Genomic DNA, 113,805 nt, shown 5'->3' on the forward strand with positions numbered 1-113,805 from the left:
GGTCTATTACCGTTCGGTCAAGGCGCCTCCGAAGATCCAGGAGGCGATCGCCGCACCCGTGAAAGCCCTTATCGAAGCGGAGCCGTCGTTCGGCTATCGGACCGTCGCAGGCCTGCTTGGCATGAACAAGAACACGGTCCAGCGCATCTTTCAGCTCAAGGGCTGGCAGGTGCGCAAACGGCCGATTGGCCAGCGTCCACGTATCCAGGCACTGCCCTCGGTCGCCACCCGGCCGGACGAGCGCTGGTCGACGGATCTGTGCCGGGTCTGGGGTGGCAAGGACGGCTGGCTCAGCTTGGCGTTGGTCATCGATTGCCATACCCGCGAACTTCTTGGCTGGCATTTGTCGCGCAGTGGGAAGGCCAGCACGGCCGCCGGTGCGCTGGAGCAAGCCCTGATCAGCCGCTTCGGCACCTTGGGCAAGGTCAACGCGCCCTTCCTTCTTCGGTCGGACAACGGCTTGGTTTTTACCAGCCGAAAATACACCAACCTGGTCCGCAGCTATGGCTTGCAGCAAGAGTTCATCACGCCGCATTGCCCGCAGCAGAACGGCATGGTCGAGCGGGTCATCCGCACCTTGAAGGAGCAGTGCGTGCACCGACATCGCTTCGAAAGCCTGACCCATGCGATGCGCACGATTGGCGACTGGATCCACTTCTACAACCATCAGCGACCCCATCAGGCGCTGAAGATGAAAACACCCGCTGAGGCATATGCGTTAGCGGCGTGACCTGTGCAGGAAGTGGTGGGTCATTACAGATGCGGAATCGCCAACGGGCCGGCCGCCGACCACTGGCACCTATGCCAGCATCGCAAGCCTGCCCAATTCAGCCCTTGCGGCGTGCCCGCAGATCCGAGCGAACGCGATGCAGTCCCCGGTAAATCCATCGCACCGGCGCATACATCCGGAAGCCCGCCGTCGCACGGGTCGCGCGCACGGCGTACAACGAGCCGCAAGCCTCCGCGCGCGTCGCCAGCAGTCGCTTGTACTGGTTATCTCCGTAGCCGAAGCTGATCCGCTCGCCGGGGAAACGATCGAGCAGCGCCCGCACGGCCTGAAACACGGCCACCGACCCGATGCCGACCTTCGCCACCTCTTCGTCATAGCCAAGGTCGTCGACGAGGTAGGTTCCCCCGAGGCGATAACCGTGGACGTAGGCCAGCGGTCTGCCGTCGCGCAGCACGACATGACCGATCAATTGCCCGGCGGCAGCGAGCCTTCCGAACAGCGCGACCCGCTCAGGCGCCTCCCAGTCCATCGGCAGGTCGGCATGGTGCCAGGTCTTCGCGTACACCTCGTTCATCAGGCGACAGTATTCGGGCATGTCTTCGGGCCGGTCGAACGTGCGCAAGGCCGCGTCGCCGCCGAGCTTCCGATAGGCGCGGCCCACACGCTGGGTCAGATCCGTCCGCTTCTTCTTGTCCATCGCCGAGAGCCACGCTTCCGACGAGACCTGCGGATCGATCGACCAGTGCACCTGGTCCAGCAGATGCGCAGCCACCGTACGAAAGCCGCCGCGAGCTAGTGACTCCGCAAACGGATTGGGCAGGTCCGCCTCCTGCACGCGCACCACACGGACGCTGCTGTCGCCCGCCAGCTGGCGTGACACGGCGACGCTGACGACACCGCGCTCGGCCTCCCCGGCGACGACGCCAGACCCAAGCAATCGCAACGCGGCCCCGCGATAGAGGCGCACACGCCGCCCCGCGAGATCCAGCCGCGCCGTGTGTTCGATCGCAAGCAAAGGTGCATAGCCGACCACCCTCCCCCCGGCATCGCGCACCACGATCACGTACGGCACGGTGCCATCCTGGCGACTCTCGACCTCATACGCGATCCAGTCCGGATGCTGCACGATACCGCTGGCCGCGCCGGGCCGTTCAGCGACGCGGGCCAGTTCATCGCGGTAGCCGCGCAAGGTCTCGAGGGAACGTACGATGCAACAGACGTAACTCATGGGCTGGCCTTGGACACTGCCGGCGGGATGAATTCGAGGGCACGGATCAACCAGCGACCCGGCCGACCGAGGCCTCGGCCGATGCCGGCCATCAGCTGCACGTCGTCTCCGGTCCAGTAACGGACCAGGACGCTACCCGGCACGTAGAGCACAACGAACACGGCGCAGCCGCCGAGGAAGCCGACACGTGACGGTATAGCGGCGGTGGTCGCCCATGCCGCCAGCGTCGCCACGCTGCCCACGGCGAACAGACGGGCCATGGCCGCCACCGGCAGCGCGCCGCTGGTCGCCTTGCGCAGGTAGTGCACCGCAAGCACCATCTCGACGACACGTGTCCCCGCGTAAGTCACGACTGCGCCGGATAGCCCGATAACGGGGATCAGCGCCACACCGAGAACCGCGTTGGCGACGAGCGCCACGGTGGCGATGCGTACACGGTCATCCTGTCGGTCCACCACGGTCTGAAAGGCCGCGATACCGTTGCCGATCAACAGCAGCCCACCCAGCACCAGCGTGGCCTCGATCGCGGGAATCGCATCGAGGTAGCGCGTGCCGTACATGAGGCGCACGATCTCGGGCGTCGTGACGAGGCCGAGCCCGGCGATGGCGATGCCCACCGCCCAGTAGAACCGCGTCGCCTCGGCAAGAAAACGCGCCGCGCGCGCACTGCCGCTCTCCCCGTACGACTTGGCCATGTAGGGAAGCAGCGTCGACGTGAGCCCGACCGAGAACAACTGCACCGCGCCGCGCGTCAGCGTGCCCGCAATCGCGAAGTAACCCACCGCGACCGATCCCGAGAACGTGTTGAGCAGAAAGATCTCGATCGTTCCCACACGAAACGAGCCCATCAGCACCAGCACGGCCGTGAGTTTCAGGTGGCGGTTCACCCGCGCATTCAGCGTGGGAGGAATCGGTCCGGAAGCGAAATCCCGGCAATAACGGCGGTAGACCAGCCGGTTGACCAGGTTGAGGATCAGGCACGCCACCGCGAACAGCGCGACAAACGATAGCAGGTCGGCATGCATGAGCATGGCCGCAAGCACGAGCGACATCCCCAGGATGCCGCCGATCACCGTCGCCACCGCTTCGGGCTCGAAGCGTTCCTGTCCTTTGCCGATGGCCACCAGCATCGCGTAGTTGGCCTTGGCGACCACGGCCACGACGACCAGCGCCATGATCGGTAGAAGGGACGCATCCCACTCGGCGGGCCGGAACAACCAGCCGATCACGAGGAACAGACCGATGACGCTCGCCGAACTCCACGTCTGGATGCGTGAAAAGCGCGCCGCGAGACTGGACGCGAGCCCGGGGTCGCCCATGCCATCCGCCTCGGCGATGAACTTGGTCGATGACGTGGTCAGCGCGTGGTTGGAGCAGACGATCAGCCAGCCACACAGCCACACGGTAAACGCATAGCGGCCGAAGTCGCCCGGACCCAGGGCGCGTGCGATCCACACACTCATCAGCAGCCCGAGCGCGTACTCGATGTACGTGGACACCGTGACGATGCCCACGCTGCGCAGGACATCGAGGCGGCGGGTCATGGCGACGTCCGTGCAAGCGAGTCGGTCAGCCCCGCACCCGCCGGCTGGCGCATCATCCACTGCGCCACCCCCGCACCGCGGTTGTTCCAGTTGAACCGGCGTAACGTGTCCGAAATGGCGGCGCATGCCGGTGCGTAGGATGACGACAAGGCGGCAAACCGCTTCTTCAGCAGCGCGGCCTGCGCCGGATCCGTCTCGAAGTAGTAGGCGGCCGCGACGGGGAGGCCTAGTTCGACGTTGTGCCCGTCGCTGTACCAGCCTTCCGACTCCTGGATCTTCATCAGGGCTGCCGGTGTCGCCTTCGATGACGACCAGTACCAGGCGATCTGCCCGCCCGGCCCCGAGCATTCGTTGCGCCAGTCATGCGGATGCACGAGCAACGCCGGGTCGATCCACCCGTAGCGTTCGAGGTAACGCCCGAAGGCGGTGATCATCGCGGGGATGCGCGGATCCTGCGTCGCCAGCCATGCATGCCAGAGACCGTCCACGATGTTCTCGCTCATCCAGGGCGAGGCACCGCGTACGTCATCGGCACCGTCGGGATCGTTTTCATGCACGTTCCAGCTGTTGCGCCAGGAGCCGTCGTCGCCGAGCCCGTCGGGGTTATGTCGTTGCTGCTCGTCGAGCCAGCCGACGCGAGCGAGTACGCGATCGCGATAACGTGCATCGCCCGTGAGCTCGTACGCGGCAACGGTCTCGATGAGACCCAGGCCGGCAAGTCGCTCGGTGAAGTAGTCAGTCGGGTGCCGGTATGGACCTGGCGGTCCGTTCCAGCCGCCGCTGTGCCAGAGGTCGGCCATCTTGCCGACTAGGGCGGCGTCGTGCATCGAGTCGTCTCCGCTCAGCGCGACCGCGAGCAGGATGGGTTCGATATAGACGTACTTCACGTCGCACGGTTTGCCGTCGGGCAGCCATCCCCCGGCGCATGACGGGCTGACTGGAACGCCGTCACGCTTGATGCCCGCCATGTACCAGCGATAGCTCGCCTCGGCCGCCTCGAGATAATCGGCGCGGCCGGTGCGCACGTACGCTTTGAACAATGTGGAAGGCCGGTCGAAGAGCCAGGCGGTGCTGTCCTTGACCGGGAGTTCCTTCGCCCAGCGGAACTGCGCATCCACGTAGCGCGCGTAGGCTTCGTCGCGGGCGGCCACCGACTGCGGGCCGGCGATCAGTGAGGCGGTGAGCCATTCGGGCGTGAGCGCGGCGATCGCTTTGGGCCTGTCGTCGATCAGGCCTTGCGCGTAGGGCCAGCCGGGAGCATCCATCGCGCGAGGTGTGCCGAGTTCGAAGCGATAAATCCCGGCGGTGGCGCGGAACTGGACGCGGACGGCGCGGATGCCGCCGGCGCCGGTGTGCCACTGGAGGGTCGGGACGACGGATGCGGGGACTTCATTGCCTTTGACGTCGACGATGCGAAGAAGCCTGGGGTCGCGGAGGGTGCCGGGTGGGAAAGGGATGCCTACGGTGACCTGGACGGGGGTCGTGTCGGAAGTGCGGCGGGTTACCGTGATTTGCTGGGTACCGGGGCCGGGTTGTTTCGCGACCAGGGTCGCTCCTGCCGGAGCGGGTGACGCGCCGCTGACGGGTGACAGGCCCGCCGCGACGGCGGCAAGCAGAAGGCCGATGACGATGAGCACGTGGCGGGACATCGCTTGAGATGCGCCCGGCGTCGCCCGCCGTGTCTCGCGCACGACCCCGTGCCAGCCGCGCCGACGCTGGAAGGAACGTGCGTTCATGCGACCGACGCGACAGGCGCGTGCAACCCCGCCAGGCGGTACTCCCAGTCCAGGGCGGTACGGACGATGAAGTCGAGATCGTCGTGGCGCGGTCGCCAGCCGAGCACGTCGCGCAGCCGGTCGCTGCACGCGATGAGCTTGCCGATGTCTCCGGGCCGGCGCGGCAGTTCCAGCACGTTGAGCGCATGGCCGCCCGCGCGCGCCACGGCATCGACGACCTCGCGCACGCTGTAGCCGTGCCCGTAGCCGCAGTTCAGGGTGAGTGAATCGCCACCGTCGCGCAGATGATCCAGCGCGCTCAGATGAGCGGCGGCCAGATCGTCGACGTGGATGTAGTCACGCACGCCCGTGCCGTCCGGCGTGTCGTAGTCGGTGCCGTAGATGGACACGCACTGACGCTTGCCCACGGCGTGTTCGCACGCCACTTTGATCAGCAACGTGGCCAGCGGAGTGCTGTGGCCGATGCGTCCGAGCGGGTCGCAACCGGCGACATTGAAGTAGCGCAGGATGACGTGCCGCATCGCTCCCGTTGCGCACCAGTCGCGCAACATCGTTTCGGACATCAGCTTCGATGTGCCGTAAGGATTGGCGGGACACGTCGGCGTCGTTTCATCGGCGACGCCGGCTTCCGTGGCACCGTAGACCGCCGCCGTCGACGAAAAGATGAACTTGTCCACGCCGGCCGCCGCACACGCCGCCAGCAGGTTGCGGGTATTGCAGGTGTTGTTGCCGTAGTACTTCAGCGGATCGCTGACCGACTCCGGCACCACCGTATGTGCCGCGAAGTGCAGGACCGCATCGACGCGATGCGCTTCCAGAACCCGCGAGACGAGGTCGCCGTCGCCCACATCGCCTTCGACCAGGGACGCGCCGCGCACGGCCTCGCGGAATCCCGTGGAGAGGTTGTCGATCACGACGACCCGGTCGCCCCGCGCGACCAGCTGCTGCACCGTGTGGCTGCCGATATAACCGGCACCGCCGGTGACCAGGACCGTATTCATGGAGACCTCCCGGCCGTGGCCGGTGGGAAGTTGCGGGCGAGCCAGCCGCCGATGCCGTCGAGCAGACGGGCGCGGTCGCCGGTGAGGATGTACGTGTGGTCGGTCTCGGCCAGGTACCGCGTGGTGACCGACGGATGGCTCATCACCTTGCCAAAGCACTCGCGGAACTGACGCGCGTGATTGAAATAGTTGCTGATGCCACCCGAGTAGACGAGGTAGAGCTTCATGCCCCGCCCCACCATGCCGGTGAAATCGGCGATCACCTGATCGCGGGGCGCGGGTGCCACCGCGAACACGGGCTCGGGTGCCGCCTTGTCGGTACCCCCGCCACCCGGACGCCCGCGCAGCCAGCGCGTCCAGCGGCCGGGATCCGCCACACGCGGCAGGTAGTGACGAAGCTTGTAGCCGAGCGTGCGATACGCGTATCCGTCGAGGAATACCGCTCCCGAGACACGCGGATCGGTCGATGCCACGACATGTGCGTTCTGCGCGCCCGAACACAGGCCAACCAGCACGAAACGCTCGCAACCCGCCCGGTTTTTCATCAGAACCATCGCGTCGTCGAGATCCGCGCAGACCTGCTGGGTACGGGTCATGCCGCCGCCCGTGGCACCGCTGTCGCCAAGCGTCGACATGTCGAATCGAAGTGTCGGGTAGCCAGCCGCGTTGAGCTGGCGGGTCAGTTCCACGTGCAGCCGGAAGGGACCGATGCGATGCACCAGTCCCGCGTTCAGCACGATGACCCCGGTCTCTCCGCGCGCGCCTTCCGGCACACCCGCGATACCGACCAGGTGCCGTGCACGACCGAATCGATGAGCTTCCTCACGCATCACGCGACCTCCTTCAGGCGACCGGTGACCGCCTGGATGAGCGGCTGCGACAGGATCGCGGTCTCGAGTCGCCGCAAGTCGTTCCATGGGGTGGACTGACCCAGCGACTGCGCATCCAGCACGAGCGTAGGCACGGCCGGCGTGGCGACGCGTAACGCGCCGAGCTGACGCCGCAAGCTGTCGCCGATGTCGAAGCCCAGCCATTGCTCAGCCACATCGGCGTGGCTGCGCGGTCGCGTAAAGCGCTCGCCGTCCTCGCGCAGGGCGGCCTGCATGGCGTCCAGCGCCGCCACGTGATCGCCTCCATCGAGCACGGGATCCCATGCGATGACTTCCGTGAAACCGGCCCGACCCGCCGCGGCCATGGCGATGCTGCCACCCAGCCGTGCACCGAAGGCGACGACGCGATCGATACCGGCGCGTCTGCGCAACTCCGCGGCGGCCGTCACGGTGTCCTCGACGCAGCGCGACCAGTCCACCTCGCCACTGCCGCCAGCGGCGTCGCCGGTACCGTGGTAGTCGAAGCGCAACACGGGGACTCCCTGCATCGCCAGCGCTTGCGCGAGCTGACGATACAGGCGATGGCAGCGGATCAGGTCCTGCCCCAGCGAGGGGCACATCAGCAACGCGCGACGCGCCGTCGGCGTACCCGCGTGATACATGCCGAACAGGCCGTCGTCGGCACCGAAAAAGAACGGCAGGTCGAGGTCGCCATGCATGCTCATCTCCGGTAGACCACGCCGATGAAGAATTCCGCCTCGCGATAGCTCTGGCCCACGGCGTCGCTCGTACGCCGCTCGCGTGCGACGGAGGCGTGCCAGCTCCAGTGCCGATTGATCTGTTTGCCCAGATCCAGGCCCAGCCGGACCGTGTTGTCCTTACGGCTGAGCGTGTCGTAGGTGACGCGGTCATAGGTGGCGAAGCCCGAGAGCGTCAGCGTGGGGTTGAGCCGGTAGCCGATACCCACGCTCAGCCCGCGTCCCGTCTGATCGAAGGTGGGGTCGTCCAGATAACTCAGCTTGTTCAGGGCCGGCGACACCGTCATGGTCAGCCGCTCACCGCGCCAGTTCCAGGTCGCTTCGAGACGGCGCTCCTTGTACACCTCCGAGCCGATCACCGCGCTGCCCACGCCGATGCCCGTGCCGGTCGCCCCCCTTCCCAGTCCGCCCGTGTTGGCGAACGGATCGATCGCTTCGGCGCGGTCGGCGGTCAGGCCCGCACCGTAGGCACCCGGCGTCGTGATCAGATCCTGCGCGGCGTCCGCATATTGATAAGCGCCCGCCACGGTCAGCGCGTTGCGCAGGGTCGGCTGCCAGCCGACCTGCAGGCGTACGACGGGAGCCGACGTGCTGCGTCCCTGGTCGAACGACAGTCGCGTCCCGCCTACCAGCACGTCCGCATCGAAATGCGCCAGCGTGCTCGTGTAACGCACGAAGGCCTCTTTGCGATCGTAGTCGGCCGTGCTCGGCTGATGGGTGAAACCGACCCGCTGAAACTCCACGTTGCCGGATAGCTGATCGGTCGGGCTCAGATCGCGATAGACACGAAAAGCCGCCATGCCGCGGGACGAATCGAATTCATCCACTTTCGATGCGTAGCTGTTGATATACCGCAATTCGAACTGACCGCGCGCCGCATCGCCGAAGCGCATGCGCAGCGTAGGGCCGAGCACGATCACGTTGGTCTGCTGCTGGTTGTCGGGCGAGTCGGCCGACAGCTGATCCACCGGCTGCACGCCCGCGTAGTCCTCGACCGAAAAATCCAGCCGCTCCGGAGCGATCGTCCAGTTGGCCTGCGCGCCGAACTGTGTCTGCGTCTGCGAATCGAAGTGGTTTTCGAGATACTTACGGTGTTCGAAGGTTCCCGCCACGTTGGCCTGAAACGTCGAACCCAGCTGCGTGAACTGGAATGTCCCTCCGGGCGTCAGCACGTTCTCGCTCAGGGGCCGGTCCGACGACAAGGCGATGTTGTTGCTGTGCTCGATCCCGCCATACAGGGTGTAATCGAAGGTCCCGGCAAGCACCGCCGTCGGTGCGACCGTGAGTCCGATCACGATGGCCTGCGCGAGCCTGGTCGATGCCGGCATGATCCCTCCCCCTGCCCTTCGGTCCACGTCACGGCGACTGATTGAAGACGACGCCCGCCAGCTTGGCCGGATCGAAATTCGCCACCGCCTGATTGATCGCCGCGGGCGTATCGCGTCCGTAGCCCGCGACCACCACCACGAAGTCGGCGAGGTCGGCCAGGATGCGCGCGTCGGGTGAACCCCTGACCGACGGACCGTCCAGGAACAGGTAGCGGTCGCTGTAGCGACAACGCAGCGAGTCCAGCACGGCGCGCATGCGGAACGACGAGAAGTATTCGCCGCTGTTCTCGCGCGACCTGCCGGCGGGAATCAGGCGCATCCGCGGCACGCCGGTCGGATACATGATCGAAGCGATGCCGCGCGACGGATGTTCGAGGAAATCGATAAGACCGCCCGTGCGTGGCTCGATACCGAACGCCTTGTGCTGATTCGGGTAGCGCAGGTTGCAGTCGACCAGCAGGCTCGTCTTCGACTCGTCGAAAGCGAACGCGGTGGCCAGGTTGCGCGTCACGAAGCTCGCACCCGACCGCGGGCTCACCGCGACGACCAGGGTGATGAAGTTGTTTTCGCCCGCCATTTCCAGCAACCGCGTGCGGATGCCCCGGAAGGCATCCGACTGCTGTCGGACGGACTCCTCGCGATGGATGAGGCGTTTGCGCTCGCAGTCGATCGGCGCCAGCGCCCCGTCCGCCTCGCGCATGCGCGCTATGGAGTGACCCGGCGTGGCACGCGGGTCGACGTGCGGGTGCTCGGCATGCCCGGGTTCGATCGGTTCGGCGGCCAGTTTGTTCATGAGTCAGCCCTTCATCCTCAACCAGAACAGCAGCAGGTAGACGGCACCGACGCCGGTGACGATGAGCGCCAGCAGCATGTTCTGCAGGTGCTCACGGCGGCGGTCGCGCGGCGTGGGATAGAACGGAATGGTGGCCAGCACGGGAAAGCCCGTGGCCCGCTCGAGCTGGCCGACCGAACGCACGCGGGGATCGAAACGCGCCACCGCGAACAGCAGACCGAACGGAACCGCCAGCGACAAGGCGACACCCGCCAGACCGAAGTGCATGAAACGCAGGCCCGACGGCACCAGTGGCAACACGGCCGGGTCCTGCACCTGAAAGGTCAGTCCGCGCTGCTCGGCGTCGAGATTCATGGAGACGCGCGCGTTCTCGCGCCGCTTGAGCAGATCCTGATAGACGTCGCGATTGACCGTGTAGTCGCGCGTCAGCTCGGCGGTCACGTTTTCCGAGTTGGCGATGCGCTTGCTGCGCTCCAGCTCGGACTGAAGCATCGACTCGCTGGCGCTCACCCGGGCCGAGGCGGCGGCGGCATCGCTGCGGATCGTCGCCAGCTGCACGCGCATCTGCTGGTTGACCGGATTCATGGTGACCATCCGGTCGACCGTGCCGCCACCCACCGCACGGCTTGCATCGGCGCTCTGCATCTGCGTCCGCACATCCTCGATCTGGTGACGCAGGCGGACGACGTCCGGGTAGGAGTCCGTATAGGTGAGCAGGAGCTTGTCGAGCTGCGACTGCATCTCGGCCAGCTGGGCCTGGTAGATGCCACCGACGGTCTGCACGGCGTTGACCTCGGACTCGCCGCTGAGTTGCGCATTCAGCGCCGCGGCCTGGGACTGCTTCTGCATCGCGTCCATGCGGTTGTTCTCGATCTGCGTACGCAGGGCGCTGATGCGGGAATTGGTGTCGATATCGCTACCGGGACGCGCATCGGCATTGGTGTCGCGATACGCCTTCAGCTTGTCCTCGGCGTCGGTGAGCTTGCCGCGATAGGCCTCGACCTGGCTGTTGATGAACTCGTAGGCGTCGCGGCTTTCCCGCTGCTTGGAGAGCAGGCTCTCGCTGATGAACAGCTGGCCGAAGGCACGGGTCACCTCGAAGGCACGCCGCGGGTCGGAGTCGAAATAGCTGATGGTGATCAGATTCTCGCGGTTGTTGACGATCTTCGTGCGTGCCTTGATGCTCTCGATGAGCCTGTCGCGCTCGATGGGGGACGGTGAAGAGGCCAGCCACCCGCCGGTCCGCAACACCTCATCGAGCACGCGGCGACTGAAGATCACGTCGCGTGCCATGCCGGCGCGGTTCTTGTTCGCCGTCGCCGACGCCGCGCCTTCCATCAGCGGCGTGATGATGCTCGCGTCCTGCGCGAGGATGGTCGTGGATGCTTCGTACTTTTTCGGCCATACCGCACCGATACCCAGCGCGGCCAGCGCGATCACCGCGAAGGTGACGCCCATCGCGACGCGCCGTCTGCGCGCCTCGCCGATCAGTGCGGGCAGCATGCCCGCGAAAGGAACGAGTTCCCCGCTCATCGATGTACCCCTTAAAACGCGCGTTGCGGCACGGTGATCACGTCGCCGGGCTGTACCGGGTAGTTGTTGGCCAGATCGCCCTGCTGCAGGATCTTTTCCAGCCGCACGGCGTATGCCTGGGTGGCACCGGCCTCGTTGTGCCGATAGAGCTCGGTGCGATCGGGCGCCGCGAATTCGGTGGTGCCGCCGGCGGCGAGTACCGCATCCAGCACTGTCATGCCCTGCCGGTACGGCATGGAGATCGGGCTCCGCACGGCGCCCGTCACCCGCACACGGGACAGGTACTCATGGCTGCGCAGCGCGGTAAGGATCACGGCGACCTGAGGATCGCGGATGTACTGCACCAGCTTCTGCTGAATTTCCGCACCGACCTGATCGGTCGTACGCCCACCGGCGGCGATGTCGCCGACCAGCGGCACGGTGATCTTGCCGTCGGGACGGACCGGCACGCTGACGCTCAGGTCCGGGTTATGCCAGACGGTGATCTGCAACTGGTCGTCCACGCCGATCAGATAGGACGCGACGACCGGGCTGGTCGCGTCCATCTTCGGTGGCGGAAGGTTGCTTCCCCCGGTGGCGCAGGCCGTCAGCCAGAGAGTGGCTGCGACGGCGGCGACGCGATTCCAACGCTTCATACGGACACCTACCCCTGTGACTTCGCTCGGTCCGTATCGTCATTTCAACCGGGGGCCGCGTCCATTCAACAGCCCGCCTATGCCATTCGACCGACGGGTGATCCTCGGCGTTTTACGCCATGATCGCGTCCAACATGGATATCGCCGCACGCCTCCTCCATCCCGCCGTGCAAGCGTTGCTGCTGGCTCTGTGTTCGACGGCGTTCGTGCTGTGTCGGCGTCCGCGTGCGGCGTGCGCACTCGCAGCGATCGCGCTGGTGTGGATCTGGCTGGCCGCGACGCCGGCACTGGCCTTGCGTCTGCGCGATGGACTGGTGGCCGGTGCAGCGGAGACGTCGCGGCACGCCGATGCGATCGTCGTGCTTGGCGGCGGCAAGCTTCCGGTCGGGGACTGGTCACACACGACGACCCGGGCAGGCATGGGGCTGTCGTTATGGCGAGCCGGATGGGCACCGCTGGTGCTGGTGTCGGGCAGCGACCAGGCGATGGACCTCGCGCAGGGTTTCGGACACTCGGGCATGCCGGATGGCGATCTGCGCATCGAAGCGACCAGCCGGAACACGCACGAGAACGCGCGCAACTCGGCCGCCATACTCAAAGCCGAAGGGCTGCGCCATGTGTTACTGGTGACCTCGGCGGTTCATATGCGCCGGGCGGCCGGATGCTTCCGGCATGAGGGTATCGAGGTGACGCCTGTGGCCGCCGACGATCGTCATGCCTTGCTGGCCGCGGCGCCACCATGGATTCCAACGCGCGGTGCGCTCACCCTGACCGCTCGTGCTCTGCACGAGTATGTGGCCTTATGGATCTACGAACGCCGCCAATGGATATAGCCCGTAGCGGTCCGTCGCTCTCAGCGGTCGCCTGTCTCGATCTGCAGTGACGTCTTGCTGTCACGACGAACGAGCCCCGGACCGAACTGGGTGACGTTTCCGTCCTTCAGCACAACGGTGTAGTCCTTATGGGAGAAGGAGAAGCGGCCGGGACGGCGGTCCAGCCAGCTCATCACCTCGTAGCCGATGATCGTGCGATCGGAATCGGCCGGGCCGAGTCGATCCAGCACCTCGTCGCGGGGCATTCCCACGTCGAGCCGGGCGACCTTCGACGCCATGCCCGCACAACCGGCGACCCCCAGGGCGAGGACGGTCACGACGATCGCCTGCTTCATCCTCACTCGCGTACCTCGCATGGGTCGGCATTCACCGGATGGTAACGCACCGGCGCAAGTCCATGCGACCTCGCCGGATCAACGAACGGTGGTCGCGGGAGCTGGCATCGGGACGGCTGCCTGACCGACCGGCTTGCCGTGCGCATCCAGCGTATGTCCCTGCGCATCGACGCCATGGGCGTTGGCACGCTGAACGCGCTGCGTCACGCCGGTCGCCGCGCCATCCGTGCTGGCGGCAGCGCCTGCAGCCCCGGTGGTGTTCAAGCCGCGCTCCGTCGCACCCGCTTCCGAACGTGCAGGCACCGCGGCAGCCGCGGGATTCGCCTGATGCAGCATGCCCGGTGAGCCGACCAGAGGCGCCGATGACGACGCGGGTGCCGTCACCGGTTTGGGAGCGGGCGCGCTGGCCGGATTCCCTGTCTGCGACGAGCGCGGATTCGTCGCCGTCTGTGCCATGGCGGCCGTGGCGGCGAAGACCAGGGATAGCAGGAACATGGGACGCGGACGCATGGCGTTTCCTCGATGCGCCGACAGCGGCGCGTGACAGATCCACGCTAACCCCTCCGGTGTGAAGCCCGCGCGTCCCTGTTAGGCTTCCACGATCCCGCTTCGGAGACCTGGAATGCTGCTTGCCCTTGCCCTCGCCCTGGCCACCGACAACGCCTTCGACACGCGTGTCCATACCGCGAAGATGCTCGAGAACAACGTCGAAGGGAAACTCTGGCAGGGCAGACTGTGGGACAGCATCGGCAATCCCGCGACGGACGCGCTGAAGGGCTGCATCGCCAGCAATATGCCGGCGGCCGACCGCCGCCCCTTCACCCTGGTGGCCCGCGTGGCCGCGGACGGGCGCAGCAGCGATGTCGACGTACGGCCGAAGTCGACGGTGGCGACCTGCTTTGCCGGGCAGTTCGCCACCTGGACCCTGCCAAAACCGCCGAAGACGCCGACCCCCTATCCGCTGGAGATCGACGTCACGATGGACTGAAGCTCAGTTCAGTTCGTCGGGGTCCGGGCCCATGCGCTTGCCCGCATCGAGCGCGGCGATGGACTTCATCTCATCGGCCGACAGCTCGAAGTCGAACACATCGATGTTCGACGTGATGCGCTCCGGCGTCGCCGACTTCGGAATCACCATATGGCCGAGTTGCACGTGCCAGCGCAGCACCACCTGGGCCGGTGACTTGCCATGCGTCTTGCCGATCGAGACGAGGGTCTCGTTCTTCAGCAAGTCGCCGCCCTGACCCAGCGGGCTCCACGCTTCGGTGATGACGTTGTGCTTCGCGTTCGCCGCGACGACATCGCGCTGGGCGAAATCCGGATGCAGTTCGATCTGGTTCACCACCGGCGCCACACCGGTTTCCTTCACGATGCGCTCCAGATGCGCGGGCTGAAAGTTGGACACGCCGATCGAGCGGATGCGGCCTTCTTCGCGCAGACGGATGAACGCCTTCCAGGTATCCACGTAGCGATCGTGCTTCGGCGTCGGCCAGTGGATCAGATACATGTCGACGTAGTCGGTACCGAGCTTAGCGATGCTCGCATCGAAGGCCTTGAGCGTGGCATCGAAGCCCTGCTCCGAGTTCCAGAGCTTGGTGGTCAGGAAGATATCGCCGCGGGCGACGCCGGAGCGTTCGATGCCCTGGCGTACGCCGGCTTCGTTCTTGTAGATGGCTGCGGTATCGATCGAGCGATAGCCGGCCGCCAGCGCGGCGGATACGGCGTCGGCGGTCTCGCCGTCGGGAATCTGGAAGACACCGAAGCCCAGCTGCGGTGCCTTGTTGCCGTCGTTGAGGTCGAGGACCGGAACGGTAGAGGTCATGCGTCATCTCCTGCGGGGAACCGCCCGATATCATGACGGCGGCCCCGCATTCAACGCGTGACGGGTCAGTCGCCGCGGCTGGCGTAGTGCGTTTCGACGTAGTTGTCGAGGATGGCCACGAACTCGTCGGCGATGTGTTCGCCGCGCAGGGTCATGGCCTTTTCACCGTCGATGAAAACCGGCGCGGACGGAGCTTCGCCGTTACCTGGCAGCGAAATACCGATATTGGCGTGCTTGGATTCGCCGGGACCGTTGACGATGCAACCCATCACGGCGAGGGTGAGGTTTTCGACGCCGTCGTACTTCACGCGCCACACGGGCATCTGCTCGCGCACATGTGCCTGCACGGTCTTCGCCAGTTCCTGGAAAAATTCGCTCGTGGTCCGGCCGCAACCCGGACACGCCGTGACCAGCGGCGTGAACGCGCGCAGGCCCATCGTCTGCAGGAGTTCCTGCGCGACGATGACTTCGGCGGTACGCGACTGGCCCGGTTCCGGCGTCAGCGAGATACGGATGGTGTCGCCGATGCCTTCCTGCAGGAGCACGCCCAGCGCGGCGCTGGACGCTGTGATCCCCTTCGAGCCCATGCCGGCCTCGGTCAGGCCCAGGTGCAGGGCGTAATCGCCGCGGCGGGCGAGATCGCGATAGACGGCGATCAGCTCCTGCACGCCGGAGACCTTGCACGACAGGATGATGCGGTCGCGGGCCAGGCCGAGGTCCTCGGCGCGGGCGGCGGAATCCAGCGCCGAGCGGATCAGCGCCTCACGGGCGACATGGCCGGCGTCCCAGGGATCGGCGCGGCCGGCGTTCTCGTCCATCAGGGCCGCGACCATGCTCTGGTCGAGCGAACCCCAGTTGGCGCCGATGCGGACCGGCTTGTCGTAGCGGATCGCCATCTGGATGATCGAGGCGAACTGGGCGTCCTTCTTCTTGCCGAAGCCGACGTTGCCCGGATTGATACGGTACTTGGCCAGGGCCTCGGCGCAGGCCGGCTCGCCTTCGAGCAGCTGGTGACCGTTGTAATGGAAGTCGCCGATCAGCGGGACCGACACGCCCATCATGTCCAGCCGTTCGCGAATCCGCGGCACGGCCGCGGCCGCGGCCGGCGTGTTCACGGTGATCCGGACCATTTCGGAGCCGGCCCGGGCCAGTTCCGCGACCTGCCTGGTCGTGGACACGGCATCCTCGGTGTCCGTGTTGGTCATCGACTGGACGACGATGGGCGCGCCGCCGCCGACCCGGATACGGTCGACGGAAACACCGGTGCTGGGACGGCGGGCGCCGGCTTCCGCGGGACGCGGGCGGCTGAGAAGGTCTTCGGTCATAGCGGAACATTTTAGCGCAATGGTGTGACTGGAATCCGACTGGCTGCGGCAATCCGGCGGTGGGCGTCCTCGCCTGCCGGCGATTCGACCCGCCTCACCCCCTGCTCATCCTCCGGCCCGATAAACTCGCCCCCCATGAACGCACGTCACCGCACCCACGGCTTCTCGAGCCGCCTCTTCGCCGAACAGGCCCTCAGCCGCAGCGCCGGCGCGCCCCTCATCGGGGGGAACGCCGTCGAGCTGCTGATCGATGCCCAGGCTCACTTCGACGCCTGGCTCAAGGCCATCGCCAACGCCAAGCGCCATATCTTCCTCGAGAACTACATCATCCGCGACGACCGGATCGGCCAGGCTTTCCGCGACGCGCTGGTCGAACGCGCGAAGGCCGGCGTCTTCGTCGCGGTGATCGGCGACTGGGGCGGCTGTCTCGGCCAGTCACGCTCGTCGTTCTGGGCGGCCCTGCGTGAAGCCGGTGGGCAGGTACGCATCTATAACCCGCCGCAGCTGGGCAGCTCGTTCGGCTGGATCAGCCGCGACCATCGCAAGGTTCTGGTGGTCGACGGCGAAGTCGGCTTCCTGTCCGGCGTCTGTCTCAGCGAAAAATGGCTGGGCGATCCCGCCAACGACGTGCCGCCGTGGCGCGACACCGGCGTCGCCCTGCGCGGTCCCGCCGTCGCCGAGATCGAACAGGCCTTCGCGGACAGCTGGCGTGAAGCCGGCGAACCGCTACCCGACGACCCCCGGCTGTCGCCTGTCGCCGGCGCCACCCACGCCGGCGAGGTGTCCTTGCGCGTCATCGCGACCCAGCCCAGCACGGCCGGCATGTATCGCCTCGATCAGATGGTCGCGGCGATGGCGACGAAGACGCTGTGGCTCACCGACGCCTATTTCGTCGGCGTGGCGCCCTATGTGCAGGCCCTCTCCGCCGCCGCTCGCGACGGTGTCGACGTCAGGCTGCTCGTGCCGGGCACCAGCGACATTCCCATGGTCGCCGGCATGTCGCGGTCGGGCTACCGCCCCCTGCTGAAGGCGGGCATCCGCGTCTTCGAATGGAACGGCACGATGCTGCACGCCAAGACGGCCGTGGCCGATGGCCGCTGGGCACGCGTGGGCTCGTCCAATCTCAACATCGCCAGCTGGCTGAGCAACCGCGAGATCGACGTGGCTATCGAGGACGTCGGCTTCGCGACGCAACTGGAGGCGCAGTACGAGAAGGACCTGGAGAACGCGACCGAGATCCTGCTGCATCCCAGGCGCCGCCGCTCCGGAAACGAGCGCGTCCGCAGCCGTGCCCCGCACCCGCCCAGGCCGCGTCACGGTGGTGGAAGTTCGAGCCGCGCCGCCGCGGGGGCCCTGCGAATCGCCAACACCGTGGGCGCGGCCATCTCGCAGCATCGCGTGCTGGGCGATACCGAAACCGGGCCGTTGCTGGCAGGCTTTATCGCGGCGGCGGTGCTGACCCTCGTCGCCATCCTCTGGCCCGCGGTGATCGCATGGCCGCTGGCTCTGATCGGCGCATGGTTTACCGTCAATCTTTCAGTGAGCTGGTGGACGCTGCGCCGCAAGCGCGTGGCGAAGGCCGCCACGGAAGCGCCGCACGACGATTGACCAGCCATCGTCGACGCTCATGGCAAGCTGATCAGCCGCGCGGCCTGAACTCCAGCGGCTGCGCCGCACTCTTCGGCGCCACAGGCCCACAGCTCCCACACGCCCCGCACCCGTCCCCGCAACTTCCGGTCGCCGCGGCAGGTTGCACACGCTTTCCCAGCGACCGGACCATCACCGGCCTGCCGTCGCGATTGAGCCATGCCGACACCCGCGCCAGCACCCGCGTCGACGTCTTCGGCAGCAGCTTGCGGAACGCCACATACGCCGCGACCGCGACAGCCACGCCGATAACGAAGCCCTGAAACAGTTCGAACGTGCTCATGAAAGCGCCCTCGCGATCTGGTAAGTGGCGAGCGAAGCGAGATATGCCAGGCCGAACAGATAGCCCGCGGCCACCGCCACGTTGCGCCAGGAATTGGTTTCGCGGCGGATGACCGCCAGCGTCGACATGCACTGCGGCGCGAACACGTACCACGCGAGCAACGACAACGCCGTGGCCAGCGACCACGAGTGCGCGATGACGGGCCCGAGCTGCGAGGCGACCGCATCGTCGCTTCCCGACATGGCATACACCGTGCCGAGTGCCGCCACCGCCACTTCGCGCGCGGCGAGGCCGGGCACCAGCGCGATGCAGATCTGCCAGTTGAAGCCGATCGGTGCGAACACGTATTCGAGCAGCCTGCCGAGGCGGCCGGCCAGGCTGTAATCGATGGCGGGCCCCGTCGCTCCTTCCGGCGGCCCGGGGAAACTGGAGAGGAACCACAGCAACACGGTGAGCGCGAGGATGATGCCGCCGACGCGCTTGAGGAAGATCAGCGCGCGCTCCCACAGACCCAGGCCGATGTCCCGCACGTTGGGCAGGCGGTAAGACGGCAACTCCATGATCAGCGCGTGCTCGCTGCGATCCTTGCGCAGGCGCTTGATCACGAAGGCGACCAGCAAGGCGCTGAAGATACCCGCGAAGTACAGCGTGAAAAGCACCACGCCCTGCAGGTTGAAGATGCCCCACACCGTCCGGTCGGGGATGAACGCGGCGATCAGCAGCGTATACACCGGGAGGCGGGCCGAGCAGGTCATCAGCGGCGCGACGAGGATCGTGGTCAGGCGATCGCGCGGATCCTGAATACTGCGCGTGGCCATGATGCCGGGAATCGCGCAGGCGAAGCTCGACAGTAGCGGGATGAACGCCCTGCCCGTCAGGCCGACGCGGAACATCATGCGGTCGAGAAGGAAGGCCGCGCGCGGCAGATAACCCGATTCTTCCAGCACGAGGATGAAGAGGAACAGGATCAGGATCTGCGGCAGGAACACCAGCACCGCGCCCAGCCCTGCGAACAGACCGTCGTTGAGCAGGCTGTGCAACGCGCTGTCCTCGGGGAGGAAACCCGTCACCGCCGTGCCCAGCGCGGCGATGCCCGCCTGGATGCCATCCATGACCGGCTGCGCCCAGGAGAACACCGCCTGGAAGATCATGAACATCAGGCCGGCGAGAATCAGCAGACCGAACGCCGGGTGCAGCACCCAGCGGTCGATCGCGTCGTCGACGGCGGCGGTATCTCGCGGCAACGTGACCGTATCGGCGAGAATGGACCGCACTTCGGCATGCAGTTGCTCGATCCCGGCGTTGTCGATGTCGGCCGGCTCGATCGCCGGCACCGAGGTGTCGATGCGCTGGATCAGGGCCTGTGCGCCACCACGCCTGATCGCGACCGTTTCGACCACGGGCACGCCGAGCCGGCGCGATAGCGCGTCCACGTCGATGACCATGCCGCGACGGCGCGCCGCGTCCATCATGTTGAGTGCGAGCACCACGGGGCGACCCAGGCGGCGCACTTCGAGCACGAAACGCAGGTGCAGGCGCAGGTTGGTGGCATCGGCCACGCAGACGATCAGATCCGGCGGCGCTTCACCGGGATAACGGCCATAGCAGACGTCGCGCGTGATCGCCTCGTCGGGGCTGGTCGCATCGAAGCTGTACGTGCCGGGCAAATCGAGGATATGCAGCGTGCGACCGGAAGGTGCGACGAAGCGCCCCTCCTTGCGCTCGACGGTCACACCGGCGTAGTTGGCCACCTTCTGCCGACCGCCGGTGAGCTGGTTGAACAGCGCCGTCTTGCCGCAGTTGGGGTTGCCCACGAGGGCGATGCGCATTGTGGAAGCGCTCATGCGGCACCGTCCACGGCGATCATCACGCGCTCGGCCTCGGTACGGCGCAAGGCGAAACGGGTCGAACCGATCTGGATCAACAGCGGGTCTCCGCCGAGAGGGCCCCGCGCCACGAGGCGCACCGGCTCACCGGACACGAAGCCCAGGTCGCGCAGGCGCTGGGCGATGGGGTCGGCGGGATGGGCATCGGTGACGGACTGGACCACGGCTTTGGCACCTTTCGGCGCGTCGGAGAGGCGCACTGGGATTACTCAAATAAGAACTGTTCGCATTGTATGCCTTTAGCGCGAAGGCTGCACAATGCGCAGGATCGGGAGTCAGGCGTTTATGATCTTGCGCCTCAGTCCCCGGAGAACGCCCATGTCATCTGTCGAACTCACCCGCGAAGGCAGCACCGCCCGGCTCGTCATGAACCGGCCCGAGGTGCATAACGCCTTCGACGACGGTCTGATCGCGGACCTGACCGCCGCGATCGACGAGCTCGACCGCGACGGCAGCGTGCGTGCCGTCGTGCTGACCGGCGCCGGAGCGAGCTTCTCCGCCGGTGCCGACCTCCACTGGATGCGCGGCATGGCGGCCGCCAGCGAGGCGGACAATCTCGCCGACTCGCTGCGGCTGGCGACGCTCATGCGCCGGCTGCAATTTCTTTCGAAGCCGACCATCGCGCGGATCAACGGCGCGGCGTTCGGCGGCGGCGTGGGCCTGATCGCCTGCTGCGACATCGCCGTGGCGGTCGACGGCGCACGCTTCGCGCTGTCCGAGGTGAAGCTCGGCCTCGTCCCCGCGGTGATCTCGCCGTATGTCGTCGCGGCGATCGGCCTGCGCCAGTCGCGTCGTCTGTTCCTGACCGGCGAGATCTTCGACAGCGCCGCCGCGCTGGCGCACGGGCTGGTGCATGAAGTCGTCCCGGGCAACGACCTCGACGGCGCGGTGGACCGGCTTGTCGGCTTGCTGAGCAAGGGTGGCCCCGCCGCGCAGCGTGAGGCGAAAAGCCTCGCCCTGCGCATGGGCGGTCAGTCGCCGGAAGCTATGGAAAAGACCGACGCGGTCAACGCGGCACTCATTGCGAAACTGCGCGTTTCCGCCGAGGGGCAGGACGGACTGTCCGCCTTCCTCGACAAGGCATCTCCGTCTTGGTTGCGCTGATCCGTTACGGCATCGCGACCATCCTGCTGGCCGCCGCCCCCTGCATCGCGGCGGAAAGCCTCACCGAGCGGATCGACGCCCATATCGCCCAGCCACGCTTCGCCGCGGCATCGTGGGGCATCGCGGTGGTCTCGCTGGAGGACGGGCATGCCGTATACGCGCACGACGAAGGGCGCCTGCTACTGCCCGCGTCGACGGCCAAGCTCTACACGGCGGCGTTCGCTCTGGATCGCCTTGGCACGGATTACCGCACGCATACCGATGTCCTCGCCGCAGGCTCGATCGCACGCGGGCGCCTGCATGGCTCACTCGTCCTGCGCGGTCGGGGCGACCCGACCCTGTCCGGCGACGAGTGGGCCGAGCGACTGGCGGCCCGGATCGGCGAACGCGGGATCCGCCGCGTGGATGGTGCGGTGATCGGCGACGACACCGCTTTCTCGGGGCCCGCGATCGGATCGGGCTGGGAAGCATCCGACCTTCAGGCGGCGTACGGCGCGGCGGCGGGTGGGCTGGACGTCGACGAAAACACGATGACGGTCGCCCTCTCGCAAAGCGGTGTGGACGTCGCACCCGCCGACGCGGCCGTCACCGTCGCCGCCCAGACACGGGACGGCCTGGAGCTTTACCGGGCGCCGGGCTCGTCGACGGTTCACGTGCTCGGCGGCGTCGCCGAGGGCGGTGCCACGAAGCGCATCCGCCTGTCCCTGCCCGACCCGGCGCTCAGCGCGGCGCGGCGCCTGCAAGCCGCGCTGATCAGGCAAGGCATCCGTGTCGATGGCGAAGCACGAAGCGTCCACTGGCCTGTCGCCGCACCCACGGGCGAAACCATCGCGAGCGTCCCGTCGCCATCCCTGGGGGACATCCTCCGCGCAGGCCTGAAACGTTCGCAGAATCTCTACCTGCAGAGCGTCTTCCTGCTCACCGGGCTGGAAACCGCGGAGGCCTGTAGCGCTCAGACTTCCCCCGCCAACTCGTCCGATGGCCCCGGCTCAGGTAGGAGCCAGCCCTGCTGGCGAAACAACCTTGCCACAGTCCCCAAAGAAGACCTCGCCGCCGAAGCCCTCACCCACTGGCTATCCACCAAAGCCATTGGCCCGTCCTCCACCACGCTCGACGAAGGCACCGGTCTCTCCCGCCACGACCTGACCACGCCCGCGTCCCTGGCACAGCTACTGACGATCATGGACGCCTCGCCCCAGGCCGCCGCATGGCGCGACCTGCTGCCGGTCGCAGGAATCGACGGCACGCTGGTCAACCGGATGCGCGGCACGGCTGCGCAGGGCAATGTACGGGCGAAGACCGGTAGCATGAGCTTCGTCAACACGCTGGCCGGCTACGTGACGACCCGCAGCGGCCAACGGCTGGCGTTCGCCATCATGCTCAACAACTACCGGGCACCGCCGCATAGCGCGGAGACGGTGTCTCCGGTCTCGTCCGAGGTCGACGCGGTCGCGGTGATGCTGGCGGAGGCCGAGGGTCATCTTTGACCGGCTTGGAAACCGACTCGCACCGTGCGCCGCGGACCGGTAAAAGCGAATGCCCTTAGCGATGCCCGTCGGCGGCCGCCTCAGCCCAGCACGTTGGGCAGATCCTTCCCGATCTTCTCCGGTGTGTCCGTCGGCGCGTAGCGCTCGACCACCTGCCCCTCGCGATTCACCAGAAACTTGGTGAAGTTCCACTTGATGCCTTCGGTCCCCAGCAAGCCCTTTTTCTCCGCCTTCAGCCACCGATAGAGCGGATGCGCATGCTCACCGTTGACTTCGACCTTGGCGAACATCGGAAAGCTGACGTCATAGGTCAGCGAGCAGAAGTTGCGGATCTCGGCTTCGTCGCCGGGCTCCTGATGACCGAACTGATCGCACGGAAAACCCAGAACCTCGAAGCCGCGCGCGGCATATTCCTTCTGCAGGGACTCCAGGCCCTTGTACTGCGGCGTGAAGCCGCACTTCGAAGCCACGTTGACGACCAGCAAGGCCTTGCCTTTGAACTCCGCCAGCGACCGCTCGTTGCCGTCGATATCGCGGGCCGAAAAATCATAGATGCTGGTCATGCGGGCTTTCCTTGAAAGGGAATGGACCCGCCAAGTCTACGCCGGCCGCTCCGGCCATGGGCTGGCTTGGGCTACCATGGACGTCTTTCCGGCTGGAGCCTGACGCCCCGTGATCCGTTTTGCCGCCGCTTCCAAGTCCTATCGTGTCGAGGGAGCGCTCGTCCCCGCGCTCGAGCCCGTCGATCTCACCATCGAGCGCGGCGAGGTGTTCGGCATCATCGGTCATTCCGGCGCCGGCAAATCCACCATGCTGCGCCTGATCAACCTGCTCGAACGGCCCACCGCCGGCCAGGTCTTCATCGAGGACCGTGACGTCACGCACGCCGAGGGTGCCGACCTGCGTCGACTTCGCGCGGGCATCGGCATGATCTTCCAGCACTTCAATCTGCTGTCGTCGCGGACGGTGGCGGACAACGTCGCGTTCCCGCTGCGCCTGCACGGTGGCATGAGCGACGCCGAGATCGCCGCACGCGTCGACGAACTGCTTTCGCTGGTGGGTCTCACCGCACATGCGCGGAAATTCCCCGCACAGCTTTCCGGTGGCCAGAAGCAGCGCGTCGGCATCGCGCGCGCGCTGGCCAGCAAGCCATCCATCCTGCTTTGCGACGAAGCGACCAGCGCGCTCGACCCGCAGACCACGGCATCCGTGCTGGAACTGCTGGCCGACATCAACCGTCGCCTCAACCTGACCGTCGTACTGATCACACACGAGATGGACGTGATCCGTCGCGTGTGCGACCGCGTCGCGGTGCTCGATGCGGGACGCGTCGTGGAAGTCGGCGATGTCGCCGATGTCTTCCTGCATCCGCAACATCCCACCACACGACGCTTCGTCGCGGAAGCCGACCATCGTGAAGGCCGCGGTCCGGAATTCCCGGGTGTCGACGGGCGCCTGTTCCGCCTTTCGTTCCGTGGCGACGCGACCTACTCGCCCCTGCTCTCTCGCGTGGTGCGCGATACCGGCATCGAATACAACCTGCTCTCCGGTCGCGTCGACCGGATCAAGGACACACCTTACGGCCAGCTCACCCTGGCCATGAACGGCGAACGTCTGGAGGACGCGCTGGCGCAGATCCGCGCCGCGGGCGTCGACATCGAGGAGGTGGCCCGATGAGCCCCATGCAGACCCTGTTTCCCAACATCGACTGGCCGGAAATCGGCCAGGCCTGCGTCGACACCCTGCTGATGCTGGGCGGCTCCCTGCTGTTCACGCTGGTGCTGGGGCTGCCACTGGGTATCTGGCTGTTCCTGAGCGCCCGCGGCCAGCTCCACGCCCGGCCAAAACTGTACTCGGCGCTGTCGCTGGTGGTGAATGTCCTGCGCTCGATCCCCTTCATCATCCTGATGATCCTGCTGATCCCGCTGACTCAGGCGATCACGGGCGTCAGCATCGGCATCCGCGGCGCCATCGTGCCGCTGGTGATCGGCGCCGCACCGTTCTTCGCCCGTCTCGTGGAAACCGCGCTGCGCGAAGTGGAGCGCGGCGTTATCGAAGCCAGCCAGGCCATGGGCGCCACGACGATCCAGATCGTCACGCGCGTACTTCTGCCCGAGGCACGTCCGGGGCTGATCGCCGCGACGACGGTCACCGCCGTGGCCCTGGTCGGCTATACCGCGATGGGCGGTATCGTGGGCGCGGGTGGTCTGGGCGCCCTGGCCTATCAGTACGGCTATAACGGCTACAAACCCGACTACATGCTGGTCACGGTGGCCCTGCTCGTGGTGCTGGTGCAGATTCTGCAGTCGCTGGGCGACCGCCTGGTGCTTCGCTATACCCGTCGCTGAGTCGTTCTTTGCATACGGCGGTATGGACGTCTATGCTGGCGCACCGCACCATCCGCCACGGACGTCCATCATGAAGAAGTACCTGCTGCCCCTTACCGCCGCCCTCGCCGTTTTCGTCGCGGGCTGTTCAGGCAGCGCGGACGGCGGCAAGGCGGATCCTTCGGCGACGCTCACCATCGCGGCCACACCCGTGCCGCATGCGGAGATCCTCAAGGAGATCAAGCCCCTGCTGGCCCGGGAGGGTGTGAACATCGAGATCAAGGTGTTCACCGATTACGTCCAGCCGAACATGCAGGTCGCGCAGAAGCAGATCGACGCCAACTTCTTCCAGACCGAGCCGTATCTCGACGCTTTCAATAAAGAGCGCGGTACCCACCTGGTCAAGGTGGTGGGCGTGCATATCGAGCCTTTCGGCGCGTATTCGAAGAAGTTCACCTCGATCGACCAGCTGCCGGACGGCGCCGATGTCGTCATCCCCAACGATCCCAGCAATAACAGCCGCGCGCTGCTGCTCCTGGCCAGGCATGGCCTGGTCAAGCTGAAGAATCCGGATGACCGCCTCGCCACGCTGAAAGACGTGGTCGAGAACCCGAAGCACCTGAAGTTCCGCGAGCTCGAAGCCGCCATGCTGCCGCGCGTGCTCGACCAGGTCGACCTCGCCCTGATCAACACCAACTACGCGCTGGCCGCCAAGCTCAACCCGGTCAAGGACGCGCTGCTGATCGAGGACAAGAACTCGCCGTACGTGAACTTCCTGGTCAGCCGTGCCGACAACAAGGACGATCCGCGCGTGCAGAAGCTCGCCGCGGCCCTCACCTCGCCCGAGGTGAAGGCCTTCATCGAGAAGAACTACGGCGGCGCCGTGCTGCCGGCGTTCTGAACCGGCATATCGAACACCTTGCGCAGGTAAGCGACGTACTCCAGGTCGTCGCTCATGTTCTTGCCCGGCGAGTCTGAAATCTTCGCCACGGGCTGACCATTGCATCGGGTCATCTTGATGACGATGTTGATCGGCGCCGGCCCCACGTCGTTCGTGAGGTTGGTGCCGACGCCGAACGAGAGCAGACAGCGACCGTCGAAATGACGGTACAGGTCCATCACACGCGGAATGTCCAGGCTGTCGCTGAAGACGAGCGTCTTGGTCCGCGGGTCCACACGGTTCGCCACGTAATGAGCCAGTACGCGGTCGCCCCATACGAAGGGGTCCCCGGAGTCGTGGCGCGCACCGTCGAACAGTTTGCAGAAATACATGTCGAAGTCACGCAGGAACGCCTCCAGTCCGTAGACGTCGGAAAGCGCGATGCCGAGATCGCCACGGTATTCGCGGGCCCACGCCTCCAGCGCGGCGGTCTGCGAGTCGCGCAGACGCGGCCCCAGCGACTGAAACGCCTGCAGGTATTCGTGCGCCATGCTGCCAATGGGTACAAGACCCTGCCGCATCGCCAGCCACACATTGCTCGTACCCGCCAGTTGCGGACCCAGCCCCCTGGCGAGCGTCGCCAGCATCTCCTCATGCCATGCCTGCGAGAACCGACGACGGGTGCCGTAGTCGGCGATGCGTACGCGCTCGAAGCCCGGGGTGTCGCGCAGCAGCGCGATTTTCGCCTCCAGGCGCGCCCTGCCCTCCGTCAGATCGATGTCCGGCTGTGTCGCGCGGTAGTACAGCTCGTTCACGATCGCCAGCAGCGGCACCTCGAACATGATCGTGTGCAGCCACGGGCCCTCGATCACGATATCGATCTCGCCATGGGCCTCCGCCGCGGGCGCGACCGACACATACTTGGCGTTGAGGTGGAAGAGACCGAGGAAGTCGACGAAGTCGCTCTCGATGAAGCGCAGACCACGCAGATAATCCAGTTCCGCGTCGGTGAAGCGCAGCGCGCACAGGCCGTCGAGCTCCTCGCGGATACGACCGATCAGCGGGACCAGATCGACGCCCGGCGTGCGGCAGCGAAAGCGATATTCCACCTGAGCCGCCGGGTACTGATGCAGCACCACCTGCATCATCGTGAACTTGTAGAGGTCGGTGTCCAGCAGCGAGGTGACGATCATGCGCTCGCCCCGGTCAGCCCGATCTGTTTGTCGACCGCGTCCACGAAGGCTTCCGTACCGGGCCACGACGTAATCCGTCCCAGCTTCCGGCCGCGATGGAAGAGGAAGAACGCCGGAATGCCATGCAGCCCGAAACGCGTGGCCATCGTCGGATCGTCATAGACGTTGTCGTGCAGCCAGCGCACCTGCGGCCAGCTGAAGCTTTCGGGCGTAAGCAGCATCTGTCGCTTGGCGATGTCGCAGTTCGGACAATCGCGCCCCCACAGGAACAGGATCGCGATGCGGTTGTCGTCGGTCGCCAGCTCGGCGTCGAGGGCGGTATCGACCACCTTCTGCATCGGGAACTGTTCGAAGAAGCGGGGAACGGTGGTGTCGGCCATGGTGAATCCGTGATCGGGTCGATCCCCCGAGGTGGGGACGATGAGGGGATAATCCGAGGGTACAACCGCCAAGGATTCCCCGTGCGCGCTTTCATCGGTCTTGCCCTGCTCCTCACCGCCTCGCTCACTCAGGCGGCCACGCTGACCCTGGATACGGGCAAGGGGCCTCAGCGGATCACCACGGAGCAGCTTCTGGGCCGGCCCGACGTGCGCGCCATCGACGTGCCTGGCGACGTGTCGTACCACGCGACCATGCATTATCGGGCCATACCGCTGAAGGCCCTGCTGGGCGGGGTGGATCCCGCGGCGCATCTTCAGTTCGTCGCCCTGGACGGCTTCGCGGCCGAGATTCCCGCGGCGCTGGCGCTGCAGGCCCGCGCCGAGGCCTGGCTGGCGATCGAGCCTGCCGACGCGCCCTGGCCGAAGCTGGGCCCCGACAAGCCAGGCGCTGGCCCGTTCTACCTGGTCTGGCTGCATCCGGAGGCGGGCCACGTCGGCTCCGAGCAGTGGCCCTATCAGGTGGCGACGATCCGCGTGCTGGCGGACCCGGCGTCCCGGTTCCCGAAGATGCGCCCGGCGCCCGGCCTTGCCACCAGCGATCCGGTGATGCGAGGGTTCGCGGTGTTCCAGCGCGACTGCATCACCTGCCACACGCTCAATGGCCAGGGCGACGCGAAACTCGGGCCGGATCTGAATGTCCCGCACAGCCCGACCGAATACCTGCGCGACGACCTGTTCCGCGTACTCGTCCGCAACCCGCAGGACCTGCGTCACTGGCCGCAGGCGAAAATGCCGGGGTTCGACCGCGATACGCTCTCCGATGCCGACCTGGACGATCTGGTGGCGTATCTGAAGCATATGGCGGGGAGAAAGGCCGCGCCCTGAACGACGGCGTCACGCCGCCGGCTTACCCTCCACGATCAACTCGCTCGACGCCCGGTGATAAACCCCACACCGAGTCCCGGCTGCAGGACATGCGCAACGAGTAATCCCACGAACACCGCCAGACTCGCCGTCCCGGCGAACCACGCGAACGTGCGTCCACCCAAGGCAGCGACATCCTTCACGCCGTGCAGGCTCGACACGCTGTGTAGTACGGCGAAGAACACCAGAGGCGCGGCGATCATCTTGATCAGCGTGACATAGAGCGTGCCGAGCGGGCCGAACCACGTCGCGGCGTCGGGCCCGATGAGCCAGCCAGCCAGCGCTCCGAAGACGAAACCCGCCGCTACCCGCTTCCAGAAGCGGACGCGGAACCACGATGTGAACAAGGACATGAGACGTGCCAGGCAAGGGCAATGAATCACGATACAACGCGGTGTAGCCGTCTGGACGGCCAATCCCGAACGCTGTGTTTCCTCTCGCGAACGCTGAGGGGTCATGTATTGCGATCGATCACCGCACGCCTTCAGCGGCGGATGCCAAACGCATCTTGCCCGGCGCGCGCCCACCACCGCTCACGAGCCATTCCACCGCAGCATGCAGGACTTCCTCATCCGTACCATGTTCCGTCGGAAAATCTGGTATGACTTTGTCCCCGAACACAAAGCCGTTCCGATCGGCGTCAGCAGCGGTAGTCAGATGCAGCACACTCCCATCGGGAAGAGGAAACTCCGTGTTTGCGGTGGAATGCCCGGATGTGGCAGAGCCAAAGAAGCGGGTGTTGGGGCGGCCGTGAAAAGCAATTGCCACCGCTTCTCCTGAACTACTCGTCTGAGGCCCGATCAGAACAGCCACAGGCACACTTACAAAGAGGGCAGGCGACTCCGCAGCATGCACACCCGCGCTACGCGCGAACCACGGAACCGTCTTACCGGGGGAGACAAAACTTCCCACTTCCGCACTTCCGAGTAGCGGCTCAAGAGCCGCAAGCATCGGCCACATGTTGCCACCAGAATCCGAGCGCAGGTCGACAACCCATCCACGAAGACCACCCAGCGAGAGAATTTCGCCTCGAAGCTTTGAGGAAAATGCTTCCCCCTTGTCCTTATCCATGCCCCTAAATGCCGGCATTTTAACGTAGCCCAAAGAGTCGCTGATCGCATTTACTTCGGCGGGCTCGGACGGAAGACCGCCAGTTTGCAACCCCTTTGCCTGGTACGGGCCGCTAAGCGAGCTGTGACTATCCCCCAAGCGCGCCAAAAGGCTCCGAATTGCTGGATAAACGTCTACCGGTATCACAGCACCCATCGCCTGCGTCCGAACGTCAGCCTCCGCTACCGGCCAGTCGATCTTATCGGCATTAAGCGCGTGCTGCTTCACGATAGTGACCGCGGCCTCGAGCACACTCTGCGGCTTGACGGTGCTCATTGGCTTGCCCGACACAACGATTCTGAGGGCACGGAAGTGAGCTTTACCCTGTTTGTTCAACAGCACCCCGATCAAGAGCTTGGTCGCCTTGGTCGGCACATCCATCGTTAGGTCACGACGAGAATTTCCATCTGACCTTTGTACAGGGGCCGTCCCAGTATTAACGAACTCAACGCGTGATGAGCCAGAATCCGCGCGTATCCACAAACTGGCGGATGCGCCCGCGGATTCGACCTCAACGTCTGCACTCAGTGTAATCGTCCGTCCAGCATAGGGCGTGGCATCGATCAACGTCGATCCCCCCGAAGGCTCGCCCGGACCATTTACCGCATCGATGAATACGTCCGCACCTTCGTTAGCCTCGATCACCCCGGATGCGACCACCGCATAACCAGCTGACTTATTGATCGGAAACCACTCTTGCGAATGCACAATACCCGCCTCGACCACCGACGACGACATAAAAAAAACCAGCACCAGGGGCGCGAACAAACGCGAAAGCAAGTAATTCGATAAACCAGCGCGAACGGACATAGAGCTTCCTTATGATCTTTTTACGCTTAAATCGATCAATTTACCGAAATCCTGGGTTTCACTCGCCATAAGAGCTCTACTGTGACTATGAAGATTTCGGAACTATCGAATACCGCGGTGGCTTGCTTGCATGTAGAGCCGCTCGCCGTGCAAAAACGGACCACCAATCCGGGCAAGCATCTCCTCAGCAAGATTATGAAAGCTTGCGGCGTCACCCGCTAGAGCAAGACGAAAAGCATGATGAAGCGACTGACACTGACCCGCGTCCTCCCTATACATCAAATCAACCATGTGCTTTGCAGAACCAAGCAAAAATCCTCGCTTTAGGATCCATACGCGAACCAATTCAATATACAGGTCACTGCATGCAGCCGACGCGTGAAAATCAGTAAGTCCGCTCTTCGCATCCTTTAACAAGGACGTTATCGTCAATCTATGCGGCATCCAGTCTTGAAACGGTCGTCGCGCCAAGCCATTTTTTTCAACCCTATCAACAAATCTCGCCGCCACACCATCGTCGTCCCACAGCACTACTGCATCTCTGATGGCACGTTCGAAATAATCCACATGCCCTAATTCCTGTCCCCTCAGCATCCCTACCAGAGTACTCTCCGTAAGAGCAAAGACATCGAACGTAAATCCGGCCAGGTGATAGTGCTCATGATAGCTTGCGATGCTCTCCGGCTGAATCACTATCACATCCAGATCCGATTCAGCACCGACGTCACCTCGCACCGCTGAGCCAAAAAATAGACATGCCTTCGCGCCGCTGAATCGAGCTCGCATCGAACGCCGAACAAAGTTACGTAGACGCAAGGCTACGTCAGGAACTACCACTGTCATAGGGCCAATAACTCCAGCCAATCCGGTCGATCAACTCCGTCGACAGCCATCAGAGCAAGGCATATACCAGGCCATCCCTCAAGAAAGGACATCCCGCCTCTCGGAGTGCGCCGATCGTCAGCATCGGCATTTTGAGATCCTTCGGCGCTGTATCGCTCAAAAAGCGTCGCAGTCGACCGTTTCGCAAGCATCGAAGCCATCCCCCTGCATTGCTCGTTAAAACGGTCGTCTCGCGATACAAGATCGAATTGCAGTGACGCCCCCGCAAGCCCGTGGCAGAGCGTAAGGTCGTTAAGTCGGGAAAGTGGCGTTCCATACTGTCGCGAAGCATAAGAAAGCAGCTGTTCCGGTCGCGCTGCCAGCGCCGGAACCATCGAGGTTCCTCGCAAGAATGAGAAGATATTCCCAAGATTTCCGTAGCACCATGCGAGCCGTGCCGGCTCAACCGACGCCTGATTGTTGGCCACATATGCATGACGATCCCTCGTCTCAATAACAAAACGGTCGACGTATTCGAACCCCGACGCCGTGACTTCACGGGCTTCTTCTGAGAGCACTCCCTCGGCCGCGGCTCTTGAGAATACCGACAGAATCCCTGGAAGACCATGGGCGAGTCCAAGATTTGAGTCAACAGAGCTTGCTGAAAACTCCCGCTCCGCGTCCGTAATCCAATACGAAAAGCGTCTCACGTACCAGTGCGATAGAGCCGAAACTAGCGATACGTTTCCGGTATGAGTAACGCTTCGAAGAGCAAAGACCATCATCCCTGCAACGCCATTGATCAGGTCAATTGACATTGATTCTGGTGCCGTCTTAAGAGCGTCAAGTAACAAATTTTCTACGTCACGCAGGAAGCCGTCAACGTCTTCAGACCGTCCTACCACAGAACTTAAAGTCCACCCTAGGCCCGATATGCTCCTGTACAACGAGGTCGATGACGCACTTTCATTCGATAGTTCGACACCGAAGGCTAGATGCTCAACAGCGAGTGCATGTAGCCTAGGCTGTCCCAAATAACTAGCCGCCTCATGGAGGAACATTGCATACGTAGCCGCTCCGTGACTGAGAGATGGCGACGCATAGCTTCCAGGGCACGGGATGTTGCTCACACATTCCGTGACCAGCTCGGAAATTCGTAGTCGCGAGTCTCCCTCAAGAAGAGATAGAACCGGTGTCTCTGAGCTTTCCACCGGTTGCTGCCGTGTAGGCGATTGAACTGTCATCCACCGATCTCCGACATAGAGCAATTACTTACTTCCACGAGCCGTCCGTCCCGTAGCTCAAGCACCCGGTCCGCTGACCGAATTGTCTCGGGTCGATGAGCTATCACGATCCGTGTCACCTTGATCTCACGAAGATGTTCCGCGATGGCCCGCTCGCGAAGAATGTCCAATTGGCTCGTGGCCTCGTCGAGAATAAGTATTCTCGGTCGACGATAAATCGCCCTCGCAAGAAGAAGACGCTGCTGCTGTCCACCCGAGAGAGACGATCCCATGTCCCCGATCAGCGAAAAATAACTCATCGGCATGCGTCGTACGTCATCATGGATCTGTGCAGAGCGAGCGGCGGCCTCGATCGCCTCTGACGTTGCGTTAGGATCAAAAAGGCTGATGTTCTCCGCGATCGTTCCAGAAAACAATTGATCATCCTGCATAACGCTGGAAATGATCTCGCGCGCTGATTGCTTCCCAAGATGGCGCATGTCAACACCTCCAAATGAGATAGTTCCGCTATCAGCATCCAGAAGGCCGAGGATCAGCCGGGCAAGCGTACTCTTTCCACAGCCCGAGGGCCCAACAATCGCGACGAACTCGCCGTCATTGACGTGCATATCGCAGTCTTTAAGCACCCAAGGGTCCGATGGTGAGTACCGGTAGCTTACCTGCCGCATCGAGACCGACGCATGCTCCAGCGACCCAACATAGTTCCCGCTCACGTCTTCTTCGATCGGCGTCAAAACGATGTCAGCGAGCCTCTCTCCCTGTATACGAAGAAGTCTTATCTGAATACTGTAGTCGATGAAACCAATGGCTCTTGTCGTGAATTGCTCCGCGTACGCAAGGTAGGCCATCAACATTCCGGCAGATATCTTCCCGTCACTCGCCAACCACGCACCCACCCAGATTACAGCGATGCGCTGCCCTCCCGACAGCAGTGCATTAATGGCGTCGAAAATCATCGTGAGCCTCTGCACGAAGATCGATGCATTCAGTACATCGGCGGTCTGGTTCAGAAAACGAGCCGTGCGGCTTGGCACGAGATTATAGATACGGAGCGTCTGGACTCCCCGCATCGATTCCATGAGGGTTCCCTGCTGCCTTGCCATGTTTACCACCTGCGACAGATTCGACTCCCGGAAAACCCGGTAATACAAAAGTCGAAGTACGCCGTAGGCGAACACTGACGAGGACGTGACTGTCGCCAATATTGGACTGTAGACATAGAGCATGATGATCGTGACAACCGCCATTATTCCATCGAGAATGGCTTCGACGAACTTGGTCGTAATTGTCTGCTGTATCGTTGTGATCGAACCGAATCGGGAGACGATGTCGCCAAGATGGCGTTTCAAGAAATAATCGTGAGGAAGCCTTAGAAGATGCTGGAAAACGTTTCCACTCCAAGCCAGATTGAACTGCGTACCGATCCAGGTCACTGTCCAAGTTCGCATCGCGGTAATGCACACTTGAGCAGCAAGGATTAACGAGAAGGCCATTCCAAGTATGGTGAGTAACCCGATGTCTCGATCCGACATCACTTGATCTACGGCAATCTCGATAAATTGCGGAGCCAGGAGCGCGAGCAACTCGAGAACGGCTGCCATCGCAAATATCTGTCCAAGCGCCCTACCGATACCCTGAATCGATCCCGAGAGCGCGCGCAGCGAAAGCGGCTCCCTTGCAGGCTTCCTCTTGAACTCGGGACCCGGCGCTAACTCAAGAGCCACACCAGTAAAGCTGCTTCCCAATTCATCGAGCGTGATTGATCGATCGCCGACCGCTGGATCGTGGATTCGCGCCTTACCTTTCCGTATTCCTTTAAGAACAACAAAGTGATTGAGGTTCCAGTGAAGAACGCAGGGCGTGTGAAGCTGATTCATTTGCGAGAGCTCGACGCGAACAGGGCGCGAAGAGAGGCCGAGCCCCGATGCAATGTTCATCAGCCGATCTAAAGTAGACCCTTTGATAGACACCGGGTATCGAAGACGAAGCTCGGCCAGGCTGATGTGATTACGATGGTAGTTGGCGATCATCGCGAGGCAGGCCAACCCGCATTCCGCCCCCTCCGTCTGCAGGATCGTCGGGAGCCGCTTGAGCTGGCCAAAGTTCAGCAGACCACCGCCCATCGCATCCTCCCGCGCGTGAGCGCGGCCTCCGCCGATGCCAGATGTCGACACCTCATCAATCCGCATGGTCATCTTTCCTCATTCCATAGATCGGCTCGAACACCCACTCCAGTAAGCGCCTTTGATCGAGAAGGATGTCGGCATCGAGCGCCATGCCGGATACGAGCTTTTGAGTTTGACCATAAACATGGATAGATTGCTCGGCGAGCGTGACCACAACCTCATATTGCGCCTCGGCAGGAAGCGGTTGTCCGGTCAGGTCCGATATCTGCTTTGGGCTTAACGCATTAGCTGAGACATACTTCACGATTCCATCTTGAATGCCAAATTTCTGGTATGGGTAGGCGTCGTAGTGGAGGGCTACCGTTGTCCCTTGTTTGACAAATCCAATCGCTTTGCTAGGTACTAGAAGCACCGCCTCTAGCGGCGACAGTGCGGGCACCTCCGTCATCAGCGTTTGGCCACTCGTGATCGCCTGACCTTGCTTGACCAAGATCGACGACACTACGCCTGCGTGGCTGGCACGCTGAACGGAGAGACGGTTTGCCTCGTTCTGGTCCAGCGATTGGTTCAGCTGCTCCAATTGCCTACTAAGATCGCCGATCTTTGATTGCGTAGCCATGGGAACCTGCGCAAGCTGATCCGTCAGAGATGCCATCTGCTGTGAAGATTCAGCTCTGGACTTCATTATCGTGCGCACTTGGGCTTGCGCAGCGAAGACCGCCGACTGCTGTTGATTGAATTGCACCTGAGACACGTAGCCGCGCTTGTACAAATCAGTCATACGACCGAGTAACGCGGATTCTGCCGCTTCGTCTGCGTTATAGATCTTGAGTAGCGCATCATCTTGGCGCATTTGATCGGTAAGTGATCTTTTCTGCGCGGAAAGCCCTTTTGACTGCTCATCCGCCAGGCTCTGCGCGCCAACTATGTCGGTTCGCAACCTTTCACGCTGCCTCTCCAGCGAAATCGAGACATTTGCTCCCGTGTCGCCTAGCTTCTGGCTTACGTGCTCTCCCGACACGGCGAAAAGAGATTGCCCGGCATGAACAACGTCCCCCTCGCTCACCGAAATGCTGTCGATGGTGCCAGAGGACCAGCTGGCGACCTGGATCAGACCGGCTTGCGGAAGCAACAGGCCCGTTACACGCTCCCGCCGCGTATAGCTCCCAAAGATCAGTAGCAACACAAGCGCGGCACCGAACACTACTGAACCTACGGACCACACGAGGTGGGATGTCGGCGTAGCGATACGAACATGGCCTAGCCATGGTGTACGCTGCGCCTCGAGTGCCTCTCGGCGAAAGAGTTCAATTGACCCGGACGAATTATCTTCAGATTCCATCAGCAATCCGCCGCATCTGTCTCGTCAATAACGGCTAGAGAATCGGATGTTTCAGCGTTGTCGACCAAGTCGGTCTTTGTGGCCCGTCCGCGAGCCAGATCGAATTCATAAATCCGGCGTAGCAGATCCCAAATGATCGCCTCTTGCTTTCTATGATCAACTAGGAGGAATCGGTTAAACATCATATGAATAACACTCCAGCGGACGCTATATAAAGCTGCCTCTAACAGTTCCCGACTTCCGTCGACGAAGCGATTCCAGCTAGGAGCAGATAGTTCGTCTCGCTCCTTGAGAAGCCTATCGACCTGCTCCATTCCCTCCCATTCACTACCCTTCCGGAGAGTACGGAACACCTTGAAGACGGAACCGATCCGCTTTCTTTCATCGCTGGTCATCGCCGTCTCCATCGCAAAGTCTGCCGCCGCTCGCGCAGCGAATGCCTGCTTCGCTACTGTCGACTCAACGCCGAGCAGTGAAAGCATTCGATCTGCGGAGACAGCCGCAATTTCCCAGCGTTTGTCAAAGGTCTGACCCGGCACATTCAAGATGCCGATGTATGCGCGAGAATCGATGGTAAAAATGTCCTCACAGGCAAGGCTCGGGTACTCCCCACCGTAACGCATGACCTCAGGGACATAGGAAGCCATCGAAAAATCTGAAGCTAGTCCTCGATCTACCATTTCCTTGAGAAGGATCGTTAGCGCAGGAAGAAGATTTGCGACAAGTTTCTGTGGCGATCCACCAAACCTGACTCGAAGATGGGTTCCCAAAGAGTCCCTGTAGCGCACGAAAAAAAATTTTTCGAAGTTTTTTTCTGGCGAGCTACACAGTAGTCGGCCATAAATCTCTCGAAGAATTGCGTCTTGATTCGCTGGATAAGCGTATACCTTGAAGTAAAGCCAGTCGGACCCTGGCACCTTCCGGGAATACGGAGCAAATACTGCGTTCCGCGCGACCTCGCGATCACGGACGTACCGTAAATTGTCGAGAACCATCAAAATTTCGTGCCTGTGCCGCCCACGAGATGACATGACTGAAGGCACCATTCCGGAAGGGAAATGCTCGACAATCGTAGCCCCATTTCTCCTCACGATTTCGTCCGCCAAGCCACGAAGCCCAGATGAGACTGTTGTGTCGAAAGGAATATCCGACTCACCGCCAGCGACAGAGCACCAGTCAGGCAGACCAAAGGCACGCTTCCACTGCGCGATAATCGCGGCTCTCTCCGCGCCCTTTAAAGCAATTAGTAGGGCAGCATCGGCTTGCGAGAATAGCCAGCTTCCTCTGGATACGATAACTCCATCTATCTTCAACCCAGGGACATAACGTCGACCGGGAAACCAATTTCTTGCAGAGAAGCCAATCTTTCCCGAACGCTGCGTAGACACTGCGCTCAGGAACCTATAGAAGATCAGATTCTCATCTCTGTTAGTGTTGTGCGCATTGCTCATACGAACAAGTAGTTGCTTTCCTAAACTCCTTGAACGAAGAACGATGCGGCGACCGACCACACTTACAAGGATGTCGTTTAACGGAATCGTCGTAGCTTCGCTAGGAGCGGCCGTTCTGATGGGAATGGCGTACTTGGCACTGATGCGTCGCGTGGTCAGGTTAACGAAACGAAGCTGAGGGATATGCACGAGTTCTACCGCGATCCCGTCCTCGTCATCTTCTTCAGACCTTATGGCGTTGACCAGATCGCGCACCTCATCGCTCCCTGACGTAAAGCGCCCAAGGACCCTGCACGGATCTTGAAGAGTAACCGTTCGCACCTCGGGGACAACGGTAATCGACCCAGCGGAACCTATTTCGTCCCAGAGGGCACACCAAGCCAACATGTAGCGACTTCCATCATGCTTAGTTTTTGGAGTCTCTGTAGCCAACATGCATTCGGAAGAATTCACGTTTACATAGTCAAGCATTGTGTCCGCTGCAAAGTCAGCCGCCATAGCTTGTGCGAAGCGAGTGCGGATCACGGGAGTTGGCCTAACCGAAGCCACGCGCTTTGAGAACACGGACTTCACAAGCGGTGCTGTGGGAAGATTCTTGCCTCCAAAAGGAACGCCATTCGCTTCATCGAGGGCAACGAGCAATGGTACTTCGCCGTCGCCGTATCGCTCTACGAATGCGCTTGCGAATTCCGAAAGATTCCAAGGTAGAGGATCGGACAACGCAAACATGGCTCCGACAGCTCGCTCCATACGCGATCGAAGCTCAATCGAAACGGACCCTGTTCTCACGTCATCGGCAGGTCCTGCATACAAATCCGCTTGAATGATCGGGTCGTCCCCCGAACCAGGGAGACGATATTTAGCAATGAGACTCCGGTAAGCACCAGCATCATTTCCGGGCGAGGAGGAAGCCAGCACTGCGAGGTCAGCCGATAGCGAATGCAGATGCTTCAGGGATTCGTGGTCTTTAGGCACTTTTGATAGAAAGCTATCGAAGAAATCCCCATCAGTGATTGACCGCGAATCATCGGCGCATAGGAACTGACATTCGATCAGCGATTCGACAAATTTCTCTACCTCCTCACGATCCTCGCCGTTCGGGATAGCGCTAGTAAGCTTCTCCGATATATGAGCCAACGTTGCGCCATCGCTGGCCGCCCGGATGACCACGTGAAGCTCGGGAGACGCTTCAAGCTCTATCCTGAAGTACGTCCGTCCAGACTCACCTCTATCCCTATAAGCGATAAAGCTGAACGTTTCGGAATTCGCAGCGAATGTATCGTTGAGGCGGAAGATCAGGCCTTTTTTAACGGGCTTTTCATCAACAACCTCGTCGATAAGTTTGGCAGCAACAAAACCCTTCAGTCGAGCTTCAATTCGCATCTCTGGCCATTCAGGGAGCGAAATACCAGTGCGATCAGCACCGGTCGATATCGTGCCCACCGATACAAATGTACCGAAAGGCGTCGATCTGTCTGCCATTCTTCGTATATACCGCACGAACGCTCCAGCAATTCCCTTATAAACCTGACCTCCATCTACCCAGCGAGAAAGTCGTGCGTGTAGACCTGGCGAAGCAAAGAAAATGGCCTCCGCAATATATTGATCGTGAAAGAGATCCTTGAGATACGCGTCTAGTTCGGGACCGTCTCGGCGACTAATTTGTCGCAGCACATCGCTAGGTAGAGTAGCTATGCGGACGAGGGCCGTGTCTCTTATTGCGAGCTGGCGTGAGTTTTCCATTGCGCGACCTTTGTGCATTTCTCAAAGCCAATTATCTGCGCTTCCTCGCTTGCAGGAAGGGGTTTTTATCGCGGTTGCAAAGAGTTCGCAGCATCCCCGCTGCGAACCCCCATCATGCATCAGCCCGTCGTCACGGACCGATTATCCGCTCAAGACTGAGCTATGTTAGCTACACTGCCCATTGTTACTAGGACACTGCGATGAGTCGGCGTCACACTCAGCCGAGTAGCAGCCGTCATCAGAAGCGCAGCCAAAGCTGTCGCAAACATCGCTATCGCAGTTAGTGCTAGTGCAAACGTAACTATCACAGTTGTCGCTAGTACAACCGATACTCACGCAGAAATCGCCTGTCGCGCTATCGTCTGCAACTGCGGCCTTTCCGGGGATAGCGATGGCATTTTTTGCAGCCACCACTTTTACGGTGGCTCCTCCCGCAACGAGTGAAGCCTGCTCGTCCGTAAGCACAGTGATACTACGCGTTTTCAGCTTGAACATGATTAACTCCTTATAATCTTGCATTTAGGGCCAGCTATCGGGAAGAGAACTGCCGCCCGCTGGCCAGAGGCGAACAATGCGGCTAGATATCTAACGCCTACCGCGACGCAACTAATTGAAGGTCGTCAGACCTTTAAGGCCCACTTGCCTCAGTCGTTATCGTCAAGGCCCGCGTTCTGATCCGGAGCGCGTGGCGCCGGAGATCGCCCTCGCTTTGCATGCGGACTTTGACGTCAGTCGGCCGAATAACGCCCTCAACCATGGCGAACCAATTGACAGCTTTATCGTCAAGTTGTGAGCCAAGCGCTTCACACGAAGCGAATGACTCGTAGGCAGCGTCCAACGCTTTCGCGGCCCGAGCCTGGAAGCCGATTTCTGAAAGCGCCACAGCCTTCATCATCAACAACGGGTAGCGCGCCTGGTACTCCCCAATTTCCAGAAGTCGGTCAAACGCCTGCAAACGCATCGCCGGATCGCCTGCGCGGACCCCAATAGAACGCAGGCTGGCGTCTTGAAGTGGCTTTTTGAGGATGAACGATGCTGTCTCTCCTACACGGGGGGCCAGCAGATCAAAGTGGTCGAGAGCCATTCCCATCGTCGCCGCAACCCACGGCTGAGCAGGCGTATAAAAGTCCTGCTGAATGACAACCGATCCCACCTCTAGGAGAGGAAACCAAGATTTTAAGATGTAGGCGTTTAGTCCAGGAGACTTGGCGACATCGATAAACAAGACTTCTATCGGCACCGACAGGCGCCCTATTTGATGAACATCCCCGGACCTCACGTCGATGTAAGGGAGATAGACGTTCAGTCGGTCGAGAAAGACGTCAAGAAATGATTCACCGAATCGAATATCTCTTCCTCGCATGGTCAGTGCATCTACTACGTAGGGGTCCGTCGCCAGGAAGCGGTCCATTGCTATTACCGTCTTCATTCCACGATTTAGACGGTCCTCGAGAATCGACGGATCGACTCCCTCGCAAAGACTAAGCGTGCTTCCGCCGAGAAAGCATCCTGCGTCGACGATAAACCCGCCGCCCTTGTAATAGTCGCGCACGACTTGGCGGAAAAATGCCTGTTCCGAGGCGCTAGTGAAGTCGATATGGGTCACAGGCCTACCTGTCGTGAGCAACAGGCTGCCTGTCTATTGATCCCGAAGGAAGTGCAGTTACATCGATATTTATCGTCCATAGATCGAAGATTTATCACCTCTCCGAAACGCCATCAAGACAACTGAGTCGTACTTTTATGCGACTTTGTAGGCCTAAACCTACACATATAATTGCGATATGAACCGAAATTATCTGCTACCGCTCAAGTCCCGTGCAATTATCGACAACGGGTGATTCGCTATCGAAAAAGTTGAACGAATGATTTTACGAAGATGTAGGCGAACCCCTACAAAGAATGGGTAGAAGACTCACTTTTCGAGTCGATGGCATTGTGCAGTCGATCACATTTCCGCTTCTACGTTAGAGTCCTGACGAACGCACGCGGGCGCCATGCAGCACATCGACGTAAACAGGGACATTGATAGCTTAGAATCGCAGCCTGAGGCGGATCGTGGCCTATTGAAAGGTGCGCCGACCGTCGGCCATGATCTGTTTCGCTATCCAATTTAGGTCGCCCTGAGCTGATCAGGATTTAAGGGCGTTGAGCTCACGAAATCGCTCCAGCGCTGCCTTGTTTCCTAGAACAGCCACCCGAGAAAAAACACTTCCCAGTTACGCTCTGCTCGAATAGCGCCGCAAAAGAAGGCTTCCACACATCATAGATCCCGAACGGAAGCACGGCCGCGTTGTTAAGCGGTCTCGCCATCCACCGGTCATACCGTCGATCACCGCGAGCCACTGTGTGGCGCCACTGAAGGTAATCGCCACGAAATGCTTCGAAGGCCTCGGCCTTAGCCACGCGCTTGGCATCGTCCGAACCCTCGCCACCGTAGATGCCGCCCAACCGATCGCGTAACGCCAGGACGCGGCCGGTGAATGAGCGTTCAAGTTGGTCGCCCACCGAATCCGCTGGTGGCAGCCCACGCGCAACACGCCACTCACGCACGCCCTCCTCTTCCACGAAGCTCGCATACGATTCGTTGAACGACGAATCGTCCTTCACGTAGAACTTCTGATGAGCCAGCTCATGGAAGATCGTACCCGCGAGGGTATCGTCATCCCAGTAAAGCATGCTGCTGATGATCGGATCGGCGAACCAGCCCAGTGTGGAATACGCGGGGACCTCACCCAGCGCCACGTCGTCCCCCGCCGTCTTCAGCCGGGCCGCCTCCCGGTCCGCGAGATCCCTGCGGAAGTACCCCCGGTACGCGACGCAGCCTGCAACCGGGAAACAATGCGTGACAGGCGCAATGGACAGTTCCGGTGTGGCAAAGACGTTCCAGGCCACCCACGGACGATCGAGCTGGACGAAATAGGTGTAGCTGCGATTGTCGGGCAAGCCGAGGTTCGCCGAGGCGAACCGCCGGACTGGCCGCAGGCGAAGATGCCGGGGTTCGACCGCGATACGCTCTCGGATGCCGACCTGGACGATCTGGTGGCGTATCTGAAGCATATGGCGGGGAGAAAGGCCGCGCCCTGAGCGACGGCGTCACGCCGCCGGCTTACCCTCCACGATCAACTCGCTCGACGCCCGGTGATAAACCTCGAGATCGAGAATCCCGCGCTCCCGGGCCACGAGCACCGGCACCACCATCTGCCCGGTCACGTTGGTCATCGTACGCATCATGTCCAGAATGCGATCGATGGCGACCAGGTAGCCGATACCCTCCAGTGGCAAGCCGGCCGAACTCAGCACCAGCGTCACCATGACCGTCGCCGTACCTGGCACCCCCGCCGTGCCGAATGAGCCCAGCACCGAGGCCAGCAGGATCACCACGTACTGCGCGGGCTGCAGGTCGAGATGGAAATACTGCGCGATGAAGACCGCCGAGATCGCCGGGTAGATCGCTCCGCACCCATCCATCTTGATGCTCGCGCCCAGCGGCACCGCGAATGCAGCGTATTCCTCCTTTACGCCCATGTTGCGCACGACGCTACGCAGCGCGATGGGCATGGCGGCGAAGCTCGACGACGAGGTGAAGGCCACCTGCATCGCCGGGAAGGCGGCACGGAAAAATCTCACCGGATTGAGTCCGTGCGTCAGCAACAGGCCACCGTAGACGAAGACGATCTGCAGCGCGCAGGCGAGATACAGCGCGCCGACGAAGGTCGCCAGGGGCAGCAGCTTCTCGAAGCCGTAACTGCCCACCAACGCGGCGATGAGACCGAAGGTGCCGATCGGCGTCACCTCGAGCACGAAGCGCGTGACCTGGATCATGCCGTCATTCGCTTCGCCCGCCAGTGCACGCAGCCCGGCCGACTTCTCGCCGACCTTCACGAGCGCAAGGCCAAGCAGGCCGGCGAAGAAGATGACCTGCAGAATTTTCCCTTCGCTCAGGGCCCTGAACGGGTTCGCGGGCACGATGTCGAGCAGCACCTTCACCGGCTCGGGCACGTCCTTCGGATGCCAGCCGGTCGGCGTCGTCAGACCTTCGACACCGAGTCCCGGCTGCAGGACATGCGCAACGAGTAATCCAACGAACACCGCCAGACTCGCCGTCGCGGCGAACCACGCGAACGTGCGTCCACCCAGGGCAGCGACATCCTTCACGCCGTGCAGGCTCGACACGCTGTGTAGTACGGCGAAGAACACCAGAGGCACGGCGATCATCTTGATCAGCGTGACATAGAGCGTGCCAAGCGGGCCGAACCATGTCGCGGCGTCGGGCCCGATGGCCCAGCCGGCCAGCGCGCCGAGGACGAAACCCGCCGCTACCCGCTTCCAGAAGCGGACGCGGAACCACGATGTGAACAAGGACATGAGACGTGCCAGGCAAGGGCAATGAATCACGATACAACGCGGAGTAGCCGTCTGGACGGCCAATCCCGAACGCTGTGTTTCCTCTCGCGAACGCTGAGGGGTTGATATACCTCGAAGGAGCATACATGACCGACCAGAACGTGCTTTTCCAGCCCTTTCGTGCTGGCGACATCGAACTCGCCAACCGCATCGTCATGGCGCCGTTGACCCGCGACCGATCGGGTCCGGATCGCGTGCCGCGTGCACTCGCGGTCGAATATTACGCCCAGCGCAGCACCGCCGGGCTCATCGTATCCGAGGCGACGCAGATTTCACCGCAGGGTCAGGGCTATCTCGATACGCCGGGTATCTACAACAGCGCCCAGGTCCGCGGCTGGAAACGCGTTACCGACGCCGTGCACGCCCGCGGAGGGAAAATCGTTCTCCAGCTGTGGCACGTCGGCCGCATTTCACACACCAGCCTTCAACCCGGCGGTAAAGCACCTGTCGCACCGTCAGCGATTCGCGCCGATGGCAAGACCTTCACGGCCCACGGGATGGAACCGGTCTCCGCGCCACGAGCGCTCACGGCCGGTGAGATTCCCCTGATCGTCAATGACTACCGCCGCGCCACCGAACTCGCTCTCGACGCCGGGTTCGACGGCGTCGAAGTGCACGCCGCCAATGGTTACCTGATCGACCAGTTTCTGCGCGACAAGACCAATCGTCGCGACGATGCCTGGGGCGGCAGTATCCCCAACCGGCTACGTTTCCTTCGCGCCGTACTGGACGCCGTCATCGGTGTGGCAGGCAGCGGCCGTACGGGCATCCGCATCTCGCCGACGACGCCGGCGAACGACATCGCCGATTCCGAGCCGACGAAGCTGTTCAATGCGGTGATCGACGACCTGAAAGCACGGAATCTGGCTTACACCCATGTGATCGAAGGCGCCACGGGCGGCCCTCGCGACGTCCTTCCGTTCGACTACGACGCCTTCCGGGTGCGGCACGGCGGGACCTGGATGGTCAACAACGGTTACGACCGTGCCATGGCCGTCGATGCGGTGCGCAGCGGGCACGCCGACCTGGTGGCGTTCGGACGTCCGTTTATCGCCAACCCGGACCTGGTCGACCGGCTGCGTGAAGGGTACCCGCTGGCTAAGCCGAACCCGAAGACGCTCTATGGGGGCGGTGCGGAGGGTTATACGGATTATCCGGCGTTTGCCAGGTAAGTCGCCGCCGGTCCATCGCGAGCAGGGTTGGCTCCGTCGTCGGAAGCGAACCCTGCTGGCGTCAGCGTGCTGACGACTTCAACGTCTCGAGTTCACGCGTCCGGTCAGCCGGCGCCTTCTTCCCAAGCTCCTTCACCCTCGCAAAGAAGACCGGCCACCTTCGCCCGCATCGTTCAAACAGCGCGGCGAACGATGGTTTCCACGTGTCATAAAGCCCAAACGGCAACAGCGCGGCATTATTGAGCGGCCTCGCCATCCATCGGTCATACCGGCGATCGCCACCGGCGACCGTCGCCCGCCACTCGACATAGTCACCACGAAACATCTCGAAAGCTTCCGCCTTGGCGACACGCTTCGTCTCGTCGCTGTCCTGCGTCGCATAGATCGAGCCGAGCCGGTCGCGCAGCGCAAGAACACGGGCCGTAAAAGAGCCGTCGAGCTCGCCATCCTTCTCGCCCGGCGGCGGTAGCCCCCGGGCGGTGCGCCACTCACGCACACCTTCCTCCTCGACGAAGCTCGCATACGATTCGTTGAACGACGAATCGTCTTTCACGTAGAACTGCTGATGAGCCAGCTCATGGAAGATCGTACCCGCGAGGGTATCGTCATCCCAGTAAAGCATGCTGCTGATGATCGGATCGGCGAACCAGCCCAGTGTGGAATACGCGGGGACCTCACCCAGCGCCACGTCGTCCCCCGCCGCCTTCAGCCGGGCCGCCTCCCGGTCCGCGAGGTCCTTGCGGAAGTACCCCCGGTACGCGACGCAGCCTGCAATCGGAAAACAATGCGTGACAGGCGCAACGGACAGTTCCGGTGCGGCGAAGACGTTCCAGGCCACCCACGGACGATCGAGCTGGACGAAATAGGTGTAGCTGCGATTGTCGGGCAAGCCGAGGTTCGCCGAGGCGAACCGCCGGGCCTCGCTGGCGAGTTCCAGGCGGTGGCGTGTTTTCTCCGGTGTTTTGGGATCGCGCAGCACGTTCGCGATCGGCCGTCGCCCGGCGAGCAGCGACGCCTGACCGTGCGCGACATGCGCGTAGTAACCAAGCGAGCGGCAGCCGGTGAGTGTGGTGAGCAGGACAACGACGATGTGGGATAGGCGCATACCCCATTCTGCCGTAAACGATGTAGGAGCGAGCCCCGCTCGCGACCAACGTCGCGGCGAGCCCCCATCGCGAGCAGAGCTCGCTCCTACCCAGGCCGGGCGCGGCCGCGTCAGCGGGGGGCCTTGCCCCCGGTCATGCTCTGCAGCACGCCATCGCGACGAATCAGGCCATGCATCAACGCCGCACCCATGTGCGCAACGAAGGTCAGGAAGAACAACCAGGCCAGATACCGGTGCGACTCGCGCAACCACGCGAACAACGCGGGATCGGTCGGCAGGATCTTCGGCAGATGCACGCCAGCGAACATCGTCACCGGATAGTTACCCGCCGAAAGCATGCCCCAGCCGATCAACGGCATCGCGATCATGAGGGCGTAGAGCAGCACGTGCGAGCCATGTGCGGCCAGCTTCTGCCACAGAGGCAGATCCGCCGGCAGCGGCGGGGCGGGATGCGTCAGGCGGAAGGCAAGCCGGATCAGTGCCAGCACGAAGATCACGATGCCCAGCGGACGGTGGATCGTCAGCAGCCAGTCGTGCTTTTCGGCCACGGTACTGACCATGCCCGCGCCGATGAAAAGCATCGACAGCACCATGATCGACATCAGCCAGTGCAAGGCGCGTGCGAAGGGGTGGAACGTCTGATCGCGGCTCATCACTTGGCCTCCTTGGGACGGGCGGCACCGGGGAGATGGCCCTCTTCGCTGGTTCGACGCAGGTACGAATCGGCGTACGCCGCGGAACGTGCCGCCAGCAGCGGATCGTTCGATGTTTCGATGCCCTTCGGCAGGATCGTGGGATCGTAATTCACGTCGCGGCACGGACCGGTCGCCTGATCCTGCCAGCTGTCGATCACCAGCGTGCCCGCGTCCACCGATTTGCGGTCATCCGGCCAGGCTTTCGCGGCGTCGTCGATGGGATCGCCGTCGCCGGCGAACGTCATGATCAGATGCCAGCGAAGGGGACCTGCCGCAAGCCGCTTCGAAAGATCGGCGGCAAGGTAGTCGGTGTCGCCGGCCGCTGGCGAGCCGTCGCCGGTCTCCGGCGTCTCGGGCACCATCTTCCAGCGCACCGCACGGCGCTCACCCGCAGGGTCGCGCAGGTAGAACGCGTTGATGCTCTGGTAGGTCTCCGTGGCGTAGCTGGCCGGCGGCTTCGCCGTCTTCGCCCAGCCGAGAAAGGCACCCGTCTCCGGATGCGCGCCGAAGAACGCACCGGCCTTCGCCGGATCCGGTTTGCCGGTCTTCGGATCGGGATGGGTGGCGACCTGAAGGTCGTAGAACGCCTGCGGGGTCGACACCGGGAAGACCGGCATCGCGTTCATGCCGGTGCGCCACTGCTCGCCATCGGCCAGATCGAAGCGCAGCGCGAAGCTGCGGATGGGAATCGAGCTGTCCGCCGCATAGGGATTTCCGCCGGGAATGGCCAGCCGGCCGACGACCGGTGTCCTTTCCTTCGCGAAGACGGCCGAACGGGAAAAACTCTGCAGCGCGCCGCTGCCTTCGAAATAGCCGCCGACGCATATGCCCTTGGCATGGTTGCGACGGTATCCGGGGTGCGCGCCGCCATTGGCCTCCAGGGAATCGACGATCTTCTTCGGCGACAGGCGCTCCGGTGCCAGCCAGCCACCGACGTAACCAAAAGCGACGGCGGAGCCGGCGACCGCCAGTCCGATCAGGGCCCAGCGCCAACCGACGTGCGCCGGAGGGCGCCGATTCTCGGTGTCTTGCATGCGTATCTCTCCAATTCCAGGGTGGTCGTGCTCAAGGTGGGACGTACGTCCACGACTTTTATTCCCGGTCAGGGGAATATTTCTTCGAACCGGGCGTCTAACGCCTGACACCCCGCCCGAGGTCCGGCATGTCCGACCCCAAGATCGACGAAGCACTACGCTCGATGCTGCCGCGCCTGCGGCGCTTCGCGCTGTGGCTTGCCCGCGACGAACACGCGGCCGACGATCTGGTCCAGTCCACGATCGAGCGCGCGCTGTCGAAATGGCATGCGCGACGCGACGACGAGAGTCTGCGGGCATGGCTGTTCTCGATCTTGTACCGGCTGTTCCTCGACGGGAAGCGACGGTCCGGCCGTTACGCCCGCCTGCTGAGCATGCTGGGCCGGGAAGAACCGACCTGGCCGTCGGCCGAGCGGGTCGCCGTGGCGCACTCGACCCTGGGCGCGTTCGCCTCGCTGCCGGTCGAGCAACGGAGCCTGCTGATCTGGATCACCGTCGAAGGCATGAGCTACCAGGAGGTAGCCGACATCCTCGAAGTGCCGATCGGCACCGTCATGTCCCGACTGTCCCGGGCCCGCCGCGCGCTGCGCCGGCTGGGCGAGGGCGTCCCCGAAACACCTGCCCTGCGACTGCTGAAATGACCCACACGCCCCCCAGCGAACACGACATCCACGCCTACGTCGACGGTCACCTGGACTCGCCGCACCGTAGCGAGGTGGAACGGTATCTCGCCCGTCATCCCGAGCGCGCTGACGAAGTACAGGGCTGGCGGCAGGACGCCCAGCAGCTGCGGACCCTGCTGGCGGGCGATCTCGCCCCTGCCCCGGCCTTCGATCCCGCCCTGGTCAGAGCGCGCGCCGGGCGCCGTCGCATCGTTCGTCTGGCCATGGCGGCCAGCCTTCTGTTCTGTCTCGCCGTGGGCGGCATGGCCGGCTGGGCCGCGCGCGGCATGGGTCCGGGCGCCATGAAGCCCATGGCCGATGCGATGCAGGCCTATCGCCTGCTGGCGCTGGATCACGGTGTGGGCATGGACATCACGACGGCCAACGAGGGCGACCTGCGCTCCTGGCTGGCCGGCCGCGTCGGCTCCAGCGTCCGCCTGCCCGACCTCGCCGATGCCGGCTTCCGTCCGATCGGCGGCCGCCTGTTCGCGACCGACCAGGGTCCGGCGGCCATGGTCCTCTATGACGACGGCAGCGGCCACACGGTGAGTTTCTACGTCAGGCCCCCGGGGGTCGCCCGGCACCTGTTGCCGCGAGGCACCCGTGAAGACAGCGGCCTGCTGGCCGACTACTGGTCACAAGGCGACCATAACTACGCCGTGGTTGCCATGGCCGATGAAGCCGGCCGAGCCGCCGCTCAGCGCATGACGGCCAGAACGATCTGACGAGCGATCCGGCACCCGCGCCCGGTCGGCGCCAACCCTCCCGGCGATCCGCCCGACAGGACGACGACGGACCTCAGCGCTCCTGCAATTCCCCGTTGTGCAGCTCAAGGGTCCGATCCATCCGCCCCGCCAGCCGCGTGTCATGCGTCACCAGCACGAAGCTGGTCCCGATCTCCCGGTTGAGCTCGAGCATCAACTCGTAGACGTGAGCCGCATTGGCTTCGTCCAGGTTGCCGGTCGGCTCATCGCCCAGCACGCACGCCGGACGCGTCACCAGCGCACGCGCCACCGCGCAGCGCTGACGCTCACCGCCGGACATCTCCGCCGGACGATGCCGCAGCCGCGACGACAGCCCCACGCGCTCGAGCAACGCGGTCGCTTCCTTCTGCGCCTGCGCAATCGACACGCCGCGAATCAGCAGCGGCATGCACACGTTTTCCAGCGCCGTGAACTCCGGCAGCAGATGATGGAACTGGTAGATGAAGCCCAGTGAGCGATTGCGCTCACGACCGCGCTCGGCGTCCGACAGTTCGGACAGCACGCGACCGTTCACCTCGACCTTGCCGGCCGTGAGCGTATCGAGCCCACCGATGATGTGAAGCAGGGTCGACTTGCCCGAGCCCGATGCGCCGACGATGGACATCGTCTCGCCGCGACGCAGGGCGAAATTGACGTTGGACAGGACGCCCGTACGCAGGTCGCCCTCTTCATAGACCTTGGCGACGCCCGTGGCGCGCAGGACGATATCGTCGTTGGGCTTATTCATAACGGAGCGCCTGGGCGGGCTGCGTGCGCGACGCACGCCACGCCGGATAAAGCGTGGCCAGCAGCGAGAAAGCGAAGGTCACCAGCACCACCCAGCCCACGTCGGACCAGAGCAGCTGACTGGGCAGCTCGCTGATGTAGTACACGTCGGGCGAGAGAAAATTCTGCCCCGTGACGTGCTCGATCCACTTCACGATGGCCGGCAGGTTGTACGACAGCAGCGCGCCGAGCGCGACGCCCGCGCCGATGCCGACGATGCCGACCAGCAGGCCCTGCACCATGAACATGCCCATGATGCTGCGCGGCGTCGAGCCGAGCGTGCGCAGGATGGCGATGTCCGCCTGCTTGTCCGTTACCAGCATCATCAGCATGGAAATGAGGTTGATCACCGCGACCAGGATGATCAGCGAGAGGATCACGAACATCACCGTCTTCTCCATGTCGATCGCGCGGAAGAAGTTGGCGTGGGTATCCATCCAGGTTTCGACGCGGTACGTCTGGCCGAGTTTGTTGACCAGGTCCTGCGCCACCGGCCAGGCGGCACGCAGGTCGTCCAGCTTGAGGCGGATACCGGTCGGACCATTGAGGCCGTTGAGACGCTGGGCGTCTTCCATGGAAATCAGGGCGAGGTTGGCATCGTATTCCTGCATGCCCAGCTCGAAGATGCCGCTGACCGTGAAACTGCGCAACTTGGGCACGGCACCCATGGGCGTCGCCGTGAACTGAGGCACCACGACCGTCACCTTGTCGCCCACCTGCACACCGAGCGTCATGGCCAGTTCGCGCCCCAGGGCGATCTTCCAGCTGCGATCGGTCAGGTCGGTCATCTTGCCTTCGACCATATGCGTATCGATGTCGGAGACCTTCGGCTCCAGCGACGGCACGATGCCGCGGATCAGGGCGCCGCTGGGCCGGCGGGCCTGCAGAAACGCCTGGATTTCGACATAGGGCGCGGCGCCCTTCACGTGCTTCGTGGCTTCGGCGGTCTTCACCGCCGTCTGCCAGTTCTGCACCGTGTCGTCGATACCGGACACGGTGATATGCGAAACGGCACCCAGGATGCGGTTACGCAATTCGTTATCGAAGCCGTTCATCACCGACATGACCGTGATGAGCGCGGTCACACTGATGGCGATGCAGACGATCGACACCGTGGAAATGAACGAAATGAACTGGTTGCGACGCTTGGCGCGCGTGTAGCGCAGTCCGATGAAAAGTTCGAGGGGTCTGAACATACCTGTCGATCGCAGCCTTGAATGAGGGGGCCAACGCGAAAGGCAGCCACCGCGCGGCAGAGTGCCCGATGCGGCCCGTCGGGGCAAGCTGGAACAGTAGACCGGGCAGATATCCTTCAGCTTTCGCCGGGATACGCTTACGGGCCCTCACGCCGGTTTCAAACGGCCGCGCAAAAGACGGAGGTGTTCCGTCGACGTGCTGTCTGGCATCAGTAACACATGCCCTGCCCCGCCGCGCCAGCGAAACCGGAGAAACATCGCCAATCCGACCCGGCGGACGTGCAACAGTTCCGCCGGCATGGCGAACCCGCGGCGATCCGTCACGCTCCAGACGCCATCGACCGCCCAATGCAACCGACGTAGCCGCGGGTGCCGATACCGGTGGACCCGACGCATGCCGAATACGCCGATAACCGTCATCGACGACCAGCGGGCGAACAACGGCAGCGAGGTGAATAACGGTGCGAGAGTGGCCAGACCGACCACCAGGACAAGCCATGCGGTCAGCGTGGTCGAGGGCTTTATGTCAAAGCTCATGCCTTGCGCGGATGTCATCGATGATCGCCTGCCAGTCGTCGCGAGGGGCGCGGGCATGGCCCATCACCCAATCCCAGAGATCGGGATCCTGCACGTCCAGAAGCGCATCGAATGCCGTCTTCCCCGCTTCATCGGCGTCAGCGAAACGCACTTCCAGCCACCACCCGAACAGGCGATCGAGTTCGCGGGTACCACGTCGGGTACGCCAGCGGAGGCGTTTGAGGCGGGCGTCTTCCATAGCGGGCAACGGCTTCGTGTAGGAGCGCGCCCCGCGCGCGATGGATCTGGCGATTTCCTCGGGGGATATCGCAAACCCATCGCGCGCGGGGCGCGCTCCTACAGGTGCCTTTTAGGCCGACCGCCTTTGCACGATCAGCTTCTTGATCTCCGCGATCGCCTTGGCCGGGTTGAGACCCTTCGGGCAGGTGCGCGCGCAGTTCATGATCGTGTGGCAACGGTAGAGCTTGAACGGATCTTCGAGGTCGTCGAGACGGTTACCGGTGTCTTCGTCACGGCTGTCGACGATCCAGCGGTAAGCCTGGAGCAGAATGGCGGGACCGAGGTAACGGTCGCCGTTCCACCAGTAGCTCGGGCACGAGGTCGAGCAGCAGGCGCAGAGAATGCACTCGTACAGACCGTCGAGCTTCTTGCGGTCTTCCGGCGACTGCAGGCGCTCCTTGTCGGCCGGCGCCGGGCTCTGCGTACGCATCCACGGCTTGATCGACGCGAACTGGGCGTAGAAGTGCGTGAGATCGGGCACCAGATCCTTCACCACCGGCATGTGCGGCAGCGGATAGATGTTGACCGTACCGCCGCCGCACTCCTCGATGGCGCGCGTACACGCCAGCGTGTTGGTGCCGTCGATATTCATGGCGCACGAACCGCAGATGCCTTCACGGCACGAACGACGCAGCGACAAGGTCGAGTCGATCTCGTTCTTGATCTTGAGCAGGGCGTCGAGAACCATCGGACCGCACGTGTCGATATCGACCTCGTACGTGTCGGTGCGCGGGTTCTGGCCGTCGTCCGGCGTCCAGCGATAAATCTTGAAGGTACGCGTGTTCTTCGCGCCCTTCGCCGGGAAATGCTTGCCGGCCGTAATCTTGGAATTCTTGGGTAGCGTGAACTCTGCCACGATTGCCTCTCCGGTCCGGTATCAGTAAACGCGCTTTTTCGGCGGCACGACTTCGACGTCGTCCGTCAGGGTGTACATGTGCACCGGACGGAAGTCGAAGCTGGACTTGCCGGCCTCGTCGATCCACACCAGGGTGTGCTTCTGCCAGTCATGGTCGTCACGATCCGGGAAATCCTCGCGGGCGTGCGCGCCGCGGCTTTCCGGACGCTGTTCGGCCGAATGCATGGTAGCCACCGCCTGCGCGAGCAGGTTGGAGAGCTCCAGCGTTTCGATCAGGTCGGAGTTCCAGACCAGCGAGCGGTCGCTGACCTTGACCTGCTCGAACGAGGTGAAGACCTCGGAGATCTTGGCCTTGCCTTCCTTCAGCGTCTCGCCCGTGCGGAACACGGCGGCGTCGGACTGCATGGTCTTCTGCATCTCGGCGCGGATCGCGGCGGTCGGCAGCGTGCCGTCCGCGTTACGCAGCGCGTCGAAGCGACCGAGGATCTTGTCCAGCGCGTTGGCCGGGAGATCCTTGTGCGGCGTGCCCGTCTTGATGAGCTCGGCGCAGCGATGCGCCACGGCGCGACCGAACACCACCAGATCGAGCAGCGAGTTGGAACCCAGACGGTTGGCGCCATGCACCGACACACAGGCCGCTTCGCCGATCGCGAACAGACCCGGGACGATCGAATCCGGATCGTCGTCGCGCTTGGTCACGACTTCGCCGTGATAGTTGGTCGGAATGCCGCCCATGTTGTAGTGGACAGTCGGGAGCACCGGAATCGGCTCCTTGGTGACGTCGACGCCGGCGAAAATACGCGCGGACTCGGCGATACCCGGCAGGCGCTCGTTGATGACCTCGGGACCGAGGTGCATCAGGTTGAGATGGATGTGGTCCTTGTTCGGGCCCACGCCGCGGCCTTCGCGGATCTCGATGGTCATGGCGCGGCTGACGACGTCGCGCGAAGCGAGGTCCTTCGCGTTGGGCGCGTAGCGCTCCATGAAGCGCTCGCCCTCGGAGTTGGTGAGGTAACCACCTTCGCCGCGGACACCCTCGGTGATCAGGCAGCCGGCACCGTAAATGCCCGTCGGGTGGAACTGCACGAACTCCATATCCTGCAGCGGCAGACCGGCGCGCAGCACCATGCCGCCGCCATCGCCCGTGCAGGTATGCGCGGAGGTGGCGCTGAAGTACGCGCGACCGTAGCCGCCCGTGGCCATGACCACGGCATGGCCACGGAACAGGTGCAGGGTGCCTTCGTTCATGTCGAGGGCAAGTACGCCCACGCACTTGCCATCCTCGAACACCAGGTCGATAGCGAAGTATTCGATGAAGAACGTGGCGTCGTGCGCCAGGGCCTGCTGGTAAAGCGTGTGCAGGATGGCGTGACCGGTACGGTCGGCCGCGGCGCAGGTGCGCTGCGCGGTGCCCTGACCGTAGTGCGTGGTCATGCCGCCGAACGGACGCTGGTAGATCTTGCCTTCCTCGGTACGCGAGAACGGCACGCCATAGTGTTCGAGCTCGATGATGGCCGGGATGGCCTCACGACACATGTACTCGATGGCATCCTGATCGCCGAGCCAGTCGGAGCCCTTGATCGTGTCGTAGAAGTGGAAACGCCAGTCGTCTTCACCCATGTTGCCGAGCGCGGCGGAAATGCCGCCCTGCGCCGCCACGGTGTGCGAACGGGTCGGGAAGACCTTGGTGATGCACGCGGCCTTGAGGCCCTTCTCGGCCAGACCGAAGGTGGCGCGAAGGCCTGCGCCACCGGCGCCGACCACGATCACGTCGTATTTGTGTTGCTGAACCTTATAGGCTTCCATCGATCAGTTTCCGAGCGCGATGCGCAGCACGGCCAGCACGCCCGAGAGCGCGGCGAGTACGGCGATGAACTTGATGGCCACCAGCGACGCGACTTCGAGCCAGCGCGTGTGGACGTAATCTTCAATCACGACCTGCAGGCCGAGGACGGCATGCCTGAACATCGTGACGATGAGAGCGATGAGCAGGACCGCGTTCCAGGGCCTGGCGATAGTGGCGCGGGCCGTGGCGTAGTCGGTGTGGACCAGGCTCAGCACCACGAGGACGAACCAGATCGTCAGGAACACCAGCGCCAGCGCGGTGGTGCGCTGCTGCATCCAGTGTCCGACACCGTCCTTCGCGGAGCCCAGGCCACGGGCACGGGCGAGCGGGTTACGCAGATCCTTGCTCATGCGTGACCTCCGAGCAGCAGATACGCCCAGACGAGCACGGTCAGCACGATGGCGGCGATGATAGACAGCCAGCTGGAGCGGACGAAGGACGCAATCGCGTAGCCCTTCCCCGTGTCCTGCACCAGGTGACGGATGCCGTTGGCGAGGTGATAGAAGAAGGCCAGGGTCCAGCCGATCATGACCAGCGTGCCGACGAGGCTGCCGGCGCAGGCCGAGAACGTCGAGAAGGCGTCGGGGCCAGCGGCGAGGGCGCACAGCCCCCAGACAATGATCAGGCTACCTACGGCGAGGATGATCCCCGCGGCGCGATGCAGGATGGAGGTAGCCATCTGCACTTGCCATTTGTAGACCTGGAGATGCGGTGAGAGCGGTCGTCCCGTTTGTGCCATGGCGGCTATCCTGGATTGGAATCGCTGATGCCCGACGCACCTACCCTTGCCTTCCTGAACTCAGAAGTCGATACAGCGTCCGTTCTTTTCCCAGTCGCCATAACGCGTGGGGTCCAGCGGCGCCTTATCGACCTTTGGCTCGCCGTTCGTGGGGACGACTGGCGGTACGAGCGGCTTCGCCGGGGCGGAATCGTTCGGGCCTTTGGACTCGGAGGGATTGTCGGACATGGTTATAAAGCCCCAAAAGGGTAATACCTGTGGCAAATCAGCACAACCTTGACGATCGGGCGGAACCTTGGTTTGGCCTTGGGCCGACCGTATATCCTACGCCTCCGCCCCGACTTGCGCCTCCCCATGCCGAGCCGTACCACTCGCACGATCACCCTGACCGGCCCCGACGCGGCCGCTTTCGCCAACGCCCAGTTCGGCAGCGCCGTGCTCTCTCTCGAGGTGGGTCGCTGGCAGTGGAGCGGCTGGCTCGACCCCAAGGGGCGGGTTCGTGCCCTGCTCCAGATCGCGCGCCCCGACAACGAGCGATTCGTCGTCGTTCCGCGCGGTGGCGACGCGGAGATGCTGGCGTCCGATCTCAGGCGTTTCGTGTTTCGTTCGAAGGTGAAGATCGCGGTATCCGATGTAATGCATGTATCCGACAGTGACGCGATCGGCGATGGCGACATACGCGAAGAAGATGACGCCTTGTATTTCGGTGAAGGCGATACATCGACACGTATAAATACGATGCAAGGTGGAGACACCTGGTACGCGCGTCACATACGGAAAGGATATGCGTGGCTTCCCGACGAGGCGATCGACGCACTGCTTCCGCCCGCCTTGTCGATGGAGCGACTGGGTGCCGTCGCATTCGACAAGGGATGCTTTCCTGGACAGGAAATCGCTGCGCGACTGCATTTTCTGGGCGGTCACAAAAAGCATCTGCACGTCGTGCGAAGCGATGACACGTTGCGCGAGGGCGAGACGCTACGCGTTAACGGCCGCGATATAGGTATTGTGCTGATGCATGCGGCATCGCAACCTTCACCTATATCGCTTGTCGTACTCGACGACAGCGTTGCATCGGCAGAGACTCTTGAAATAGATGACAAGCACCTACACATCTTATCGACATTCGAAGCGTGATCTTTCGCAGGTTCGCAAGAATGTGTCTCACGCAATGTGTGAGCTAAAGCTGAACCGCACAGCTCACGCACTTGCAGAATTCGTGCAGCGCCACTAGGCTCCGCCGATCCAATTTAAGTGGTCGTGGTGTTTCTCCACGGTTACACCCGCGACGATCCGTCGATGATGACGGTTCTGGCGCGACCCGGCGAAAGCCGGAGATTGAAGCAACGCGCAGCCCATGAGTAGCGCGTAGTCAGCCGACGGAGCCGCCGCCTTTGCGAGCCGCTCCCTTTCGGTGCACCCCCATACCGGGCGACTCCGGACAGTCGCCCAGTACAGTCACAGTGTGTGACGCCCGCCTCATCCGTGTTTCTCCAAACACAACATCGGATGTCGTCGGTTGGTCCAGGTAGTAACGGCCTGCCCGCCCGTCTACCGCTCATACGTCCCCCATGGCTCTTTCCGAAAGAAAGCCGCAAGTGACGGAAAAGCTCGTTGGAGGCAGATACACATGAAACTTTCCGCGCTGCTCTGGATGGCGTCCGTCCTCCCGAGCCACCTCGCCGACCAGACGTGCCTGGCGACGACGGTATACCTCGAAGCACGTAGCGAACCCACCATCGGCCAGTACGCCGTGGCGGAAGTCGCCCTTCGACGCCGCGACCGCGGCATGGGCGGCGACAAGGTGTGCGACGTCGTTTCGGCGCCACATCAGTTCGCGATCACCACCACGCCGAAGGATTTCGAGATCACGGATCTCGTCTCCTGGTCCAAGGCATGGAAGGTGGCAGGCGACTCCCTCAATAACTGGAGCCTGCCAAAGAGTGAACGACTCGTTTATGTTCCGCAGGCCGACCACTTCGCCACGGCTGCCGTTTCGCCGAACTGGTCCGCAAGCCGTATCGTTCGCAAGATCGGCGACCACGCGTTCTACGCCGTGAACTGACAACGGCCTCACAACGTGCGGGGAAAAGGAAGGCAGAGCGGGCAGCTTGTGCTTTCCCGGGAAAAGGGGCCCTCGGATGAGGGTCTTTTTTTGCGCCCGATTTTCTCGTCGATCATAAAAAAACCCGCCGAAGCGGGTTTTTTATTTAGCCGTCCATACGTCTAAACGATCAACGCCGATAGACGCGATCCCCGCGCACCTCGACGTAATCGCCGCGACGCAGCTGCGGATCTTCCACCTGGGTCACCGTAGCCCGGCGACCGTCGTCCAGACGGATGCTCACGCGGAAGGCGACCTGATCGGCACCATTGCGCTTGCCGACCTGATTACCGACCACGCCGCCGACCACCGCGCCGCCGACGGTGGCGGCCGAACGACCGTCACCCTTGCCGATGGTGTTGCCCAGCAAACCACCGGCGACCGCGCCGATGACGGCACCCAGCGGCGACGAGTCGCGCTGTGTATAGACCTGCTCGACGTCGTCCACGACGCCGCACTGCTCGCACCCACGCGGTGCGCCCTGATATACGACGCGATCCTCGCGATACACACGACGTGGCTGCTCATAGCACGCGGTCAACGACAGCGTGGCGACGGCGGCGGCGACGAGGCCGGACTTGCGGACAATGCTGTACATGGATGAAGCCTCTGGGAACGCGTTGGAGAATCAGCGTGCGTCGGAGACGACCGACACGCCTTCCTGTACCTCGACGCGATCGCCCGGATCGTGATCCATACGCACCGAACGCGTCACGCCGTTGTATTCGTAGCGAACGTCATAGGCGACGATCTTGTCACCCGACGTGCCAGCCACGGTGCTGCACTTGCGCACCGTGCTCGTGGTGGTATTCGTTTCCTGGCGACGCTCCTGGATCTCGTGGCCCGCATAGCCGCCACCCACCGCGCCGGCCACCGTCGCCAGCGTGCGCCCCTTGCCACCGCCGATCTGGTTGCCGAGCAGACCGCCAGCGACCGCGCCGATGGCCGTACCGGCAATCTGATGCTGGTCCCTGACCGGCACATGACGCGTCACCACCTCATCGTGGCACTCGCGCTGCGGCGACGAGGCCGCCTCGCGGACCGGATCGACGCTGACCACGCGGCCGTACTTCGGGCCGGCCGGTGCGGGCGCGGGAGCAGAAGCCGCGGCGCCGTCGCCACGGTAGGACACATCGGCATTCGCGTCGCGGTTGCACGCGGACAGGCCGCATACCAGCGCCGCACCCAACGCGATGTTCAGGACGGAAATCTTCAGACTGCTCATAACCCTACTCTCCTAACGAAGGTCCGCGACCTCGATGGCGCATGAGCCCCATCTCCCGGAAGTCGCCTCGGAGCACATTTGACATTCGTTAAACTGAATGAGGCCTTAGACTGTCGCTACCTTCATTCAGGCATCACGCTTACATGGTCGATCTGGTCGACACCCACGCACATCTGGACGACGCGTCGTTCGACAGCGACCGGCATGAGATGTACGAACGCGCAGCCGCGGCGGGCGTTCGCCGCTGGGTCGTGCCGGCGATCGATCGCGGCAACTGGGAAACGATCGAACGACTCGTCGGTGAGAGGGAGGGCGTTTTTCCCGCCTACGGACTGCATCCCTTGTTCATCGACCGGCACCGCGACGAGCACCTCGCCGAACTGCCCGACTGGCTCGACGGCCACGGCGCCGTGGCCGTGGGCGAGATCGGGCTGGACTGGTACGTCGAAGGACTGGATCCGGCGCGGCAGCGCGACGTGTTCATCCGCCAGCTGGGCATCGCGAAGGAGCACGACCTTCCGGTGATCGTGCATGCACGCCGGGCGTTCGAGGAAGTCATTCATACGCTTCGCCGGGTCGGCGGATTGCGTGGCGTGGTGCACAGCTTCTCGGGAAGCGAGGAGCAAGCCCGGCAACTCTTCGACCTTGGCTTCCACATCGGCATCGGCGGCCCGGTCACCTACGACCGGGCTCGCCGGATCCAACGCGTCGTCGCGACCATGCCGGCGGAGTGGCTTCTGCTCGAAACAGATGCGCCCGATCAGCCCTGTATGCATCGTCGCGGGCTACGCAACGAGCCGGCGTTCATGACCGATGTCGTGGACACCGTGGCGGTCCTGCGCGGCATCAGCCGCGAGGAGGTCGCGGAGGTCACGACACGCAACGCCGGTCGTCTCTTCTCGCTCGGGCGCGCACGAGTCGACGACGCTCGCTAGCGCGGAACGGACCAGAACTGAAAATCCTTTGGAAGCAGCCCATAGCGACTCACCCGGATGATGAAGGGCGATTCGACGGTGGCCGGCCACACGTGCACCTGAGGCCTTCCCTCGAGCTTCAGCTTTGTCCCGGTCAGCGCGACACCGGCGAGCGAGCCAGGCGCGAACCCGAAAAACGCCGGCGCATTGTATGGGTCGAGAATTTCGAAGACGAGCGATCCGAAATCGTAATATTTCCCGTCCTGATCCTTGAGCTCGAAGATTCCCGCGAGATCGTGCGTCATACCCGCAGCCAGCTTACGCGTGCCATAAAACTCTCCTTCGAGCGTGGTCGGCACGTTCGACGCGACACGGACGAAGAATTCGTGTTCGACCTTGCGATCGATGGGCGCGTTCACCGTGAATGCCCGGACCGTGAAGTTATCACCTGGCAACCCCGATGCGATAAGCGGCACCGGCGGTACCGCCCGACCACCGGAATCGGTGTAGGTGCTGGCGTATTTTGACGGGCGACCGTCGATGAGGAAATGTGGCTGCGCTTCCGCATGAGGGTCGCCGGGCTCGATTTGCCACGCGATGAGTTCTCCGCCTACCAGGCTACCATCGGGGTCGGTGGCGACCACGCCGCGATCAGCAATCCACGCACCGGGATCGACATGGATGGGATCGCGCCCGCCCGGCCTGAGCTTCGATACCCTTGAGGAACCGTCACCGCCGGCAGGGAAGGACGCCGCCGCCGATACGGGCTCCGGGGCCCGGTCGCGCCCTCGCCTCGGGCTGGCGTTCTCTCCCGGCCCGAAAGGCATAGCGATGGTCCAGCGATCTTGCGGGGCTTTGGCAGTGTCGGTCGTGTTCGATGGCTTGTCCGTCGTCATATGGCTCTCCTTTTCCCATGGCTGCATGGTCCTCATGCACGGTGACTATGCGCTTCGCAGGAGTCGACGAACAGCCGCCCGACGATGATGTCGATTTATTTCGTCATCCGCATTCGGCAGCTGCGCCCGATGTGGCTGATAGGGCGCGCTTAGTCGCCAAGGCGGTCCGGGGCACGAAGGCACTTGTTGCCTGAAGCCACTGCTTGCTAGGCTAATAGTTCACCAGCGAACTATTAGCCAGCGTAATGTCCACCCTGAAACCATGCGTCGATGCCCTCTACGAGGGCGTCGACCGGGTCGCCGAGAACATCGACGGCTTGCCGAAATGCGAGGTGCTGCTCATCCGCCTGCTTTTGCTGACGGGCGAAGCCCTGCAGCGCAACGTGGAGACCAGGCTCAGGCCGTTCGACCTCAACGACAGCGATTTCCGCACGCTGATGATGCTGTATTCATCCCGGAACGGCAGTTCGACGCCCAGCGAGCTCTGCGCGCTGGCCGAGCAGAAGCCGACCAACATGACCCGCATCACCAATCTGCTCGCCAAACGCGGCCTGATCACCCGCTCGCACGCCACGCAGGACCGCCGTCAGGTCGTGCTGACGATCACGAGGGAAGGCAGGCAGTTCGTGCGCACGCTGCTCCCGCCGATGTTCCCCGACGTGGTGTCGAAGTTCGCCTGCTTCAGCGCTACGGAACGAAAGACCTTCGAAGGGCTGCTGAAAAAACTGGCCCTGCATCTGGATACCGCGGAAACCCCATGAAATCCTTACCGTTCCGCCCCACGCTGCTGGCGGGCATGCTGGCCGTGTCGCTCGCGGCCTGCCACGTGCCCGCGAAGATCGACCGCCCCGCCCTGCGCGACGACGTACCGCTGGCCGGCCTCGTCACCGACCAGCGCCCGGGCTGGCCCGCCGCCGAATGGTGGCGTGCGTACGGCGACCCACAGCTCGACATGCTGATGGACATGGCCCTGCGCGGCGCGCCCGATCTCGCCCAGGCGAAGACACGCGTCGACAGCGCGCAGCAGAACATTCGTGTGGCGGCGGCGCAGGCGGGCCTGCGCGTGGACGGCAGCGCGCAGGTCGCACGCCAGCGCATGAGCGAGCACGGCCTGATTCCGGCGCAGTTCCTCGGCTTCACCTGGTACAACCAGGCCGACATCGGCGTGCAGGTCAGCTACGACTTCGACTGGTGGGGCAAGAAGCGCTTTACCCTCGAGTCCGCGATCGACAGCGCGCGGGCGGCGGAAGCGGAGCGCTCGGCCTCGTCCCTCGCGATCCAGGCGGTCGTCGCGGACACCTACTTCGGCTGGCTCGCCGACATGTCGCGCGTGGCCATCGCGGACCGGCTCATCGCCGTCCGCGAACGTGCGCTGCGTATCGCCGACCTCCGCGTGAAACAGGGCGTGGACGTACCCGATACCGTGCAGCAGGCACGCGCCGAGCTGTCCGGTGCCCGCCAGCAGCGTGTGGCGTTGCAGGGATCGGCGGACATCCGTCGCGCCTCGCTGGCCACGCTGGTCGGCGTCTCGCCCGGACAGCTGCCCGCGCTAACGCCGCGTGCGCTTCCCGCCGTCGCCCCCGGCCTGCCGGCGAACGTCGGCACCGACCTGATGGCACGCCGGCCGGACATCGCGGCCAGCCGCTGGCAGGTCGAAGCCGCGTTACGGCAGACCGACGCCGCACGCGCCCAGTTTTTCCCCGATGTGAGCCTGTCGGGCATGGCGGGCTTGTCCAGCATCGACATGGACAAGCTCTTCTCCGCGAGCAGCCGCGTGTTCTCGCTGACGCCCGCGCTGCACCTGCCGATCTTCGAAGGCGGGACGCTCGAGGCGAACCACGGCGTCAGCCAGGCGCAGCTCGGCGCCGCCGTCGCTCAGTACAACGCCACCGTGGCCTCGGCCGCACGCGACGTCGCCACACAGGCGCTCGGTGCGCAGCAGATCGCCGCCCGACGCACCGAGCAAGCCGCGCAGATCGATGCCGCCAATACCCTGCTCGCCAGCGCGAAGGCGCGGGCGGCACGCGGCGTGCGTGACGACCGCGAGTCGCTTGCCACCGAAGCCTCGCTGGCGCAGCAGCTGGATATGGACGCCGACCTTCAGGGCCAGGCCTTGTCCACCGATGTCGCCCTGATCAAATCCCTCGGGGGCGGCTATCGCGCCGAACCCGTCGACACCTCTTCCACGCCCAGCACGAACGGAACCCAGAGCCCATGAGCGCCAACCCGACCGATACCCAGCGAGCCCCGGTGGAAAGCGGCAACGCGCCCAGGGACAAGCGCAAGCGAGGCCGTGCGCTGCTGATCGCCCTGATCGTCTTCCTCCTGGCCGCGGCGACGTGGTTCCTGCTGTGGCTGTTCGTGTTCTCGACCCGCGAGACCACCGATGACGCCTATGTGGGCGGTAACCAGGTGGGTATCTCGGCGCAGGTGCCCGGCATCGTCACCGGCGTGTTCGCCGACGACACGCAGCGGGTCAACGCGGGTCAGGTGCTCGTCCGCCTGGACGCTACCGACGCCGATGTGGCCTTGCGCAAAGCCAGCAGCGCCCTGGCGCAGGCGGTTCGTCAGGTCCGCCAGCAGACGCAGTCGGCCGCCAGCGCGGACGCCGCGCTCGGTGCCCGCCGCAACGATCTGAAGCGTGCGCAGGACGACCTGAAGCGTCGTCTGCCGTTGCTCGCCGAAAAAGCCGTCGCACCGGAAGAAGTGCAGCACGCCCGCGACGCGGTGGACACCGCGCAGTCCGCACTGGAATCCGCACAGCGTCAGGCCGATGCGTCGCGCGCGCTGATCGACGGCAGCGATGTCGAATCCAATCCGGCGGTCGAACAGGCACGCGCCAACTTCCGTCAGGCCTGGGTCGCCTCGCAACGCAACGCGATCGTCGCGCCCATCGACGGCTACGTCGCGCAGCGCAGCGTCCAGGTGGGCAACAGCGTGCAGCCCGGCCAGCAGCTGATGACGGTGATTCCTCTGCACGACCTGTGGGTCGAGGCGAATTTCAAGGAGAGCCAGCTGCGCCATGTGCGCATCGGCCAGCCGGCGAAGATCGAAGCCGACATCTACGGTGGCGGTGTGGAATACCATGGGCACGTGATCGGTCTCGGCGCCGGTACCGGCAGCGCGTTCTCGCTGCTGCCCGCGCAGAACGCCACCGGCAACTGGATCAAGGTGGTGCAGCGCATCCCGGTTCGCATCGCGCTGGACGCGAAAGACCTCGACAAGCACCCGCTGCGTATCGGCCTGTCCACCGCCGTGACGCTCGACATCTCCAACGACGATGGCGACGTCCTGGCCAGGGCTCCGTCGACGACACCGGTCGCGCAGACCACCGTCTACGACGAGGTGGCCGCGAAGGCCGATGCCGCCGCTGACGAGATCGTGCGCAAGAACCTCGGAGCCAGCGCGCCTTGAGCGACGCCGTCGCCATTCCGGACGCCGCGCCCGCACCGGCGGGCCCGAAACCCCTGCAGGGCATGCAGCTGGTCCTGTTGACCATCGCGGTCGCGTTCTCCACGTTCATGGAGATTCTCGACATGACGATCGTCAACGTGGCCGTGCCGCATATCGCGGGCAGCCTGGGCGTGAGTTCGAACGAGGGCACGTGGGCGATCAGTTCGTACGCGCTGGCCAGCGCGGTGATGCAGCCGCTGACCGGCTGGATCGCCAAACGCTTCGGCGAAGTGAAGACCTTCTGCTTCTCCGTCGCGCTGTTCGTCGCGTTTTCGATGCTGTGCGGCCTGGCCACCAGCATGCCGATGCTGGTGCTGTTCCGCCTGCTGCAGGGGGCGGGCTCCGGCCCGATGGTGGCATTGTCGCTGTCGCTGCTGCTGGCGAGCTATCCAAAGGACAAACAAGGCATCGCGCTGGCGATGTGGGCGATGACCGTGGTCGTCGCGCCGATCTTCGGACCGATCCTCGGCGGCTACCTCACGGACAATTTCTCCTGGCCGTGGATTTTCTACATCAACGTACCGGTGGGCGCCGCGGCGGGCGTGATCACCTGGGCGATCCTGCGCACCCGTGAAACGAAGATCGTGCGCGCACCGATCGATTCGGTAGGCCTGTTCCTGCTGGTGCTCGGTGTGGGCTGCCTGCAGTTCATGCTGGACAACGGCAACGACCACGACTGGTTCGCTTCGCCGCTGATCCTGACGCTCAGCCTCGTCGCGGTGGTCGCGCTGACGTTCCTGGTCATCTGGGAGCTGACCGCGAAGTATCCGGTGGTGGATCTGTCGCTGTTCACGCGGCGCAATTTCGCCGTGGGCGTCAGCGCGTTGTCCCTGGGCATGCTGGGCTTCTTCGGCATCACCGTGGTGTTCCCGCTGTGGCTGCAGACGACGCTGGGCTATACCGCGACATGGGCAGGCCTGGCGACCGCACCCGTCGGCATCCTCGCGTTCCTCATGTCGCCCATCATCGGCAAGAACATCCAGCGGCTGGAACTGCGCGCGGTGGTGACCTTCGCCTTCCTCGTGTTCGCGTTCACCGCGTTCTGGTTTTCGACCTTCAACAGCGGCGCGTCGTTCGCCACGCTGGTCCTGCCTCGCTTCGTCATGGGCATCGGCATCGCGTGCTTCTTCATTCCGCTGAACCAGATCTTCCTTTCCGGCCTGCGGCCCGACCAGATCGCCGGTGCGTCGGGGCTGGCCAACTTCTGCCGCACGCTCGCGTCGAGCGTGTCGACCGCACTCACGGTGACGATCTGGCAGCATCGCGGCGAAGCGCACCATGCCTCGCTGACCGAATACGTCAATCCGGCGTCCCCGGCGGCGATGGCCTATGTCGACCGGCTGCAGATGATGAACCTGCATGGACAGGCACAGCGAACCGTGCTGGACCAGGTGGTCAACCGGGAGGCGCTGACGCTCGCCGTCAACGACGTGTTCTGGCTGTGCGGGATCCTTTTTCTGGCACTGATACCGATTCTCTGGCTGGCGAAGCCGCCGTTCGGGAATGCCGGAGGAGCGGCGGCGCACTGACGCCGCACCTCCGAATATTAAATCGGCGTTATTTAAATCGTTCCAATCCCATATGTGAAACCGCAAACGTTTACAAGACGGTGCGACAACTGGTGCGACGCAATACCACGTGGTAGCTTTCGCCGCATGGCACAATCCCTACGCATCATTAAGAAGTATCCGAACCGTCGTCTGTATGACACGGAGATCTCGAGCTACATCACGCTGGAAGAAGTCCGCCAGCTGGTCCTCGACGGGGAAACTTTCGAAGTCCGCGACGCCAAGTCCGGTGACGACCTGACCCGATCCGTCCTGCTGCAGATCATCTCCGAACACGAAGAGCACGGTCAGCCGATGCTCTCCCCGCAGCTGCTGTCGCACATCATCCGGTTCTACGGCGACTCCCTGCAGGGCTTCATGGGCCCGTATCTGGAGCGCAGCCTGCAGGTCTTCCTCGACCAGCAGCAGCAGTTCCGTACCCAGCTCAACAGCCTGATGGGCCAGACCCCGTGGTCCATGCTCAACGAAATGACCGAGCGCAACCTCGACGTCTGGAAGTCGATGCAGCGCGGTTTCCTCGATGCCGCCACGGCCAAGCCGCCCGAGCCCGCCTCGCGCCAGAGCCAGACGTCGCGGCCGGGTAAGAAGGCAAGCTGACGCATCCCGCCGCCGGGGACTTGCTCCCGGCGGCGCTGCGGCGCACGATGCGCTGCCCCGCAATATTGCGCAGCAAAAACAGGCCGCCATGCCCCGTAACGACATCGCCGTGGTCGGCGCCGGACTGGTCGGCGCCATGGTCGCCACCCTGCTGACCCAGCGCGGTTTCCGCGTCTCCGTCTTCGAGAAGCGCTCCGATCCCCGCAAGGCGGGCTTTCAGGGCGGCCGTTCGATCAATCTCGCCCTGGCCGAACGCGGCCTGCATGCATTGCGCGCCACCGGTCTCGCCGGGCAGGTGCTCGAACAGGCGGTCATGATGCGCGGCCGCATGGTTCACGATCCGGCCGGCCACAGCGGCCTGCAGCGCTATGGAGTGGACGATTCCGAAGTCATCTGGTCGGTGTCGCGAGGTGGTCTCAATAACCTCATGCTCGATGCGGCGGAAGCCGCCGGCGCGACCATCCATTTCGATCAGGGCCTGGCCGGGGCCGACCTGGACGCGGGCAGACTCATGCTGCGCAGCATGGACGGAACCGAGCGCAGCATCGACGCGCCCGTGATCATCGGTGCCGATGGCGCCGGGTCCGCGTTGCGGGCCCAGATGCACCGACATTCGCCGCTCGGCGAACGGATCGAAGAGCTGGGTCACGGCTACAAGGAACTCGAAATTCCTCCTGGCAAGGATCCCGCCGCGCCGTTCGCCATCGAACGGAACGCGCTGCATATCTGGCCGCGCGGCCATTACATGTGCATCGCGCTGCCGAACCGCGAGGGCAGCTTCACGGTGACGCTGTTCCTGCCCAACGATGGCGAGCATCCCAGCTTCCGTACGATCGCAGGCGCCGCCGCCGCCGAGAGCTTTTTCCGCACGGAATTTCCCGATGCGCTGGCGCTGATGCCCGAGTTCGCGAACGACTGGGCGGCCCATCCGGTCGGCACGCTGGCGACGCTCTACCTGGATCGCTGGCATATCGGCGGCCGCGCCCTGCTGATCGGCGACGCCGCGCACGCGATCGTGCCGTTTCACGGTCAGGGTATGAACTGCGGATTCGAAGACGCGGCCGAGCTGGCGGACCTGTTCGCGGCGAATCCGTCCGATCCGGCGGCCGTGTTCGCCGCCTTCGAAGCGACGCGCAAGCCCAATGCCGACGCGATCGCACGAATGGCGCTGGAGAATTACGTGGAGATGCGCGACAAGGTCGCGGATCCCGTGTTCCTGCGCAAGCGCGAACTGGGTGCGCTGCTGACGGAGCATTGCCCGACGCACTACCTGCCGCGCTACCGGATGGTGACGTTTACGCATCTGCCTTACCGCTACGCGCTGGAGCGCGGGCAGGCGCAGGACGTGTTGGTCGAGCAGCTCCTGCTGGGGCATGAAAGCGTGGCGTCGGTGGATATCGAGGCGGCTGTGCGGGCACTGCAGGCGACCTTGCCTCCGTTGCCGGCCGAGGCGTTCGATCGGGGCTGAGGAAGCCGCGACACAGTCACGCATGGACAAGCTGCCGCATGGCCCGGACAATCGTCGGAATGACCGTCGCCGCCGCCAACGCAGTCCTGCTTGAAGCGCGCTCCCTGTGCTTCCTGCGCCAGGATGAGCCGGTCTTCGGTCCGGTGGATTTCGCACTGCGCGAGGGCGAAATCGCACTGATCGAAGGCGACAACGGCAGTGGTAAAACCACGCTGATGCGGGTGCTTACCGGCATGCTTCGCCCCGGTTCGGGGGAGGTCCTGCTCGACGGCGCCCCATTTTCGCTCGATACCGTCGCCGGGGCCGTGGTCTTTCTCGGCCACCACCCCGGCCTCAAACTCGACCTCTCGCCTCGCGAGAATCTGCGTGTCGCCGCCGGACTGTACGGCCTGCGCGGCGGCGCCGATATCGATGTGTCCCTCGGCGAGGTAGGCCTCGCCGGATACGAAGATGAGTCCGTGCGTCGCCTCTCCGCCGGCCAGAAGAAGCGTGTGGCGCTCGCCCGCTTGCTGATTCTGCCGGCACGCGTATGGCTGCTCGACGAGCCCTACGCCAATCTCGACCGCGAAGGCATCGCGCTGGTCAACCGCCTGCTGGAACGCCATGCCGCGCGCGGCGGTGCCGCTCTGGTGACGAGCCATGGGGCGGTCTCTTTCGCCGGCGACGCGCCACGCCGCATCCGGCTGCACGCATGACGCCCGGAAGCACACCCGCCGCCTGCGCCGCCCTGCTGCGCCGCGATCTGACCCTGGCCTGGCGCCGGCGCGGTGACATCGCCATGCCCGTGCTCTATGCGGTGATCGTCGCGACACTCTTCCCGTTCGCCCTCGGACCCGAGCCTGCCCTGCTCGCCCGCGTCGCCGGTGGCGTCGTGCTGGTCACGGTCGTGCTGGCCATCCTGCTTTCGCTCGACAACCTGTTCCGCGGCGATATCGAGGACGGCTCGATGGAGCTGCTGATGCTCGCACCGCAGCCGCTGGCCTTGCTCGTGGGCGTCAAGATCCTCGCTCACTGGATCGTCTCGTCGCTGCCGCTGATCGTCGTCGCACCGCTGCTGGCCAGCATGCTGAAGCTCCCGGCGCCGGCCATGCCCGTGCTCGTGGCCACCCTCGCGCTGGCCACGCCGTTGCTGTGCCTCCTGGGAGCGATCCTCGTCGCGCTGACGGCCGGCTCGCGACGCTCTGGTATGCTGCTCGCGCTCATGCTTCTGCCGCTTTGCGTGCCGGTCGTCATCTTCGCCGCGGGGGCTGTATCGGCCGCGCAGGAAGGCCTGCCCTGGGTCGCACCGGTGGCGTGGCTCGGCGCCGGACTGGTTCTGGCGCTGGTGCTGGCACCGCTTGCGTGCGCCGCGGCGCTGCGCATCGCGATGGACTCATGATGCGCGCCACCGTACGGACCGGAATCCGGTTTCACCCCTTCCCGCACCAAACGGCAACGAGGACCGATGGCTAACTGGGTTCCCCTCTGGCTGCACCGTCTCAGCTCCCCGCCGGTGTTCTACCGTTTCGCGGGCGCCGTCCGACCGTGGGCGCTGGGCATCGCGCTGCTGCTCGGCGGTGTGGCGCTCTATGGCGGCCTGTTCGTCGCGCCGGCCGATTACCAGCAGGGCGACGCGTACCGGATCATCTTCATCCACGTACCCAGCGCCTGGATGAGCCTTTTCATCTACGGCGTGATGGCCGTCGCCGCGTTCATCGGCCTGGTCTGGCGGATCAAGCTCGCCGAAACCGTGGCGATGGAGTCCGCCCCCGTCGGCGCCGCGTTCACCCTGATCACGCTGGTCACCGGCTCGCTTTGGGGCAAGCCGATGTGGGGCACCTGGTGGACCTGGGACGCGCGCCTCACGTCCGAGCTGGTGCTGCTTTTCATCTACCTTGGCATCGTCGGTCTGTATCACTCCTTCGAGGACCGGCGTCAGGGCGCGCGTGCCGCGTCGTTTCTGGTGCTGGTCGGCGCGGTCAACGTGCCGATCGTGCATTTCTCGGTGAACTGGTGGAACACGCTGCACCAGGGTTCGACGGTGCGTCTGCTCGGGCCCTCGCATATCGATGCCAGCATGCTGTGGCCCCTGCTGACGATGATGGCGGCCACCAAGCTGTATTACGTCGCCAGCCTGTTCGCGCGCGTGCGCGCCGACTTCATCGTTGCGGAAAGCGGCAAGGGCTGGGTGCGCGATCTAGCCCTGAACACGCCGGGGAACGACGCCGCATGACCGCCGCCCTCGCCATGGGCCAGTACGGCTTCTACGTCTGGACCTCGCTCGCCGTTTTCTTCCTCGTCCTTCTGATCGACACCCTCGCGCCACTGGCGAGGCGTCGACGCAACGTGCGCGATCTCCGTGCGCGCCTCGCGCGCCAGGAGAACCGCCGCCGTCCCGGAACCGCTCCCCGTAATGAATCCCACCCGTAAGCGTCGCCTCGCCATCGTGATCTCGGTGATCGCCGCCGCCATCGTGGCGGTCGGTCTGACCGTGTTCGCATTGCAGCGAAACATGAATTATCTCTTTACCCCGAGCCAGGTGCAGCAAGGCCAGGCCACGCAGTACGGCAGCTTCCGGCTGGGCGGCATGGTCAAGGCGGGTTCGATCCAGCGCGCGAAGGACAGCCTGAAGGTCAGCTTCATCGTCGTCGACGATCAGGGCGCCATGCCGGTGGAATACACCGGGATCCTGCCGGACCTGTTCCGCGACAACCAGTCGGTCATCGCGACGGGTCGCATGGACGATGCCCGTTTCATCGCCAGCGAAGTGCTCGCCAAGCACGACGAGAACTACATGCCGAAGGAACTCAAGGACGCCATGGCCAAGGCGCATGAGAACCGCAAGATCGACGACAAGGGCATGGGCGATCAGGCCATGACTGACAAGGCCACGGCACCGGGTACGCCGAAATGATTCCGGAGCTTGGCCAGTTCGCGCTCGTCCTCGCGCTGTTGCTGGCGCTGGTCCAGGGCATCCTGCCCATCGTCGGCGCGTGGCGTGGCAACGCCGCGCTGATGGCCGTGGCGCGACCCGCCGCCGCCGGCCAGGCCGTGTTCGTGTTTCTGGCGATGGGCGTGCTGATCCACGCGTTTCTCGTCTACGACTTCTCGGTGGCCTATGTCGCCGACAACTCGAACCTCGCGCTGCCCTGGTACTACCGGATCACCGCGGTGTGGGGCGCGCACGAAGGCTCGATGCTGCTGTGGGTCTTCATCCTCAACGTCTGGTCGCTCGCGCTGGCGGTGCTGAGCCGTCACCTGCCGACACCTTTCGTCTCCCGCGTACTCGGCGTGCTCGGCCTCATCGGCGTCGGCTTCCTGGCCTTCATCCTGTTTACCTCGAATCCGTTTCTGCGCGAGCTGCCGATGCCCTCCGACGGCGGCGACCTCAATCCGGTGCTGCAGGATCCCGGCATGACCTTCCACCCGCCCGTGCTCTACATGGGCTACGTGGGTTTCTCGGTGGCGTTCGCGTTTTCCATCGCGGCGCTGCTGGGTGGCGAGCTCGAGCAGGCCTGGGTGCGCTGGGCTCGCCCATGGACCAACGTCTCGTGGGCTTTCCTCACCATGGGCATCGTCGCCGGCAGCTGGTGGGCATACGCCGAGCTGGGCTGGGGCGGCTGGTGGTTCTGGGACCCGGTCGAGAACGCGTCCTTCATGCCCTGGCTGGTCGGCGTCGCGCTGATCCACGCCCAGGCGGTGACCGAGAAGCGGGGCTCACTCCCCGCATGGACGGTGCTGCTGTCGTTGTTCGCGTTTTCGCTGTCGCTGCTCGGCACCTTCCTCGTGCGCTCGGGTGTGCTGACCTCGGTACATGCGTTCGCTTCGGACCCGCGTCGCGGCCTGTACATCCTCGGCTTCCTGATCGTGGTGATCGGCGGCTCGCTGCTGCTCTATGCCATCCGCGCGCCCAGGGTGGCGACGGGCAAGCCGTTCGCGGCGCTGTCGCGCGAGACCGGCATCATGATCGCCAACCTGCTGTTCACCACGGCGGCGGCCATGGTGCTGCTGGGCACACTGTTCCCGCTGATCGGCGACGCGCTCAATCTCGGCCGCATCTCGGTCGGACCACCCTATTTCAGTTTTCTGTTCATCGCGCTGATGGCGCCCGCGGTCCTCCTGCTTCCGTTCGGCCCCTACCTGCGCTGGGGCAGCGCCGAGGGCCGTCAGCTGACGACGCTTGCCCTGCGTGCCGGTATCGCCGCCGTGATCTGCGCCATCGTCGCCGCCTTTGTCGCCCAGGGTCACCTGCGTGCGATCGCCGGCATCGCGGGCGCCGTCTGGGTGGCCGCGGGCACCCTGTCGTACATCCTCAAGCGCTGGCGCGAGATGCCGCGCGGCCGCCGCTATCCGGCCGAGATGGCCGGCATGCTGGTCGCTCACACCGGTGTCGCCATCTTCATCATCGGCGTGATGCTGTCGGAGTCGCTGAGCGTCGAGCGCGACGTACGTATGGCGCCCGGCGACACGCAGGCCATCGGTGGCTATGTGTTCCGCTTCGATGGTGTGCACGAAACCCAGGGACCGAACTGGCGCGCCGATGAAGGCACGGTCACCATCCAGCGCGATGGCACGACGATGGCGACCGTGAAGCCGCAGAAACGCACGTATTCGCGCGGCCAGGTACAGACCGAATCCGCCATCGACGCGGGCTTGTTCCGCGATATCTACGTCGCGCTCGGCGAGCCGATGCAGGCGACGGATGTCGAGGGCGCCTGGGCGTTGCGGCTGTACTACAAGCCGTTCGTCCGCTGGATCTGGCTCGGCGGCCTGTTCATGATGCTTGGCGGATTCCTCGCCGCGGGCGAGCGCCGCTTCCGCTCGAAGAAAGCCGCCGCGACCGCCCCCGTGCCCGCGAAGGAATCGCTCGCATGAGTCGCCTGATGCCCTTGTTCGTGTTCCTCGCGCTGTGCGGCCTGTTCGGCTTCGGCATCTGGTGGAACACGCAGCACGATCAGCACGAGATCGTCTCGCCGCTGATCGACAAACCAGCGCCGGACTTCCTGCTGCCCGAACTGGGTCGGCCCATGAGCATGGTCGGCAAGGCCTCGCTGCTGGGCAAGCCGTATTTCCTCAATGTGTTCGGCAGCTGGTGCATCGAATGCGTGCATGAGCATACGGTGTTGTCGGGCGAGGTGAAGTCGCTGGGCCTGCGCCTGGTTGGCCTGAACTACAAGGACGAACCGTCCGACGCGATGAACTGGCTCCGCGAACACGGCAACCCGTTCGACCTCGTCATCACCGACCGTGACGGGCGCGCAGGTATCGATTTCGGCGTGTATGGCGCGCCGGAAACCTTCCTCATCGATGGCAAGGGTGTGATTCGCTACAAGCATGTCGGGCCGATTACGCCTGAAGTGGTCCACAGGGAATTCCGCCCTGCGCTGGCCGCGCTGGCCAAGGAAGGTGGCGAGTGAGCAGGTACGGTCGCGCGCGGGGCGCGCTCCTACAGCGTGCCGGTAACGGTCAGGGTCCTGCCGCAGAAGGTAGGAGCGCGCCCCGCGCGCGACAGCTCCTCGCGATTGCCTTCATGCTTCTCCTGCCGCTGCTCTCGATCGCCCAGGCCATCCAGCCGCTGCCCTTCCGCGACCACGCCGAAGAACTTCGCTTCCAGCATCTCAGCGCCGAACTGCGCTGCCCGATGTGCCAGAACGAAACCCTGGCGGATTCCAACGCGCCGATCGCCCACGACCTGCGCCGTCAGATTTTCGAAATGATGCAGGCAGGCCGGAGCGACGCCGAGATCAAGGCGTATCTGGTCGACCGCTACTCGGATTTCGTGCTGTACAAGCCACCGGTGGAACCGAAGACCTGGCTGCTCTGGTTCGGTCCGCTGATCGTGCTTGCCCTGGGTGGCCTCGTCGTGGCCATCCAGGTACGCCGCCGTGCGCGCCAGAACCCCGTCGGCAACGTGCCGGCGAACGACACCGAGGACGACTGGTGACCCTTCCGTTCTATCTTGCCGCCGGGGCGATGCTCGCCGTCGCTCTCGCCCTCATCCTCGTGCCGCTCATTCGTCAGGGCCGGGTACACGGGCGCTCGAAGGGCGTGTTCGTGCTCGTCGTCGCAGTGGCCGTGCTGGTGCCTCTGGGCAGCGCCGGCATCTACCTGCTGGTCGGCACGCCGGCCACGCTCGGCGGCGTCGAGCCACCGAAGGAAATGGACGTCGGCCAGGCCATCGCCGCGCTGCAGGCGCGACTGAAAGAGCATCCGGACGATACGCAGGGCTGGCTGCTGCTCGGCCAGACCTACGCCATGCTGAAGCAGCCGGCGGATGCCCGCGAAGCCTACGACGGTGCGCTCAAAGCCGACCCTAAGAACGGCCCGGCAATGGTCGGCTGGGCCGAGGCGGACTCGCTCGTGCGTGGCGATCACCTGATCGTCGGACGCGCGTTCGACCTGCTGCAGGCCGCCGTCGCCGACAATCCGCAGAACCAGAAGGCACTGTGGTTGCTGGGCATCGCGCAATTTCAGCAGGAGCACTTCGCGGATGCGTCGGCCACCTGGAAAAAACTGCAGCCGCTGCTGGATCCGGATTCGAACGTGGCGCATGCGGTGGCACAACAGATCGCCGAAGCCGACAAGCGCGTCGGTGGCAAACCTAAGGAATGACCCATGGGTGACGCCCGTCGCTACCACCAGCTGTCCTCACCGTTCCGCATGAAGAGGGGCGGTGAACTGCATGGCGCGCGCGTCGCCTTCGAGACGTGGGGTACCCTCGATGCGTCGCGCGGCAATGCCGTCCTCATTCTGACGGGCTTGTCGCCCAGTGCGCACGCGGCATCCAACGACGAGGATCCCTCGCCCGGCTGGTGGCAGGACATGATCGGGCCCGGCAAGGCCTTCGATACCGATCGCTGGTTCGTCGTCTGCGTCAACTCGCTGGGCAGCGATAAAGGCTCGACCTGCCCCGCGTCGGTCGATCCCGCCACCGGCGCACCCTACCGCCTGACGTTTCCCGAGCTGTCGCTGGAAGACGTGGCGAATGCGGCGCACGAAGCCATCACCGGCCTCGGTATCTCACAGCTCGCCTGTCTCGTCGGCTGCTCGATGGGCGGCATGAGCGCACTCGCGTACATGCTGCTGCACCCGGCCTCGGTGCGCACGCACATCAGCGTCGACACCGCACCGCAGGCGCAACCGTTCGCCATCGCCATCCGCTCGCTCCAGCGCGAGGCCATCCGCCTCGATCCGCACTGGAAGGGCGGACAATACGAAGGCGACGAATGGCCCGAACACGGCATGAGCATCGCGCGTAAGCTGGGTGTGATTACCTATCGCTCCGCGATGGAGTGGAACGGCCGCTTCGCGCGCATCCGTCTCGACGCGGAGCAGCGTGAAGAAAACGAACCGTTCGGCTTCGAGTTCCAGGTCGAGTCGTATCTCGAAGGTCATGCGCGCAGGTTCAACCGCCAGTTCGACCCGAACAGCTACCTTTACCTCTCGCGCGCCAGCGACTGGTTCGACATCGCCGAGCACGGCGAGGGTGACGTCATGCGCGGGCTTGGGCGAATCAAGGTCGAACGTGCCATGGTGATCGGCGTGAGCACGGACATCCTGTTTCCCCTGGAGCAGCAGGAAACCATCGCCAAAGGGCTGGAAGCCGCGGGCGCGGCGGTCGAGTTCGTCGCGCTGGACTCGCCCCAGGGCCACGATGCCTTCCTCGTCGACATCGCCAACTACAGCAAGGCCATCGGCGGCTTCCTCGGCTCGCTCTGACGCCACGCGCCCACGTCAGCCGGGTGCGGCGGCAGGTCGCTGACGCCCCCGATCCCCCTGCCCTGCTATGATCGGAAGCGACCCGGCGTCCCCACGCCACCATCGCCTCCAGAGGTACCACGCATGATCACGGTCGATTTCCAGGGCAGCCGCAAGCTCATCGATGCGATCGACGCTTCCGTCGCGCAGCCGAGCACACCGGCGATCACCGACAACCTGCGCAACGCGCTGTGCCGGCTGATCCGTTCGCAGGAAGTCATCCTGCCCGCCTGCGTCTTCGAGACCGCCGGCGACCACTACGCCCGCCGCGAGCTCTATCGCAGCGAAGAACACGGTTACAGCGTCGTAGCCATGACCTGGGGTCCCGGTCAGGGCACCCTGATCCACGACCACAGCGGCATGTGGTGCGTCGAAGGCGTATGGAACGGCGCGCTCGAAATCGTCCAGTACGAGCTGCTGGGCCACGAGGCGGAGCGCTACCACTTCCGCCCGGTCGGCTCGATCCAGGCCGGCCCCGGCTCCGCCGGCAGCCTGATCCCGCCGCACGAATACCACACCATCCGCAATCCCAGCGAGGACGCGGTTGCGGTCAGCCTGCACATCTATTCGGGCCGCATGACGCAGTGCGCCGTTTTCAACCCAGAAGGCGACGACTGGTACCAGCGCGCCGAACGCAAACTGGGTCTCGACCAGATCCATTGATTCCCGCATAATCCCGGGCCCGTGCCGAAATGGCGGAACCGGTAGACGCGGCGGACTCAAAATCCGTTTGTAGTGATACAGTGAGGGTTCGAGTCCCTCTTTCGGCACCACGCTTCGCAAAAACCCGCCCTCGTGGCGGGTTTTTTTATGCATGCCCGCGCGCTCGTCTTCACCCATGTGACGGACCTACCTTGCGGAGGAGGCCCATTGTCGAACACGCGCAAGAGCCATCGAAGGATGTCCATCGTGTGGCCGAAATTGTCGTCATGCCGCTGCCAGCCTTCTGCAAACCTGCGACCGGGGTAGCCCTGGGGGACGCGCGCACTGCACGGAGAACGACGCCTGCCCAGCCAGCGGGGGGAGCGTACGTAAGTATTCGCTCACAGGGCCTTAACCGAGGGAAGCTTCAGAATCGCCAACGGGGTATCAACGGGGGGAATGACGTGCACACAGACGAAAGAACGCGACACGAACCGACACTCGATCCGGAAGCGCGTTTCGCGCTCCAGCAACTGTGTTCCACGGCGTTCCTTGCCGTGAGCAGCCTCAATGAAACCGCGTGCGTCCGACTCCTGCGCCGTGGGCTCGCCTCGCAGGACGAATTCGGTTACTGGAGCGCCACGGCACCGGGTAAGCGTATGTTCGACCTGCTGACACGTGACGCTCGCGTCGCCGCGGACGTAGCGCGCCGGGCCTGACGGTGGTGAAAGTCCGGGTACGATCCGGTAAAGTCCCCGCCCATGGCACCTCTCCCTATTCCCGGTGGCCTGCTCGTTGCCATCGAAGGCATCGATGGTGCAGGCAAGACGACACTCGCCCATACGTTGCGCGACACGCTTGCTCCGGCCGGCACCCCCGTGGCCCTGAGCAAGGAGCCGACGACCGGCCAGTGGGGCATGCGGATGCGCGCGTCCGCGTCCACCGGGCGACTGACGGCGGATGAAGAACTTCGCCTCCTGATTCTCGACCGGAAAGAGCACGTGGCCGAACTGATCGGCCCCGCGCTGGCCCGTGGCGAGATCGTCATCCTCGACCGCTATTTCCCGTCCAATGTGGCCTATCAGGGCGCGGCCGGGCTCGACACCGGCGCCTTGCTGGAAGCCAACGCCTTCGCTCCTCGCCCCGACCTGCTGCTGCTGCTGGACCTGGAACCCCGGGTAGGTCTGGAGCGCATCCGTAAGCGCGGCGACAAACCGAATCATTTCGAGACGTCGGACAACCTCGACCGTTGCCGTTCGATCTTCCGCGACCTGGCCCTTCCGCATACGGTCGTCATCGACGCGACGCAGGCTCCCGACACCGTGGCGGAACAGGCGTTGAGCCATGTCTACGAGGCGCTCGCCGCCAAACGGGAGCACCGGGCCTGACGTGGTCGGTTTCATGGATGCCAGCTGAACCGATTTCGTCACTTTTGCTCAAGTAACCGATTTGCCCGCCGATGTGATGGAGATCACATTTTCCGGGCCATCGCATGCTTCGTCACTGGATCGACAGAAACCGCGCGTCGCGGGGTAAGCTCGCCGCGCTGGACAAGGTTCAGGCGATCGTCGAGTTCACCGCCGACGGCCATGTGCGTCACGCCAACACCCTGTTCCTGCAGACGATGGGCTATCGCCTGGACGAGATCCGCGGCGTCCACCACCGGCTGTTCGTCACACCGGCCGATGCCGACAGCCCGGCCTACGAAGCGTTCTGGCGCGGCCTTCGTGAGGGCCATGGCGACACTGGACTGTATCGCCGCCGACGCAAGGACGGAGGCGACGTGTGGCTGCAGTCGTCCTACAACCCCTTGACCGACCGCCACGGGAATGTCATCGGGGTCATCAAATACGCGACCGACGTCACCGCTCAGCGTCTCACCGCCGCGGACATGGACGGGCGTCTCCAGGCGATCGATCGCGCGCAGGCGACGATCGAATTCGATCTGGACGGCACCATCCTCGAGGCCAACGACAACTTCCTTGGCGCCATGGGCTATACGCGTGACGAAGTGATCGGTCGTCATCACCGGATGTTCGTCGATCCGACCGAAGCCTCCTCGCCCGGATATCAGACCTTCTGGGCACGACTGCGCGAAGGCCGTCACGACGCCGCGCTCTATCGTCGGCTCGGTCGCGACGGGCGCGTGGTGTGGATCCAGGCCACCTACAACCCCATCTTCGACTTCAACGGCGTACCGATGAAAATCATCAAGTACGCCACCGACATCACGGCGCAGACGCTCGCCGCGCAGACGCTGCAGCGCGAAGTCGTGTCGCTGTCGGACGCGGTCGTCGACAACGCGGACAAGGCCGGCAAGGCCGAGGCCCTCGCGGGCGGCGCGCGGCATGCGGCCGAGCGCGGCGGAGCGGTGATGCGCGATGTCGTCCGCACCATGGGCGGCATCCAGGAAGGCACGCGCTCCATCGAAGAAATCCTCGAGCTGATCGACTCGCTGTCGTTCCAGACCAACCTGCTCTCGCTCAATGCGGCCATCGAGGCGGCGCGCGCGGGCGAGAGCGGCAAGGCGTTCGCCGTGGTGGCCGAGGAGGTGCGCCGGCTCGCGGTACGCAGCGCCGAGGCGTCCAAGCAGATTCATCAGCTGATCGGCGACGCCCGCGGCCGCGTGGACGAAGGAGCGAGCCTGGTCGGTACCGCGGGACACACGATGGAAGAAATCCTTGCCGCCATCGGCAACGTCACCCAGGTCACCGGGGCCATCAGTGAAAGCGCCGAGCGCCAGTCCTCCGGAATCCAGCGGGTCAACGCCGCCGTCTCGCAGCTCGAGGCGGTCTACGGAAACCGCTGACGGTCAGCCATTCGCGTTCGACGCGGGGTAGTCGTTAGTCGTCTCGAACTCGGCGTACGGTTCGCTGCTCTCGCGCAGGCCGGACAGCGGCACACGTTCCGCGACCCCCATGAGGCGGGCGCGGAGCATGCTCACTTCGCGGATTTTCTCGGAGGCCGCGTAGGAATACTCGTTGGTCATGTCGAACACGGCGACCACGTCGCCGTCGCCGCTGCGCATGATCCAGGGGCGTCTGGCGGTAATGAGGCCGGCGCGCTGCATCACCTCGTAGACCTCGTGAAGGATCGATACGACCAGGTCGGTGCGGCCCGGAAACGGTCGGTAGCCGACGATGATGGAAGTGGCCAAGTGATGCCTCGCTTGCGAAGGTCGCCTCGGAGCATTGTTTCCTTTACGACGGCCGCGTCAAGCGATCCGCTAAGCGGATCCGGCAGTGTGCATCAGAGCTCGCGCACGATGCGGAAGCCGACGCGCGCGCTGCGCAGATCCGCCGAGGCGCCCTGCCGGTATGCCGAGCGAACCATCTCCGGCGCGCTGCCCCAGGAGCCGCCGCGGATCACCCGGCGTCCGCACCCGGGATTGACCCAGGCATCGGCCGAACGTGGCGCACGGATGTAGTTGTCGTGCCAGCAGTCGCCGACCCACTCGGAAACGTTTCCGCCCATGTCGTACAGGCCGAACGCGTTCGGCGTGAAGCTCATCACCGGCGCGGGCCCCCAGAAGCCATCCTTGTAACCGTTGAAGGCGTTGCTCCAGCGGCGGCCCGAACCCGAACGATCGTTCCCGCCCGTGAGGTTTTCGACGCGTGACGTCGGCGTGTCGTCACCCCACCAGTAGCGGGAGGTGCTGCCGGCACGCAGGCTGTATTCGAACTCCGCCTCGCTGGCCAGGCGGTATTTCTTGCCGGTGCGCTGAGACAGCCAGTCCGCGTAGGCCTTCGCATCGTTCCAGGAGACGTTGATCACGGGCAGACGCTCCTGCCCGGGTTTGCCTGCGTAATCGTCCTGCCAGGTGGCCGCATCGTCATCGCGCAGGCCCCCGCTCTGCTCGTCGTATACGCTGCCGCCCTGCAGCGACTGCGACTGCGGCACGTAGCCGGTGGCACGCACGAAGTCGCGGAACTGACCGATGGTGACCGCGCTGCGCGCCATGGCGAAGCCCTTGTCGATCTGCACCTCGTGCACCGGCGCTTCGTTGGCGTCGTGTCCACGCTCGCCATCGGGCGAACCCATGAGGAACTTGCCGGTCGGCACGACTACCATGGCGGGCGCCTGGCCCGTCGAGTCGACGAAGCGGTCTGCGAAGACCTGACCCGGCTTGTAGCTCGCATAGAGCCGGGCGTTGGTCAGCCGTTCGTTGAAATCATCCAGACCGGCGAGATCGGCACTGATCTGCTGAGCCTTGTCCGCCAGTTGCCGCGCCAGTTCGAGATTGCCCGAGTCCAGCGCGGAGCGCGCCTGCGCGAGCATCGCCGTGGCGCTCTGCCGACGCATGCCTTCGATGCGGCCACGGGTGTCCTGCAGGCCTTGCGATTCCGGCTGGATCGCCGCCGCCTCCGCCAGCGCGGTGTCCGCCGCCGCAAAGTCGTTCTGCGCCACCGCGGCCAGCGCCTTGTCCAGCACGGTGCGTTGCACCTGCGTAATGCCCTGTTCCGCCACGGCGTTGTCCGCATCCAGCTGCAGCACTTCGCGGTAGGTGTCGAGGGCGCTGTCGCCGTGCGGGAGGTCGGCCTTGCCCTCCTGCAACTGCGCGGCGGCCTTGCCCAGCAGCGGCCGCACCTTGTCCAGCACGGCGAGTTTCTGTTGCAGCGGGGCGACGTCGGCGGTGCTGTCCGGCAGACCCTTCAGCGCCGTCAATGACTCACGCGCCGCGTCGGCATCGCCCAGTGCGATGTCCTGCTCGATCTCGGCCGCAAGGCGTGCGCGCACCTCGTCCATGCCCGCGAGCGCGCGCTGACTGTCCGCTTTTTCCTTGAGCACGGCGGCGAATAGCGAGGCCGCGCTGTCCTTGCCTCCGACCAGACGATCGGCGGCCAACGCCTTGTCACCCCGGTCGAGCGCGGCGGTGATCTCGGGCGTGTCCGGGCTCTTCTGCGCCGGCAACGGTACCTCGGGCGATTTGTCGCGGCGGCGGGCGGCGATGACCGCCGCGGGCGCCAGCATGATCGGCGGCCCGGCGTCGATCTCGGACACGACGGCCGGCGTCGCGGCCTGCGGACGCTGGTCGAAACCCATCGTCGTCGGCTGGCCGCGCATGGGCGAACGCGGGGTGTTCTGCGTCGGCGAGACGTGAAGAAGCTGCGGAAAGAAGTGATAGAACAAGGCGAAACCGAGCACGGCCACACCCAACGCGCCGCCGATGGCGCGCTGTCGCTGGACGGTTTCGGTGTTGGGCATGGTGGGCGGTTCCGTGCGAGCCTGCTATCGTGCGTTGCAACCATAGGGAATCGCGCTCGACAGGGCAACACGATGCGTCGACGTGACCCCTGACCGAACAAGGACGCATGCATGACAACGAGCGACATCGCTCACACCGCTCCCTGGATCGACAACCGCGAGGTTCTCGACACATGGCTCGCCCCGATCGCCCCCGCCGCCGTCGTCGGACTCGATACCGAGTTCATGCGACGCAACACCTTCTATCCTCAGCTCGCCCTGCTCCAGCTTGCGCATGAAGGCCGCTACGCGCTAATCGATCCGCTTGCCGTGCCGCTGGAGGACGCGCTCGCACCGACGTTCGCCGACCAGCCCGTCGTCACGGTCATGCACAGCGCGGGCGAAGACCTGGAAGCCATGGCGCCGTGCCTGCCCGATGGCCCGCACACCCTGTTCGACACGCAGATCGCCGCCGCTTTCGTCGGTATGGGGCTGGGCATCAGCTATCGCGCGTTGGTCGCCGAGCTGGTCGGCGCCGAGCTGGACAAGGGCGAGACACGCAGCGACTGGTTGCAACGGCCTCTGACCGACTCACAGAAGTTGTACGCCACGCTCGACGTGGTGCACCTGCATCCGGTCCACGCGATCCTCAGCGAACGACTGGCCGCGCGCGGCCGCGACGGATGGCACGCGGAAGACTGCGCACGCATGAAGCGCCGCGCCAGCCAGCGCGAGGGCGATCCGCAACCCCAGCGGGGGTTCAAGGCGGCCAGCGAGTGGGTGCCGGAGAACCAGGCGCTGCTGCGCCGCGTGCTGCGCTGGCGTGAAGCCGCCGCACGTGCCCTCGACAAGCCCCGCTCCTGGCTGCTCGAAGACAACCATGCACTGGACCTGGTGTCGAAAATCCCCCAGATGCCCGCCGAACTCGACGAGCGTGTCCGTGGGACGCGCGCCCTGCGTTCGGCGCAGCGCCAAGAATTGTTCGACCTGTTGCGTGTTCCGGTCGACGCCACGGAAGTCGAGACGACGGTGAGAATCACCGGCCATCCGATGGGCGACGCCAAGCGCGCCATCAACGAGATGCGCAGCGCCATCGATACGCTGGCCACGCAACTCGACCTTCCGCCCGGCCTGCTCTGCGCACGCCGCTCGATGGAAGAATTCGTGATGAGCGGCGGCCTGTGGCCCGAGGCGCTGGAAGGCTGGCGTCGTGAGGTGCTTTACGACCGGTTGTCGGCGTTGTTGCCCGACCGGACCTGACGCCGTCGCCAAGGGCTTGGCGACCCGCTGTTCCCCTGCTAACATTTGTGGCTCGTGTGGGGCCTTAGCTCAGCTGGGAGAGCGCGTCGTTCGCAATGACGAGGTCGGGGGTTCGATCCCCCCAGGCTCCACCAATCCGATACCGACAAAACAGCGCGTGGTGCTTCGGCACCTCGCGCTGTTTTGCTTTACGAGGCTTCTTGGTCCAGCCGGCGTTCGTCGTAGTCCGACTGCGCCTGCGCCATCGCCTGCCCGTGTCGGCCGGCCCAGATGCACAGCGCATCGAACGGATCCTTCAGCGTACGCCCCAGCGGGGTGATCGAGTACTCCACCGCGACGGGCGACAGCGGCAGCACGCGCCGCGCGACCAGACCGTTTCGCTCCAACCGTCGCAGCGCCTCGGTCAGAGCCTTATGCGTGATCCCTTCCAGCCGGCGCAGCAGCTGATTGAATCGCACCGGGTTTTCGCAGACCACGCTGAGGATCATCACCGACCACTTGTTGGCGATCTGGTCGAGGATCGGTTTGGTTTCGCGCACGTCGATCAGCGCGACTTCGTCGTCGGGGAGCGGAAGCCTGGGCGGCATGAAGATAACCTCGCGTATACCTACGCACTTCAAAGTGCATAATTGACCGTAGATATACGCCGTATACCATGATGCTTCAAGTCCTTCCGGAGCATCGTCATGTCGCAACTCAGTGGAAAAATCGCCGTCGTTACCGGTGGTGGCAGCGGGATCGGGCTCGCCATCGCCCAGCGCTTCGTCAACGATGGTGCCTATGTCTTCATCGTCGGCCGCCGCCAGGCGACACTCGATGACGCCATCGCCGGCCTCGGCGCCAACGCCGAAGCCGTGCAGGCCGACGTTACCGACGCCGTCCAGCTGGACCGCGTCTTCGCCACGGTCGTCGCACGCAAGGGTCGCGTCGACACCCTCGTGGTCAACTCGGGCATCAGCGAATACAGCCTGGTCGACGACATCACCGAAGCGCACTTCGACGGCATCTTCGACCTCAACGTCCGCGCCGCGGCATTCACCGTGCAGAAAGCGGTGCCGCACATGCCCCCGGGCGGCACCATCGTGCTGATCGGGTCCATCGCGGATGCGATCGGCGTGTATGGCTACGGCACCTACGCCGCAAGCAAGGCGGCGCTGCGCTCGTATGCCCGCACCTGGACCGCCGAGCTGGTCAGCCGCGGCATCCGCGTCAACACGCTCAGCCCGGGCCCGGTCGACACCGACATGATGGCTGCCGCTTCCGATGAGGTGCGCGAGACGCTGACCGCCCGCATACCCCTCGGCCGTATGGGCAGACCCGATGAGGTCGCCGCGGCGGCGTTGTTCCTGGCCTCGTCCGAGAGCAGCTTCATCGCGGGCGCGGAACTGTGCATCGACGGCGGCATGACACAGGTCTGACCGGTTTTGCTTTATGGTCATGGGATGACTTCCGACCTCAAAACCACGCCTTCCGTCCTTTTCATCTGCACCGGCAATATCTGCCGGTCGCCCACCGCCCATGCCCTGCTCATGCACAAGGCGGCCGAACTGGGCTGGGACGTCCGCGTCGACAGCGCGGCCGTCAGCGGTGAAGAGATCGGCAATCCGCCCGACTCGCGCGCGCTGACCGAGTTGCGTCGACGTGGCGTCGCCATGCCGACACATCGCGCGCGCCGCGTCACCGCCAGGGACTTCGAGGACTACGACCTCGTACTGGGCATGACCGGTTCACACATCGACGCCCTCCGCCGTGTCGCACCCGACGCGGCGGACAAGGTCGGGCTGCTGATGGACTATGCGGACGGTCCGAAAGGCCTCGACGTGCCCGATCCGTGGTACGGCTCGGCGAAGGATTTCGTGCACGCGTTCGACATGATCGAGCGCGGCGTCGATGGCGTGATTCGTAAGCTCCGAGAGCCCGCCGCACGGTGACCGTTTCGGAACTCGACCATCTCGGGCAGCTCCTGGGCGAGCGCCCTGCCCGCCTGCATACGCTCTCCGGCGGCGACATCGCGCGCAGCGTTCGTGTCGAGCGGCAGGATGGCAGCCACGTCATGGCCAAGTTCCGTCGACCGGGACAAGCCGCGCTGACGCTCGAGGCGAGCATGCTCGATGACTTGCGTGCCGCCGGGCTCCCCGTGCCCGAGACGCTGGCGGTCGATGACGATGCACTCGTACTGGCGTGGGTCGACGATGGCGGCCGTGGCTTCGAAGACGAGGTGCAGCGTGCCGCCGGTCGTGCTATCGCAACCATGCATGCGCAGCCCGTGGGCGATGAGTTCGGATATAGGCACGACACGGTGATCGGCAGCATCCCGCAACCGAATACGTTCGATCGCGACTGGATCGCGTTCTTTCGCGACCGGCGCCTGCTTTATATGGCGGGACTCGCGGATGAAGCCGGCGAATTGCCTTCGTCGTTTCGTCACCGTATCGACAAGGTGGCCCAGCGTCTTGGCGAGTGGATCGATCCGGCGGTGCAGCCGTCGCTAGTACATGGCGATCTGTGGGGAGGCAATATGCTGGCGACCGCGCATGGCGGCGCCTGCTTTATCGATCCGGCCATCTATCGCGGTGATGGTGAGGTCGACCTTGCGCTGGCGACGCTGTTCGGCAGTGTCGGGCCGGCCTTCTTCGAGGGGTATAACGAGATCCGGCCGCTCGAACGCGGATTCATGACGACGAGGCGGCACCTCTACCAGCTGTATCCGCTGTTGATGCATGTGCGCTTGTTCGGCGGCTCGTACCTCGCCCCGCTCGACAGCACACTCGGAAAACTGGGCGTCTGATGCTTCGCCGGGCGGTCAGCGACTCGACGCATCCAGGCGTTCGCGCAAATACGTCACCACCCGCATCGCCCGCATCGACAACGCCCACTCCGCCCGACACACCAGCCAAAGCGTATCGACGACAGGATCCGTGCCCCGCACTACCTGGATAGCCTCCTGCCGCGCAAACGCACGACGCGCATGCTCCGGAATCACCGTGAAGCCAAGTCCGCGCGCTACCGGCTCAAGAATCAGCCCGATCTGATTACTGAACCCTGCGACGGGAACACCCTTAAGACCACCGGCACCGGGAAACTGACGCGCCAGGAGCCGCGTCGCCATCGCCTGACCGTCGGGATGGTCAATAAAGCCAATCTGGACGAGATCCTTCCAACCCTTCACATCGCGGTCGGCAGGAGCGACCAGTTCCAGCGCCTCAGTCGTAAACGGCTCGGCGGCCAGCGATTCGTCATCGGGCCGCAGGCTCATCAGACCGATTTCATAGCGGCTTTCCATCACCGCCGCGCGAACTTCGCTGTCCGGGGCAAAGCGATGGCGAATGACAAGCCCCGGATTCGCCTGCTGCAGATTCAGCAATAGCGGATACAGCGACAAGCCAATGCTTCCAGGCGTAATCATACTGACCTCGCCCTCCAGCGCGTCGACATCCGACAGGCGCAGCTTCAGCGCCTTGTCGGCGCGGTCCACGTCACGGCAGTAGTCCAGTAGGGCGAGGCCGGCTGGCATCAGCTCGATGCTTCGGGGCCGGCGAATCACCAGGGGCCCCAGCCGGTCCTCGAGCTGACGGATGTGCTGGCTGATGGCGGCCTGGGTGACACCCAGTCGCTCAGCGACACGGGTAAAGTTACCGAGGTCGGCAAGCTGCCGGAAGCTCTCCAGCCATTGCGGTTGAATCATAGGATTCTCTTATCCGTGAGAGATTATTCGCGCGAGCGAACTTATGGTCATTATCGACCCTCATGCAAAGGGCTGCTAGTCGTCCTCGCCCGCGAAACGTAACCAGCCTGGAACAACGATAGTCCCCGCCTCCGCAAGGCGATCGAGGCCCCCATCCACCTGCACGGTCGCCCCGTACTGCCCACGCAATTCGGCAACCACCGGCGAAGCCGTGCGCATCCAAAACAGTCGCCGGGCCGTACGTCACGTCGACGGTGACGGTCATCCCGGCGTCGCGTCCGCTGACGTGTTCTCGAACATCGTGGACCTGAACGCGCGACGCCGAACGACCGGCCGATCCGGTACTTGATGCATCACTTGGCATGCAGCTTGCCTTTACCATGGCAGGCTGCGCCGGCGCGAACGGGATTCGGTGCCTCAAACGCTTACCGCCACTTGCCGGGAATGGACATTCGCAGGGGCTGATACAGGTCATGTTGGCAGGATGGGAATCAATTCGATGACACCGCCGCGCACCGCGCGCGTGCCCAGGGCACGCTTGTGCCTCGCACTGGCGCTGGCTCTGCACGGGCCTCTGGCGCTGGCCGCGGCGCCTTCCGAACGCGACGCTCTGATGGCGAAGGCACGCGACGAACGTAGCGCGGGGCACCGCATCGACGCGCTGGCGCACTGCCAGGAGGTACTGGCCCGCTGGCCGGACGATCGCGAGGCACAGACGCTCAACGTCGCTTTATTGACGGAAATGGGCGCGACGACGCGCGCCAGGGAACTGGCGGCTCGCTTGCAACCGCCCCAGAGCGTGGGCGATCGCGTCCATCTGGACGCCGATCACATCGCCCACGAAATCCGCTGGGCTAACGGCGAGCCCGCCGATCCGCGCGCACCCTATGCCGAGGCCGACCGCGCCGTGGCCGATGCCCGTCGCCTCGCGGACGATCCCCAGCTGGACCAGGGCCTGCGCCAGCGCGCGGAGCTGGATCTGCTGGTGGCGCTGGACCAGGCCGGTCGCGCGGACGAGGTGGTCACGCGTTACGACGCGCTTCGCCAGCGTAACGTCGCCCTGCCCGCTTACGTCGAGCGCGCCGTCGCCGATGCGCTGCTGGTCAGGCGTCGGCCGGCGGAAGCCGCAACCCTTTACGAAGACAGCATTGCCAAGGACCCGGGCCCCTATGGCGCCGCCGATTTCGAACCACGCATCGGCCTGATGTACGCCTACCTGGAATCCGGGCAGACGGACAAGGCCATCCGGACCATCGATGCGCTCGCCGCGAAAGAGCCGACATGGACGCGCGTGCCCGGTATCCGTGCTCCGATCCAGAACCAGCGCAAGGTCGATGCCGATCTCAACGCGGCCACACTCCGCGAATACGTCGACATGCCGGCCGACGCGTACGACCGCCTTCTTCCGATGTCGCGCGAGGCGCCCGCCAACTCGCAGATCCGTCGCGAGCTCGGCATGGTCGAGCTGGCGCGCGGCTGGCCACGCCGCGCGCAGGAAGACTTCAACATCGCCGGCACGCTCGACCGCCGCGATGTCGGCGCCTACATCGGTGAAGCCGACGCCGCGCGCGTGCTCAACGATTATGAAAGCGTGGACGAGGACCTGGGCGTCGCGCAGACCCTGGCCGACCGCAATGGGCGCGTCGCCCGCGCCGTGCAGTCGTGGAACCGCGGCCGCGGCTGGCAGTTCGATCTGAGCACCGAACAGGGCAAGGGCTCCAGCCCCGACTTCGGCGACCGAGACGCCACGACCCAGGCGTCGGCCGCGAGCCCGCTGATCGACGATCACTGGCGTGTGCTGGCACTGGCCCGCTACTCGACCGCCGACCTGCCCGAAGGCGACGTGCGTCGCTCACGCGTCGGCGTGGGCGTGATCGGCTATGCCCGTGGTCTCGAGGCTTATGTGCGCGCCCTTCCCGCCGCCGACCGTTATGTCGGCAAGACCGCCCTCGAGGCCGGCTTCGACTGGTCGATCACCGATCACTGGGCCTGGGCGACCGATTACAGCACCGCGGGCGACGACGCGCCGCTGCGTGGACAGTACTACGGCATTTCAGCGAAGACGCTGGATACCGCCGTCACCTGGAAAGCGAGCGAGCTGACCCAGGCGCGCGTGGGCCTGTCGCGCGACAACTTCAGCGACGACAACAAGCGCACGTCATGGACCGCCTCGCTGACCCAGCGACTGCACACCGCTCCCAATCTGGCGCTGGACGGCGGCATCGAACTGGGTGGCTCGATGAACACCCTGACCGATCGCCCTTACTTCAACCCGCGCCGCGACAAGAGCTACGCGGTCACGGGCCGCCTGCAGAACCTGCTCGGCCAGTTCTACGAGCGCGCGGTCACACAGCGGATCGACGTCGCCGTGGGACAGTACGCCGAACAGGGCTACGCCACCGACTGGATGGCCACCATCCGTTACGGTCAGACGTTCCAGCCGCGCGCCGGTATCCGGCTGGGCTGGGGAATCGGCTGGCACAACCAACCTTACGATGGTCAACGCGAACACCGCTTCGTCCTCGACCTGACGATGCACTGGGGAGAATGAGAGTCATGCGTCCGCTGTTGTTTCTGCTGATCCTGCTCGGAGCGGCCCTGTCCGCCGCCGCGCAGCCGGTCGCCGCCCCGCACCCCACCCTCATCGTCCTGGCCTACCACGACGTGCGCGACGACGTCGGCCTTCAGGCCGATCACGATCCGGATGCGACCAGCACCGATCACCTCATCGCTCATTTCGACTGGCTGCGCGCCAACGGCTACAACATGGTCAGCCTGTCGCAGGTCGTGGACGCCAGCAACGGCGGCAAGCCCTTGCCGAAGGACGCCGTACTCCTGACCTTCGACGATGGCCTGGAGAGTTTCTACACCCGCGTGTATCCGCTCCTGCGTGCCTATCACTATCCCGCGCTGCAGGCGCTGGTCGGCTCGTGGATGGACATGCCCGACGGCAAGCACATGCCGTACAACGGCGGCGACTGCACGCGTTCGTGTTTCCTCACCTGGGATCAGGTCGCCGAGATGCAGAAATCGGGCCTCGTCGAGTTCGGCTCGCATACGTGGGAAATGCATCAGGGGCAGAACGGCAACCCGCAGGGTAACCAGATGCCCATGGCCGCCTCGATCGCTTACGACAGCGCCACGAAGCACTACGAGACCGAGGCCGAATACGCCGCGCGCGTCCGCAAGGACCTTTCGCACAGCGCGGAAGAAATCGCCGCGCGTACCGGCGTGCGCCCGCGCGCGGCGGTGTGGCCTTACGGTGCCTACACCCGCGTGGGTCGCGAAGTCGCCGCCGACCTCGGGATGAGCGTGTCGCTCAGCCTGGGCGACAGCGTCCCCACGCTGATCCCCGGCAAGACGATCCCGCGCCTGCTGGTCAGCGGCAACGTCACCGCCAACCGCCTCGGCTGGCTGATGCGTCATCAGGCCCGTGTCGACGCCACGCGCGCCGTACAGGTCGACCTCGACTACATCTACGACCCCGATCCGGCGCAGCAGGACCGCAACCTGTCGAAGCTGCTCGACCGGATCAAACGGATGCACCCCAGCCAGGTCTGGTTGCAGGCCTACGCGGACCCGGATGGTGACGGCGTGGCCGATGCCGTTTACTTCCCCAACCGTCACCTGCCGGTACGCGCCGATCTGTTCTCGCGTGTCTCGTGGCAGTTGCGTACCCGCGCCGGCGTGCGTGTCTACGCGTGGATGCCCGTGCTGGCTTTCCGGTTCCCGGACGGCAAGGATCTGCCTTCCCTCGCGGGCGAGCCAAAGCCCGGTGGCGATCATTTCCGCCTCGCGCCGTATGACCCACGCGTACGCAAGATGATCGGCGATGTGTACGAGGACCTCGCGATGCATGCCGACGAGGCGGGCATCCTGTTCTCCGACGACGCGTACATCCGCGATACCGACAACCTCGGCCCGTGGGCAAAGAACACGCCTGCCCAGAACACGCAGGCGCTCATCGACTTCACGAAGGAACTGACCGATCGCATGCGCCGCTGGCGCCCGCAGGTACTGACGGCGCGCAACCTCTACGCGCGTCCGGTGCTGCAGCCGCAGGCGGAGGCCTGGATGGCGCAGAGCCTGCCCGCTTTCGTCGCCGCCTACGACATGACCGCGATCATGGCGATGCCGCAGCTGGATCAGCAGTCCGACCGCCTCGGCTGGTATCGCAAGCTGACCGCACAGGTCGCCGCCGTCCCGGGAGCCATGGAGCGCACGCTGTTCGAATTCGCCACGATGAACTGGCGCACGAAGCAGCCGATCCCCGATCTGGACCTTGCCGCGCGCATGCGCGAGGTACAGGCGCAGGGCGCGCGTCACATCGGTTATTACCCCGACGACTTCCTGCACAACCATCCCGACCTGGAGACGATCCGTCCGTTCATCTCGGCGTCCGATTATCCTTATCGGGAGCCGGCACGATGAATGGCGGCCTTCTCCATGCCCTGCTCGAATTCGCGTTCTTCTATCCACTGGTGATGTCGCTCATCTGGATGAGCGGCGGCGTCATCTATTTCCTGCGCTGGGAACGCAACGAGCCGATCCGGGTCAGGCCGCCGGACCTGGCCGACTACCCGATGGTCACCCTCATCGTCCCATGCCACAACGAGGGCGAGCAGGTGCGCGAAACGATCGCGCACCTGGCGTCGCAGCAGTACCCCAACTTCGAGATCATCGCGGTCAACGACGGTTCGACCGACGACACCGGGGCGCAGCTCGACCAGCTGCTGGACCAGTACCCGAAGCTGCGCGTCATCCACATGGCCAGCAACCAGGGCAAGGCGATGGGTCTGCGCGCCGCCGCGCTCGCCTCCAACGCCGACTTCTTCGTCTGCGTGGACGGCGACGCGCTGCTCGACGACTACGCCACGCACTGGCTGGTCTCGCACATGCTGGACAGCCCTCGGGTCGCCGCGGTCACCGGCAATCCGCGCATCCGCAATCGTTCCACGCTGCTGGGCAAACTCCAGGTCGGCGAGTTCTCCTCGATCATCGGGCTGATCAAGCGGGCGCAACGGGTGTACGGCCGTATCTTCACGGTGTCCGGCGTGATCGCCGCGTTCCGCAAGAGCGCGCTGCACGACGTCGGTTACTGGAATACCGACATGGTGACCGAAGACATCGACATCAGCTGGCGCCTGCAGATGCGCCACTGGGAAATCCGCTACGAACCCAATGCGCTGTGCTGGATTCTCATGCCCGAAACCGTGCGCGGCCTGTGGAAGCAGCGCCTGCGCTGGGCACAGGGTGGCTCCGAAGTCCTGCTTCGCTACACCGGCAAGCTGATGCGCTGGCGGCAACGTCGCATGTGGCCGGTGGCGCTCGAGTATGTGATGAGCCTGGTCTGGTCGTACACCATGGCCGTCATCGTCACGCTGTGGGTGCTCGGCAAGTTCGTCGAGCTGCCCCGCGAGTATTACGTCGACACCCTGCTGCCGCACTGGCACGGCGTCGTGCTCGGCATCATCTGCCTGCTGCAGTTCCTGATCAGTCTGCTGGTCGACCGCCGCTACGAAACCCGCATCGGCCGCAACTATTACTGGATGATCTGGTACCCGCTGGTGTACTGGCTGCTCAACACGGCGACCTCGATCGTCGCGATGCCCAAGGCGCTTATGAAGCCCAAAGGCAAGCGTGCGGTATGGGTCAGCCCGGACCGGGGTCTGCGATGAAAGCCGAAGCGATCGTTATCCAGCGACCGGAGCGCCAGTCGCGCGTGCAGAAAGCCGTCTTCGGCACGGTCACCGTCTTCGCCTGGGTGGCCTGGGCGTTTTTGTGGATGCCGCTGATCACCTTAGCCGCCTGGGTCTTCGGGGCCCGCTCCGCGTGGGTGCAGTTCTATGTCCAGAACCGTATCGGCGATGGCGGCGACATCGACGTGATCTTCCTCGTCGCACTGCTCTGCGCGCTCGTTTTCACGTCGTGGTCGGGCTATAACCACGCGCGCTTCGCCGGCAGGCAGAAACGCCGTGGCAACAAGCCGTTCACCGTGGAAGAAACCGCGCGGGAGATCGGCGCCAGCACCGACGACGCCCTGCGCATTCAGGCCCATCGCCGGGCCGTGGTGAGCGTCTCCGACGAGGGCTACATGACCGTGCAGGACGTGCGCTAGCGAGCCCTCAGGACGAACACGCCGAAGGCGGGATCGGGCGATATCCACTGACGCTCGACTGTCCAACCGCCCTCCTCGGCCAGCCGTGCGAACGACGCCGGTGTGAACTTGTGCGAGTTCTCGGTGTGGATCGACTCGCCCGCGGCGAAGGCGAAGGTCTGCCCCGCCACCTGCACCTGTTGCGCCTCGCGGCTTACCAGATGCATCTCGATCCGCTCCAGCGCTGCATTCCAGACGGCACGGTGCTCGAACGACAAAGGGTCGATATCGCCACCGAGTTCGCGATTGATCCGCACCAGAACGTTGCGGTTGAACGCCGCCGTGACGCCTTCGGCATCGTCATAAGCGGCCAGCAGCACATCGGCGTCTTTTACCTGATCGGCGCCGACGATCAGATGCGCGTCGTTACCCAGCCGTTCGCGTATGGAACGCAGCAGTGCGATCGCTTCAGTCGGGGTGAAGTTACCGATGGTCGAACCCGGAAAGAACGCCACGAGTGGGCGACCCGCCACGGCCACCGGCACGTCGATTCCCGACGTGAAATCGCCGGCGACCGGATGGACCGCCAGCGCGGGATAGTTCGCTGCGAGGCTCTGCACCGCCCCCTGCAGGGCATCCGTGCTGATATCCACGGGAACATACGCCGAAATCCAGGGCGCTGCATCGAGCAGCACCCGCGTTTTCTCGCTGGCCCCGCTCCCCAGTTCCAGCAGGACCGCGCCTTGCGGAATCGTGCCTGCGAGATCGTCGGCGATGGCGTGCAGCAGCGCGGTTTCGGTGCGTGTCGGGTAATACTCGGGCGTGCGGCAGATCGCCTCGAACAGCGCCGACCCCGCACCGTCGTAGAAATACTTCGGCGAGAAGTGCTTGCGCTCCGCCGAAAGCCCGGCGAGCGTATCGCGAAGGAAGGTCAAGCGTTCGCCGTCGGGCGAACCGTGGACATCGCGCGCGAGACGAACGCCGCTGAACATCCAGCGCTGACCGGGCCGGTAAAAGTTGCGGTACGACGGACGCGAATGTCCGGGCGGGGTAACGCTCGCACCACCGCGCAAGACCATCTGCCCGACCATGAACTTGCCGTTGTACTCGCCCACGGCATCGTCGGCCGCCCGGAAGCCGGGATACGGAAGATAGGCGCTGGCCGTCCACTGCCAGGCGACGTCGTCGATCTGCTCGAGCCTGCCTTGCGTGCGAACGGCATGTTCCCACTCGGCCTCCGTCGGCAATCGCGCACCCGCCCAGCGCGCGAAGGCGTCCGCTTCGTAGTAACTGACGTGCGTTACGGGTGCGTCGGGATCCACCGGCCGCCAGCCACCCGGCGTCATGTGCGACCACACGTCGCCCTCGCGCCGCCAGTACAACGGTGCCGTCCAGTCGTCTTCCTGCCGCTGCGCCCAGCCGTCGGACAACCACAGATCCGGGCGGCGGTAGCCACCCAGCGCGATGAAGGCGAGCCACTGGCCATTGGTGACGAGGCGGTCGGAGATCTCGAATGGCTCCAGCCATACGGTATGACGTGGCCCTTCGTTGTCGAAGGCGAACGGTTCATCCGCGGCGCCGATGCGCACCGGGCCTCCGGTGACCCGATGAAAGCGTCCGCCAGGTCCGGCCGCGGGCGCAGGCCACGCCGGATCGAAAGCCGGTCGCAGCGGCGACTGGGCGAACAGGTGCTGCGCGTCCATCACCAGGAGTTCCTGGTGCTGTTCCTCATGGGCGAAACCGAGCCGGACCAGCGCCTCGACGTCGGCACCCGGGTCGGTGCGCAGGAACGACCGCATATGCATGTCGACGTGGTGCCGGTACGCCAGCACACGCTCGCTCGTCGGCCGCGTCAGCAGGCCGCGCATCGGCCGGGGATGCCGCGGACCGACCGCTTCATAATAGGAATTGAACAGATAGCCGAAGTCCGCATCGAACACGTCGTAGCCCGGAACGTTGGGGCCGAGGACGAAGGTTTCGAAGAACCACGTGGTGTGCGCGAGATGCCACTTGGCCGGGCTGGCGTCCGGCATGGACTGAACCACCATGTCTTCCGGACCGAGCGCGGATACCAGGGACTCCGTGTGAGCGCGCACGCGTTCGTAAGTCGCGCCGAGACTCTCCCCCGGCGTACATCGCGCGCACGCCGGGGTGACGTCTTCGAGAAAAGCTTGCATGGGTCGTCTTCCTTGCGGGCGGTTCAGTCAGGCGTGTGCTCGATGGTGACGCGGTCCGCGTAGAACGCGAGGTGGCCGTCGATCGACGCGACCGCGTCATGGGGTTGCTCGTAGGTCCATATGGCGTTGACCGCCCGCTCGCTGTCGCCGGGCAGGCTGTAATACGACGCCTCGCCCTTATACGGGCACCAGGAGTGATGGGCCGTACGGCTCAGAGCCTGCATATCGGCATCCTTGCGTGGCAGATAAAAGACCGGCGCGTAGCTGGCCTCCTGAAGGATCAGCGCGTCGCGGGTGTCGACGATGACGCGGTCGCCGTCGCGGACGACGACGCGACCGCCGGCCGGGGTCACGGTGATGGGATGATCGGGGCCGGGGATCCTGACGGGACGTGAGGACATTTCACTCTCCTTCGCGGCGGAATCGCCGCAGACCAGTCATCCTGCGACCGGACGGCGACGAATCCAAGGCGACAAACCGGAAAAGGTGAAATTACCCGCAGGCACAGATGACTGGATTGGAGCTTACGACCGCGCGAACCGGTAGTGCGCGACGAGCCACTCCTGTCCGTTCGCGTACCCGAAAAGCTCGGCGCAGGACATCCAGAATATGCGCCAGCGCTGGAACCAGAGCCCCGCGGCGTCCCCGTAGGCTTCACGCAGCACCGCCATCACCTCGTCGCGGGCGGCGTCCTGATTGGCCAGCCAGTGATTGGCGGTGCGCTCGTAATGGCTTCCGTCCACGTGCCAGCGATCCTCGATCTTCAGGTCCTGCTGGAACCAGAGCAGGGTGTCGGAAGCCGGCATGAGGCCGCCGGTGAAGAAGTGGCGCCCCATCCAGTCGTCCTCCCCGTCCGTCTCGAAGGGGTACATGAACTGGCGATGGGCGAAGATATGCACGAAGAGCTTGCCACCGGGCCGGAGCCAGGTGCCGATGCGCGACAGCAGGGTCTCGTAGTTGCGCATGTGTTCGAACATTTCGACCGACACGCAGCGGTCGAACCCACCCGCGGGGAGCTCCAGCGCGTTGACGTCCGCCGTGATCACCCGGACGTTGTCCAGCCCCAGCTCGACGCATCGCGCCTCGATGTGCCGACGCTGCCCCTGCGAATTGGATACGGCGGTGATCCGCGCATTGGGGAAGCGGCGCGCCATCCACAGCGTCAGCGAACCCCAGCCACAGCCGAGCTCGAGAATGGTCTGCCCGTCCGCCAGCTCCGCACGTCGGCCGTAGACGTCGAGCATCGCATCCTCGGCCTGCGCGAGCGTCTCCGCACCGGTGGGATACAGACAGCCGGAATACTTCAGGCGCGGCCCCAGGCACAGCTCGAAGAAGCGTGGCGGGAGCTCGTAATGCTGGCCGTTGGCGGCGTCCGTATGGACGGCAACCGCACTCCGCCTGAGTGCATCGATGCGCGACTGATAGCGGGCGGCCACCGTGGTCAGGCCGCCCTCGCCTTCCTCCGCCAGGCGTTTCGCGCAGAGTCGCCGGATGCCCGCGCGAATCAGCGCGTCGGGCAGCGTACCGCGCTCGGCGAGCCCGAGCAGTCCGGACGCCGCCTGATCCTCACGGGTGTAACGGGTGGAATCGGCCGTCGTGTTCATGTGTCCTCGCTATGCCGTGAGGGAAACCAAGGGAAAAACATCGGGGTGTCGCGCTGGTATCGCCGGTATTCATCGCCACGCGAACGCAGCGCCTGGGTTTCCGTGTACGGCACCCCGCTGACGAAGCGCAGAAACAGGAACATCACCAGCGGACCGCTCCATGCCAGCCAGCCCACCGGCGAGCCCACCGCGAGTGCGACATAGGCGAACCAGTGCAGCCATTCGAAGAAATAGTTCGGGTGGCGTGAGTAACGCCAGAATCCGTCGCGACAGGTTTTGCCGCGGTTCGCCGGCTGCGCACGGAAATGTGCGAGCTGCCGGTCCGCCAGCGACTCACCCACCACGCCGACGAGCCAGACCGCGATCGCTACGCCGATCCAGCCGACATGGGTCGCCGGGTTGGCCGCCACGGCGACGAACGGCACCGCGAAGAGCGCGACGAGGAAGGCCTGAAACTGAAAAAACGCGAAGAACTTGCCCTGGTGTCCGTGCCAGTGGGCACGAAGCGCACGGTATCGCCCGTCTTCGGCCTCACCACGCACCCGCCGCCAGAGGTGCAGCGCAAGACGCCCGCCCCACAATCCACCCAGGATCGCCAGCACCGCGCGCGTCGCTCCCGCGCCCGATCCTGCCAGCGCCGCCCATACGGCCGCGCCACCCACGCCGATCGACCAGAGAACGTCGACGATGCCGGCATTGTTCTTGCGCCACTGCCAGGCCCAGCCAGCGGCCATCATCCATGCCGCGGCCAGCCATATGGCGAGGAAAGTGTGTGACGTACTCATGACAGGCGCGGCTTTTCGAAAAGAAGGTGCGCCACACCGATCGACCGCTCGATGAAACCGCCTTCGCAGTACGCGAGATAAAACTCCCACATACGGATGAACCGCTGATCGAACCCCTGACCGCGCACTTCGACCAGACGGGCCATGAAGCGCTCGCGCCACGCATGCAAGGTCCGCGCATAGGACTGGCCAAAGTCCTCGAAGCGAACCAGCGCCAGATCGGTCGCCCGGGTCTTGGCCGCCAGCATGCCCTGTACCGACGGAATGAAACTGCCGGGGAAAATGTGGCGTTTGATAAAATCCACCGAGCGAAGCGCCTGTGCGTAGCGATCGTCTTCGATGGTGATCGCCTGGATCAGCGCGCGACCACCGGGCCGCAACACGCTACGGATCTTGGCGAAATAGGTCTCCTGGTATTTTGCGCCGATCGCCTCGATCATCTCGATGGAAACGACCTTGTCGTAGGTGCCGCGAAGATCCCGGTAATCCTCCAGCAGCAGCGTCACCCGCTCCTCCAGCCCGGCTTCGGCGACGCGCTGGCTCGCCAGCGCGAACTGCTCACGCGAGATCGTGGTGGTGGTCACGTGGCAACCGAAATAGCGCGCCGCGTGCACCGCGAAGCCGCCCCAGCCCGTACCGATTTCGAGAACGCTGTCGCCGGGCCTGAGGTCGAGCCACTGGCAGATGCGATTGAGTTTGCGTGTGGAGGCGACCTCCAGCGTATCGTCCTCACTCTCCCAGAGCGCCGAGGAATACATCAGGTCCGGCGAGAGGAACAACCGGAAGAAATCGTTGCCGAGATCGTAGTGCGCGGCGATGTTTCGACGGCTGCCCACGCGGGTGTTTTCGCGCAACGCATGCCATGCCTTCATGGCGATACCGCCCACGCGTGCCAGGCCGGTCTCCATGCCGTCGAGGCGGTCGCGATTACGGACCAGCAGCCGGATCAGACCGACCAGGTCGTCGCAGGTCCAGAGACCATCCATGAACGCCTCGCCCGCACCGACGCTGCCGTTGGCGGCCACGGCCCGGTAGAACGCCAGATCGTTCACGTCGATCCTGACATCGGGCGCACCCTCGACGAACTCACCCAGCGTGGTCCCTCCGAGCGCATCGCAGATCGTCAGGCGGCCATGCCGCAGGCCCTCCATGCGTGCCAGCAACATCCGCCGCAGGAAACGGTGGCTACGCGAATCGGGGACGAATTCTTCCGTGCGAGCGATGCGATTCATGGTCTCAGCCCTGTTTCATCGGGTGGTCGTAAACGGGATTGCGCTTCAGCCACAGGCGCATGGCTTCGAAATGGATGGCGCCGATGACCTTCGCGGTCATCAGCGGGTACCGCCAGAGGACACGCGCCAGCGATGCGCCCGTGAGCGGCAGGCGCCGCAGTGCGAGATGCGCGTCGAATTCGCGCTCACCGTCGCGCAGCACGTCCATATGAACGGCCAGCGTGTCGCCAGGTACGGTGAACCGCCACCGGTAGGCGCGCTCCATCGGCATGAAGGGAGACACATGGAAGACCTTGTCGAACCCGGCATCGATCGCGTGCCCCCCGGCGGCATCCGCCGCCAGCACGTAGGTGTGCCGCTCGCGCCAGGGGGTGTTGGTGATCTCCGCCAGCACGCACACGAGTGTCACCCCGTCCGCCGCGTAACAGTAGTAAAAGCTCACCGGATTGAACGCGATACCCGCGTACCGCAGATGGGTCAGCAGACGCACCGGCCCCGCCGGGCGGCGACCCAGTACCTCGGCGGCGCGATCGCGTACGGCATCGGCCAGCGGTGTGGCGGGATCGCCGAAATAGTCGGAACGACGGAACTCCGCGAGGTTGCGCCGACCGTTCGACCACAACCAGCGCCGGGCGAAGACGCGATCGACCTCGTCGAGGTCCAAGTACACCTGCGCCATGCGGTAGGTGAATGCATGGTCGTGAGGCGCGTGGCGATGGTGTGTCACCACGCCTTCGTAGATCGCGCTGGCGAAGCGGCCGGTCATGCCATCGCCTCGCGACGTAACGCCGCCACGCGCTCGAAGTCGTGCGAGAGTTCGACCGCGCTGCGCATGCCGTCCTCGTGGAAGCCCCAGCCCCAGTAAGCCCCGGCAAACCAGGTGCGACGCTGGCCCTGGATCTCGTCCTTGCGGGACTGAGCGGCGACCGAGGCGTGTGTGTAGACCGGATGGTGGTAACTCATGCGCCGCAGGATGCGCGCCGGGTCGATCGCACCGGTCCGGTTGAGCGTGACGACGAACGGATCGGGCGAGTCGATGCCCTGCAGCAGGTTCATGCAATAGCTGACGGTGCACGCGGCACCCGGTTCCGCGGGGACGAAGGCGTTCCAGGCGGCCCACGCCTTGCGCGACCTCGGCAACAGTGAGGCATCCGTGTGCAGCACGGTGTCGTTGGCCTGATACGTCATGGCGCCGAGCACGGATCGTTCGACCGCATCGGCGTCGCCGAGCAGCGCCAGCGCCTGGTCGCTGTGGCAGGCCAGCACGAGTTCGTCGAACGCTTCCGTACCCGCGTGCGTCACGACCTCGACCGCGTCGTCGTGGCGACGGACACCGACCACCGGCGTATTGAGGCGCTCCCGCACGTCCCAGCGCGAACGCAACGCATCGACGTAGGTACGCGAACCACCTTCGACCACTCGCCACTCCGGCCGGTCGGTCAGCCGGAGCATGTGATGATTGGCCATGAACTTGACGAGGTACTTCGCCGGGAAGCCGAGGATCGACGACGACGGCGACGACCACAGCGCACAGGCCATGGGCACCAGGTGTTCGTCACGGAAGGCTTCGCCATAACCATGGGCGTCGAGGTACGCCCCCAGCGCGGGACCCTCGCCAGGCACATCGAGCAGGCGCGGCGCCTCGCGATAGAACCGCGCCAGATCCCTGAGCATGCCGAGGAAACGCGGCGACACCAGATTGCGCCGCTGGCAGAACAACGTATCCAGCGTGGTCGCGTTGTACTCGAGGCCGGTGGCATCGTTACGGACCGAGAAGCTCATCGTCGTCGGCCGGGTCGCCACACCGAGTTCGTCGAAGAAAGCCGACAGCAGCGGATAGTGCGCCCGGTTGTGCACGATGAAGCCGGTATCGACCGAGTATTCGCGACCCGCCTGGCTCACCCGGTGCGTATGGGTGTGGCCGCCGGGATAATCGTTGGCCTCGAACAGCGTGACCTCATGACGTCGCGACAGCAGCCAGGCGGAAGCCAGTCCGGCGATACCCGATCCCACAACGGCCACGCGCATGGTCAGCCCCTCGCCTTCGCCGCGACCCACGCGGGAATCGGCTTCAGGTCACGGACCAGGCCCAGCCACGACATGGCGACGAGGCCGTAGTACGTCATGTCGATCTCCCACCAGCGGAAGCCCTGACGAACGGTGCCGGGGAAGAAGTGATGATTGTTGTGCCAGCCCTCGCCAAAGGTGATCAGCGCCAGCCAGAGGTTGTTGCGGCTGTCGTCACGGGTCTCGAAACGCCGATGCCCGTAGCGATGCGCCAGCGAGTTGATCGTGACCGTTGCGTGAAACAGCACGGTGGTGGAGATGAAGAATCCCCACACCAGCATCTGCCAGCCGTCCGTGCCCAGGCCGGGAGCGACGTAGTGCAGGAGCTTTCCCAGCCCGAACAGGGCGACGGCCAGCAGCACCGGCACGGCCGTGTCGAAACGGTCCAGCCAGCGCAGCTCCGGGTACACGGCGAGGTCGGGCACGCGGTCGATCTGCGTCCGGAAGCCGCGCGGCGTCAGAAACCAGCCCGCATGACTCCACAGGAAGCCATGCACGCGCGGCGAATGAGGGTCCAGCGGGGTATCGGTATGCTTATGGTGATGGCGGTGGTGCGCCGCCCACCACAGCGGACCGCGCTGCACGCAACTCGCGCCGATGACCGCGAAGACGAACTGCACCGCACGCGACGTCCGGAACGTACGATGCGAGAAGTACCGGTGGTAGAACGCGGTAAGCGCGAACATACGCAACGCATACAGCGCGACGGCGACACCGATCGCTATGGGCGACACCCCGGTCCAGATCGCGCCAAGGCAGGCGAGATGCATGACCACGAACGGCGACGCGCGCAGCCAGTCGATCCGGTCGGCACGGGCCTCATCGGACGCATCGGCGACGGACGTATCGAACCAGCGACGCCACGCCGCCTTGCGAGGCGGCAGGGGGACGTTCTGGACGGCATCGATGGACATGGTCGTGGCTGCTCTCGTGGGTTCTCCACTCTATACGGAAGGTGGCGTCAAGCGGATGCACGATCCTGGCCACGATGCCCCGGGCATGCGGTTCATGCTATAGAACGTGATGCAACGCTGACCGGCCCCGTCCGACCAAGGAACCCGACGTATGCCCGCCACCAGCCCCGCCGAGCGCGACGAGCTGAACCGACTTCTGCAACGCACCGCGGCCGGGGACGAACGCGCCTTCGCCGAGCTCTACCGTCGTACGTCGCCGCGCCTGTTCGGCGTGTGCGTGCGCGTGATGAACGATCGCGACGAGGCCGAGGAGGTCCTTCAGGAGGCCTTCGTCACCGTCTGGAAGCGCGCCGGCAGCTTCGATCCGGCATTGGCCAGCGCCGTCACCTGGCTGATGACCGTGGCGCGCAACAAGGCCATCGATCGCCTGCGACAGCGCCCGGACATGCGCCAGCAGCACGACGTCGACTTCGACGCCATGATCGACGACACACCCGGTCCCGCCCACGACGCGGAGAACGATGAGGAGTACCGCCGCCTGCGTGCCTGCCTGTCCGAGCTCGAGCAACAACAGCGTCGCTCGATCCGTGAAGCCTTTTTCGGCGGCGCTACGTATAACGAGCTGGCGGAACGTGCAAAGGTGCCCCTGGGCACCATGAAAAGCTGGATCCGTCGCGGTCTCCTGCAGCTCAGGGCATGCCTCAATCCATGAACAGTACTTTCGAAGCGGACAAGGACAACTTACGGTATGCCGAGTACGTTCTCGGCCTGCTCGATGCGGATGCGCGCGCCGCCGTGGCACGGGAGGTCGAGACCAGCCCCGAGGCCGCCGCCGCGGTGGCGCTGTGGCAGCGGCATCTGACGCCGCTCGCCCTGGAGATCGCCGACGAGGCGCCGCCCCCGCACGTATGGGCCGCGATCCGTCGCCGCCTTCGTTTCGACGCTCCCGCGGTACGGCTGCCGCAGGCCAGCATGTGGGACAACGTCGCGCTGTGGCGCTGGCTGGGTCTGGGCGCCACCGCCGTGGCCGCCTGCCTGCTCGTGCTGACCGTCACCCGGCCGACCACGCCGGTCGCTCCACCGGTCGTGACGGCGCCCAGCGGCCCGACGACGCTCATGGTCTCCACGATCGCGGGCGACAGCGGTGTCGCCGGCTGGACCGCCACGATGGACATCGACCGCTCCGAGCTGCTCGTCGTACCGGCAAGCCCCAGCGTGGTCGCCGCCGATCGCAATACCGAACTCTGGCTCATTCCGGAAGGCGGCAAGCCGATCTCCGTCGGTGTGTTCCCGCCCACCGATCCCAAGCGGTTCCATCTGGACAAGACTCTCCTCGATCGCCTCGGCCCGACAGCCGCGCTGGCCGTCTCGGTGGAACCGGTCGGTGGTTCGCCCACCGGCCAGCCGACGGGCCCGGTCATCGCCAAGGGAGCGATCCGCGCCGCGTGACGCGCGGGCATGGGCGCGGACCGGCATCTTCACATGCTCTGGCTAACCGGCCGTAACAATGGCGTCATGGCCCTCAACCTATCGCCCTTCCCGCCGATATGACTACTGCGTTGCAGTCGGGGGGAAGGACGCCAATGAAAGCGCTCATCGCCGCGATGCTGATCGTCGCGGCTCACGTAGCCGGTCTCGCGCTTTTCCCCGCGCGCGGGATGGCCGTGTCCTACGTTTTCTTCTTCTCCGTGGCCGCACTGGCCATGGGCAGCGTCGTGCATGCCTGGCATCGTTCGGGGCCGCCACGCGACCGGCGCTGGTGGCTGCTTCTGGCCAGCCTTGCGCTGTGGGTCATCGGCATGTCGCTGTCCGCCCGGCAGAACTACGCACTCGACAACTCGAATCCCGCCCCTGGCGACAGCATGTTCTTCTACATCCTGTACGTCCTGCCGGTACTGGTCGCCGTGTCTTCCGCGCCGGTGGCCGCGCGAAAACACTGGGCCATGGGGATCGACCTGATACTGGCCGCGCTGCTGGGCGTGCTGTTCTACGTACGTACGTTCTCGATCGTTTCGCTCGAAGGGGCCATGGGCCCGCAGCAGGCCGTCGACGTCGCGTACATGCTCGACTTCGAGAACGCGTGCCTGGCCGTCGCGGCTTCATTGCGTTTTCTGGCCACCGACCGTACCGACGACCATGCCTTCTTCCGGTCGGTCATGTTCTTCTTCGTCAGCTACGCGTTCGCCGGCTACTTCTACAACCACTACGTCGCACTCGGCGGACATCCGGATTTCGGTACATCGCCATGGGACGCCTTGCTGGATGTCCCCTTTCTCGCGCTGTTCGTCGCCATCGGCGTGCGGCTTCCGCAGCGCCACTGGCATCCGCCCGTCTATCTCGTCCGCTTCGTGCAGAGCGCCAGCCCGACCTTTCTGGCGATGAGTGTGCTGGGTTTCGGCCTGATGGTCATTCCCGGCTATCCCTCGCTGGGCATCGCCGGCGCGATTGCCGCCGTGATCGGTATCGGTCTGCGCGGCACGCTCGCCCAGGTGGATCTGGTGGAAGAGGAATACCGCCTGTCGCGCAGTCGCGAGGAACTGCAGGGACTGGTCTTCATCGACGCCCTCACCGGACTGGCCAACCGCCGGGCGCTCGACGAGCGCCTCCTGCGCGAATGGCATCGGCCGGGACAGCGCGAGCCCATCGGTCTCCTGATGATCGACGTGGACTACTTCAAGGAATACAACGACCGCTACGGTCATCTCGCCGGCGACGATTGCCTGCGCGCGCTCGCCGAGACACTGACCGCACGTGGCCTGCGCCCCAGCGACTTCATCGCACGCTTCGGCGGTGAGGAGTTCGCCGTGGTCGCTCCGGGAACACGGCTCGAGGAGGCGCTGGCCCTCGCCGATGACCTGCGCGCGCACGTCGAGGCGCAGGCGATCATCCACCCGATGAGCCCGTTCGGCGTGCTGACGATCACGATCGGCGTCGCGGCATCGCAGCCATCGGCCAACAGCGGCCCGCTGGACCTGCTCAACGCCGCCGACCGTGCGCTGTACCGCGCCAAGCATGCCGGTCGCAATCGTGCCGGCGGGCCGGTCGAGTCACGTAACGAAAGCTCGCGAGCCTGATCGCGTCATTGCTTTAACCCCGTTTGCCTTGCTTCCGCGTTTCACCGTCATGTCCCCCACGAGGTCGTGCACGATGAATACGCTACGCATCACTCTGCCCCTGCTGTTGGCCGGCCTGGTCGCCACCGCCGGCAGCGCCGCGTCGTCCGCACAAACGGCGGCGCCACGCTCACGCGCATCCCTGCCGGAGCCAGTCGACACGGGCAATGACTGCTCCACTCAGGCGTTTCCGCCACGCTTCCGACACAGCGTGCCCATGCACGCGACATACGCCGCGGCACCTGTCGCGGTGCCCGCGCCGCCACCGGCACCGCCTGCTCCGCCAGCACCTTTACCGGAGGCCGGGGCGCTGGTATCGGCGGCACCGATCGCCTCGCTGGAGGCCGCCAGGGCTGCGCCCTCGCAAGGTGTGATGGTCGCGGGGACGATCGACCGCGACCATTACGCACACCGCGACGCCAACCCCGTGCATCTCGCCGCCACCGATCCCGTGTCGACCTTCAGCATCGATGTCGATACCGGCTCATACACGAACGTGCGGCACATGCTGAAGGAAGGGCGCCTGCCGCCTGCCGACGCCGTGCGTACCGAGGAATTCATCAACTACTTCGATTACGGCTACACGCCACCCACCACGCGTGCGCGTCCGTTCAGCGTCACCACCGAGTTCGCACCGTCACCCTGGAACGCCGATCGTCAGTTGCTGCTGGTCGGTATTCAGGGCTACGCCGTACCGGCCAGCGAGATTCCGGCCGCCAACCTCGTGTTCCTGGTCGACGTGTCGGGTTCGATGAGCGAGGAAGACAAGCTGCCGCTGTTGAAGGCCTCGCTGAAACAGGTGGTGCCGAAGCTGCGTGCCCAGGACCGCATCTCGCTGGTGACCTACGCAGGCGCGACGTGCGTCGCCTTGCGGTCCACACCGGGCGACCAGCACGCGACCATCAACGCCGCGATCGATGCGCTCGGCGCGGGTGGGTCGACGAACGGTGCCGCGGGTATCGATCTTGCCTACGCGCAGGCGGCGAAGGGTTTCATCAAGGGCGGCGTCAACCGTGTGATCCTCGCCACCGACGGTGATTTCAACGTCGGTACGGTGGGCGTGAAGGAGCTGGAGGATCGTATCGCCGACAAGCGTAAAAGCGGTGTCGCGCTGACGACGCTGGGATTCGGTGAAGGGAACTACAACGACGAAATGGCGGTGGAACTGGCCGATGCCGGCAACGGCAGCCATCACTACATCGACAGCCTCGAGGAGGGACGCCGCGTGCTGGTCGACGAGATGTCGGCGACGCTGCTTACCATCGCGAAGGACGTGAAGATCCAGGTCGAGTTCAACCCCGGTGTCGTCGCCGAGTACCGCCTCATCGGTTACGAGAAGCGTGTGCTGGCTCGCGAGGATTTCAACAACGACGCGGTCGATGCCGGCGAGATCGGTGCCGGTGCGAATGTCACGGCCCTTTACGAGATCACGTTGAAGGGTGCGAAGGGTGCCCGGATGGATCCGCTGCGTTACGGCGACACGCCGACGGCCTCGGCGGGGAGCGAGCTCGCCTTGCTGCGGATGCGCTACAAGTCGCCCGAAGGCGGTGCGAGTCGGTTGATCGAGCAGCCGCTTTTTCCGACGGTGTCGGCGGCGCCGAGCGAGCGGATTCGGTTCGCCGCCGCGGTGGCCGCGTTTGCCGAGAACCTGCGTGGCGGGAAGTATGCGGAAGGCTTCGATTATTCGAAGGTGGCGGCGCTGGCGCGTGCGTCGCTGGGCGCGGACAAGGGCGGGTATCGCGCGGAAATGGCGCGGCTTGCCGAACTGGCGGGTGGGATGCAGACGGAGCCGGTGGCAATGCCGTAACCTTCCCGGCCATGGACGCTCCCCTGACCGACGATGGCGGACTGATGCTCGCCTGGACAGGTGGGAACGCGGCCGCGTTCAGGGAGCTGTACAGCCGGCACAAGGGCCCGCTGTATCGCTTCCTGCTGAAGACGGTCAAAGACCGCGCGCTGGCGGACGAGCTTTTTCAGGAAACCTGGAGCCGCGTCATCGTGGCGCGCGACCGCTACCGCCCCGACGCGAAATTCAGCACCTGGCTTTTGCAGATCGCGCACAACCTGGCGATCGACAGTTTCCGCCGCCAGCGACCGCAGGCGGGCGAACGGGAAACCGAGGCGGTGTTCGCCGCGCAGGCCGCGCCCGAACGCGAGCAACCCGAGCATGCCCTGTCCGATTTCGAACTGCGCCGGCGTATGCAGCGCGCGGTCGAAAGCCTGCCCGACGAGCAGCGCACGGCGTTCGTGCTGCGCATGGAGAACGAACTTTCCCTGGAGGAGATCGCCACCATCACCGGTGTGGGACGCGAAACCGCCAAGTCGCGACTTCGCTACGCCATGGCCCGCATCCGCGAACTCGTAGCCGAATGACATGAATCCGAACACGCCTCCACCCAGCGACGACGATCTGCCCGACGAGCAGGAGCTCAGGGCACTCTACGCGCGCCTGCCGAAAGTCGAACCCGACACGTCGCTCGATGCGGCCGTCTTCGCCCAGGCGACGCGTGCGACGCCGGTGCGGCGCCGGCCGCGGTGGCCCGTGGCGTTTGGCTCCGCCGCGGTGCTGTTGCTGGCCGTCGGTGTGGCCTGGCAGGTGCGCGACACGGCGCCCCTGACCGTGCGTCCCGAGGCCGCTCCTGCCGCGCCATCGGCCGCGGCGCAAACGGCCGAAGAAGCGAAGGCTTCCGCCGTCCGGACGGATACGGGCGTCGACGGGACAACCGCCGAAGCGGCCAGGCCGTCGATGAAGGCGAGCACGGTCGCGCCGACGCCTCACCACGCCGTTCGCAGTGCCCGCGTCGCCACCGAGGCGCCTGTCGTATCGTCCGCTCCCGTGGCGACACCGGCACCGGCACCGGCACCGGCACCGGCACTTGCCGAGGCTGACATGGCTCCGGTGCCCGCGCCGCCGCCCGCGCCCCCTGCACCGCCTGCACCGCCCGCGCCGTCGGCTCTCGCGGAACCAGCGCCCGCCAGCGCATCCGGCGACAGCGATAGCCATCGCGGTGCTGTCCCGTCGGAGGGCCTGATCACTCCGGGCCCGAAGACCGATCTCCCGCCCGACGACCGCATCGGCGACATTCGCCGGCTGCTCAACCAGGGACAGCGCGACGAGGCAATCCGCCAGCTGCGCGACTTCCGACGCCGTTATCCTCACTACGACCTGCCCCAAGACCTCCGCGATCTGAATCCTTGAGCACACCGCTGGACACCCTCGCAGCCCCCTGGCGGCACGAAGAGGACATCAGGAAGAGCCGTTTCCTGGCCCAAGCGTCCCCGATCTCCTCGCCCGCGGAAGCCCTCGCGTGGTTCGACGAGGCGGGCGACCCCGCCGCCACGCACAACTGCTGGGCCTACCGCATCGGCGACGCCTACCGCTTCAATGACGATGGCGAGCCCGGTGGCACCGCCGGCCGGCCGATCCTCGCGGCCATCGATGGCCAGGGTTGCGATCGTGTCGCCGTCCTGGTCACCCGTTGGTACGGCGGCATCAAACTGGGTGCGGGTGGCCTCGCCCGCGCGTATGGCGGCAGCGCCGCCGAATGCCTGCGCCTGGCACCCCGCACGCCCATCGTGCTGCGGGGGCAGCTGCTCCTGCACTGCGACTTCTCCGAACTCGCCCTGGTCTCCGCGCGTATCCGCGACATGGACGGCCTGATCGAGAGCGAGCGGTTCGTGGCCGACGGCGCCGATCTGGTGGTGAGCGCGCCACGCGACCGTCTCGACGCGATCGCGTCCCGCATCGTCGACGTATCCCGTGGCAAGATCCAGCCGCGACGCGCCGACGCAGGCGACGAGCGTTGAATACTGCACCGCCAGGCCCCATCCGTTGGCGAATGACTAAAGGAAGCCACCGCGCATGACCGTCGAACGCAGGGAGAAGTCACGCAAAATCGGTGCCTTGCGCAATCTGTGGCCCTTCATCAAGCCGCACAGGGGCCTGGCCATCGGGTGGCTGATCTTCCTCGCCATTTCCTCCGGTGCATCGCTGACCCTTCCCGTGGCCGTGCGGCACATCATCGACCGCGGTTTCCTCGCGGCCAATCTGGCCACCATCAACGGCACCTTCCTGGCGCTTTTCGGCGTGGCCATCGTGCTGGCCATCGCCACGGCCGCGCGTTACTACTGCATCGCCCTGCTGGGCGAACGCTCGCTGGCCGAGCTGCGGACCTCCCTGTACAAGCATGTCATCCAGCTGGATGTGGGCTTCTTCGAAAGCACACGCGTGGGCGAGCTCACATCCCGGCTCGGCACCGACACCGAGGTCGTCCAGACCCTGATCGGCTCGGGCATTTCCGTCGCGCTGCGCAGCGCCGTGATGCTCATCGGTGCCGCGGCGGCAATGGCCTGGACCAGCCCGCGGCTGGCGGGGCTCACCGCGCTGGTGATTCCGGCTGTGATGCTGCCGATCCTGATTTTCGGCCGCCGGGTGCAGAAGCTGTCGCGCACCAGCCAGGACCGCATCGCCGACGCCGCCGCCGTCGCCAACGAGACGCTCAATGCGGCTCAGGCCGTGAAAGCCTATGCGCGGGAACCGACGGAAAGCCGTCGATACGCGCACGCCATCTCGCTCGCACTGGCTACCGCGCGTCGTCGTATCGGCATGCGTTCGCTGCTGACAGCCGCGGTGATCGTATTGATCTTCGGCGCCATCACGCTGGTGCTCTGGGCCGGTGCCCGTGACGTCATCGCGGGCACCCTGGAACCGGGCATCCTCAGCCAGTTCGTCCTCTATGCGATCTTCGCGGCGGGCTCGGTGGCGGGTCTCTCGGAAGTGTGGGGTGACGTGCTGCGCGCCGCTGGCGCCATGGAGCGTATCGGTGAACTGTTCGCCGAGAAAGCGACCATCGCGACGCCGGGCGCTCCGGAATCTTTGCCGCGCCCGGTCAGGGGCGCCCTGCGCTTCGACCGCGTGCAGTTCCGCTACCCGTCACGCCCCGATGTGGCTGCCCTGTCCGACTTCGACCTGGAGATCTCGCCCGGTGAAACGGTCGCGCTCGTCGGCCCTTCGGGAGCGGGCAAAAGCACGGTCTTCAGCCTGCTGCTGCGCTTCCACGACCCGGTCTCCGGCGCGGTTCGCGTCGACGGCGTCGACCTGCGTGCCCTCGCTCTTCCCGAGCTGCGCGGCGCGATTGCGCTGGTGCCGCAGGAAACCGTGATCTTCGGCGGCAGCGCCGCCGACAACATTCGCTTCGGCCGCGAGAACGCGACGGACGACGAAGTACGTGAAGCCGCACGTCTCGCGGAAGCCGACGGCTTCATCAGCGCCTTGCCGGAAGGCTATGAAGCGGCGCTGGGCGAGCGTGGCGTCCGCCTGTCGGGCGGGCAGAAACAGCGTATCGCCATCGCGCGCGCGATCCTGCGCGATGCGCCGCTGCTGCTGCTCGACGAGGCGACCTCCGCGCTCGATGCGCAATCGGAGGCGGCGATCCAGCACGCCCTGGAGCGACTGGAGAAGGGCCGGACCACCCTGGTAATCGCGCATCGGCTGGCGACCGTGCAGCGTGCGGACCGCATCGTGGTCATGGATGGTGGGCGGATCGTGGCGCAGGGAACGCATGAGTCGCTGCTGCGTGAGGGCGGGCTTTACGCCGAGCTGGCCAGGCTGCAGTTCGTGGCCTGAGGTCATCAGCTCAGATTGGAGCTCTTGCCGTCATCCGCACACCGCGTTGACGCCGGTCTGCCTAACGTCGCCTCATGGATAGCGACCTTCTGCTACCCCGACCTGAAGGCCTTTACTGCCCGGCGGGGGACTTCTACATCGATCCGATGCAACCGGTACCGCGGGCCGTGGTGACGCACGCCCATGGCGATCATGCGAGATCGGGCAGCGGTCTCTATCATGTCGCCCGGGCCGGCGGCGGCCTCATGCGCGAGCGTCTGGGCGCCGCATCGGACATCCGCGAGTTCGCCTATGGCGAGCGATTCACACTGGGTGAAACCGTGCTGTCGCTGCATCCCTCCGGGCACGTGCTTGGCGCCGCGCAAATTCGCATCGAAGGCCGCGGCCTCGTCGCGGTGGTTTCAGGCGATTACAAGCGAGATCCGGACCCGACCTGCGCGCCCTTCGAGCCCGTGCCGTGCGACATCTTCGTCACCGAATCCACGTTCGGTCTGCCGATCTATCGCTGGCCACCCATGTCGGGCGTCGTCGAGGAGATCCTTGCATGGCTCGACGAATGCGCCGCGCGCGGCGTACCTGCCGTGCTGTTCTCTTACGCGTTGGGAAAAGCTCAGCGCATCCTTGCCGAACTGGCCACGCGCACCGACCGTACCGTGCATCTGCACGGCGCCATGGTCCGCCTCGTCGAGGCGTACCGCGAAGCCGGTGTCCACATGCTGCCCACGGTGCCGGTAAGCGATTCGGCAAAGGGGCGCGACTTCGCGGGCGAACTCGTGATGGCGCCCCCGTCGGCCGCCGGCTCGCCATGGATGAAGCGGTTTTCCAAGGCGTCCACCGGCTTCGCGTCGGGCTGGATGCAGGTACGTGGCGCGCGGCGCCGACGCGGATACGACCGCGGCTTCATCGTCTCCGACCATGCCGACTGGTCGGGCCTGATCCGCAGTGTCGACGACTGCGGCGCGAAGCGCATCTACGTCACCCACGGCGACGGGGAAGCACTGATCCGCCATCTCCGCGAAACGGGTCACGATGCGCGACCGCTGCGGTCACTGGGTGGCGCCATGCCGGACGAACGCAGCAGCGAGGAAGGCGACTGATGCGCCGCTTCGCCCAGCTTTTCGAAGCGCTGGACCGCACCGCGTCGACGTCGGCGAAGCGCGACGCGATGGCGGCGTACTTCGCGGTGGCGCCCGCTGAAGATGCGGCGTGGGCCGTCTATGTCCTCGGCGGCGGCAAGCTCAGACGCACCGCCAGCTCGACCGAGCTGCGCACCGCGCTCGCCGAGGAAACGGGCTACGCCGACTGGCTCATCGACGATAGTTACCAGCACGTCGGCGACCTCGCCGAAACGATCGCGCTGATGTTGCCGGCGATCGACGACGACGGCGAAGACACGCCATTGCACGTATGGATGGAAGCGCGTCTTCCCTCCATCGGCAAACTCGAACCGGGCGAGCGAATCGCCCTGCTCCGCGAATGGTGGCGATCCACGCCGAGGGAACAGATCTTCCTCGTCAACAAGCTCCTGACGGGCTCGCTTCGCGTCGGCGTGTCGCAGCGGCTCGTAGTACAGGCTCTGGCACAGTGGTCCAACCTTGCCACCGATCTCATCGCCCACCGCCTGAGCGGCACCTGGAAGCCGGGGGCGGAGGCCTTTCGCGCACTGGCCGGTCCGGAACGCGATGACGAACATGCGGGCGAACGTCCGTACCCGTTTTTCCTTGCCTCACCGCTGGAACAGGGTGTGGAGAACCTCGGCGACATCCACCAGTGGCTGGCGGAATGGAAATGGGACGGCATCCGCGCTCAGCTGATGCGTCGTGCCGATGGCGCACTTATCTGGTCCCGTGGCGAAGAACGCATGGATGGCCGCTTCCCGGAACTCGAACAGGCCGCCGCCGACTTGCCTGACGGCTGCGTGATCGACGGCGAAATCCTGGCGTGGCTACCGGACGAGGCGCATCCCCTGCTCTTCGCCGCCTTGCAGAAGCGCATCGGCAAACTGAAGCCCGGCCCGAAGCTGCTGGCCGATACACCCGTGCGCCTGATGGCGTACGACCTGCTCGAACTCGGTGGGAAGGATCTGCGCGAACACCCGCTGGCCGAGCGCCGTGCACTTCTCACGAGCCTCCTGGAGGGACGGGGTCCGACGCTGACCGTGTCGCCCGCGGTGTCCGCGCCGGACTGGGCATCGCTGGCCGAGGTGCGCGCGGAGTCACGCGAACGCCGCACCGAAGGCCTCATGCTGAAACGCACCGACTCTCCTTACCGCGTCGGACGCAAGCGCGGCGACTGGTGGAAGTGGAAGGTGGACCCGTACACCGTCGATGCCGTCCTGCTGTACGCGCAGCCGGGCCACGGTCGGCGCTCGGGCCTGTTCACCGATTACACGTTCGGCGTCTGGGACGGAGAGACGCTGGTACCTGTGGCCAAGGCCTATTCCGGCCTCGACGACAGCGAAATCGGCAAGCTGGACCGCTGGATACGCGCTCACACCATCGACCGCTTCGGCCCCGTGCGTTCGGTCGAGCCCACCCACGTCTTCGAACTCGCTTTCGAGGCGATCCAGGCCTCCGGCCGCCACAAAGCCGGCGTCGCGGTGCGTTTCCCGCGCATCCTCCGCTGGCGCACCGACCTCGCGATACGCGATGCCGACAAACTCGACGACCTCCGCCGCCTGGCGTCGGGCTGAGGCTCGCCTCGTCGCCTGGTTCGCCGCGCAGGAGCGGCGACCGGCCCCGTTCCAGCGCGCCGCGTGGCGCGCCTGGGCGGAGGGCCGCAGTGGGCTCGTGCATGCACCCACCGGCACCGGCAAGACGCTGGCCGCGGCGGGTGGCCCTCTGATCGACGGCTTGCTCCGGCCACGAACCGGTCTGCAGTTGCTGTGGATCACGCCACTGCGATCGCTGGCCACCGACACCACCCAGCACCTCACGGCGGCCGTCGAGGCGATGGAGTTGCCCTGGCGCGTACTTCGCCGCACCGGCGACAGTGGCAGCGCCGAGCGCGCCCGTCTGCGGCGTGGCGCCTGCGAGTTGCTGGTGACGACACCCGAGAGCCTGGCACTGTTACTGAGCTATCCCGACGCGCGCGAACGCTTCGCCACGCTGCGCGGCATCGTCGTCGACGAATGGCATGAGTTGCTCGGCAACAAACGCGGCACCCTGCTCCAGCTCGGCCTGACCCGCCTGCGCCACTGGCTTCCCGATCTGCGCACCTGGGGCCTCTCGGCCACGCTCGGCAATCTCGATGAAGCCCTGGGCGCGCTGGTCGGCAACGGCGAGGGCAACGGCGTCATGATCGGTGGCGGTGGCCGGAAGAAGACGTCGATCGAGACCGCGCTGCCCGAAGGCGGCGAACGGTTTCCCTGGGCAGGCCATCTCGGTTTGTCGCAGCTTCCGCGTGTACTCAAGGCGGTGCTCGACGCGCGCACGAGCCTCGTTTTCGCCAATACCCGCTCTCAGGCCGAGCTCTGGCACGAGGCGCTCGCCTCCGTCTGGCCGGAAGCCCCCGAGACGCTGGCCCTGCATCACGGCTCGATCGATCCGAAGCTGCGTCTGGCCACCGAAGAGAAACTGCGCATCGGCGCGCTGCGCTGTGTCGTCGCCACCTCGAGCCTCGACCTCGGCGTGGATTTCTCCAGCGTGGAGCGCGTCATCCAGATCGGCAGCCCGAAGAGCGTCGCGCGGTTGTTGCAACGTGCCGGTCGCAGCGGCCACCGTCCCGGCGTGCCGTCGAAGATCCTCTGCGTCCCCACCCATCTGCTTGAACTGGCTGAAATCGCCGCGGCACGACGCGCGCTCGACGAGGGCCACCTCGAACCGCGTCACCCGATGCGCGGCTGCCTCGACGTGCTCGCGCAGCATCTGCTGACGATGGCACTCGGTGGCGGATTCACGGCGGACGACGCGTATGCGGAAATCACCTCATCGCTGGCGTATGCCTCCCTGCCACGCGAACGCTTCGACGCCGTGCTCGCTTACCTGCGCACCGGCGGCTCGGCACTCGCAAGCTATCCCGAGTACCAGAAGCTCGCGACAACCGACGGTCGCTTTCACGTGGAGAGCGGCCGCATCGCACGCATGCACCGCCTGTCGATCGGCACGATCACCTCCGACGGCAGCCTCGCCGTGCGCTACATGAAAGGCGCGCGGCTTGGCACGGTGGAGGAAAGTTTTCTGTCGCGACTGCGTCCCGGCGACCGCTTCCT

Annotated in this window: 110 protein-coding genes, 2 tRNA genes and 1 pseudogene (1 of these 113 only partly in view); 57 read left to right on the forward strand and 56 right to left on the reverse strand. The window is 64.7% G+C overall.

Translation table 11 applies throughout. The annotated features are described in order from the left end of the window. Positions 1–730, forward strand: a 730-nt coding sequence (locus B5X73_RS08440) for an IS3 family transposase (RefSeq protein WP_079519748.1), incomplete at its 5' end; no start/stop codon positions are given. A 97-nt stretch (positions 731–827) separates the two neighbouring features. Here the strand turns inward: B5X73_RS08440 and B5X73_RS08445 are convergent. The 10 genes from B5X73_RS08445 to B5X73_RS08490 are packed head-to-tail and all read right to left on the reverse strand — an operon-like array spanning position 828 to position 12,116. Further along, a complete protein-coding gene (locus tag B5X73_RS08445; RefSeq protein ID WP_079521332.1) occupies positions 828–1,958 on the reverse strand; it encodes a GNAT family N-acetyltransferase in 1,131 nt (376 codons plus the stop codon). After that, positions 1,955–3,502, reverse strand: coding sequence for an oligosaccharide flippase family protein (locus tag B5X73_RS08450; protein WP_079521333.1), 1,548 nt, complete (start codon positions 3,500–3,502; stop codon positions 1,955–1,957). Before B5X73_RS08450 ends, B5X73_RS08445 begins: the two co-directional genes overlap by 4 nt. Further along, positions 3,499–5,238: a hypothetical protein gene (locus B5X73_RS21000; protein ID WP_176167787.1), complete on the reverse strand. Its 1,740-nt coding sequence runs from the start codon at positions 5,236–5,238 to the stop codon at positions 3,499–3,501. Before B5X73_RS21000 ends, B5X73_RS08450 begins: the two co-directional genes overlap by 4 nt. Continuing rightward, positions 5,235–6,239, reverse strand: coding sequence for a UDP-glucose 4-epimerase GalE (gene galE / locus B5X73_RS08460; protein ID WP_079521334.1), 1,005 nt, complete (start codon positions 6,237–6,239; stop codon positions 5,235–5,237). The genes B5X73_RS21000 and galE overlap by 4 nt, the downstream gene beginning before the upstream one ends. Beyond that, positions 6,236–7,069, reverse strand: a complete 834-nt coding sequence (locus B5X73_RS08465) for an alpha/beta hydrolase family protein (protein ID WP_079521335.1) — start codon at positions 7,067–7,069, stop codon at positions 6,236–6,238. The genes galE and B5X73_RS08465 overlap by 4 nt, the downstream gene beginning before the upstream one ends. Next, a complete protein-coding gene (locus tag B5X73_RS08470; protein ID WP_176167788.1) occupies positions 7,069–7,788 on the reverse strand; it encodes an alpha/beta hydrolase in 720 nt (239 codons plus the stop codon). The genes B5X73_RS08465 and B5X73_RS08470 overlap by 1 nt, the downstream gene beginning before the upstream one ends. A 2-nt stretch (positions 7,789–7,790) precedes the next feature. Beyond that, positions 7,791–9,155 (reverse strand): outer membrane beta-barrel protein, encoded by a 1,365-nt coding sequence (locus B5X73_RS08475; protein ID WP_079521337.1) that lies wholly within the window; start codon positions 9,153–9,155, stop codon positions 7,791–7,793. A gap of 28 nt (positions 9,156–9,183) precedes the next feature. Continuing rightward, positions 9,184–9,948, reverse strand: coding sequence for a P-loop NTPase family protein (locus B5X73_RS08480; protein ID WP_254857260.1), 765 nt, complete (start codon positions 9,946–9,948; stop codon positions 9,184–9,186). Between the two features lie 3 nt (positions 9,949–9,951). Next, the gene (locus B5X73_RS08485) at positions 9,952–11,481 is read right to left on the reverse strand and encodes an XrtA system polysaccharide chain length determinant (protein ID WP_079521338.1); all 1,530 of its coding nucleotides are present in this window, start codon (positions 11,479–11,481) and stop codon (positions 9,952–9,954) included. A gap of 11 nt (positions 11,482–11,492) precedes the next feature. Continuing rightward, positions 11,493–12,116: an XrtA/PEP-CTERM system exopolysaccharide export protein gene (locus tag B5X73_RS08490; RefSeq protein ID WP_079521339.1), complete on the reverse strand. Its 624-nt coding sequence runs from the start codon at positions 12,114–12,116 to the stop codon at positions 11,493–11,495. Positions 12,117–12,235: 119 nt separating this feature from the next. Between B5X73_RS08490 and B5X73_RS08495 the strand changes: the two genes are divergently transcribed. Beyond that, positions 12,236–12,949 (forward strand): YdcF family protein, encoded by a 714-nt coding sequence (locus B5X73_RS08495; RefSeq protein WP_079521340.1) that lies wholly within the window; start codon positions 12,236–12,238, stop codon positions 12,947–12,949. 20 nt (positions 12,950–12,969) lie between these two features. Here the strand turns inward: B5X73_RS08495 and B5X73_RS08500 are convergent, their stop codons facing one another. Then, complete coding sequence (locus tag B5X73_RS08500; RefSeq protein WP_079521341.1) at positions 12,970–13,284, reverse strand: hypothetical protein; 315 nt, start codon at positions 13,282–13,284, stop codon at positions 12,970–12,972. A gap of 78 nt (positions 13,285–13,362) precedes the next feature. Further along, the gene (locus tag B5X73_RS08505) at positions 13,363–13,794 is read right to left on the reverse strand and encodes a hypothetical protein (RefSeq protein WP_079521342.1); all 432 of its coding nucleotides are present in this window, start codon (positions 13,792–13,794) and stop codon (positions 13,363–13,365) included. A gap of 112 nt (positions 13,795–13,906) precedes the next feature. Between B5X73_RS08505 and B5X73_RS08510 the strand changes: the two genes are divergently transcribed. Beyond that, complete coding sequence (locus B5X73_RS08510) at positions 13,907–14,272, forward strand: hypothetical protein (RefSeq protein ID WP_079521343.1); 366 nt, start codon at positions 13,907–13,909, stop codon at positions 14,270–14,272. 3 nt (positions 14,273–14,275) lie between these two features. Here the strand turns inward: B5X73_RS08510 and B5X73_RS08515 are convergent, their stop codons facing one another. Together B5X73_RS08515 and ispG are read right to left on the reverse strand one after the other, a co-directional pair. Further along, positions 14,276–15,106: an aldo/keto reductase gene (locus B5X73_RS08515; protein WP_079521344.1), complete on the reverse strand. Its 831-nt coding sequence runs from the start codon at positions 15,104–15,106 to the stop codon at positions 14,276–14,278. A 65-nt stretch (positions 15,107–15,171) separates the two neighbouring features. Beyond that, positions 15,172–16,431 (reverse strand): flavodoxin-dependent (E)-4-hydroxy-3-methylbut-2-enyl-diphosphate synthase, encoded by a 1,260-nt coding sequence (gene ispG, locus B5X73_RS08520; protein WP_079521345.1) that lies wholly within the window; start codon positions 16,429–16,431, stop codon positions 15,172–15,174. A 135-nt stretch (positions 16,432–16,566) separates the two neighbouring features. Here ispG and B5X73_RS08525 point away from each other — a divergent pair, with 135 nt between their 5' ends. Further along, a complete protein-coding gene (locus B5X73_RS08525) occupies positions 16,567–18,039 on the forward strand; it encodes a phospholipase D-like domain-containing protein (protein WP_079521346.1) in 1,473 nt (490 codons plus the stop codon). A 31-nt stretch (positions 18,040–18,070) separates the two neighbouring features. Here the strand turns inward: B5X73_RS08525 and B5X73_RS08530 are convergent, their stop codons facing one another. Genes B5X73_RS08530 through B5X73_RS08540 form a run of 3 tightly spaced genes read right to left on the reverse strand, consistent with a single transcriptional unit; the run spans position 18,071 to position 20,447 of the window. Next, positions 18,071–18,361, reverse strand: coding sequence for a DUF6587 family protein (locus tag B5X73_RS08530; protein ID WP_079521347.1), 291 nt, complete (start codon positions 18,359–18,361; stop codon positions 18,071–18,073). Beyond that, on the reverse strand, positions 18,358–20,205 hold the full coding sequence (gene feoB / locus B5X73_RS08535; RefSeq protein ID WP_079521348.1) for a ferrous iron transport protein B: 1,848 nt from the start codon (positions 20,203–20,205) through the stop codon (positions 18,358–18,360). The genes B5X73_RS08530 and feoB overlap by 4 nt, the downstream gene beginning before the upstream one ends. Beyond that, complete coding sequence (locus tag B5X73_RS08540) at positions 20,202–20,447, reverse strand: FeoA family protein (protein ID WP_036113574.1); 246 nt, start codon at positions 20,445–20,447, stop codon at positions 20,202–20,204. Before B5X73_RS08540 ends, feoB begins: the two co-directional genes overlap by 4 nt. A 118-nt stretch (positions 20,448–20,565) precedes the next feature. On the opposite strand from B5X73_RS08540, the gene B5X73_RS08545 reads away from it, so the two are divergent. Next, on the forward strand, positions 20,566–21,351 hold the full coding sequence (locus tag B5X73_RS08545) for an enoyl-CoA hydratase/isomerase family protein (protein ID WP_079521349.1): 786 nt from the start codon (positions 20,566–20,568) through the stop codon (positions 21,349–21,351). Then, on the forward strand, positions 21,339–22,838 hold the full coding sequence (gene dacB, locus B5X73_RS08550; RefSeq protein WP_079521350.1) for a D-alanyl-D-alanine carboxypeptidase/D-alanyl-D-alanine endopeptidase: 1,500 nt from the start codon (positions 21,339–21,341) through the stop codon (positions 22,836–22,838). Before B5X73_RS08545 ends, dacB begins: the two co-directional genes overlap by 13 nt. 80 nt (positions 22,839–22,918) lie before the next feature. Here the strand turns inward: dacB and B5X73_RS08555 are convergent, their stop codons facing one another. Beyond that, entirely contained in the window at positions 22,919–23,401 is a 483-nt protein-coding gene (locus B5X73_RS08555; RefSeq protein ID WP_043693737.1) for a glutathione peroxidase, read from the reverse strand. A gap of 109 nt (positions 23,402–23,510) precedes the next feature. On the opposite strand from B5X73_RS08555, the gene B5X73_RS08560 reads away from it, so the two are divergent. The 3 genes from B5X73_RS08560 to B5X73_RS08570 all read left to right on the forward strand — a co-directional run bounded on the left by B5X73_RS08560 (position 23,511) and on the right by B5X73_RS08570 (position 26,066). Beyond that, positions 23,511–24,515, forward strand: a complete 1,005-nt coding sequence (locus B5X73_RS08560) for a methionine ABC transporter ATP-binding protein (RefSeq protein WP_043693734.1) — start codon at positions 23,511–23,513, stop codon at positions 24,513–24,515. Next, the gene (locus tag B5X73_RS08565) at positions 24,512–25,186 is read left to right on the forward strand and encodes a methionine ABC transporter permease (protein ID WP_036113583.1); all 675 of its coding nucleotides are present in this window, start codon (positions 24,512–24,514) and stop codon (positions 25,184–25,186) included. Before B5X73_RS08560 ends, B5X73_RS08565 begins: the two co-directional genes overlap by 4 nt. Before the next feature lie 70 nt (positions 25,187–25,256). After that, positions 25,257–26,066 (forward strand): MetQ/NlpA family ABC transporter substrate-binding protein, encoded by an 810-nt coding sequence (locus tag B5X73_RS08570; RefSeq protein WP_079521351.1) that lies wholly within the window; start codon positions 25,257–25,259, stop codon positions 26,064–26,066. On the opposite strand, the gene pncB is transcribed toward B5X73_RS08570, so the two are convergent. Together pncB and B5X73_RS21310 are read right to left on the reverse strand one after the other, a co-directional pair. After that, positions 26,036–27,238, reverse strand: a complete 1,203-nt coding sequence (gene pncB / locus B5X73_RS08575; protein ID WP_079521352.1) for a nicotinate phosphoribosyltransferase — start codon at positions 27,236–27,238, stop codon at positions 26,036–26,038. The genes B5X73_RS08570 and pncB overlap by 31 nt on opposite strands. Further along, entirely contained in the window at positions 27,235–27,618 is a 384-nt protein-coding gene (locus B5X73_RS21310; protein WP_036113597.1) for a YbbN family protein, read from the reverse strand. The genes pncB and B5X73_RS21310 overlap by 4 nt, the downstream gene beginning before the upstream one ends. A gap of 81 nt (positions 27,619–27,699) precedes the next feature. Here B5X73_RS21310 and B5X73_RS08585 point away from each other — a divergent pair, with 81 nt between their 5' ends. After that, a complete protein-coding gene (locus tag B5X73_RS08585; protein ID WP_079521353.1) occupies positions 27,700–28,503 on the forward strand; it encodes a cytochrome c in 804 nt (267 codons plus the stop codon). 68 nt (positions 28,504–28,571) lie between these two features. Here the strand turns inward: B5X73_RS08585 and B5X73_RS08590 are convergent. The 9 genes and pseudogenes from B5X73_RS08590 to B5X73_RS08635 all read right to left on the reverse strand — a co-directional run. Further along, a pseudogene (locus B5X73_RS08590) lies at positions 28,572–28,895 on the reverse strand (cation:dicarboxylase symporter family transporter); the annotation flags it as partial. Positions 28,896–29,013: 118 nt separating this feature from the next. Then, on the reverse strand, positions 29,014–30,462 hold the full coding sequence (locus B5X73_RS08595) for a S41 family peptidase (protein WP_079521355.1): 1,449 nt from the start codon (positions 30,460–30,462) through the stop codon (positions 29,014–29,016). Positions 30,463–30,564: 102 nt separating this feature from the next. Next, on the reverse strand, positions 30,565–31,305 hold the full coding sequence (locus tag B5X73_RS08600; RefSeq protein ID WP_139382710.1) for a nucleotidyltransferase domain-containing protein: 741 nt from the start codon (positions 31,303–31,305) through the stop codon (positions 30,565–30,567). 1,219 nt (positions 31,306–32,524) lie between these two features. Next, on the reverse strand, positions 32,525–34,723 hold the full coding sequence (locus B5X73_RS08610; protein ID WP_254857261.1) for a peptidase domain-containing ABC transporter: 2,199 nt from the start codon (positions 34,721–34,723) through the stop codon (positions 32,525–32,527). After that, positions 34,707–35,996, reverse strand: coding sequence for an HlyD family secretion protein (locus B5X73_RS08615; protein WP_079521358.1), 1,290 nt, complete (start codon positions 35,994–35,996; stop codon positions 34,707–34,709). Before B5X73_RS08615 ends, B5X73_RS08610 begins: the two co-directional genes overlap by 17 nt. Continuing rightward, positions 35,996–39,190, reverse strand: a complete 3,195-nt coding sequence (locus B5X73_RS08620; protein WP_176167790.1) for a lantibiotic dehydratase — start codon at positions 39,188–39,190, stop codon at positions 35,996–35,998. Before B5X73_RS08620 ends, B5X73_RS08615 begins: the two co-directional genes overlap by 1 nt. 628 nt (positions 39,191–39,818) lie before the next feature. Further along, the gene (locus B5X73_RS08625; RefSeq protein WP_079521360.1) at positions 39,819–40,796 is read right to left on the reverse strand and encodes a hypothetical protein; all 978 of its coding nucleotides are present in this window, start codon (positions 40,794–40,796) and stop codon (positions 39,819–39,821) included. A 548-nt stretch (positions 40,797–41,344) separates the two neighbouring features. Then, positions 41,345–42,136 (reverse strand): aminopeptidase, encoded by a 792-nt coding sequence (locus B5X73_RS08630; RefSeq protein ID WP_254857262.1) that lies wholly within the window; start codon positions 42,134–42,136, stop codon positions 41,345–41,347. Positions 42,137–42,286: 150 nt separating this feature from the next. Continuing rightward, positions 42,287–43,558, reverse strand: a complete 1,272-nt coding sequence (locus tag B5X73_RS08635; RefSeq protein WP_079521362.1) for a dicarboxylate/amino acid:cation symporter — start codon at positions 43,556–43,558, stop codon at positions 42,287–42,289. Between the two features lie 125 nt (positions 43,559–43,683). On the opposite strand from B5X73_RS08635, the gene B5X73_RS08640 reads away from it, so the two are divergent. Continuing rightward, positions 43,684–44,769, forward strand: coding sequence for an alkene reductase (locus tag B5X73_RS08640; RefSeq protein ID WP_079521363.1), 1,086 nt, complete (start codon positions 43,684–43,686; stop codon positions 44,767–44,769). A 61-nt stretch (positions 44,770–44,830) separates the two neighbouring features. On the opposite strand, the gene B5X73_RS08645 is transcribed toward B5X73_RS08640, so the two are convergent. From B5X73_RS08645 to B5X73_RS08655, 3 genes are all read right to left on the reverse strand, one after another. Next, a complete protein-coding gene (locus tag B5X73_RS08645; protein WP_079521364.1) occupies positions 44,831–45,874 on the reverse strand; it encodes an aminopeptidase in 1,044 nt (347 codons plus the stop codon). Between the two features lie 110 nt (positions 45,875–45,984). Next, positions 45,985–46,527 (reverse strand): cytochrome b, encoded by a 543-nt coding sequence (locus B5X73_RS08650; protein ID WP_079521365.1) that lies wholly within the window; start codon positions 46,525–46,527, stop codon positions 45,985–45,987. Further along, entirely contained in the window at positions 46,527–47,603 is a 1,077-nt protein-coding gene (locus tag B5X73_RS08655; RefSeq protein WP_079521366.1) for a catalase family peroxidase, read from the reverse strand. Before B5X73_RS08655 ends, B5X73_RS08650 begins: the two co-directional genes overlap by 1 nt. 128 nt (positions 47,604–47,731) lie before the next feature. Between B5X73_RS08655 and B5X73_RS08660 the strand changes: the two genes are divergently transcribed. Both B5X73_RS08660 and B5X73_RS08665 read left to right on the forward strand, forming a co-directional pair. Beyond that, the gene (locus tag B5X73_RS08660) at positions 47,732–48,244 is read left to right on the forward strand and encodes a sigma-70 family RNA polymerase sigma factor (RefSeq protein ID WP_079521367.1); all 513 of its coding nucleotides are present in this window, start codon (positions 47,732–47,734) and stop codon (positions 48,242–48,244) included. Then, positions 48,241–48,990, forward strand: coding sequence for an anti-sigma factor family protein (locus B5X73_RS08665; protein WP_079521368.1), 750 nt, complete (start codon positions 48,241–48,243; stop codon positions 48,988–48,990). Before B5X73_RS08660 ends, B5X73_RS08665 begins: the two co-directional genes overlap by 4 nt. A gap of 73 nt (positions 48,991–49,063) precedes the next feature. Here B5X73_RS08665 and lolD read toward each other — a convergent pair whose 3' ends face one another. The 9 genes from lolD to B5X73_RS08710 form a co-directional block, all read right to left on the reverse strand. Next, positions 49,064–49,756: a lipoprotein-releasing ABC transporter ATP-binding protein LolD gene (gene lolD, locus B5X73_RS08670; RefSeq protein WP_036113617.1), complete on the reverse strand. Its 693-nt coding sequence runs from the start codon at positions 49,754–49,756 to the stop codon at positions 49,064–49,066. Next, positions 49,749–50,990 (reverse strand): lipoprotein-releasing ABC transporter permease subunit, encoded by a 1,242-nt coding sequence (locus B5X73_RS08675; protein ID WP_043693705.1) that lies wholly within the window; start codon positions 50,988–50,990, stop codon positions 49,749–49,751. Before B5X73_RS08675 ends, lolD begins: the two co-directional genes overlap by 8 nt. Positions 50,991–51,137: 147 nt before the next feature. After that, on the reverse strand, positions 51,138–51,545 hold the full coding sequence (locus B5X73_RS08680) for a hypothetical protein (RefSeq protein WP_139382711.1): 408 nt from the start codon (positions 51,543–51,545) through the stop codon (positions 51,138–51,140). Then, positions 51,517–51,765: an FAD assembly factor SdhE gene (locus tag B5X73_RS08685; RefSeq protein ID WP_079521370.1), complete on the reverse strand. Its 249-nt coding sequence runs from the start codon at positions 51,763–51,765 to the stop codon at positions 51,517–51,519. The genes B5X73_RS08680 and B5X73_RS08685 overlap by 29 nt, the downstream gene beginning before the upstream one ends. 111 nt (positions 51,766–51,876) lie before the next feature. Continuing rightward, complete coding sequence (locus B5X73_RS08690; RefSeq protein WP_079521371.1) at positions 51,877–52,662, reverse strand: succinate dehydrogenase iron-sulfur subunit; 786 nt, start codon at positions 52,660–52,662, stop codon at positions 51,877–51,879. 21 nt (positions 52,663–52,683) lie between these two features. Then, the gene (gene sdhA, locus B5X73_RS08695) at positions 52,684–54,468 is read right to left on the reverse strand and encodes a succinate dehydrogenase flavoprotein subunit (protein ID WP_079521372.1); all 1,785 of its coding nucleotides are present in this window, start codon (positions 54,466–54,468) and stop codon (positions 52,684–52,686) included. A 3-nt stretch (positions 54,469–54,471) separates the two neighbouring features. Next, positions 54,472–54,858 carry a succinate dehydrogenase, hydrophobic membrane anchor protein gene (gene sdhD, locus B5X73_RS08700; protein ID WP_079521373.1) on the reverse strand — a complete coding sequence of 129 codons (387 nt, stop codon included), beginning with the start codon at positions 54,856–54,858 and terminating at the stop codon, positions 54,472–54,474. Continuing rightward, positions 54,855–55,247, reverse strand: coding sequence for a succinate dehydrogenase, cytochrome b556 subunit (sdhC, locus tag B5X73_RS08705; RefSeq protein WP_079521374.1), 393 nt, complete (start codon positions 55,245–55,247; stop codon positions 54,855–54,857). Before sdhC ends, sdhD begins: the two co-directional genes overlap by 4 nt. Before the next feature lie 60 nt (positions 55,248–55,307). Next, complete coding sequence (locus B5X73_RS08710; protein ID WP_079521375.1) at positions 55,308–55,475, reverse strand: DUF1674 domain-containing protein; 168 nt, start codon at positions 55,473–55,475, stop codon at positions 55,308–55,310. A gap of 114 nt (positions 55,476–55,589) precedes the next feature. On the opposite strand from B5X73_RS08710, the gene B5X73_RS08715 reads away from it, so the two are divergent. Both B5X73_RS08715 and B5X73_RS08720 read left to right on the forward strand, forming a co-directional pair. Beyond that, complete coding sequence (locus B5X73_RS08715; RefSeq protein ID WP_139382712.1) at positions 55,590–56,384, forward strand: CAF17-like 4Fe-4S cluster assembly/insertion protein YgfZ; 795 nt, start codon at positions 55,590–55,592, stop codon at positions 56,382–56,384. A gap of 493 nt (positions 56,385–56,877) precedes the next feature. Then, complete coding sequence (locus B5X73_RS08720) at positions 56,878–57,312, forward strand: cell wall hydrolase (RefSeq protein ID WP_036113631.1); 435 nt, start codon at positions 56,878–56,880, stop codon at positions 57,310–57,312. Between the two features lie 169 nt (positions 57,313–57,481). Here the strand turns inward: B5X73_RS08720 and B5X73_RS21510 are convergent, their stop codons facing one another. Beyond that, positions 57,482–57,949: an outer membrane lipoprotein gene (locus tag B5X73_RS21510; RefSeq protein WP_043693693.1), complete on the reverse strand. Its 468-nt coding sequence runs from the start codon at positions 57,947–57,949 to the stop codon at positions 57,482–57,484. A gap of 30 nt (positions 57,950–57,979) precedes the next feature. Then, on the reverse strand, positions 57,980–58,576 hold the full coding sequence (locus B5X73_RS08730; RefSeq protein WP_036113634.1) for a glycine zipper 2TM domain-containing protein: 597 nt from the start codon (positions 58,574–58,576) through the stop codon (positions 57,980–57,982). A 143-nt stretch (positions 58,577–58,719) separates the two neighbouring features. On the opposite strand from B5X73_RS08730, the gene B5X73_RS08735 reads away from it, so the two are divergent. Then, positions 58,720–59,511 (forward strand): TatD family hydrolase, encoded by a 792-nt coding sequence (locus B5X73_RS08735; RefSeq protein ID WP_079521377.1) that lies wholly within the window; start codon positions 58,720–58,722, stop codon positions 59,509–59,511. Here B5X73_RS08735 and B5X73_RS08740 read toward each other — a convergent pair. Next, the gene (locus B5X73_RS08740) at positions 59,508–60,386 is read right to left on the reverse strand and encodes a hypothetical protein (protein WP_079521378.1); all 879 of its coding nucleotides are present in this window, start codon (positions 60,384–60,386) and stop codon (positions 59,508–59,510) included. The genes B5X73_RS08735 and B5X73_RS08740 overlap by 4 nt on opposite strands. Before the next feature lie 245 nt (positions 60,387–60,631). Between B5X73_RS08740 and B5X73_RS08745 the strand changes: the two genes are divergently transcribed. From B5X73_RS08745 to B5X73_RS08845, 21 genes are all read left to right on the forward strand, one after another. Continuing rightward, complete coding sequence (locus tag B5X73_RS08745; protein WP_079521379.1) at positions 60,632–61,147, forward strand: MarR family winged helix-turn-helix transcriptional regulator; 516 nt, start codon at positions 60,632–60,634, stop codon at positions 61,145–61,147. Beyond that, entirely contained in the window at positions 61,144–62,604 is a 1,461-nt protein-coding gene (locus B5X73_RS08750) for an efflux transporter outer membrane subunit (RefSeq protein ID WP_079521380.1), read from the forward strand. Before B5X73_RS08745 ends, B5X73_RS08750 begins: the two co-directional genes overlap by 4 nt. Beyond that, positions 62,601–63,800 (forward strand): HlyD/EmrA/EmrK family protein, encoded by a 1,200-nt coding sequence (locus B5X73_RS08755; RefSeq protein WP_079521381.1) that lies wholly within the window; start codon positions 62,601–62,603, stop codon positions 63,798–63,800. The genes B5X73_RS08750 and B5X73_RS08755 overlap by 4 nt, the downstream gene beginning before the upstream one ends. Before the next feature lie 62 nt (positions 63,801–63,862). Further along, entirely contained in the window at positions 63,863–65,368 is a 1,506-nt protein-coding gene (locus B5X73_RS08760) for a DHA2 family efflux MFS transporter permease subunit (protein ID WP_079521515.1), read from the forward strand. A gap of 126 nt (positions 65,369–65,494) precedes the next feature. Further along, positions 65,495–66,004: a polyhydroxyalkanoate synthesis repressor PhaR gene (gene phaR / locus B5X73_RS08765; RefSeq protein WP_036113645.1), complete on the forward strand. Its 510-nt coding sequence runs from the start codon at positions 65,495–65,497 to the stop codon at positions 66,002–66,004. Between the two features lie 88 nt (positions 66,005–66,092). Further along, positions 66,093–67,472, forward strand: coding sequence for an FAD-dependent oxidoreductase (locus B5X73_RS08770; protein WP_079521382.1), 1,380 nt, complete (start codon positions 66,093–66,095; stop codon positions 67,470–67,472). Positions 67,473–67,531: 59 nt separating this feature from the next. Next, entirely contained in the window at positions 67,532–68,167 is a 636-nt protein-coding gene (gene ccmA, locus B5X73_RS08775) for a heme ABC exporter ATP-binding protein CcmA (protein ID WP_079521383.1), read from the forward strand. After that, a complete protein-coding gene (gene ccmB / locus B5X73_RS08780) occupies positions 68,164–68,850 on the forward strand; it encodes a heme exporter protein CcmB (protein WP_079521384.1) in 687 nt (228 codons plus the stop codon). Before ccmA ends, ccmB begins: the two co-directional genes overlap by 4 nt. A 66-nt stretch (positions 68,851–68,916) precedes the next feature. Further along, positions 68,917–69,684, forward strand: a complete 768-nt coding sequence (locus B5X73_RS08785; RefSeq protein WP_079521385.1) for a heme ABC transporter permease — start codon at positions 68,917–68,919, stop codon at positions 69,682–69,684. Further along, a complete protein-coding gene (gene ccmD, locus B5X73_RS08790) occupies positions 69,681–69,881 on the forward strand; it encodes a heme exporter protein CcmD (protein WP_079521386.1) in 201 nt (66 codons plus the stop codon). Before B5X73_RS08785 ends, ccmD begins: the two co-directional genes overlap by 4 nt. After that, positions 69,865–70,365, forward strand: a complete 501-nt coding sequence (ccmE, locus tag B5X73_RS08795) for a cytochrome c maturation protein CcmE (protein WP_051943718.1) — start codon at positions 69,865–69,867, stop codon at positions 70,363–70,365. Before ccmD ends, ccmE begins: the two co-directional genes overlap by 17 nt. Continuing rightward, entirely contained in the window at positions 70,362–72,326 is a 1,965-nt protein-coding gene (locus B5X73_RS08800; RefSeq protein WP_079521387.1) for a heme lyase CcmF/NrfE family subunit, read from the forward strand. The genes ccmE and B5X73_RS08800 overlap by 4 nt, the downstream gene beginning before the upstream one ends. Continuing rightward, a complete protein-coding gene (locus tag B5X73_RS08805; RefSeq protein WP_079521388.1) occupies positions 72,323–72,868 on the forward strand; it encodes a DsbE family thiol:disulfide interchange protein in 546 nt (181 codons plus the stop codon). Before B5X73_RS08800 ends, B5X73_RS08805 begins: the two co-directional genes overlap by 4 nt. A gap of 113 nt (positions 72,869–72,981) precedes the next feature. Beyond that, a complete protein-coding gene (locus B5X73_RS08810) occupies positions 72,982–73,395 on the forward strand; it encodes a cytochrome c-type biogenesis protein (RefSeq protein ID WP_176167791.1) in 414 nt (137 codons plus the stop codon). Then, positions 73,392–74,063: a tetratricopeptide repeat protein gene (locus tag B5X73_RS08815; RefSeq protein ID WP_079521389.1), complete on the forward strand. Its 672-nt coding sequence runs from the start codon at positions 73,392–73,394 to the stop codon at positions 74,061–74,063. The genes B5X73_RS08810 and B5X73_RS08815 overlap by 4 nt, the downstream gene beginning before the upstream one ends. A gap of 3 nt (positions 74,064–74,066) precedes the next feature. Next, positions 74,067–75,170 (forward strand): homoserine O-acetyltransferase MetX, encoded by a 1,104-nt coding sequence (locus B5X73_RS08820; RefSeq protein WP_079521390.1) that lies wholly within the window; start codon positions 74,067–74,069, stop codon positions 75,168–75,170. Between the two features lie 123 nt (positions 75,171–75,293). Then, positions 75,294–75,872: a cysteine dioxygenase family protein gene (locus B5X73_RS08825; protein WP_079521391.1), complete on the forward strand. Its 579-nt coding sequence runs from the start codon at positions 75,294–75,296 to the stop codon at positions 75,870–75,872. Between the two features lie 23 nt (positions 75,873–75,895). Then, positions 75,896–75,982 (forward strand) — tRNA-Leu (locus B5X73_RS08830). A gap of 333 nt (positions 75,983–76,315) precedes the next feature. After that, positions 76,316–76,570 carry a hypothetical protein gene (locus tag B5X73_RS08835; RefSeq protein WP_079521392.1) on the forward strand — a complete coding sequence of 85 codons (255 nt, stop codon included), beginning with the start codon at positions 76,316–76,318 and terminating at the stop codon, positions 76,568–76,570. Between the two features lie 42 nt (positions 76,571–76,612). Beyond that, complete coding sequence (tmk, locus tag B5X73_RS08840) at positions 76,613–77,239, forward strand: dTMP kinase (RefSeq protein WP_079521393.1); 627 nt, start codon at positions 76,613–76,615, stop codon at positions 77,237–77,239. Between the two features lie 104 nt (positions 77,240–77,343). Then, the gene (locus tag B5X73_RS08845; RefSeq protein ID WP_079521394.1) at positions 77,344–78,660 is read left to right on the forward strand and encodes a methyl-accepting chemotaxis protein; all 1,317 of its coding nucleotides are present in this window, start codon (positions 77,344–77,346) and stop codon (positions 78,658–78,660) included. 3 nt (positions 78,661–78,663) lie between these two features. Here the strand turns inward: B5X73_RS08845 and B5X73_RS08850 are convergent, their stop codons facing one another. Together B5X73_RS08850 and B5X73_RS08855 are read right to left on the reverse strand one after the other, a co-directional pair. Next, positions 78,664–79,008 (reverse strand): hypothetical protein, encoded by a 345-nt coding sequence (locus B5X73_RS08850; protein ID WP_079521395.1) that lies wholly within the window; start codon positions 79,006–79,008, stop codon positions 78,664–78,666. A gap of 92 nt (positions 79,009–79,100) precedes the next feature. After that, positions 79,101–81,056 (reverse strand): formylglycine-generating enzyme family protein, encoded by a 1,956-nt coding sequence (locus B5X73_RS08855; RefSeq protein ID WP_079521396.1) that lies wholly within the window; start codon positions 81,054–81,056, stop codon positions 79,101–79,103. Positions 81,057–81,167: 111 nt separating this feature from the next. Here B5X73_RS08855 and B5X73_RS08860 point away from each other — a divergent pair, with 111 nt between their 5' ends. Then, positions 81,168–82,295: a ribonuclease D gene (locus tag B5X73_RS08860; protein WP_079521397.1), complete on the forward strand. Its 1,128-nt coding sequence runs from the start codon at positions 81,168–81,170 to the stop codon at positions 82,293–82,295. Between the two features lie 58 nt (positions 82,296–82,353). Continuing rightward, positions 82,354–82,429: transfer RNA gene (locus tag B5X73_RS08865), tRNA-Ala, on the forward strand. A gap of 54 nt (positions 82,430–82,483) precedes the next feature. Here B5X73_RS08865 and B5X73_RS08870 read toward each other — a convergent pair. Continuing rightward, positions 82,484–82,882: a winged helix-turn-helix transcriptional regulator gene (locus B5X73_RS08870; RefSeq protein ID WP_079521398.1), complete on the reverse strand. Its 399-nt coding sequence runs from the start codon at positions 82,880–82,882 to the stop codon at positions 82,484–82,486. A gap of 99 nt (positions 82,883–82,981) precedes the next feature. Here B5X73_RS08870 and B5X73_RS08875 point away from each other — a divergent pair, with 99 nt between their 5' ends. Genes B5X73_RS08875 through B5X73_RS08885 form a run of 3 tightly spaced genes read left to right on the forward strand, consistent with a single transcriptional unit; the run spans position 82,982 to position 85,083 of the window. Continuing rightward, positions 82,982–83,713, forward strand: a complete 732-nt coding sequence (locus B5X73_RS08875) for an SDR family NAD(P)-dependent oxidoreductase (RefSeq protein ID WP_079521399.1) — start codon at positions 82,982–82,984, stop codon at positions 83,711–83,713. 24 nt (positions 83,714–83,737) lie between these two features. Beyond that, positions 83,738–84,226 carry a low molecular weight protein-tyrosine-phosphatase gene (locus B5X73_RS08880; RefSeq protein WP_036113687.1) on the forward strand — a complete coding sequence of 163 codons (489 nt, stop codon included), beginning with the start codon at positions 83,738–83,740 and terminating at the stop codon, positions 84,224–84,226. Then, positions 84,223–85,083 carry a fructosamine kinase family protein gene (locus B5X73_RS08885; RefSeq protein WP_079521400.1) on the forward strand — a complete coding sequence of 287 codons (861 nt, stop codon included), beginning with the start codon at positions 84,223–84,225 and terminating at the stop codon, positions 85,081–85,083. Before B5X73_RS08880 ends, B5X73_RS08885 begins: the two co-directional genes overlap by 4 nt. A gap of 15 nt (positions 85,084–85,098) precedes the next feature. Here B5X73_RS08885 and B5X73_RS08890 read toward each other — a convergent pair whose 3' ends face one another. Beyond that, entirely contained in the window at positions 85,099–85,980 is an 882-nt protein-coding gene (locus tag B5X73_RS08890) for a LysR family transcriptional regulator (protein ID WP_079521401.1), read from the reverse strand. A gap of 499 nt (positions 85,981–86,479) precedes the next feature. Here B5X73_RS08890 and pgaA point away from each other — a divergent pair, with 499 nt between their 5' ends. From pgaA to pgaD, 4 genes are read left to right on the forward strand one after another with little or no spacing between them, the layout of a single operon-like run. Next, positions 86,480–88,531 (forward strand): poly-beta-1,6 N-acetyl-D-glucosamine export porin PgaA, encoded by a 2,052-nt coding sequence (gene pgaA, locus B5X73_RS08895; protein WP_176167792.1) that lies wholly within the window; start codon positions 86,480–86,482, stop codon positions 88,529–88,531. A 5-nt stretch (positions 88,532–88,536) separates the two neighbouring features. Then, positions 88,537–90,411 (forward strand): poly-beta-1,6-N-acetyl-D-glucosamine N-deacetylase PgaB, encoded by a 1,875-nt coding sequence (gene pgaB / locus B5X73_RS08900; RefSeq protein ID WP_254857263.1) that lies wholly within the window; start codon positions 88,537–88,539, stop codon positions 90,409–90,411. Continuing rightward, on the forward strand, positions 90,408–91,658 hold the full coding sequence (gene pgaC / locus B5X73_RS08905; RefSeq protein ID WP_079521403.1) for a poly-beta-1,6-N-acetyl-D-glucosamine synthase: 1,251 nt from the start codon (positions 90,408–90,410) through the stop codon (positions 91,656–91,658). The genes pgaB and pgaC overlap by 4 nt, the downstream gene beginning before the upstream one ends. Further along, on the forward strand, positions 91,655–92,098 hold the full coding sequence (pgaD, locus tag B5X73_RS08910; RefSeq protein WP_176167793.1) for a poly-beta-1,6-N-acetyl-D-glucosamine biosynthesis protein PgaD: 444 nt from the start codon (positions 91,655–91,657) through the stop codon (positions 92,096–92,098). Before pgaC ends, pgaD begins: the two co-directional genes overlap by 4 nt. Here the strand turns inward: pgaD and egtB are convergent. The 8 genes from egtB to B5X73_RS08950 form a co-directional block, all read right to left on the reverse strand. After that, positions 92,095–94,254 carry an ergothioneine biosynthesis protein EgtB gene (egtB, locus tag B5X73_RS08915; protein WP_079521405.1) on the reverse strand — a complete coding sequence of 720 codons (2,160 nt, stop codon included), beginning with the start codon at positions 94,252–94,254 and terminating at the stop codon, positions 92,095–92,097. The genes pgaD and egtB overlap by 4 nt on opposite strands. 23 nt (positions 94,255–94,277) lie before the next feature. After that, complete coding sequence (locus B5X73_RS08920) at positions 94,278–94,655, reverse strand: DUF427 domain-containing protein (RefSeq protein ID WP_079521406.1); 378 nt, start codon at positions 94,653–94,655, stop codon at positions 94,278–94,280. A gap of 123 nt (positions 94,656–94,778) precedes the next feature. Further along, complete coding sequence (locus B5X73_RS08925; protein ID WP_079521407.1) at positions 94,779–95,858, reverse strand: SAM-dependent methyltransferase; 1,080 nt, start codon at positions 95,856–95,858, stop codon at positions 94,779–94,781. Further along, the gene (locus B5X73_RS08930; protein WP_079521408.1) at positions 95,855–96,643 is read right to left on the reverse strand and encodes a DUF1295 domain-containing protein; all 789 of its coding nucleotides are present in this window, start codon (positions 96,641–96,643) and stop codon (positions 95,855–95,857) included. The genes B5X73_RS08925 and B5X73_RS08930 overlap by 4 nt, the downstream gene beginning before the upstream one ends. Continuing rightward, positions 96,640–97,875 carry an SAM-dependent methyltransferase gene (locus tag B5X73_RS08935; protein ID WP_079521409.1) on the reverse strand — a complete coding sequence of 412 codons (1,236 nt, stop codon included), beginning with the start codon at positions 97,873–97,875 and terminating at the stop codon, positions 96,640–96,642. Before B5X73_RS08935 ends, B5X73_RS08930 begins: the two co-directional genes overlap by 4 nt. Before the next feature lie 4 nt (positions 97,876–97,879). After that, positions 97,880–98,641 carry a DUF1365 domain-containing protein gene (locus tag B5X73_RS08940; protein ID WP_079521410.1) on the reverse strand — a complete coding sequence of 254 codons (762 nt, stop codon included), beginning with the start codon at positions 98,639–98,641 and terminating at the stop codon, positions 97,880–97,882. After that, positions 98,638–99,903: an NAD(P)/FAD-dependent oxidoreductase gene (locus tag B5X73_RS08945; RefSeq protein WP_079521518.1), complete on the reverse strand. Its 1,266-nt coding sequence runs from the start codon at positions 99,901–99,903 to the stop codon at positions 98,638–98,640. Before B5X73_RS08945 ends, B5X73_RS08940 begins: the two co-directional genes overlap by 4 nt. A gap of 2 nt (positions 99,904–99,905) precedes the next feature. Next, positions 99,906–100,856 (reverse strand): acyl-CoA desaturase, encoded by a 951-nt coding sequence (locus tag B5X73_RS08950; RefSeq protein ID WP_079521411.1) that lies wholly within the window; start codon positions 100,854–100,856, stop codon positions 99,906–99,908. Positions 100,857–101,007: 151 nt separating this feature from the next. On the opposite strand from B5X73_RS08950, the gene B5X73_RS08955 reads away from it, so the two are divergent. The 11 genes from B5X73_RS08955 to B5X73_RS09010 all read left to right on the forward strand — a co-directional run. Then, a complete protein-coding gene (locus B5X73_RS08955; protein WP_079521412.1) occupies positions 101,008–101,568 on the forward strand; it encodes a sigma-70 family RNA polymerase sigma factor in 561 nt (186 codons plus the stop codon). Then, entirely contained in the window at positions 101,565–102,305 is a 741-nt protein-coding gene (locus tag B5X73_RS08960) for an anti-sigma factor (RefSeq protein WP_079521413.1), read from the forward strand. Before B5X73_RS08955 ends, B5X73_RS08960 begins: the two co-directional genes overlap by 4 nt. Positions 102,306–102,439: 134 nt before the next feature. After that, entirely contained in the window at positions 102,440–103,930 is a 1,491-nt protein-coding gene (locus B5X73_RS08965; RefSeq protein WP_176167794.1) for a GGDEF domain-containing protein, read from the forward strand. 73 nt (positions 103,931–104,003) lie between these two features. Next, on the forward strand, positions 104,004–105,776 hold the full coding sequence (locus B5X73_RS08970; RefSeq protein WP_079521415.1) for a vWA domain-containing protein: 1,773 nt from the start codon (positions 104,004–104,006) through the stop codon (positions 105,774–105,776). Positions 105,777–105,787: 11 nt separating this feature from the next. After that, the gene (locus tag B5X73_RS08975; RefSeq protein WP_079521416.1) at positions 105,788–106,342 is read left to right on the forward strand and encodes an RNA polymerase sigma factor; all 555 of its coding nucleotides are present in this window, start codon (positions 105,788–105,790) and stop codon (positions 106,340–106,342) included. Between the two features lies 1 nt (position 106,343). Continuing rightward, entirely contained in the window at positions 106,344–107,168 is an 825-nt protein-coding gene (locus B5X73_RS20615) for a hypothetical protein (protein WP_090352370.1), read from the forward strand. Then, positions 107,165–107,776, forward strand: a complete 612-nt coding sequence (locus B5X73_RS08990; protein ID WP_079521419.1) for an IMPACT family protein — start codon at positions 107,165–107,167, stop codon at positions 107,774–107,776. Before B5X73_RS20615 ends, B5X73_RS08990 begins: the two co-directional genes overlap by 4 nt. Positions 107,777–107,831: 55 nt before the next feature. Beyond that, positions 107,832–109,595: an ABC transporter transmembrane domain-containing protein gene (locus B5X73_RS08995; RefSeq protein ID WP_079521420.1), complete on the forward strand. Its 1,764-nt coding sequence runs from the start codon at positions 107,832–107,834 to the stop codon at positions 109,593–109,595. Positions 109,596–109,669: 74 nt separating this feature from the next. Beyond that, entirely contained in the window at positions 109,670–110,692 is a 1,023-nt protein-coding gene (locus B5X73_RS09000) for a ligase-associated DNA damage response exonuclease (protein ID WP_079521421.1), read from the forward strand. Then, a complete protein-coding gene (locus B5X73_RS09005; protein ID WP_079521422.1) occupies positions 110,692–112,287 on the forward strand; it encodes an ATP-dependent DNA ligase in 1,596 nt (531 codons plus the stop codon). Before B5X73_RS09000 ends, B5X73_RS09005 begins: the two co-directional genes overlap by 1 nt. Further along, positions 112,244–113,805 carry the 5' portion of a ligase-associated DNA damage response DEXH box helicase gene (locus B5X73_RS09010; protein ID WP_079521423.1) on the forward strand. Its footprint extends 889 nt past the window's final position, so only the first 1,562 of its 2,451 coding nucleotides appear in the window; it begins with the start codon at positions 112,244–112,246; its stop codon lies off the right edge, out of view. The genes B5X73_RS09005 and B5X73_RS09010 overlap by 44 nt, the downstream gene beginning before the upstream one ends.

The sequence above is a fragment of the Luteibacter sp. 22Crub2.1 genome (genome assembly GCF_900167995.1).
Classification (GTDB): domain Bacteria; phylum Pseudomonadota; class Gammaproteobacteria; order Xanthomonadales; family Rhodanobacteraceae; genus Luteibacter; species Luteibacter mycovicinus.

Bases quoted from the DNA above. Each gene is read 5' to 3' on its own strand.
- B5X73_RS08445 (WP_079521332.1), bottom strand. From the start codon at position 1,958: ATGAGTTACGTCTGTTGCATCGTACGTTCCCTCGAGACCTTGCGCGGC.
- B5X73_RS08450 (WP_079521333.1), bottom strand. From the start codon at position 3,502: ATGACCCGCCGCCTCGATGTCCTGCGCAGCGTGGGCATCGTCACGGTG.
- B5X73_RS21000 (WP_176167787.1), bottom strand. From the start codon at position 5,238: ATGAACGCACGTTCCTTCCAGCGTCGGCGCGGCTGGCACGGGGTCGTG.
- galE (WP_079521334.1), bottom strand. From the start codon at position 6,239: ATGAATACGGTCCTGGTCACCGGCGGTGCCGGTTATATCGGCAGCCAC.
- B5X73_RS08465 (WP_079521335.1), bottom strand. From the start codon at position 7,069: ATGCGTGAGGAAGCTCATCGATTCGGTCGTGCACGGCACCTGGTCGGT.
- B5X73_RS08470 (WP_176167788.1), bottom strand. From the start codon at position 7,788: ATGCATGGCGACCTCGACCTGCCGTTCTTTTTCGGTGCCGACGACGGC.
- B5X73_RS08475 (WP_079521337.1), bottom strand. From the start codon at position 9,155: ATGCCGGCATCGACCAGGCTCGCGCAGGCCATCGTGATCGGACTCACG.
- B5X73_RS08480 (WP_254857260.1), bottom strand. From the start codon at position 9,948: ATGAACAAACTGGCCGCCGAACCGATCGAACCCGGGCATGCCGAGCAC.
- B5X73_RS08485 (WP_079521338.1), bottom strand. From the start codon at position 11,481: ATGAGCGGGGAACTCGTTCCTTTCGCGGGCATGCTGCCCGCACTGATC.
- B5X73_RS08490 (WP_079521339.1), bottom strand. From the start codon at position 12,116: ATGAAGCGTTGGAATCGCGTCGCCGCCGTCGCAGCCACTCTCTGGCTG.
- B5X73_RS08495 (WP_079521340.1), top strand. From the start codon at position 12,236: ATGATCGCGTCCAACATGGATATCGCCGCACGCCTCCTCCATCCCGCC.
- B5X73_RS08500 (WP_079521341.1), bottom strand. From the start codon at position 13,284: ATGAAGCAGGCGATCGTCGTGACCGTCCTCGCCCTGGGGGTCGCCGGT.
- B5X73_RS08505 (WP_079521342.1), bottom strand. From the start codon at position 13,794: ATGCGTCCGCGTCCCATGTTCCTGCTATCCCTGGTCTTCGCCGCCACG.
- B5X73_RS08510 (WP_079521343.1), top strand. From the start codon at position 13,907: ATGCTGCTTGCCCTTGCCCTCGCCCTGGCCACCGACAACGCCTTCGAC.
- B5X73_RS08515 (WP_079521344.1), bottom strand. From the start codon at position 15,106: ATGACCTCTACCGTTCCGGTCCTCGACCTCAACGACGGCAACAAGGCA.
- ispG (WP_079521345.1), bottom strand. From the start codon at position 16,431: ATGACCGAAGACCTTCTCAGCCGCCCGCGTCCCGCGGAAGCCGGCGCC.
- B5X73_RS08525 (WP_079521346.1), top strand. From the start codon at position 16,567: ATGAACGCACGTCACCGCACCCACGGCTTCTCGAGCCGCCTCTTCGCC.
- B5X73_RS08530 (WP_079521347.1), bottom strand. From the start codon at position 18,361: ATGAGCACGTTCGAACTGTTTCAGGGCTTCGTTATCGGCGTGGCTGTC.
- feoB (WP_079521348.1), bottom strand. From the start codon at position 20,205: ATGAGCGCTTCCACAATGCGCATCGCCCTCGTGGGCAACCCCAACTGC.
- B5X73_RS08545 (WP_079521349.1), top strand. From the start codon at position 20,566: ATGTCATCTGTCGAACTCACCCGCGAAGGCAGCACCGCCCGGCTCGTC.
- B5X73_RS08555 (WP_043693737.1), bottom strand. From the start codon at position 23,401: ATGACCAGCATCTATGATTTTTCGGCCCGCGATATCGACGGCAACGAG.
- B5X73_RS08565 (WP_036113583.1), top strand. From the start codon at position 24,512: ATGAGCCCCATGCAGACCCTGTTTCCCAACATCGACTGGCCGGAAATC.
- B5X73_RS08570 (WP_079521351.1), top strand. From the start codon at position 25,257: ATGAAGAAGTACCTGCTGCCCCTTACCGCCGCCCTCGCCGTTTTCGTC.
- pncB (WP_079521352.1), bottom strand. From the start codon at position 27,238: ATGATCGTCACCTCGCTGCTGGACACCGACCTCTACAAGTTCACGATG.
- B5X73_RS21310 (WP_036113597.1), bottom strand. From the start codon at position 27,618: ATGGCCGACACCACCGTTCCCCGCTTCTTCGAACAGTTCCCGATGCAG.
- B5X73_RS08595 (WP_079521355.1), bottom strand. From the start codon at position 30,462: ATGTCCGTTCGCGCTGGTTTATCGAATTACTTGCTTTCGCGTTTGTTC.
- B5X73_RS08600 (WP_139382710.1), bottom strand. From the start codon at position 31,305: ATGACAGTGGTAGTTCCTGACGTAGCCTTGCGTCTACGTAACTTTGTT.
- B5X73_RS08610 (WP_254857261.1), bottom strand. From the start codon at position 34,723: ATGACCATGCGGATTGATGAGGTGTCGACATCTGGCATCGGCGGAGGC.
- B5X73_RS08615 (WP_079521358.1), bottom strand. From the start codon at position 35,996: ATGGAATCTGAAGATAATTCGTCCGGGTCAATTGAACTCTTTCGCCGA.
- B5X73_RS08620 (WP_176167790.1), bottom strand. From the start codon at position 39,190: ATGGAAAACTCACGCCAGCTCGCAATAAGAGACACGGCCCTCGTCCGC.
- B5X73_RS08635 (WP_079521362.1), bottom strand. From the start codon at position 43,558: ATGTCCTTGTTCACATCGTGGTTCCGCGTCCGCTTCTGGAAGCGGGTA.
- B5X73_RS08640 (WP_079521363.1), top strand. From the start codon at position 43,684: ATGACCGACCAGAACGTGCTTTTCCAGCCCTTTCGTGCTGGCGACATC.
- B5X73_RS08645 (WP_079521364.1), bottom strand. From the start codon at position 45,874: ATGCGCCTATCCCACATCGTCGTTGTCCTGCTCACCACACTCACCGGC.
- B5X73_RS08650 (WP_079521365.1), bottom strand. From the start codon at position 46,527: ATGAGCCGCGATCAGACGTTCCACCCCTTCGCACGCGCCTTGCACTGG.
- B5X73_RS08655 (WP_079521366.1), bottom strand. From the start codon at position 47,603: ATGCAAGACACCGAGAATCGGCGCCCTCCGGCGCACGTCGGTTGGCGC.
- B5X73_RS08660 (WP_079521367.1), top strand. From the start codon at position 47,732: ATGTCCGACCCCAAGATCGACGAAGCACTACGCTCGATGCTGCCGCGC.
- B5X73_RS08665 (WP_079521368.1), top strand. From the start codon at position 48,241: ATGACCCACACGCCCCCCAGCGAACACGACATCCACGCCTACGTCGAC.
- lolD (WP_036113617.1), bottom strand. From the start codon at position 49,756: ATGAATAAGCCCAACGACGATATCGTCCTGCGCGCCACGGGCGTCGCC.
- B5X73_RS08675 (WP_043693705.1), bottom strand. From the start codon at position 50,990: ATGTTCAGACCCCTCGAACTTTTCATCGGACTGCGCTACACGCGCGCC.
- B5X73_RS08680 (WP_139382711.1), bottom strand. From the start codon at position 51,545: ATGACATCCGCGCAAGGCATGAGCTTTGACATAAAGCCCTCGACCACG.
- B5X73_RS08685 (WP_079521370.1), bottom strand. From the start codon at position 51,765: ATGGAAGACGCCCGCCTCAAACGCCTCCGCTGGCGTACCCGACGTGGT.
- sdhA (WP_079521372.1), bottom strand. From the start codon at position 54,468: ATGGAAGCCTATAAGGTTCAGCAACACAAATACGACGTGATCGTGGTC.
- sdhD (WP_079521373.1), bottom strand. From the start codon at position 54,858: ATGAGCAAGGATCTGCGTAACCCGCTCGCCCGTGCCCGTGGCCTGGGC.
- sdhC (WP_079521374.1), bottom strand. From the start codon at position 55,247: ATGGCACAAACGGGACGACCGCTCTCACCGCATCTCCAGGTCTACAAA.
- B5X73_RS08710 (WP_079521375.1), bottom strand. From the start codon at position 55,475: ATGTCCGACAATCCCTCCGAGTCCAAAGGCCCGAACGATTCCGCCCCG.
- B5X73_RS08720 (WP_036113631.1), top strand. From the start codon at position 56,878: ATGAAACTTTCCGCGCTGCTCTGGATGGCGTCCGTCCTCCCGAGCCAC.
- B5X73_RS21510 (WP_043693693.1), bottom strand. From the start codon at position 57,949: ATGTACAGCATTGTCCGCAAGTCCGGCCTCGTCGCCGCCGCCGTCGCC.
- B5X73_RS08730 (WP_036113634.1), bottom strand. From the start codon at position 58,576: ATGAGCAGTCTGAAGATTTCCGTCCTGAACATCGCGTTGGGTGCGGCG.
- B5X73_RS08735 (WP_079521377.1), top strand. From the start codon at position 58,720: ATGGTCGATCTGGTCGACACCCACGCACATCTGGACGACGCGTCGTTC.
- B5X73_RS08740 (WP_079521378.1), bottom strand. From the start codon at position 60,386: ATGACGACGGACAAGCCATCGAACACGACCGACACTGCCAAAGCCCCG.
- B5X73_RS08745 (WP_079521379.1), top strand. From the start codon at position 60,632: ATGTCCACCCTGAAACCATGCGTCGATGCCCTCTACGAGGGCGTCGAC.
- B5X73_RS08750 (WP_079521380.1), top strand. From the start codon at position 61,144: ATGAAATCCTTACCGTTCCGCCCCACGCTGCTGGCGGGCATGCTGGCC.
- B5X73_RS08755 (WP_079521381.1), top strand. From the start codon at position 62,601: ATGAGCGCCAACCCGACCGATACCCAGCGAGCCCCGGTGGAAAGCGGC.
- B5X73_RS08760 (WP_079521515.1), top strand. From the start codon at position 63,863: ATGCAGCTGGTCCTGTTGACCATCGCGGTCGCGTTCTCCACGTTCATG.
- phaR (WP_036113645.1), top strand. From the start codon at position 65,495: ATGGCACAATCCCTACGCATCATTAAGAAGTATCCGAACCGTCGTCTG.
- B5X73_RS08770 (WP_079521382.1), top strand. From the start codon at position 66,093: ATGCCCCGTAACGACATCGCCGTGGTCGGCGCCGGACTGGTCGGCGCC.
- ccmA (WP_079521383.1), top strand. From the start codon at position 67,532: ATGACCGTCGCCGCCGCCAACGCAGTCCTGCTTGAAGCGCGCTCCCTG.
- ccmB (WP_079521384.1), top strand. From the start codon at position 68,164: ATGACGCCCGGAAGCACACCCGCCGCCTGCGCCGCCCTGCTGCGCCGC.
- B5X73_RS08785 (WP_079521385.1), top strand. From the start codon at position 68,917: ATGGCTAACTGGGTTCCCCTCTGGCTGCACCGTCTCAGCTCCCCGCCG.
- ccmD (WP_079521386.1), top strand. From the start codon at position 69,681: ATGACCGCCGCCCTCGCCATGGGCCAGTACGGCTTCTACGTCTGGACC.
- ccmE (WP_051943718.1), top strand. From the start codon at position 69,865: ATGAATCCCACCCGTAAGCGTCGCCTCGCCATCGTGATCTCGGTGATC.
- B5X73_RS08800 (WP_079521387.1), top strand. From the start codon at position 70,362: ATGATTCCGGAGCTTGGCCAGTTCGCGCTCGTCCTCGCGCTGTTGCTG.
- B5X73_RS08805 (WP_079521388.1), top strand. From the start codon at position 72,323: ATGAGTCGCCTGATGCCCTTGTTCGTGTTCCTCGCGCTGTGCGGCCTG.
- B5X73_RS08810 (WP_176167791.1), top strand. From the start codon at position 72,982: ATGCTTCTCCTGCCGCTGCTCTCGATCGCCCAGGCCATCCAGCCGCTG.
- B5X73_RS08820 (WP_079521390.1), top strand. From the start codon at position 74,067: ATGGGTGACGCCCGTCGCTACCACCAGCTGTCCTCACCGTTCCGCATG.
- B5X73_RS08825 (WP_079521391.1), top strand. From the start codon at position 75,294: ATGATCACGGTCGATTTCCAGGGCAGCCGCAAGCTCATCGATGCGATC.
- tmk (WP_079521393.1), top strand. From the start codon at position 76,613: ATGGCACCTCTCCCTATTCCCGGTGGCCTGCTCGTTGCCATCGAAGGC.
- B5X73_RS08845 (WP_079521394.1), top strand. From the start codon at position 77,344: ATGCTTCGTCACTGGATCGACAGAAACCGCGCGTCGCGGGGTAAGCTC.
- B5X73_RS08855 (WP_079521396.1), bottom strand. From the start codon at position 81,056: ATGCCCAACACCGAAACCGTCCAGCGACAGCGCGCCATCGGCGGCGCG.
- B5X73_RS08860 (WP_079521397.1), top strand. From the start codon at position 81,168: ATGACAACGAGCGACATCGCTCACACCGCTCCCTGGATCGACAACCGC.
- B5X73_RS08870 (WP_079521398.1), bottom strand. From the start codon at position 82,882: ATGCCGCCCAGGCTTCCGCTCCCCGACGACGAAGTCGCGCTGATCGAC.
- B5X73_RS08875 (WP_079521399.1), top strand. From the start codon at position 82,982: ATGTCGCAACTCAGTGGAAAAATCGCCGTCGTTACCGGTGGTGGCAGC.
- B5X73_RS08880 (WP_036113687.1), top strand. From the start codon at position 83,738: ATGACTTCCGACCTCAAAACCACGCCTTCCGTCCTTTTCATCTGCACC.
- B5X73_RS08890 (WP_079521401.1), bottom strand. From the start codon at position 85,980: ATGATTCAACCGCAATGGCTGGAGAGCTTCCGGCAGCTTGCCGACCTC.
- pgaA (WP_176167792.1), top strand. From the start codon at position 86,480: ATGACACCGCCGCGCACCGCGCGCGTGCCCAGGGCACGCTTGTGCCTC.
- pgaB (WP_254857263.1), top strand. From the start codon at position 88,537: ATGCGTCCGCTGTTGTTTCTGCTGATCCTGCTCGGAGCGGCCCTGTCC.
- pgaC (WP_079521403.1), top strand. From the start codon at position 90,408: ATGAATGGCGGCCTTCTCCATGCCCTGCTCGAATTCGCGTTCTTCTAT.
- pgaD (WP_176167793.1), top strand. From the start codon at position 91,655: ATGAAAGCCGAAGCGATCGTTATCCAGCGACCGGAGCGCCAGTCGCGC.
- egtB (WP_079521405.1), bottom strand. From the start codon at position 94,254: ATGCAAGCTTTTCTCGAAGACGTCACCCCGGCGTGCGCGCGATGTACG.
- B5X73_RS08920 (WP_079521406.1), bottom strand. From the start codon at position 94,655: ATGTCCTCACGTCCCGTCAGGATCCCCGGCCCCGATCATCCCATCACC.
- B5X73_RS08925 (WP_079521407.1), bottom strand. From the start codon at position 95,858: ATGAACACGACGGCCGATTCCACCCGTTACACCCGTGAGGATCAGGCG.
- B5X73_RS08930 (WP_079521408.1), bottom strand. From the start codon at position 96,643: ATGAGTACGTCACACACTTTCCTCGCCATATGGCTGGCCGCGGCATGG.
- B5X73_RS08935 (WP_079521409.1), bottom strand. From the start codon at position 97,875: ATGAATCGCATCGCTCGCACGGAAGAATTCGTCCCCGATTCGCGTAGC.
- B5X73_RS08940 (WP_079521410.1), bottom strand. From the start codon at position 98,641: ATGACCGGCCGCTTCGCCAGCGCGATCTACGAAGGCGTGGTGACACAC.
- B5X73_RS08945 (WP_079521518.1), bottom strand. From the start codon at position 99,903: ATGCGCGTGGCCGTTGTGGGATCGGGTATCGCCGGACTGGCTTCCGCC.
- B5X73_RS08950 (WP_079521411.1), bottom strand. From the start codon at position 100,856: ATGTCCATCGATGCCGTCCAGAACGTCCCCCTGCCGCCTCGCAAGGCG.
- B5X73_RS08955 (WP_079521412.1), top strand. From the start codon at position 101,008: ATGCCCGCCACCAGCCCCGCCGAGCGCGACGAGCTGAACCGACTTCTG.
- B5X73_RS08960 (WP_079521413.1), top strand. From the start codon at position 101,565: ATGAACAGTACTTTCGAAGCGGACAAGGACAACTTACGGTATGCCGAG.
- B5X73_RS08965 (WP_176167794.1), top strand. From the start codon at position 102,440: ATGAAAGCGCTCATCGCCGCGATGCTGATCGTCGCGGCTCACGTAGCC.
- B5X73_RS08970 (WP_079521415.1), top strand. From the start codon at position 104,004: ATGAATACGCTACGCATCACTCTGCCCCTGCTGTTGGCCGGCCTGGTC.
- B5X73_RS08975 (WP_079521416.1), top strand. From the start codon at position 105,788: ATGGACGCTCCCCTGACCGACGATGGCGGACTGATGCTCGCCTGGACA.
- B5X73_RS20615 (WP_090352370.1), top strand. From the start codon at position 106,344: ATGAATCCGAACACGCCTCCACCCAGCGACGACGATCTGCCCGACGAG.
- B5X73_RS08995 (WP_079521420.1), top strand. From the start codon at position 107,832: ATGACCGTCGAACGCAGGGAGAAGTCACGCAAAATCGGTGCCTTGCGC.
- B5X73_RS09000 (WP_079521421.1), top strand. From the start codon at position 109,670: ATGGATAGCGACCTTCTGCTACCCCGACCTGAAGGCCTTTACTGCCCG.
- B5X73_RS09005 (WP_079521422.1), top strand. From the start codon at position 110,692: ATGCGCCGCTTCGCCCAGCTTTTCGAAGCGCTGGACCGCACCGCGTCG.